Here is a 113484-nt window from a genome sequence, read left to right as displayed (position 1 = left end):
TCCGCGGAGGGCGTGTCTCGATCCCACGAGGAGAGCAATCTAGATGACGATTACTGACGGTGTTCGCAGCGACAAGGGAACGACGGAGACCGGCCTGCCGGCTTTCGTCTCCGGTCCCTGGCAGGACTCGATCGACCTGCGCGATTTCATTCAGCGCAATTACACGCCCTACACGGGCGACGCGAGCTTCCTTGCCGGAGCAACCGCCCGTACGACGGGGATCTGGGCCAAGCTGTCCGAGATGTTCCCCGAGGAACGCCGTAAGGGCGTCTACGACGTAGACGCGACCACGCCGTCCTCCATTACCGCTCACGCCCCGGGATACATCGACCAGGCAAACGAGGTCATCGTGGGCCTGCAGACGGATGCGCCGCTCAAGCGCGCGATCATGCCCTTCGGCGGCTGGCGCATGGTCGCCACCTCGCTCGAGACCTACGGCTATCCCGTGTCTCCCGAACTCGAGAAGATCTTCACCGACTACCGCAAGACGCACAACACCGCCGTCTTCGACGCCTACACTCCCGCGGTCCGCCGTGCGCGCAGCAGCCACCTGATCACGGGTCTGCCCGACGCGTACGGCCGTGGCCGGATCATCGGCGACTACCGCCGCGTTGCCCTCTACGGTGTCGACGCCCTGATCGCCGGCAAGAAGAACGACCGCGCCGAGATCGACATGGAGCCCTCGACCGAAGACGTCATCCGCGCCCGCGAGGAGAACTCGGAGCAGATCCGGGCCCTCAAGGAACTCGTGCAGATGGCGGCCACCTACGGCTCCGACATCTCCAAGCCCGCCGCCACCGCGCGCGAAGCTGTGCAGTGGCTCTACTTCGCCTACCTCGGTGCCGTCAAGGAGCAGAACGGTGCAGCCATGTCGTTCGGTCGCAACGCGGCCTTCCTCGACGCCTACATCGAGCGCGACCTCGCCGCCGGCACCCTGACCGAGGAAACGGCCCAGGAGCTCATCGACGACCTCGTGATCAAGCTCCGGATCGTGCGCTTCCTGCGCACCCCGGAATATGACGAGATCTTCGCCGGCGACCCGACCTGGGTGACCGAGTCCCTCGCCGGCATCGGTGAAGACGGGCGCCCGCTCGTCACCAAGACGACCTTCCGGTTCCTGCAGACGCTGTACAACATCGGCGCCGCACCCGAGCCGAACCTCACCGTTCTCTGGAGCGACGCCCTGCCCGACGGCTTCAAGCGTTTCTGCGCCCAGGTGTCGATCGACACCTCGGCCATCCAGTTCGAGTCCGACGAGATCATCCGCGCCGAGATGGGTGACGACGCCGCGATCGCCTGCTGTGTCTCGCCGATGCGCGTCGGCAAGCAGATGCAGTTCTTCGGTGCCCGCGTCAACGCCGTCAAGGCGCTGCTGTACTCGATCAACGGCGGAAAAGACGAGGTGTCCGGTAAGCAGATCGCCCCGGCCACCACGCCGAACGACGAAGAGATCCTGTCCTACGACACCGTCTTCCCGGCCTACCTGGAAACGCTCGAATGGCTCGCCGAGACCTACGTCACGGCCTTGAACTGCATTCACTACATGCACGACAAGTACGCCTACGAGCGTCTCGAAATGGCGCTGCACGACAAGGAGATCATTCGCACGCTGGCCTGCGGCATCGCCGGCCTGAGCGTGGTCGCCGACTCCCTGTCGGCCATCAAGTACGCCAAGGTCCGCCCGGTGCGCGACGAGACCGGCCTGGTTGTCGACTACACGATCGAGGGCGAATTCCCCCAGTTCGGTAACGACGACGACCGTGTCGACACCATCGCCGTCGACGTGATGGAGCGGTTCATGAAGATGATCCGCAAGCACCCGACCTACCGTGGCGCCATCCACACCCAGTCGATCCTGACGATCACGTCTAACGTGGTCTACGGCAAGGCCACCGGCAACACGCCGGACGGCCGCCGTGCGGGCGAGTCGTTCGCTCCGGGTGCCAACCCGATGAACGGCCGCGACACCCACGGAATGCTCGCGTCGGCGCTCAGCGTCGCCAAGCTTCCCTACAGTGAAGCGCAGGACGGCATCTCGCTGACCAACACGGTCATTCCCAGTGGTCTCGGCCACACCAAGGAAGAGCAGATCACCAGCCTGGTCGGCCTCATCGACGCGTTCACGTCGGCAACCGGCTACCACATCAACGTGAATGTGCTCAACCGCGACACGCTTGAAGACGCCATGGCACACCCGGAGAACTACCCGCAGCTGACGATTCGCGTCTCCGGCTACGCGGTGAACTTCGTTCGACTGACCCGCGAGCAGCAGATGGATGTCATCAGCCGCACGTTCCACTCGCACTAATTTCCACCGATCACACACCCGCGGCGACGCTGAGTAGGACGAGACAATGGCAGCAGTAAACCTCGGCCTACCCGGCGCCGGCCCGGCGATCGACCTGGTGGACGGTTCATCCGTCAGCAGTGAGCAGGCCGAACTGGCTGAACTCCACCACCTCGAGATGGAAGCGATCCACAACGGTTCCGTTGCCAGTGTCCACTCGTGGGAACTGGTCACGGCCGTTGACGGTCCTGGCACGCGCATGACACTCTTCCTGTCGGGGTGCCTGTTGCGTTGCCAGTACTGCCACAACCCGGACACCTGGAAAATGAAGGACGGGTTGCTCACTACCCTCGACGACCTCGTCACGCGGGTCGAGCGCTACAAAGGCGTCTTCGACGCGACCGGCGGCGGTCTGACCATCTCCGGTGGTGAACCGTTGATGCAGCCGGCGTTCGTGACGCGGATGTTCGAGGAGTGCCACAAGCTGGGCGTGCACACCACCTTGGACACCTCCGGGTTCCTGGGCAAGAGCGCGTCCGACAAGCTGTTGGACAACCTCGACCTCGTGTTGCTCGACGTCAAGTCGGGCATCCCGGAGACCTATAAAGAGGTGACCGGGCGCGAGCTCGCACCGACGATCGCTTTCGGTGACCGGCTGGCAGAACGCAATATTCCCGTCTGGGTTCGTTTCGTGCTCGTGCCGGGGCTGACGGATGCCGTCGACAATGTCGACGCCGTCGCCGAGATCGTGTCGCGCTGGCCGAATGTCGAGCGAGTCGAGGTCCTGCCCTTCCACCAGATGGGGGAAGACAAGTGGGACCGGCTGAAAATCCCGTATCCGCTGCACGGGGCCCATCCGCCGGATGAGGACCTGCTGGAACGAGTGCGGGGCCAGTTCGAGGCCCGGGGCCTGACGGTCTTCTGACCCGAAGGGGTCGTCCAACCTGAACGACACAGAAAAGGCGCGGAATCTTACAGATGCTGCGCCTTTTCTGTGTCCCCAGTCAGGGGGCAAAGTGCATGCGTATCGATGAAAACGCTTGCAGGATTTCTAAACTGAGATCGGAACAGTGACACGGCTTTCGTGCCACGACGAGAGGCAAAACGATGACAACGTCAACGATCCCGGCAACATTCGGCCTGAGCACCGGGAAGGCGGGAATGGTCCGGCTGGTCGGCGTGCTCGGCATCATCGGCGGCATCCTTCTCCTCGTCGTCGGCGGACTCGGTTACGGCACGGTCAGCAGCCAACTCGGCGAAGAGAACATTACAGTCGCCGAAGACGCATCCTTCCTGGCCGGCGCTCCCGTCGTCGGGCCCTTCTCCGCGTTCGCGCAGGCCGACATCATCAACCACCGCGCCATGAAGGCCAGCGGCGGCAAGACCTACGCCCAGCTCGAGCAGGACGATCCGACCCGCCCCACGGTCATGACCGCCTCGCTCCTGCGCGCTTCGCTCTTCACCTCCATCCTCGCGTTCGGCGTCTCCGTCTTCGCAACGGCCATCGGCGTCCTGGTCGGCCTGTTCGGCTGGTCCATCCTGACCCTGGTCCCGGCCCGGTCGAAGACCACCACGGTCTAGTCAGCGTCCATCCGTCTCGAAAGGCCTGGCAGCATTCGCTGCCGGGCCTTTCGTCTGCCACCGATGGAGGGCGCCTGCAACCCCCTAGCGCCCCTCCGGCTCCCGCGGTTCCATGATCGGAGATTCGTGCACGCGTGGAACTGGGGTGGTGGAATGGGTAAGTCCGGCTTCGCGGAGCGGCGGACGGCAGGCGGAATCATCGGGGGCATCCTCGGCCTCGTGGCCATCAGCGTATCGGGGGGTCTGCTCGTCGGCGCCGCCGTCACGCCCGTCGTGGCCCTCACCGGCATCGCCACCAGCGACACCATCAACGTGTTCGAGAATCTGCCGAATTACCTCGCCATCGACCGGCTGTCCCAGAAGAGCAACATCTACGCCACGCACAGCGACGGCTCACCGGTGCTGCTCGCCTCCTTCTACGAGCAGAACCGGATCGAGGTCGCCTGGGAGAACATCAGCCCGTACGTCAAAGACGCCACCATCGCCAGCGAGGACCCGCGCTTCTACGACCACGGCGGTGTCGACGCGCAGGGCACCGCCCGGGCGGCCGTCAAGACCTTCCTCGGCGGTGAGACACAGGGCGGGTCGTCGATCACCCAGCAATTCGTCAAGAACGTGCGGGTGCAGAAGTGCGAGGTGATGACCGACCAGAGGATCCGTCAGCGGTGTTACGACGCGGTCACCGAGACCAGTCCGGACCGTAAGATCAAGGAGATGCGCCTGGCCATCGGGGTGGAGAAGAAGTACGCCAAGAACGACATCCTGCGCCAGTACCTCAACATCATCGGGTTCGGCGGCACCGTGTACGGGATCGAGGCGGCCGCGGAGTACTACTACAACACGAGCGCGGCCGCGCTGACCCTGCCGCAGGCGGCCAGCCTCGTGGCCATCGTGAACAACCCGGTCAAGTTCCAGCTCGACCTGCCGGCGAGCGCGACGAACGGCGTGGCCAACGGGTACGCCGCCAACAAGGAACGCCGCGACTACATCCTGCGGGAGATGCAGAAGTACAAGAAGATCACGCCGGCCGAATACCAGGCCGCGATCGCCGCTCCGATTGAGCCGGTGATCACTGAGCCGAGCACCGGCTGCCAGACCGCCGGCGGCAGCGCCTATTTCTGCGACTACGTGACGCACCTGCTCAGGAACGACCCGACGTTCGGGGAGGATGAGGACGCGCGCCTGCTCAACTTCCGCCGTGGCGGCTTCAACATCTACACCACCCTCGACCTGGACCTGCAGAACGCGGCCGAGACGACTCTGAAGGCCAATGTGCCGATGACCTACCCGGGCTGGGACCTCGGCGCCGTCATCACCAGTGTGGAGGTCGGCACCGGGCGGGTGCTGGCCATGACTCAGAACAAGCAGTACAGCCAGGATCCCGCCGTGACCGAGACCAGCGCCACCTACAGCGGCATCAACTACAACACCGACTACAACGAGGGTGGGTCGAGCGGTTTCCAGCCCGGATCCACCTACAAGGTCTTCACGCTGGCGGAGTGGCTGGCCACCGGACACCGGCTGGAGAACCGCGTCGCTTCGGCGCCGAGGTCGAACTGGGGCACCTTCGCCGACCACTGCCGCGGCCCACAGAACTACGATTCCCAGGGCTGGAACCCGAGGAACGACGAGGGGGAGAGCGGCGCCAACTACAGCGCACTCGAAGCCACGCTCGGCTCCATCAACACGGGCTTCATCGGGATGGCGAAGCAGCTCGACCTGTGCAACATCCGGCAGCGGGCCGAAGCCTTCGACGTGCACGGCGCCGACGGTGGCCCCCTGGAACAGACCGCGGCATCCGTCATCGGCACGAACGAACTGGCGCCGTTGACCATGGCCGTCGCTTTCGCGGGCATCGCGAACCGCGGCACGACGTGTTCGCCGATTGCGATCGACCGGATCGTCGACTCCTACGGCAAAGAATTGCCCGTGCCGGCGTCGCGGTGCACCGAATCCGTGACCCCGGCCGTGGCCGCGGGCATGGTCTTCGCCATGAAGCGGGTGATGACGGGCGGCACCGCCACCGCGTCGTACGGCACCACCGTGCCGAAGGTCTCGATGATCGGCAAGACGGGAACCACGGACGGCGCCAAGGACACCTGGATGGCGGGCGCCAGTTCCCGGGTCGCGACCGTTGCGGCCGTGGTCAGTGTGACCGGGGACGCGAACCAGCGCGGCATCACCTTCGACAGCGGCTCGGCGGCCACCGCCCGGCACCGGATGTGGCCGGCCGTCATGTCGGTCGCCAACGCGAAGTACGGCGGGGTGGACATGCCCGAATCCGGTCCGGCCCCGGCCCCGCCGCCGCCCGCCCGCTAGCCTTCCGAGTCTGTGTCTGTGTCTGTGCCTGTTCCTGTGCCTGTGCCGGTGTCGGCGACGGCGACGAGCGCCTCATTGTGCTTGAGAAAGCCCGGCTTCCACGGCGGATCGAAGCGGGCGAAATGGGGGCGGCCGACCGGAGTCAGGCCCTCCCGGCGCACGGCGGCGAGAAGGGCGCCGCCGTTGTTCCCAAACCGGGCCTCGCTCCAGCCGCCGCTGAAACGGAGCGCGGCGGCCCGGTGTGCGGGAACCTGTTTGGTGCTGACCCGGCCGTCGCGGGGCACGGGGACGGCGGCCGGATCCATCCCGTCGGGCAGAACGAAGCTGACCGTGTGGCTGACCGGGGACGTCGCCTCCTGGAGCACCGGCGCGGTCATCGCGATGCGGGTCGCGGTCTGGTTGTTGCCGCTGATGTACTGGAACAACGGGCCGAACCCGCGATTACCGGCCCGCGCGAAATCGCCCTCGATCTCCATCTGGACCAGCACGTACTCGGGATAACGGCGGAGCTCGAAGTCCGGGAATCGGCGGAGCACCTCGTAGGGCTGGTGCTCTGTCATGAGCCGTTCTCTGTCATAAGCCGTTCCCTGTCATACGCCAGTGTAGGCACGGGTTTCCGGAGTGTCCTAGGCCCTCAGGCGAGGCCACAGGTGGTGCACATTCGTGGCGGACAGGGCCGCCAGCTCGGCGGCCAGTTCGCTCGCCCGATCGACGCGCTGTGCGGCCGCCTCGGCGGCGTGGCGGGTGCGCACCGTGCGGGCCACCTCCGTCAAATCCCACAGGTTCTCCCCGGTGACCGAGACTCCCTTCGTTCCCGAACGACGGGTGCGGCCGCGCACGAGCATCAGGCCGGCGTGGAAGACCGGGCCGCCGATCCGCTCCTGCGCGTCGTGGAAGAACACGACGTTCGACACCGGTCCGGTGCCGTCGTCGAGGCTGACGAACACCACCCGGCGCCCGCCCCGCATCGGCGGGGTGTTCGTCGCCCGGCGCACCCCGGCCAGCAGAACCTCGGTGCCGCCGGGGAGGTTGATCAGTTCGGAGGCCGGGGTGACGCCCAACTCGCTGAAGAGGGGGTAGAAGCGGGCCATCTGGTGCCCGGACACGGCCAGGGCCAGGTCTCGGAGCTCCAGGTCGGTCTGGCTGCGACCGCGTAGCTCGAGGGACGTCACCGCGTCGAAGCGGGCGCCCGCGTATTCGAGCACCGGCAGCTCGACCTCGAAGGCGAGCTGGTCGTCGGCGATGCTCACGGCCGTGCCGCGCAGCGACTGGATGTGGGCGAGCAGTTCATGCCGGCGGGTGCGGTCGTAGCCGATGAAGCTGTCGAGCGCCCCGACCCGGGCGAGCGCCTCGAACGTGCTGCGGCGCGGGCGCACGCGGTCGCGGAAGTCCTGCAGAGAAGTGAACGGCTGGTGCCGCACGATGCGGCCTCGCTCGGCGGCGGTCGAGCCGGAGAGCTCCGGCAGGGGCAGGCGGATGCCGCGGCGTTCGTGCTCGAGGTCTTCCACCCGGTAGATCAGGGTGCTTCGCTGCACGTCCAGGCCGAGGACCGGCACGCCGAGCAGTCGGGCCTCGGCCACGATCAGGTCTTTCGGCCACATGCCGGGGGCGTGCGTCAACAGTCCGGCCAGGAAGACCGCCGGATGATGCGTCTTCAGCCAGGCGGACTGGTACGTGGGCAGGGCGAACGCTGCCCCGTGCGCCTTCGCGAACCCGAAGCTGCCGAAGCCGGCGAGGACCTGCCAGATGCGGTCGATGGTCGGGGTGTCGAAACCGCGTTCGAGCGCGGCCTCCCGCAGGTAGGCCTCGATCCGGGGGAGTTGGTCCGGCTTGCCCAGGTGGCGGCGGAAGACATCCGCTTTGCCCAGGCCGCACCCGGTCAGCTCGTCGAAGAGACGCATCACCTGCTCGTGGAAGATGACGACGCCCCGCGTTTCGCGCAGGATCGGTTCGAAGCGCGGATGGATGTAGTCGGGCATCACCTCCCCGTGCCGGGCCTGGAGGTACTTCAGGGGCATGTTGTTCTGCATCGGCCCGGGCCGGAACAGTGAGATTTCGACGGTCAGGTCGTTGAAGACCTCGGGTTGCAGCTTGCCGACCAGTTCCATCTGGCCGGGGGACTCGATCTGGAAGATGCCGAGGGTGCGGGTGGAGCGGATCAGCTCGAACGTGGCCGGGTCGTCGAGGGGGATGCGGTCCAGGTCGATGCTCTCGCCCGAGAGGCGGCGGTGCTCCTCGACCGCGTGGGCCATCGCCGACTGCATCCGAACGCCGAGGATATCGAGCTTGATCAGGCCCATCGGGTCCATGTCGTGCTTGTCGAACTGCGACATGGGCAGGCCCATGCCGGACGTCTGCACCGGGGTGCGGTCCAGCAGGGACAGATCGGAGAGGATCACTCCGCAGGGGTGCACGGAGATGTGGCGGGGGAGCCGGTCGAGTTTGGCGGTCAGGTCGACCAGCAGATCGAGCTGGGCCGACCCGCGCACCTCGGCCGCGAGCGGCCCCAGCTCGGGCTTCTCCTCCAGCGCCCGGCGCAGGTCGCGGGCGTTGAACCGCCAGATCTGCTTGGCTACTGCGGCCACCTGGTCTCGGTCCATGCCGAGGGCCAGGCCGGCGTCGCGCACGGCGCCGCGGCCGCGGTAGGCATTCGTCATCGACATCAGGGAGACCCGGTCGCTGCCGAAGGTGTCGAACAGGGTGCGGTAGATGTCGTGTCGGCGGGCGGACTCCACGTCGAGGTCGATGTCGGGCAGGGTCTGCCGTTCGGGGGAGAGGAACCGCTCCCAGAGCAGACCGTTGGCGATGGGTTCGACGGAGGAGGTGTGCAGCGCGTAGTTGAGCACCGAGCCCACGCCCGACCCGCGCGCCTGGATGCGTACCCCCATCTCGCGCACGATGTCGGCCACCCGCGCCACCGTGAGGAAGTAGCCGGCGAAGCCGAGGTGCTCCACCGTCTTCATCTCGTGGGCGAGCCGGGCGTGCGCCGCCTCTCCCAGAGCGGTGCCGGCGTAGCGGTCGTCGACGCCGGCACGGGCCCGCTTCCAGAGTTCGGCGAAGGGGTCGCCGCTGATGCCGATGATGCGCGCTTCCGGCATGCGCGGACGGCCGAGACCGATGTCGGAATCCGGGTCGAGGCTGCACTGGTCGGCCAGGCGCCAGGTGTCGCGGAAGAGTCGCTCGAGGGCGTCATCGTCGTGGAGCCCGGCGTCGACGACCATGCGGGCCACCTGCCGCATGCCGCTTTCGGGTTTCAGCCAGGCCTGCCCGTTGGTCTGCGGCTGGTCCAGCCGGGCCAGCGGGGTCAGGGTGCGGGCGGCGTCGGCCAGGTCGGCGGTGACGGCCTCCTCGGGGGTGCCGTAGCGCACGGCGTTCGTGAGCACGGCCGGCAGCGCGGCGTACTCGGCGAGGGCGAGCATGCGGGTGGCGGGCGTCACACTGCCCGGCGTGCCCGGTTCCGACAGGTGGCAGACGACCTCGCAGGCCACGGACTGGGGCGGCATGGCGCGCTGCCAGGCCGCCAGTCGCGTTCTGGCGCCGTCATTGTCGCGGAGGCCGATCGCCAGCCCCACATCGCTGGCCGGCCCGATCAGCACGGTGAGGGAGTCGAGCCCCGCCAGCTCGGCCAGCCGGGAGCGGGCGATGCTGGGGAAGGCGGCGCTGCCGTGAGCGGAACCGGCGTGAACGGAACCGGCGTGAGCGGAACTGACGGCGCGGCAGAGTGCGGCGTAGCCTCGTCCATCCGTGTGGCCGTGCGCGAGCACCACCACCCGCCCGAGCGGGTAGAGATCGTCATCGTGCACGGCGAGGTCGGCGCCGAGCCCCGGCCGGATTCCGGCCTGGGCGCAGGCGCGCACGTGCTTGACCGCGCCGTAGAGGCCGTCCCGGTCGGTGACGGCGAGGAAGGAGCTGCTCGGCGCCGCGGCCTGGGCCGCGCTCTGCTGGGCGGCCGTCTGCTCGGCCAGCGCCTCGGGCAGGGTGACGCCGTAGTGGGTCGAGTAGGCGCTGGCGACGTGAAGGTGGGGGAAACTCATCCGTCACCCCCAGTCGAGGGCGAGTACCCACGACCCGTCGACGTCGCGTCGCAGGTCGTAGCGGTGCTGTTCCTCGTCCCCGCGGGACGCGTCCACCCGCCACAGCTCGGTGTCGATGCGCGCGGGGGTTCGGGCGTTTTCCCACCAGCTGGTGCGGGTGAAGACCGCCTGCGGCTGCCCGATGATCGTGTGCTCGAAGCGGTTCCAGATGAACGCGCGCGGGTCGCCGTCGGCCGAGAGCTCGACGTCGACGGGGGTGTCGATGATCTGGGGCATGTGTTCTCCTTCGATCGTTGGATCAAGTGCGATACTTAGAACAGATGTTCGATATCAGGAGTGTACGTCACGGGGCCGACACTCGGCAACGGGTGCCCGTACTGACCGTCGAACTCGCCGTCGTCTGGTTAGCTAGGTCGATGAAACCCTCAACTTCGTCCTGGACGGACTACCTCGGCCGGTCCGCCATCCGTTCGGGCCAGGCCCTGCTGGTGCTCGCACTGACCGTGGTGGCCATCTTCGGCATGACGCAGCTCAAGCTGGTCTTCATCCCGATGCTGCTCGCCCTCATCATCGCGTCGGCCCTGCGGCCGTTCGTTCGGCTGCTCCTGGCCCGGGGCGCGAACGACACGGTGGCCGCGACGATCGCCCTGATCTGCGGCGTGGGCGTCTTCGGCGGCATCGTCACCCTCGTCGTCTTCGGCATCCGGGGGGAGTGGGCCAGCCTCTTCAGCTCGGCGAGCGAGGGACTGGACCACCTGCAGGAACTGCTCAGCAGCGGGGCACTGCCGATCGATCCCGCCCAGTTCGACTCCGTGCGCGAGTCGGTCATTTCCTTCGCCACGAGCAGCCAGTTCGGCACCGGCGCCCTCGCGGGGGTATCCGTGGCCGCCGAGATCGTGGCCGGACTGGTGCTCGGGCTGGTCGTGCTGTTCTACTTCCTGAAGGACGGCCCCCGGATCTGGACCTTCCTGATCCAGCCGCTCTCCGGCAGACGGCACGAGCGGGCCGTTCGCATCGGAGCGAGTAGCGTCGGCGTCTTCGGCAGCTATGTCCGCGGCACGGCGATCGTTGCGTTCGTGGACGCGCTGTTCATCGGGATCGGCCTCTGGGTGCTGCAGGTGCCGCTGGCGCTGCCGCTGGCAGTCATCGTCTTCCTCGGCGCCTTCATCCCGATCGTGGGCGCGACGGCCGCCGGCATCCTCGCGGCGCTGGTGGCCCTGGTCACCAACGACCTGACCACCGCCGTGATCGTCGTCGCCATCGTGATCGCGGTCAACCAGCTTGAGGGCAACTTCCTCTCGCCGGTGGTGCTCGGCAAATCGCTGCAGCTGCACGGCCTGGTGATCCTCCTCGCCCTCACGGCGGGAACGATCCTCGGCGGAATCGTCGGAGCGATCATCTCCGTGCCCATCGCCGCGGTCGGCTGGGCCGTGATCAAAGCCTGGAACGCGCCGCTGGAGCCGACCCCGCCGCTTCCCGCGGCCGCGGACGGCCTGGCCGAGCCGACCGGCCTGGCCGAGCCGACCGGCCTGGCCGAGCCGACCGGCCTGGCCCAGCCGACCGGTGCGGCCCTGCCGGCGGCGGTCTAGGCGCAGCCCGCACCTCACCCGCGCCTCGCTCTGAACGAATTCGACGGAGATTTTGCCCGAAACGGGCCAAAACAGTCCGGAATCGGGTTTTTAGAGCAAAATCTCCGTCGAATTGGTTAGGGTCCCGCGCGTCTAGGTGAAGGCGGATACGCCGGTCACGGCCCGCCCGACCAGTAGCGAATTGATCTCGTAGCTGCCCTCGTAGGAGTAGATCGCCTCCGCGTCCGCGAAAATCTTCGCCATCTCGAACCGGGTGTCGATGCCGTTGCCGCCGAGCAGGCCCCGACCCAGGGCCACGGTTTCGCGCATCCGGGTGGTGCAGGTCGCCTTGGCGAGGGCCGCCTGGTCCATCGTGAGGCGCCCGCTCTCCTGCAGCCGCGCCAGCTGGACCATCAGCGACAGCGACAGGGTCGCGTTGCCGATCATCCGGGAGAGCTGCTCCTGCACCAGCTGGAAGGATGCGATCGGCTGGCCGAACTGGCGACGCTCCAGGGCGTAGGCGCGGGCCACGTCGAAAGCGGCGAACTGCTGGCCGACCGCCTGCCAGGCTACCCAGACCCGCGAGTTGCGCAGGAGCACGTTCGTGTCCTCGAAGCTCCGGCTGCCGGGCAGCCAGTTCCCGGCCGGGATCCGCACGTCCCGGAGGGTGATATCGGCGTTCTGCACGATCCGCACGGCAATCTTGTTCTCGATCGTGGTGGCGCTGAAGCCGGCACGCTCCTTCTCCACGATGAAGCCCTTGATCTCCCGGTCGGCGGTGTCCCGGGCCCAGACCAGCACGTAGTCCGCCATGGCGCCGTTGCCGATCCAGCGCTTCCGGCCGTTCAGCACCCACTCGTCCCCGCTGCGGGTGGCGGTCGTCTCCATCTCCCGGGAGATGTCGGAGCCGTGGCCCGGCTCGGTCAGGGCGAAGGCGCCGATCTTCTGCAGTGACAGGAGTCCCGGCAGCAGGCGTTCCCGCTGTTCGGGGGAGCCGAGCGTGTCGACGGCCGTGGCGAACAGTTCGTGGTGCACGCCGTAGAACGTGGAGATGGAGGTGTCGGCCCGGGTCAGTTCCATCTGCAGCAGTCCGGTCAGCAGGTGTCCGGTGGCCGCCGGGCCGACCCCGCCGAGGTTCTGTGCCGCCAGGCGGGGCAGCAGCTCGAAGGGGAACTCCGCCCGGTTCCAGTACTCCACCGCGAGGGGGCGCACCTCGGCCTGGAAGAACGCGCGAGCGGATGCGAGGCGGCCCTGCTCGTCCGGGGTCAGCAAGTCCGTGACGAAGATCAGGTCGGCATCGGGGTAGGGCGTGCAATCGAGGTGTGTCATTCCGCCGCCCGTCATTGGTGCGTTCCGAAGTTGAGAGAGTACGATTTTGAGTACGAGCGTACAGTAGAAAGGGCATTTCATGTCGGCTTCCCTGCCCCCGACGGTCCCGCGACGGCGGTGGACGGCACGCCAGGACGAGCTCTTCGGCCAACTGGTGGCGCTCTTCCTCCGGGAGGGGTTCGCCTTCGTCACCCTCGACGACGCCGCATCCCGACTGCGCTGCTCGAAGTCCACCATCTATTCCCTGGCCAGCAGCCGTGAACAACTCGTGCGCACGGCCGTCGTCCACTTCTTCCGTGAGGCGGCGGAACGGGTGGAGCACAAGCTCGCCGAGATCGACGACCCGACCGACCGGATCGCCGCCTACCTGCGCGCGGTCGGGGACGAACTGCGGCCGGCATCCGTCGCGTTCATCGACGACGTCGCAGCGTTCCCGCCGGCCAACGAGATCTACGAACGCAACACCGAGATCGCCGCCGCCCGGGTGCGCGAGCTCATCTCGGAGGGGGTGAAGAGCGGTGCGTTCCGCGAGGTTCCCGCCGCCTTCATCGCCGAGGCGGTATCTTCGGTGATGGTGAGCATTCAGAAACGACGGATGTCCGCGGGCACGGGCCTGTCCGACGCGCAGGCGTACGACGAACTCGCCGCGCTCATCGTCAACGGCATCCGGGCGCAATAGCCGGCGGCAGAGGAGAAGAACGGTGTCAACACCCTTACCCCTGCCGGGGGACCCGATCGCGGAGGCGCACCGCCAGTGGGTCGAGCACGGCTGGCCGGAAGCGGCCGACGGCATGGCTGCGGTGACCTCGATCATGCGCGCGCAGCAGATCATGCTCGCGCGGATCGAGGCCGTGCTGAAACCGTTCGGCGTGACCTTCGCCCGCTACGAACTGCTGACCCTGCTCAGCTTCACCCGCAGCGGGGCCCTGCCGATGAAGAACGCGAGCGTCCGGCTCCAGGTGCATCCGACCAGCGTGACGAATGCCGTGGACCGCCTCGAGGCGGCCGGCTACGTGCGCCGCCTCGCCCATCCGACCGACCGGCGCACCACCCTGGTCGAGATCACGGCGACCGGACAGACGATCGTGCGGGATGCGACTGCCCGACTGAACGATGAGGTGTTCGCCCGCCCCGGCCTGAGCCAGGACGACATCCACAGCCTGATCCGCGTGCTCAGCGGGTTCCGCCACGATGCCGGCGACTTCGCCGACCCCGGCTCCCGCTAGGCACGACGGGCCCGCCTGAGTCGTTCTGTCCCTGCGCCGTTTCGCCGTTCGGTCGCGCCGCCGTTCAGCCGCCCCACGCTGAACGAATTCGACGGAGATTTTGGCCGAAACGGGCCGGAAACGGCCTGAAAAGCACATTTACGGCAGAATCTCCGTCGAATTGGTTCGCCGCCGACACAGGTTAGGGGCGCGCGGGCGGTCAGCGGTTCTCGAAGCGGGGGGCGCGCTTCTCCAGGAAGGCCGCCATTCCCTCCTTCTGGTCGGCCAGGGCGAAGGTGGAGTGGAAAAGCCGGCGCTCGACGTGCACGCCCTCGGCGAGGGTGGTCTCGAAGGCGGCGTTGACCGCCTCCTTGGCCAGCATCGCCACCGGGGCGGACATGCCCGCGATCGTCGCCGCCGTGGCGAGGGCCTCGTCGAGCAGCCGCGTGGCGGGGACGACCCGGGCGACGAGGCCGCAGCGCTCGGCCTCCGCGGCATCCATCGTTCGCCCGGTCAGCACCATCTCCATCGCCTTGGCCTTGCCGATGGCCCGGGTCAGGCGTTGCGAACCGCCGATGCCGGGGATGACGCCGAGCCTGATTTCCGGCTGGCCGAAGACGGCCGTGTCGGCGGCGAGGATGAAGTCGCACATCATCGCGAGCTCGCAGCCGCCGCCGAGCGCGTGGCCGGCAACGGCGGCGATCAGGGGGGTGCGGAGGCGGGTGAGCGCATTCCAGCCGGCGAACCAGTCGGCCGCGTACATGTCCTGGTAGGTCTGCGGGGCCATTTCACGGATGTCGGCCCCGGCGGCGAACGCGCGCTCGGACCCGGTGAGCACGATCGCGCCGATCTCCGGGTCCCGGTCGAGCCCCGTTGCCGCGTCGACGACCTCGTGCATCAGGGCGTCGTTCAGGGCGTTGAGGGCCTTCGGCCGGTTGAGGGTGATCAGGCCCACCCGGCCCCGGCGCTCCAGGATGATGTGCTCGTACCCGGTCTCGCGGATGCCGTCGGTGCCGCTCATGCGCCGGCCGTCCGGTCGGATTTCGCCCTGATGTCGTTGATGATCGCCGAGAAGTCCAGGCCGGCGCCGCCCTCGTCGGCGAAGCGGCGGTACACGCCCGCCGCGACCGGGCCGAGCTCGGCCGCCACGCCGGTGGCGTCGAGGGCGTTCAGGGCCAGGCCGAGGTCCTTGGCCATCAGGGCGCCGGCGAAGCCCGGCTGGTAGTCGCGGTTGGCGGGGCTGGTCGGTACGGGCCCGGGAACCGGGCAGTTCGTGGTGAGGGCCCAGCACTGGCCGGACGCGGCGGAGGCCACGTTGAAGAGCGCCTGGTGGGTCAGCCCGAGCTTCTCGCCGAGCACGAAGGCCTCGCTCACGGCGATCATCGAGATGCCGAGGATCAGGTTGTTGCAGATCTTGGCCGCCTGCCCGCTGCCCGGTCCGCCGCAGTGAACGATCCGGGCGCCCATCACCTCCAGCACGGATGTCGCCGCGGCGAAGTCCGCGTCCTCGGCGCCCACCATGAAGGTCAGGGTTCCCGCCTCGGCCCCGGCGACTCCGCCGGAGACCGGGGCGTCGAGGCCCCGTCGGCCGGCGCTGACGACGAGGTCGTGGGCCGCGCGGGCATCCGCGACGTCGACCGTGGAACAGTCGATGAAGAGCGTGCCGGCGTCCGACGCGGCGAGCAGGCCGCCGCCCGCAGCCGAACCGGCACCGTCGCCCTGACCCTCGTTCTCATCCTCGTAGGCGCCGAGCAGGTGCCGCCCGTCGGGCAGCATGGTGATCACGATGCGGGCGCCCCGGGCCGCGTCGGCGGCCGAGTCGGCGACCCGGATTCCCTTCGCCCTGGCCTGGGCGAGGGCCTCGGGCACCAGGTCGAACCCGGTGACGGTGTAGCCGGCCCCGACGAGGTTGGCGGCCATGGGACCGCCCATGTGGCCGAGCCCGATGAAGGCGATGCGTGTGCTCATGAGGCGCTTCTCCTGGTGCTGTCGGTGGTGCGGGTGCTGGTGCTGGTTCGGGTGCGGGGTGTGTCGTGCGGGTGCGGCCGGCCCCGGGCGGACAGGTGCAGCCCGGCCAGGTGATCTTCGTGGGCGGTGAGGGGGGCGAAGCAGGCGGCGACGGCATCCGTGCTGACCTCGTCCAGCGTGGCCGGCGACCATCGGGGGCGGCGGTCCTTGTCGATCACCTGGGCCCGGATGCCCTCCTGCATCTCGGTGCCCTCGAGGAAGCGCAGGGAGACCCGGTATTCCTGCTCCAGCACCGCCTCGAGGCTGGGGAGAGCGCGCGCCCGGCGCAGCGACACCAGGGTGACGGCGAGCGCGGTCGGCGACTTGGTGCGGATGAGCGCGGCGGCCGCCTGCGCCGCTTCCACGGGGGAGCGCTGCAGCGCGGCCAGGATCTGCCGGACGTCGTCGAAGGCGTAGCACTCGTCGATCCAGTCCCGCTCGGCGAGCAGCGGCGCGGGCGGGGGAGTGTCGGCGACCGCGGCAACCGCCTCGGCGGCTCCCCGGCCGGACAGCGAGCGGATCAGCTCCGGCAGCCGGTCGCTCGGCACGAAATGGTCCGCCAGCCCCAGCATGATGGCATCGGCGCCGGTGGCGAAGGCGGCGGTCAGGGCCAGGTGGGTGCCGAGCTCACCGGGCGCGCGGGAGAGCAGGTACGTTCCGCCGACGTCGGGCACGAAACCGATGCCGGTCTCCGGCATCCCGAGCCTGGTGCGCTCGGTGACGACACGGATGCCGCCGTGGCCGGAGACGCCGACCCCGCCGCCCAGCACGATTCCGTCCATCACCGCCAGGTACGGCTTCGGATAGCGGTGGATCTGCGCGTTCATCCGGTACTCGTCGGCGAAGAACCGGGCGGCGTCGGCGCCGCTGCCCTGGGCGCCGCGGTAGATCGACACGATGTCACCCCCGGCGCAGAGACCCCGCTCGCCGCTGCCGGTCAGCAGCACCGTCTGAACCTCGTCGTCGTCGGTCCAGCCGGTGAGCACGGCCGAGATCCGGGTGATCATCGCGTGCGTGAGGGCGTTCATCGCGGCCGGGCGGTTCAGGATGATCTGCCCGACCCGCCCGGAGCGGCGCAGCAGGATCTCCGGCTCACTCACCTCCGGCTCGCTCAGGACCGGCCCGCTCACGACCGGCCCGCCTGCTGTGGCGCGGGCTTCGGCGCGGCCGGCTGTTCTGTGAGGGCCCGGCCGATGATCAGACGCATGATTTCATTGCTGCCTTCGAGGATCTGGTGCACGCGCAGGTCGCGGACAACCTTTTCAATGCCGTAGTCGGCGAGATAACCGTAGCCGCCGTGCAGCTGGAGGGCGCGGTTCGCCACCGAGAAACCGGCATCCGTGGCGACGCGCTTGGCCATGGCGCAGAGCCGCACCCGGTCGGGCGCGCCCCGGTCGAGGGCGTCGGCGGCCCGCCAGAGAAGGGTGCGGGCGGTCTCCAGCTCGGTGTCCATGTCCGCGAGCTCGAACAGGAGGGCCTGCCGCTCGATCAGCGGCGCGCCGAAGGCCGAGCGCTCGGTGAGATAGCGCACGGCCTGGTTCAGGGCCCACTGGGCGCCGCCGAGTGAGCAGGCGCCCATATTGATGCGGCCGCCGTTGAGGCCCTTCATGGCGATTCCGAAGCCATCGCCCTCGGCGCCGAGCCGATTGCCCACCGGCACCCGCACGTTGTCGAGGATGACCTGCCGGGTGGGCTGCGCGTTCCAGCCCATCTTCTTCTCGTTGGCGCCGAAAGACAGCCCCGGGGTGCCGGCCGGCACCACGATCGCCGAGATCCCGCCGCTGCCGGGGTCGCCGGTGCGCGCCATCACGATGTAGACGCTGGATGCGCCCGCGCCCGACACGAATTGCTTCACCCCGTTCAGCACGTACTCGTCGCCGTCCCGGTCGGCGCGGGTGCGCAGGGCGGCGGCGTCGGATCCGGCGTCCGGCTCGGTCAGGCAGTAGCTGCCCAGCGACTCCATCGACGCCAGGCCGGGCACCCACCGGCGGCGCTGGTCGTCGGTGCCGAAGGTGTCGATCATCCAGGCGACCATGTTGTGGATGGACATATAGGCGGCGATCGAGGGGTCGCCGTGGGCGAGCTCCTCGAAGATCAGGACGGCGTCCCGGCGGGAGAGCCCGGAGCCGCCGACATCCTCCCGCACGTAGATGCCGCCCATGCCCAGGGCGCCGGCCGCCGCGAACACGTCGAGCGGGAAGTGCTTGGTCTCGTCCCGGGTCACGGCCTGCGGCGCCAGCGACTCCGCGGCGAAGGACCGCACCATGTCCACGATGGCATGCTGTTCATCCGTCAGCTCGAACATGTTCAACCCATCTGGGGGATGACGAAGCTGGCGCCGGCCCCCGTCTCGGCGGTCCGGCTCCCGGGGTCCCCGGGGGTTGCTGTGCCGGGGCCCGCTGCGCCGGAGCGCAGGGCCCCCGCGGGCCAGCGGGAGGTGACGGTCTTGGTCTTCGTGTAGAAGCGGAACGAATCCGGGCCGTGCTGGTTCAGGTCGCCGAACACCGACCTCTTCCAGCCGCCGAACGTGTGGTACGCGATGGGCACGGGGATGGGCACGTTCACGCCCACCATGCCGGTGTTCACCCGGGTGGTGAAATTCCGGGCGACGTCGCCGTCGGCGGTGTAGATGGACACGCCGTTGCCGTACTCGTGCTCGCTCGGCAGCCGCAGGGCCTCCTCGTACGTGTCCGCCCGGGTCACGATCAGCACCGGCCCGAAGATCTCCTCCCGGTAGATGCGCATCTTCGGGGTCACCCGGTCGAAGAGGGTCGGGCCCATGAAGAAGCCGTTCGGGAAGCCGTCCGGGCGGAAGCCGCGGCCGTCCACGAGCAGTTCGGCGCCCTCCTCGACCCCGATCCGCACGTACTCCTCGACCCGGTCGAGCGCCGGGCCGTTGACGAGGGGGCCGTAGTCGCTCGTAGCGTCGAGGCTATGCCCGACCTTCAGCGCCCCGATCCGCTCCGTGAGCTTCGCCACCAGGGCGTCGGCGGTGTCCCGGCCGACCGGCACGGCCACGGAGATGGCCATGCAGCGTTCGCCGGCCGCGCCGTAGCCCGCCCCGATCAGGGCGTCTGCGACCAGGTCCAGATCGGCGTCCGGCATGATGATCATGTGGTTCTTGGCGCCGCCGAAGCACTGGGCGCGCTTGCCGTTGGCCGCGGCCTGGGTGTAGATGTGCTGGGCGATCGGGGTCGAGCCGACGAAGCCCAGGGCCTTGACTCGGGGGTCTTCCAGGAGCGTGTCGACGCTCTCCTTGCCGCCGTTGACGACATTGAAGACGCCCGCCGGCAGCCCCGCCGCCAGGAACAGCTCGGCGAGCCGGAGCGGCACGGAGGGGTCGCGCTCCGACGGCTTCAGGATGAACGCGTTGCCGCTGGCCAGGGCGGGTCCCGCCTTCCAGAGCGGGATCATCGCCGGGAAGTTGAACGGGGTGATGCCGGCGACCACGCCGAGGGGCTGGCGCATCGAGTACACGTCGATGCCGGTTCCGGCGCCGACGCTGTACTCGCCCTTGAGCAGGTGCGGGCCGCCGGCCGCGAACTCGATCACCTCCAGTCCGCGCTGGATGTCGCCGAGGGCATCCGCCACCGTCTTGCCGTGTTCGGAGGAGAGCACTCGCGCCAGCGAGTCCATCTCCTTGTCGATCAGTTCGAGGAAGCGCAGCAGCACCCGGGCCCGGCGCTGCGGAGTCCAGGAACCCCACTCGAGCTGCGCCTCCTCCGCGACGGCGATCGCGGCCTCGGTCTCGGCCCGGTTCGCGAGCGGAACCCGCGCCTGCACCTGCCCGGTGTTCGGGTCGAACACGTCGGAGAAGAGCCCCGAGGTGCCGCGAACATGCCGGCCACCGATGAAATGCGTCAATTCGCGAACCATGAAAAACCTGCTCTCCCTGCGACGGATCGTGCTGCCGTCACCAAGGTACTAGGAAGTCCTAGCATTTACTAGGGCTTCCTAGTATGTTGGGGCGATGACCACCGATTCGATCCGGAACACGGCGCAGGACACGGGGCGGCGAGAGCTCCTCGCCCTCCTGGTGCAGGCCGTCGGAGCCGCCCATGTGCTGACCGACCCGGACGTGACCGAGCAGTACCGCCGGGACATGCAGCCGCTGGTGGGAGCCGGGCGTCCCCTGGCCGTGGTGCGGCCGGCCTGCACCAGCGAGGTGGCCGCGGTGATCGCCGCCTGCACCCGCCACGGGGTGCCCGTCGTGCCGCGCGGCGCCGGTTCCGGGATGACCGGTGCCGCGAACGCGCAGGACGGCGCCGTCACCATCCTGACCTCGCGGATGACCGCGATCCTGACCATCGACGCCGCGGCCGGGTACGCCGTGGTGCAGCCCGGCGTGATCACCCTCGACCTGATCCGGGCGGCCGAGGCGGCGGGCATGTTCTACGCGCCCGACCCCACCTCCAGCGACTGGTGCACCATCGGCGGCAATCTCGCCAACGGGTCCGGCGGTCCACACGGCTCCAAATACGGGGTGACGGCGGATGCCGTGCTCGCCCTCGAGGTCGTGCTCGCCTCCGGGCGGGTGCTCGCCACCGGCCGCCACACCCTCAAGGGCGTCACCGGCTACGACCTCAACCGGCTCTTCGTGGGCTCCGAGGGGACCCTGGGCTTCATCACGCAGGCCACCCTGCGGCTGACCCGCCGCCGCCCCGCGCTGACCACCGCCGTGGCGGCGTTCGCGAGCGTCGAGGAGGCCGGCCGGGCAGTCACCGACTTCATCGCCACCGGCCAATCCCTGGCCCTGCTGGAAATCATGGACCAGTCCTGCTTCGCCGCCGTCGAGACGCACCTGGGCAGCCGGCTCCTGGACGAGGGCGGTACCCCGGCCGCCGTGCTCTTCGCCCAGAGCGACAGCGGCACCAGGGCCGAACTCGCCGCCTTCGAAGACGCGGCCCGCGCCAACGGCGCCATCCTCTCGTTCCAGACCGACGACCCCGCGGAGGGTGAGATGATCATGGGCTACTGGCGCGGGCTCGAGGCGGCGCTGGAACCCCTGGGCACCTGGATCCTGCACGAGGTGACCGTGCCCCGGGACCGGCTGGCGGCGCTGATCCTCTCCGCCGCGGACATCGCCGCGGAGACCGGCGTCTTCGTGGGCGTGCACGGCCATGCCCAGGACGGCACCGTGCACCCGATGATCGTCTACCGGCCCGACGCCGAGAGCGCGAGCGAGCGGGCCGGGCAGGCGTACCGGCTCATCCTCCAGGCCGCCCTCGACCTCGGCGGCCCGGTCACCGGCGAACACGGCATCGGCCGGATGAAGACCGAGTACCTGGCGGATGCCCTCGGCGAGGTGGGCCTCGAGGTGCACCGGGCGATCAAGGCCGCCCTCGACCCCGGCGGCACCTTCAACCCCGGGTCGATGTTCAGTTTCGGCCCGGAAGAGCGGAGAACGTCATGAATATCGTCGTGCTGGTCAAGCAGGTCCCGGACACCTACGGGGAGCGGACGCTGCGGGAGGACGGCCGGATCGACCGCGAGAGGGGCACCCCGGCCCTGGATGAGATCGATGAGCGCGCCCTCGAGGTTGCCCTGCGACTGCGGGAAACCGCCGGGGGTGAGGTGACCGTGCTCACGATGGGACCGCCGGAAGCCGTCGTGGCGCTGCGGAAAGCCCTCGCGATGGGTGCCGACCGGGCCGTGCACGTCTGCGACGAGGCCCTGGCCGGCTCGGATGCGCTGCAGACCGCCGCCGTGCTGGCCGCGGCCGTGCGGGCCACAGCCGCCCCTGGCGCCGCCACGTTCGACCTGGTCGTCGCCGGCAATGAATCGACCGACGGGCGCACCGCCGCGGTGCCCGCCATGCTCGCCGAACGGTTGGGCCTGCCGCAGCTGACCTTCCTCGGCTCGGTGGCCGTCGACGCGGGAATCGTCACCGGCCTCCGCATCACGCCGGAGGGCACGACGGAACTGTGCGCGGCTCTGCCCGCGGTGATCTCGGTGACGGAGGGCAGCGCCCAGCCGCGCTTCCCCAATTTCAAGGGCATCATGAGCGCCAGGTCCAAGCCGCTGACGACCCTCACCCTCGCCGACCTCGCCGACCACGGCCTGGTCGAGGCCGAGGCCGGCGGTGCGAACTCCTGGTCGCTCGTCTGCACGGTGACCGCCCGGCCGGCCCGCGCGGGCGGCACCGTCATCAGCGATGACGGCACCGGCGGCAGCCGCATCGCCGCCTTCCTGGCCGCGGCCAACCTGATCTGACTGATCTGACACGGACGGAAGACACGCCGATGGGACGAATTCTGGTGCTCGCCGAGCACAACACGGGCACGCTGGACACGGTGACCCGCGAACTGCTCGCCGCCGCGGCCCGGCTCGGTGAACCGGCCGTCGTGCTGCTGACCGGGCCGGGAGCCGGCCCGGCGCTGGCCGGCCAGCTGGCAGGGTGGGGTGTCACGGATGTCTACCTCGCCGAGAGCACGTACGCCGGCACCCGGCTGACCACTCCCGCCGTCGCGGCGCTCGAGGCGGCGGTGCGCCTGGCCCGGGCCGCCGGCGCCGAGGTCTCCGGGGTGCTGATCGCCGGGACCATCGACGGGCGGGAGGTCGCGGCACGGCTGTGCGTGCGGCTGACCGCCGGTCTGATCAGCGACGCGGTCGACGCCCGGCTGCGGGACGGTGTGATCGTGGCCACCGTGCCGGTGCTCGGCGGCGCGTACACCGTGGAGGCCGTGGCCAAGGGGCTGGCGGTCGTGACGGTCCGTCCCCACAGCATTGTCGCCGACGGCATTCCCGGCAGCGTTCCCGACCGTGATGTTCCGGGTGGCACAGTGACAGCCCCGATCCGGCTTGAGATCGACGCCGAACTGGAACGCGGGCGCGGAGCGGAAATCGTCGCCGTGCATCCGCGTCCGGCCTCCGGCATCCGGCCCGGCCTGACCGAGGCGAGTGTCGTGGTCTCCGGCGGGCGCGGCCTGGGCTCGGACGAGGGCTTCGGCCTGGCCGGCGACCTGGCTGACCTCTTCGGCGGCGCCGTCGGGGCATCGCGGGCCGCCGTGGAGGCCGGGCTCTGCGAGCCCGGCCTGCAGGTCGGCCAGACCGGCGCGACCGTGACCCCGGAGCTCTACATCGCCCTGGGCATCTCCGGGGCCATCCAGCACCGTGCCGGCATGCAGGGGGCGGGCACGATCATCGCCGTCAACAAGGACGCGGACGCGCCGATCTTCGCGGTAGCGGATTTCGGGGTCGTCGGGGACGTCTTCACCGTCGTGCCGCAGCTGATCGAGGCCGTCGTGGCCCACCGGGCCGCCGCAGGGTGACCTAGAATCTGGCGAGCAGCTCCATTTTCTTGGTTTCGAACTCGGCGTCGGTGACGACCCCGGCGTCCCGGAGCTGCCCCAGCTGGAGGAGGTGGCCGGCGGCCGCGCCGGAGGCGAGGACGCGGGCATCCGTCACCGACCGCGGGGCGGCGTCGAGCGCGAGCGGCGCGGGACCGGGTACCAGCGGGGCGGGGGTGAGCGCTGCGCCGGCCGGTACCGGGGCAGGGCCGTGCGGGGTGCCCTGGGACATCCGGTCGATCCAGGCCAGGGCGATGGCCGAGACGATGAAGACCATGTGGATGACGACCTGCCAGAGCACGCCGTCCCAGGTGTAGACGTCGCCGGTGATGCTCTCCTGGCCGTCGGTGGACGTCGAACCGCGGGCGGCGAGGTCGCCGACCTCAATGAAGGTCTTCAGCAGGTGGATGGACGAGATGCCCACGATGGCCATCGCGAGCTTGACCTTGAGCACGTTCGCGTTGACGTGGGAAAGCCACTCGGGCTGGTCGGGGTGGCCGTCGATGGCGATGCGCGAGACGAACGTCTCGTAGCCGCCGATGATGACCATGATCAGGAGGTTGGCGATCATGACCACGTCGATCAGGCCCAGCACGCCGAGCATGATCGTTGCCTCTTCGATCACGATGCCGTCCGGTCCCGGGTGTGTGAATGCGTGGATGACGCCCTCACCGAGGTGGATGAGTTCGACCATGAAGACGATCACGTAGATGATCTGGGCAACGATCAGGCCGATGTAGAGCGGGGCCTGGAGCCAGCGGCTGAAGAAGATCATCAGGCCGACGCTCTTCACCCACTGGGATTGCTGGCGGAAAGGGAGCTGGCTGGAGGTTTCAGTCACCGAACCATCGTAGGGGGAGGCCGGATGGGAGATCCCTGTATCCAGTAGCGTTGGTCGGGTGAGCGGGAAGCCAGCGCGGGCCGGAACGACCGAGGGTGCCCCCGGCGCCCCCGGCCGGCGACCGCACCGCGCCGGCCGCCGCCCCGGGCCGCGGCGGCCGATGCTGTCCGTGCGGGTGCGCATCCTCGCTGCGATCCTGCTCGTCGCGGCGGCCGGCCTGTTCGCCTCGGGTGCGGCCGCGTCGCTCGTGCAGCGCGAACGCACCCTCGACTCCGTCGACAGCGCGCTGACCGCCGAAGTCGGCGAGGCCCGGTTCATCGCCACCGAGTCCGGCTCCACCTCCCTGGACGCGGTGCTGGCGGCCGTCGTGCAGCAGGTGCGCCCCGGCACGAACGAAACCACCCTCGCGATCATCGACGGCGCCGCGGCGCTCGCCCCGGGCGGAGACGTCGACTTCCGGCTGGAGGACGACCGGGCCTTCGTCGACCGGGTGACGGCCGAGACCTCGTCCGGACAGGTCGTTCGTGGCACGCTGGTTCTGCCGGGCCAGACCGTGCGCTACGTGGCCGCCCCCGTGACCGTGGCGGGGGACGCCGCCCGGGGGATCTTCGTGGCCGCCTTCGACGTCGATGCAGAACTCGAGCCGGTGACGGATGCCCTGGGCACTTACGTCCGCGTGGGTCTTGCCGCCTTCGTCGTGCTGGGCCTCGTCGGCTGGCTGGTGTCGGGGAGGCTGCTCCGGCCGATCCGTTCCCTGCGCGAGGCCGCGGCGAGGATCACGGCCTCCGACGTGAGCGAACGGATCCCCGTGAACGGCCACGACGACGTGTCCGACCTGACCCGCACCGTCAACGGCATGCTCGACCGCCTGGAGGGGGCCCTGGTCGCGCAGCGCCGTTTGCTCGAGGACGTGGGCCACGAACTCAAGACCCCGATCACGATCGTGCGCGGCCACCTGGAGCTGATGGACCCGGCAGACACGGCCGACGTGATCGGCACCCGGGTGCTGGCCATCGACGAGCTCGACCGGATGAACGTCCTGGTGCGGGACATCTCGGTCCTGGCTGAGGTGCAGCGGCCGGCCGGCCTGACCCGCGCGCCCGTCGACATCGCCGCCCTCACCGAGCAGGTGCGCACCAAGGCCTCCGCGCTCTCCGGCCATCGCTGGGCGACCCCTGAGGCGGCGCACGTCGTCGCGTCGGTCGACGCCGGCAAGCTCACCCAGGCGCTCCTGCAGCTGGCGGCCAACGCCGTCAGCCACGGCGCCGTCGACGGCACCATCGAGATCGGCAGCGCCGTCGGCCGGGGCACCGGGGGCGAGTCCCGCCTCCGTCTGTGGGTGCGGGGCGGCGGGCCGGGGATCGAGGCCGAGGCGCAGGAGCAGATCTTCGAGCGCTTCCGCCGCGGCAGCGCCGGGCGCGGTGAGGCCGGCTCGGGACTGGGTCTCGCCATCGTGCTGGCCATCGCCGAGGCCCACGGCGGGACCGCCACCGTGGCCTCCCGGCCCGGGCACGGAGCCACTTTCACGATCGACCTGCCCATCCCGCCGGCCGAAGCCGGCCACGCACCGACGGAGACCAGCCCGTGAGCCGCATCCTGATCGCCGAAGACGAACTCCGGATCTCATCCTTCATCGAGAAGGGCCTCGCCGCGGCCGGCCTGGCCACCGTGACGGTCAGGTGCGGCACCGACGCCCTCGATTTCGCCCTGACCGGCGACTTCGACCTGCTGCTGCTGGATATCGGGCTGCCAGGAATCGACGGCTACGAGGTGCTGCGGCGCCTGCGGGCCGAGGAGTGCACCCTGCCGGTGATCGTGCTCACGGCCCGGGACTCGGGGGAGGACGTACTCGCGAGCCTGGGTGGTGGAGCGAACGACTACATGGCCAAGCCGTTCCGGTTCGACGAGTTGCTCGCCCGGGTGCGGCTGCGCATGACGGATGCCGTGCGGGCGACCGGTGCCGTGCCGGTGGTCGAGGCGGCACTGGAGGTCACGGGACTCCGGCTCGATCTGCGCACGCGACGCGCGGCCGTCGGCGATCGGCAGGTCGACCTGTCGGCGAGGGAGTTCGCTCTGGCCGAGGAATTCCTGCGCAATCACGACCAGGTGCTCAGCCGGGTGTGGGGCTACGACTTCGACCCCGGGTCGAACATCGTGGACGTGTACGTCGGGTACCTCCGGGCCAAGTTCGGCGCCGGGAGGATCGAAACGGTCAGAGGAATGGGCTACCGGCTGCGCTGAGAGAAGCGCGGGCCGATAGCCCAACCGGGGTGCCTGGCTAGTCGTCGGTGTCGCTGCTGTGGCCCGAGTCGTCGCCCTCGTCTGAACCGTGGTCTGCACTGTCGTCTGCACTGTCGTGTGCGGAGTCGTCGGAGTCGTCGCTGTGACCGGCTTCGTCGGTCGCGTCGTCGGTCGTGTCTTCGGTGGTGTCGCTGTCATCGGACTCGTTTTCGGACTCGTCGTCGGTGCCGACCGCGGCGTCGCCGTCGTCATCCGTCGCGGACTCGTTCTCGGTCTCTCCGACCTCGGTCGTTTCCTCGTTCGTATCGTCGCCCGAGTCGCCGATTACGGCGTCGCTCGCGTCAGCGCCGAGTTCGCCGATGGAGTTGTCGTCGAGGAGATCAATGGTCTCGACGACCGAGGTGTCGTCCGAGACGCTCGAGGTCGGTACGGGGTCGCTGCCGGCTCCCGGGTCGGCCTGGGCGGCAACGATGCCGATGGACATGAGCCCGGCGAGTCCGAGGGTTGCCAGAATGATGGACTTCTTCTTCGTCATCTGCGGCATGCGCTGACCTTTCGTTTGCGTCGGTAAACCGACGTTCGGTGCGTGGCGGGGTGCGTCTCCACCCCTTCACTGTGGGGTGCCGGGATGAGGCGGGCACGAGAGGGCTGTGAGAGCTCTCTTAGATTCGGGGGTCGTCAGTCCTCGGGGGAGGAACCGTCATCGTCGCCGTCCTCGGACACGACCACCGGGGCGGGGGCAGGCACGAGTTCAGGCTCCGCGGCATCCGTGTCGGAGTCGGTGTCAGTGCCGCTGCCGGTGTCGCTGGCGCTGGCGCTGGCGCTGCCGGCGCCGGCGCCGGCGCCGAGGTCGGTCGACTCGGGGACGTCGCTCGGGCCCGGCGTCGTTCCGGGGGCGGCAACCGGTGGCGCGGCGGGGTCGGTGCCCAGGTCAGCATTGCCCGGGACCGCGCCGACCTCGACCGTGCTCACCTCGACCGTGCTCACCTCGACCGTGCTCACCTCGACCGTGACGGGCGGAACCCCGAGCGGGGTACCCGGCAGGTCGGGCAGGACCAGGGCGCTGACCATCGACGCCGAGGCAGCGGCGGCGACGAGAACGGCCAGTCCGACGCCGCCGAAGAGCAGGAACCGTGAGCGCCGCGGTGTCCGGGCATGCGTTGTCATCGTGCCTCCACGGCTGTGCGACGGTTGTGCTGAGGCTGTGCCATCGGCTGTGTCTTGATCCTACGAGGCCGGGCCCCGGACCCGGGTGAGAATGCTCTTAGACCCGACTCCCCGGTGGTCGGGGTGGGCGTCGCACATGACTCCTGCAGAACCCAGTCGGCCGCACCGCACCCTGATTTCGGGCCGTTTCGCGGAATCTGCAGAAGTTATGCTCGGGGCTCCTCCGGCCCGGGGCTCCGGCTGGGGGCCGCGCCCTACCCCGGGGGGGGTAACTCAGGAAGATCCGGCGGGACCACCCGCTGCACCCGCTGCGTGCCTGGCGGAGGCGGCTCGCGGCATCCGTTTCTCCTGAGTTAGCCACACAGAGCAACGCGCACCCTCTGCATAACTCCTGCAATCTGGTCGCCCAGGGCCCAGTCCGGCCAGTCATTGCGCGGATGTCCCCGAGCGGCATCACGATTTGCAGGAGTTATGCCCGGGCAAGAGCGGAGACCGAGCTGCGGGACCGCACCAGCAGGTTCACCGAGCGCCCGGCGATGCTGCCGATGATCACGGTCACCAGGGTCAGCGACAGGTATCCCCAGAACGGTTGGGCGGGGCCCCCGGCCAGCTTCAGCCAGTGCAGCGCGTAGGTGCCGCTGGACGCGACCGTGAACGTGAAGGCCCAGAAACCGAGTGTGAACGGCAGCCGCCAGTAGGTGCCGATCAGGGCCGCCTGCACCGCGATCAGCAGCACGAAGGTGCCCAGCAGCAGGTACTGAATCGTGTCGAGCCGGCCACCGGTGAACGCGAACCACGCGTTGCCGGCCACCGCCGGGGGAGCGGAGAAGATCGCGAACGTCGGCACCAGGGCCGCGGGCAACGCCGGCCGGAACACCATCCGGGCCGGCACGATCGTGCCGAGGAGAAGCCAGAAGAGCACCCCGACGCCGATGCCGGCCACGGAGAGCCCGGTCCAGCCCGCGCCTGCGGCGGACTGGCCGAGGATCAGGAAGACGGCGACGGTGGGCAGCAGGTACCCGGCGTGCACCGCGTCGATGTTGCGGTTCCCCGCGGCCAGCCCGGCCACGAAGCGCGCGCCCAGAACCACCGCGAGCCCCATGCATGCCACAACGAGAATATGACCGGCGAGAGGCGTGGATGCCGCGAAATGTGTCCCGATCAGCATCCCACTGACGGCGCGAGGGTCGCGAACGCGCCCTGAACCGGGTGGTCGAGGTCGGCCCGGATGCCGCCGCCCCGGTTCCGGCTCCGCAGCAGGTAGTTGCCGATCACACCGGTCCAGGCGGCCAGCGCCACGAACCAGAGCACGTCGCCGATCAGGGCCGGAGTGCCCAGGGTGTCCCCGGCCATCGTCCAGGTGCCGGCGAGGCCGGACAGGCCGAAGGGGATGCCGAGGCTCGACAGCGGGGCGCGGCCGACGGGCAGCCCCCGGGTCTGGCCTGAAGGGATCGGATCGGCATCCTGGGGGCCTGATTGTGCGATCACGTGCGCGAGCTCCTCGGTCGGTTCGCCGTGCAGCCGACGGCCTCACGAACATCCTCGATGCTTCGTGAACGGATGCCAGGGCACGGCGGCCGCCGACCGGGTCCCGGCCCCGGGCTACTCTGGACCTGTGAATTCAGGACGCACGAACGACGCCCCCGCAACTCCGCCCGCCGCCGCGACCCCCGCCGAGAACGGGTTCGCCCGGGTCACCGAGGCCCCCCTCGACGTGGCTGAACACGTGCGGGTCGTCTCGACCGGCTCGTGCGGGGCCGTCGTCACTTTCATCGGCCAGGTGCGCGACCACGACCCCGACGCGGCCGGGCAGGTGACCGGGCTCGATTACAGCGCGCATCCGGATGCCGGCCGCATCCTGTCCGAGATCGTCGCCCGGTTCCGCGCCGAATACCCGCAGGTGAACCTGGCGCTCAGCCACCGGATCGGTCACCTCGATGTGGGCGACCTGGCCCTGGTCGCGGCCGCGGCGAGCGCCCATCGCGGCGACGCCTTCACGGCGTGCGAGCGGCTGGTCGAGTGCGTCAAGGCCGAGGTGCCGATCTGGAAGAAGCAGTACGAGGCCGACGGGTCGACCGGCTGGGTCGGCCTGGCCTGATTCCGCGTTCGATTTATTAAAACGGACGTGTATCCTCTTTATTAGAGCGCGGCGTGGTCGTGCCACCGAGGAGGATGCTTCCCATGACTGCCGAACCCATTGCCCTGAGCTCCGCGCACACCTGCACCTGCAACCACGATGACGCCGCCGAGGCCATCGTGCTCGACGGCCGCACCATCCCGCATGCGGTGCGCCACGCGGCGATCTTCGGTGCGCTGGACGCGATCCAGATCGGTTTCGCACTCGACCTGATCGCCCCGCACGACCCGCTGCCCCTGCTGGCTCAGTTGGAGAATACCCGTCCCGGCGCGTTCTCGGTGTCGTACCTGGAACGCGGTCCGGAGGCCTGGCGCATCCGTTTCACCCGCGTCGCCTGACCGCCGCGTACCCTACGTCAGACCGAGCACCCGATACCCGTCGTGAATCGACACCCGCGCCGCGCCGGCTGGCGGATGGCCCTTCTCCTGCTGGGCGGCATCGCCCTTTTGGCGGGGCTTGACGGGGCGCTGCTGCTGCTGGGCCTGCCGGCTCCGGTCGTCACCGCGCGGCTGGCCGATGTGCACGGACCCCTGATGGTCTTCGGCTTCGTGGGAAGCGTGGTCGTGCTCGAGCGGGCCGTCGCGATCCGGCGCGCCTGGGCCTTCCTGTCCCCGGCCTTCCTGGGCCTCGGCGGGCTGGCCCTCCTGTCGCCGCTGCCCGTCGTGATCGGGCAGCTCGCCTTCCTGGCCGGGTCGGCCATGCTGCTGCCGATCTACCGGGAGATCTGGCGGCGTCAGGCATCGACCGCCACGGCGGTGCAGTCGCTCGGGGCGCTGCTGGGCGTGAGCGCCACCGTGCTCTGGCTGGTGGGGGGTGCCCCGGTCCCGCACCTGGTGCCGGCCATGACGCTGTTCCTGGTGCTCACAATCGCGGGCGAACGCCTCGAACTCGCTCGCATCTCGCCCTCCGTCGACGAGCGGGCCGAATCCTGGCTGCTGGCCTCCGCACTCGTCCTGACCGGGGGCGTTCTCGTGGCGCTGGTCTGGCCCGGGATCGGCTATCCGATCCTCGGGCTCGGGATGCTGGCGGTCGTGGCCTGGCTGTTCCGGCACGATGTGGCGACCCGGCTCGTGCGCGGCGTGGGCCTGCCGCGCTACATTGCCGTGTGCCTCCTGGCCGGCTACGCCTGGCTGTTCGTGGTCGGCGCCGTCTGGGTTCTCGCCGGGCCGGCCTATTCCGGCCCGGCCTACGACGCCGTGCTGCATGCCGTCTTCCTGGGCTTCGTGATGTCGATGATCATGGCGCACGCGCCCACGATCCTGCCCGCGGTGCTGCGCCGGCCGCTGCCGTACCGGCCGGTGCTGTACGCGCCGGCACTGTTGCTGCACGCCTCGCTGGTGGTGCGCATCCTGCTCGGCGACGCGCGCGGCCTGCCTGAACTGGTGCAGTGGGGCGGCGTGGCCAACATCGCGGCGGTGCTGCTGTTCGTGGTGCTGGCCGTGGTGTCGGTGCTGCTCGGCGTGCCCGCCCGAAAGACAACAACGAAAGTGATCAGATGAGCCGTCGATTGTGGCACCTTCTCACCGGGCTGCTGGTGCCGGCCTGGCTGGTCCTCACCGTCGTGGCGGTGCTGTTCCACCGCTTCCTGCCGGTCGCGCCCTGGCTGATGGTGCACCTGTTGCTGCTGGGCGCGGTCAGCACCGCCATCCTCACCTGGAGCCAGCACTTCGCCGACACCCTGCTGCGGCGGAGCGCCCCGGGCGGCCGGGCCTCGATGGGCGTCCGGCTCCTGACCCACACCGTGGGCGCGGCGCTCGTCGTGGCCGGCATGGTCGGCGGCTGGTGGCCGCTCGTACTGGTCGGCGGCAGCCTGGTCGGGGCCAACGCCCTGCTGCATGCGGGCATCCTGTTCGCCCAGTCGCGCGGGTCGTTGCCGGCCCGCTTCGCGCCGCTCGTGCGCTACTACCTGGCGGCCGGCGTCGCCCTGTCGATCGGGGTGACCCTGGGCGTGCTGATGGCGCGCACCGACGAGGGGGAGCCCTTCGAGCGCCTCTTCGTCGCCCACATCGGTCTCAACCTGCTCGGCTGGGTCGGCCTGACCGTCATCGGCACGGTCGCCCTGCTCTGGCCGACCGTGCTGCACGCCCGGGTGCAGACCACGCGGGCATCGGCCCGCGGCACACTGCCGCTGCTCCTCGCCGGGCTCGCGGTGCTCGGCCTCGGCGCGCTGGCCGATCAACGTCTGGTCACCGCCCTCGGCGCCCTGCTCTACCTGGTCGGCCTCGGGCTGGTCCTGGTCGAGGCCGTGCGCCTGGGCCGCACGTCCCCGCCGACCACCTTCGCAAGCTGGAGCATCGGTGCCGCCCTGGCCTGGTTCTTCCTCTGCGTGGCCGGGTTCGGACTGCTCGTGGCGTTCGCTCCCAGCTGGGTCGCCGCGGCGGACCGGCTCGAGCAGCTCGTCCCCGTGTTCGCGGTCGGTTTCGCCGCGCAGATCCTGCTCGGTGCGCTGAGCTACCTGCTGCCGGTGGTGCTCGGCGGCGGCCCCCGGGTATCCCGCCCCACGGCCCGGGAGCTCGACCGTGGCGCGCTGTTCCGGGTGATCGTCGTCAACGGCGGCCTGGTGCTCTACCTGCTGCCGGTGCCCAGCCTGGTCAGGGTCACCCTCTCCCTGCTCGTCGTCGGCACCCTCGCATCCTTCCTGGTCTTGATGACCCGGGCGATGCGGGTGAACCGGCGCGTGCGCCGAGCCACGGATGCCTCGGCCTCGCCGATCCGACCGGCCGGCGGCCCCGCCGCGACCGGCGCGGAGCAGCCGCGCCGGACCGGCGCGACCGTCACGGCCGTCGGCGCCCTGCTCCTCGTCGTCACCCTCGGCGTCGCGATGGACCCGGCCGCCGCGGGGATGGCGAGCGGGGCGGCATCCGCCGGGGTCTCGGCCAGCGGCCACGCGACCGGGCACACGACCCGAGTGGACGTCAGGATGAAAGACACCCGTTTCAGCCCGGACCGGATCGAGATTCCGGCCGGCGACACCCTGGTGATCACCCTGACCAACGCCGACGACATGGTGCACAACCTCGTGCTCGCCACCGGCGTGGTCTCCGGTTCCGTCGCTCCGGGAACGAGCAAGGATGTCACCATCGGCGTCGTCGGAACGGATATCGACGGCTGGTGCTCGATCGCCGGGCACAAGCTGCTCGGCATGACCCTCACCGTCGTGGCCGTCGGCGCGGACCCTGCCGGGGACGCGGCCATGCCGGCGGGCCACGCCTCCGCCGGCGGGGAATCGTCGGCGGCGGACGACCTCGACCTGATGAAGAAGCCCGCGGCCGACTTCACGGCACGCGACGCCGTGCTGCCGCCGGTATCCGTGCAGACCGGGTCCACGCCGAACGGGTCCACGCCGACCGTGCACACACTGACCATGCGGGTGAAGAACGTCACCACCGAGGTGTCGCCCGGCGTCACCCAATCACTCTGGACGTTCAACGGCACGGCCCCCGGACCGACCCTGCACGGCCGGGTCGGCGACGTCTTCGACATCACGTTCGTCAACGACGGCTCGATCGAGCACTCGATCGACTTCCACGCCGGCGCTCTGGCGCCCGACAAGGCAATGCGCAGCATCGCACCGGGGCAGAGCCTGAGCTACCGGTTCACCGCCACCAGCTCGGGAATCTGGCTCTACCACTGCTCCACCATGCCCATGTCGGTGCACATCGCGAACGGCATGTTCGGTGCCGTCGTCATCGACCCGGCCGGACTGACCCCGGTCGACCGGGAATACGTCCTGGTGCAGTCCGAGCTCTACCTCGGCGCGCAGGGCGGCGAGGCCGACGCCGACAAGGTGGCGGCCCAGTTCCCCGATCTGGTGGTCTTCAACGGCATCGCCAACCAGTACGGTGCCCGGCCGCTGACCGCGAAAGTCGGGGAGCGGGTGCGCGTCTGGGTGCTCGACGCCGGCCCGAACGTGGGCAGCTCCTTCCACGTCGTCGGCGGCCAGTTCGACACCGTGTTCAAGGAGGGGGACTACCTGCTGCGCGACGGCGGCAGCACCGGAACCGGCGGTTCGCAGGTGCTCGACCTGGCCGCCGCCCAGGGTGGCTTCGTCGAGCTGACCTTCCCCGAGGCCGGCAGCTATCCCTTCGTCAGCCACGTCATGTCCGACGCCGAAAAGGGCGCTCGTGGCGTCTTCCAGGTCACGCCGTGAACGAATTCGACGGAGATTTTGGTCCCACAAGCGCAAAGCGGGCGGTTTCGGGCCCAAATCGGCAAAATCTCCGTCGAATTGGTTCAGGGGCGACCCGCGGGCACCGAGTTTGCGCCCAGGGGTATCGGTTTTGCCGGGTGGACAGGAGACTGGGCCGATGACGCCGTCGTCGAAACGCACGTCGAGCTACCGCACGCTCGCTTCGTTCAGCAGGATCAAACTGCTGCACTTTCTGCAGCAACGCGGAACCATGACGGTGGGCGACCTGGCCGAAGCCACCGGACTGCACCACAACACGGCCCGCGAGCACCTGCAGCGCCTGATCGGCGATGGTTTCGTCACCTGCCAGCCGGAAAGCAAGGACTCAAAGGGCCGTCCGCGGATGCTGTACAGCGCCGCCGCCGGCCCGGACCGCGCCGAGGGTTCGATCCGGGCGGCCAAGGCCCAGGCAGCCGAGCGCCACGGCGATCAGGTGCGACGGATGCTGCGGGTCGAGGCCGTCATCCACTCGCCGCTGCAACGGCAACTGGACGCCCTCGACGACCACCTCGACGGCACCGGCTTCGACGCGCGGCTCGCGATCGACGACGCCGACGGTGACCACGTTCACCTGCACGAGTGCCCGTACAGGGACATGGTCAAGGCACACCCCGAGGTCTGTCGGGTGCACTTCGGGCTGCTGAAGACACTGCTGGAGATGACCGAGGGCCCGCTAAGCGCCGACGCGCTGCACCCGCTGGTCGAACCGAACACCTGCATTCTCGACCTACACCGGTCCGACACTGAACCCGCCGAAGACGCACAGCCCCAGGAGCAGCACCGGCCCGCAATCATTTATCACGGCGTTTCTGACTTGTAGCGCCTTTTCCCGCCGGTGAGACTGGGCTGCGAGGGTGGTCGCTGACCGCAGTGACCCCGGGCAGTGCAAGGGGTACAGTGTGAAATCGCTCAAGAATTCCGCCTTTTCGAAGCCGGCCGCCACACCCGCGAAGCCCGGCATCGACGGCCCGATCGACGACACGATCCTGAAACTCGGGCGCTTCCTGCGCCGCGGCAAGGCCTCGCCCGACCTCCGCTCGGTGTTCCTCGAGGGCGGCCGCGACGCCGACTCGTTCTACCGCGACCGCTGGACCCACGACAAGGAGGTGCGGTCCACCCACGGCGTGAACTGCACCGGCTCCTGCTCCTGGAAGGTGTACGTCAAGGACGGCATCATCACCTGGGAGACCCAGCAGACCGACTACCCCTCCGTCGGCCCCGACTCGCCCGAATACGAGCCCCGCGGCTGCCCCCGCGGCGCCGCCTTCAGCTGGTACACCTACTCGCCGACCCGGGTGAAATACCCCTACGTGCGCGGCGTGCTGCTCGACCTCTACCGCCAGGCGAAGGCCCGCACCGGCGACCCGGTGCTCGCCTGGGCCGACGTCACCGGCAACCCCGAGTCCGCCCGCGCCTATAAGAGCGCCCGCGGCCAGGGCGGCCTGGTGCGCACCAGCTGGGACGAGGCATCCGAGATCGTCGCCGCCGCCCACGTGCACACCATCAAGAAGTACGGCCCGGATCGCATCGCCGGCTTCTCGCCGATCCCCGCCATGTCGATCGTCTCGCAGGGGGTGGGCAACCGGTTCATCTCCATGCTCGGCGGCACCATGCTCTCCTTCTACGACTGGTACGCCGACCTGCCCGTCGCCTCCCCGCAGGTGTTCGGCGACCAGACCGACGTGCCGGAGTCGGCCGACTGGTGGAACTCGTCCTACCTGATCATGTGGGGCTCCAACGTGCCGGTCACCCGCACCCCCGACGCGCACTTCATGGTCGAAGCCCGCTACAAGGGCCAGAAGGTCATCACCGTCTCGCCCGACTACGCCGACAACTCCAAGTTCGCCGACGAGTGGCTGGCGGTGCACCCCGGCACCGACGGCGCCCTCGCGCTGGCCATGGGCCACGTCGTGCTCAGGGAATTCCTGGTCGACCGCCGCACCCCCCGCTTCGTCGACTACATGAAGCGCTACAGCGACTCCGCCTACCTGATCGGTCTCACCAAGCGCGGCGACGCGTACGTTCCCGGCAAGTTCATGACCGCGGATGCCCTGCCCGGCCTGGCACCGACCGTCGCCAGCGCCGCGTTCAAGCCGGTGCTTCTGGGCCAGGACGGCCAGGTTGTCGTGCCCAACGGTTCGATCGGGCACCGGTTCTCCGAGACCGACGTGGGCAAGTGGAACCTCGACCTGGAGGGCGTCGACCCGCTGCTGTCGATCGCGGACGCACCCGACTACGACCAGGCATCCGTGGCCATCGACATGCCGCGGTTCGACGTGGCACCGGAGACCGACGAGGTCGGCGAGCAGCACGCGGGAGGCGCGGGCATCATCCGTCGCGGCGTGCCCGTGCGGATGGTGGCCGGCCAGCTGGTCACCACCGTGTTCGACCTGCTGCTCGCCCAGTACGGCGTCGGCCGGCCCGGCCTGCCGGGCGTCTGGCCCACCGGCTACGACGACGCGTCCTCGCCGGGCACCCCGGCCTGGCAGGAGGGCATCACGTCGGTGCCGATGCAGGCCGCCGAGCGGATCGGGCGGGAGTTCGCGCAGAACGCCGAGGACTCCGGTGGGCGCTCGATGATCCTGATGGGCGCCGGCACCAACCACTGGTTCCACTCCGACACCATCTACCGGGCCTTCCTCGCCCTGACCACCATGACCGGCTGCCAGGGCGTGAACGGCGGCGGCTGGGCGCACTACGTCGGCCAGGAGAAGGTACGCCCGCTCACCGGCTACGGCCAGTACGCGTTTGGCCTGGACTGGGTGCGGCCGCCCCGCCAGATGATCGGCACCGGCTTCTTCTACCTCGCCACCGACCAGTGGCGCTACGACGGACTGTCCGCCGACACCCTGTCCAGCCCGCTCGGGGCCGGCACGTTCAAGGACCGCACCACGGCCGACTGCCTGGTCGAGTCGACCAAGCGCGGCTGGATGCCCGGCTACCCCACCTTCAACCGCAATTCGCTCGACCTGGTCGACGACGCGGTCGCCGCGGGTGTGGACCCGGCCCAGTACGTGGTCGAGTCCCTCGGCGACGGCACGCTCGAATACGCGGTCGAAGACCCGGATGCGCCGGAGAACTTCCCGCGCATCCTGGACATCTGGCGGGCCAACGTGATCGGCTCCTCCGGCAAGGGCAACGAGTACTTCCTCAAGCATCTGCTCGGCACGAAGTCCGCGGTGCGGGCGCCCGAGTCGCCGCCGGAGAAGCGGCCGAAGACCATGAAATGGCACGAGACCGCGCCCGAGGGCAAGCTCGACCTGATGGTGACCAGCGACTTCCGCATGACGAGCACCACCATCTTCAGCGACGTGGTGCTGCCCCCGGCCACCTGGTATGAGAAGAACGACCTGTCCACGACGGACATGCACCCGTTCATCCACTCCTTCAACCCCGCGATCGCCCCGCCCTGGCAGGCCAAGACCGACTTCGACATCTTCCACCTCCTGGCGGAGAAGATCTCCGAAATGTCGGTCGAGCACCTCGGAGTTCGGAAGGACCTCGTCGCCGTGCCGCTGCTGCACGACACCCCGGATGCGATGAGCGCCCCCCACGGCATCGTCGAGTACGACCAGGTGCTGGTGCCCGGCGTGACCATGCCCAAGCTGGTCGTGGTCGAACGCGACTACCCGGCCTTCGCGGCCCGGCTCGGGGCCCTCGGGCCGCTGACCGAGAAGCTCGGGATGGTCACCAAGGGCGTCAAGTTCAACCCGGACGTCGAGGTCGCCTACCTCGGCCAGAAGAACGGCCTGGTCCAGAGCGGCCCCACCGCGGGACGGCCGCAGCTGAAGACCGCCATCCAGGCCTGTGAAATGGTGCTGGCCCTCTCCGGCACCACTAACGGCCGCCTCGGCACGCAGGGCTTCCGCCAGATGGAGGAGCGCACCGGAATGAAGCTGGCGCACCTGGCCAGCGACAACGAGGGCCGCCGCTTCTCCTACCCGGATGTCCAGGGCGCGCCGGTCCCGGTGCTCACCTCCCCGGAATGGTCCGGCAGCGAGCACGGCGGCCGACGCTACAGCGCGTTCACGATCAACGTGGAGCACCTCAAGCCGTGGCACACCCTGACCGGGCGGCAGCACTTCTACCTCGACCATGACTGGATGATCGAACTGGGGGAGCAGCTGCCGATCTTCCGGCCGCCGCTGGACATGCACCGCCTGTTCGACGACTCGATCGTGGGCTCGACCGCCGCGACCGGGGCGACCGGCTCGAAGGGCCGGGCCGAGGTGGCGGTGCGCTACCTGACGCCGCACTCGAAGTGGTCGATCCACTCCGAGTACCAGGACAACCTGATGATGCTCTCGCTGTCCCGCGGCGGCCCGACCATCTGGATGTCTCCGCTCGACGCCGACAAGATCGGCGTGCGCGACAACGAGTGGATCGAGTCCTACAACCGCAACGGCGTCGTCGTGGCCCGCGCCATCGTGTCGCACCGGATGCCGGAGGGCACCGTGTACATGTACCACGCGAAGGACCGCACCATCAACGTGCCGATCGCCGAGACCAGCGGCATGCGCGGTGGCACCAACAACTCCCTCACCCGCATCCTGCTCAAACCCAGCCACCTGATTGGCGGCTACGCCCAGCTGTCCTTCGCTTTCAACTACCTCGGCCCGACCGGGAACCAACGCGACGAGGTCACCGTGATCCGTCGACGCAGCCAGGAGGTTGAGTACTAAATGCGCGTAATGGCTCAAATGTCGATGATCATGAATCTCGACAAGTGCATCGGCTGCCACACCTGCTCGGTCACCTGCAAGCAGGTCTGGACCAACCGCACCGGCGTCGAGTACGTCTGGTTCAACAACGTGGAGACCAAGCCCGGCGTGGGCTACCCGCGCCGCTACGAGGACCAGGAGAAGTGGAAGGGCGGCTGGACGCGCAACAAGCGCGGACGCCTGAAGCTGCGCTCCGGCGGCCGGATCAAGCGCCTGGCCACCATCTTCAACAACCCGGACCTGCCCGTCATCGACGACTACTACGAGCCGTGGACCTACGACTACGACATGCTCACCAAGGCCCCGCTGAGCACCCAGAGCCCGGTGGCCCGGCCCAAATCCCTGCTGACCGGCCAGAACATGGACATCAAGTGGTCCGGCAACTGGGACGACAACCTCGGCGGCTCGCAGGAGACCGCGGCCGACGACCCCATCCTCGCCACCATGAGCGAGCACGTGAAGATGGAGTTCGAGAACACCTTCATGTTCTACCTGCCGCGCATCTGCGAGCACTGTCTGAACCCCGCCTGCGTCGCCGCCTGCCCCTCGGGCGCGATGTACAAGCGCGAAGAAGACGGCATCGTGCTCGTCGATGAAGACGGATGCCGCGGCTGGCGCATGTGCGTCTCCGCCTGCCCCTACAAGAAGGTCTACTTCAACCACAAGACCGGCAAAGCGGAGAAGTGCACTCTCTGCTACCCGTTGATCGAGCAGGGCAAGCCCACCATCTGCTCCGAGACCTGCGTCGGCCGGCTGCGCTACCTGGGCCTGATGCTCTACGACGCCGACGCGGTCCTCGCGCAGGCCTCGGTCGAGAACGAGCACGACCTGCTGGATGCCCAGCGCGCCTGCTTCCTCGACCCGTTTGACCCGGAGGTGATCGCCGCGGCGAAGGCGGAGGGCATGGAGGACGACTGGATCCTCGCCGCCCAGAACAGCCCCATCTACAAGCTCATCTCCGAGTACAAGGTGGCCCTGCCGCTGCACCCGGAGTACCGCACCATGCCCATGGTCTGGTACATCCCGCCGCTGTCCCCGGTGGTCGACGTCATCTCGACCACCAACAACGACGGCGAGGATGCCCGCACCCTGTTCGCCGCCATCGACAAGCTCCGCATCCCGGTGGAGTACCTGGCCGGCCTGTTCTCGGCCGGGGACGTCGTTCCGGTCGAGTCCTCCCTGCGCAAGCTCGCCGCGATGCGGTCCTACATGCGCGACATCAACCTGGGGCGCCCCCGCGACGAGTCGATCCCGGCCGCGGTCGGCATGACCGGCACCGAGATCGAGGCGATGTACCGCCTGCTGGCGATCGCCAAGTACGAGGACCGCTACGTCATCCCGAAGGCGCACGTCGAGACGGCGCGCGAGCTGGAGGAACTCGCCTGCTCGCTCGACACCGACGGCGGCCCCGGCATGGGCGGGCCCACCGCGGCCACGGCGGCGGGCCCCTACGGGAAGACCCCGGGCATGCCTTTGAACGCGACCGTCGACAACTACAACGAGATGGTCGGCAAGGGCGGGGAACGCACCCGGCCCACCACGCCGGGCCGGGTCAACCTGCTCAACTGGACCGGCGGAGGCGTGCCGAAGGGCATGTTCCCGCCCAGAACCGCCGACGGCGCCCCCGGGAGCCCCGCATGAGGCTGCCGAAGCTGCCGGTCCGCAAGGTGACAGCCCTGCCGTTGTCCGCGGAGGACGGCCGGATGGCGCACATGGCGGCGTCGATCCTGCTGGACTACCCCAGCGAGGAGCGCCGGGCGCGCTTTTCGGCCGTGGCCGCGTCGGTGACGCTGCTGCCGGATCCGCTCCGCCACGCCTTCGAGGCGTTCCTGACGGCGGCGGATGCGATGAGCCAGCAGGAGCTGGAGATCCACTTCACGGCCACGTTCGACCTCAAGCGCAAGTGCTGTCCGTACCTGAGCTACTACGCGGCGGGGGACACTCGCCGGCGCGGAATGGCGCTGGTGCGCTTCGTCGAGGCCTACCGCGCGGCCGGCTGGGAGGTGGCGGCGGACGAACTGCCCGACTACCTGCCGATGGTGCTGGAATTCTCGGCCCTCAGCGAGTCGCCGATCGCCCAGGAGTTGCTCGCCGCCCACCGCGACGGCATCGAGGTGCTCCGCACGGCCCTCGAGGCGGTGCCGAGCCCCTACGCGCACGTCGTGGAGGTGGTGTCCCTGTCGCTGCCGAAGATCGACGAGGAAACCCGTCAGCGCTACCTGGACCTCGTCAACGAGGGACCGCCCACCGAGACGGTCGGCATGACCTTTCTCGGCAATCTCAAACCGTTCTCGCCGTCCGCCGCGAACAGTGAGGACGTACGGGTATGACCCCGCTCGACATTCTGCTCTGGGTGGCGTTCCCCTACGCCGCGGCCGTCGTCTTCATCGTCGGCCACCTGCTGCGCTACCGGTTCGACCAGTTCGGCTGGACGTCCCGGTCGAGCCAGACCTACGAGAACAAGTGGCTGCGCTGGGGCTCGCCGATGTTCCACTACGGCATCCTGATGGTCTTCGGCGGCCACCTCGTGGGCCTGTTCATCCCCAAGCCCTGGCTCGAGTTATTCGGCGTCACCGAGCATTTGTACCACCTGGGGGCCACCTGGCTGGGCAGCATCGCGGCGGTGCTGACCATCGCGGGCCTGGTCATCCTGCTGGTTCGTCGGCGCCTGGTCGCCCGGGTCAAACTGGTCACGACCGCGATGGACAAGGTGATGTACCTCTTCCTCGCCGGCACCATCGCCTTCGGCACCACGGCCACGGTGCTCTACCAGGTGCTCGGCGCCGGCTACGACTACCGCGGGTCGATCTCGCCCTGGCTCCGCAGCCTCTACGGTTTCCAGCCGGACCCGTCGCTGATGAGCGGCGTGCCGTTCTTCTTCCAGCTGCACGTGCTCTCGGCGACGGCCCTGTTCCTGCTGTGGCCGTTCAGTCGCCTGGTGCACGTCTTCTCGGCGCCGCTCGGCTACTTCGTGCGGCCCTACATCGTCTACCGTTCGCGGGACGGCCACCGCGGCGCGGGTGCAGTGAAGGCCCGCCGCGGCTGGGAGAAGAGCGAGCTGCCACGCGGCACCCGCCATCGGGAGGGCAGTCGCCGTTAGCCGCCCGGCCCGGAGACATTGACGCCGGCGCGCGGCCGGGCAATCGTGGAGATGTTCTCACCCGCCGATTGCAGTGCAGCCGAAAGGTCTCCGATCATGACCGCGCCCAAAGCGCAGCACCTCAGCGTCGAGGAGCGGAAAGCCCGCGGCAGGAGCGCGCGGGAGCGCACGCCCCTCACCAGTCATCGGGGCTGGGTTCCCGCCGCCGACCGGCCGGACCCGCCGTCGCTGCTCGAGGCTCAGAACACCACCAGGGAGCAGGACCTGGTGCCGGTTCGGCACGACCGGATGCTGGTTTCCCCCTTCACCTTCTACCGCGGTGCGGCCAAGATCATGGCGACCGACCTCACGGACACGCCCCGGGCGGGCCTGATCGCCCAGCAATGCGGTGACGCCCACCTCTCCAATTTCGGCGTGTTCGTGTCACCCGAGCGGCTGCTCCTCTTCGACCTCAACGACTTCGATGAGACGCTCCCCGGTCCGTTCGAGTACGACGTGCTGCGGATGACCGCCAGTTTCACGATCGCAGCCCGAAACAACGGCTTCAGCGCGTCCGGCGCCCGGGATGTGACCCTCGCGGCGGTCCGTGCGTATCGAGAGGCCATGGCCTCGTTCGCCCAGATGCGCACCATGGACATCTGGTACGCCCGGTTGTCACAGGAGGACCTGACGAAGGTCCTCCAACAGTCCGTGGGCGCCGGGACAGGCAAGCAGCGGAAACTGAACCGGACCATCGAGAAGACAATGCAGCGCAACTCGGCGAAGGCCCGCACCAGGGATAGCCTGCAGGCTCTCTCCAAACTCGCCGAGTTCGACAACGGGCAGTACCGGATCGTGAGTCAGCCGCCGATCGTCATCCCCGCCCGAGGGCTCCTCGACGCGTTCGGGATGTCAGCCGAGGAGACCCGGCGCGCTATCCTCGACCAGTTGCGCGCCTACCGGGTCACCCTTCCGGACGACCGCCGTCATCTGCTCGAGCAGTTCCAGCTGGTCGACGTGGCCCGCAAGGTGGTGGGTGTCGGCAGTGTCGGCACCCGCTCCTTCATCGCCCTGCTCCAGGGGCGAGATGAACAGGACCCGCTCTTCCTGCAGATCAAGGAGGCCACGGCATCCGTTCTGGAAGACCACCTGCCGAAGAGTCGTTACAAGCAACCGGGGGAGCGGGTCGTGCAGGGCCAACGGCTGATGCAGGCCGCCAGTGACATCTACCTGGGCTGGACGAAGGGCGTGCAGGAGAACCGCTTCATGTACTGGCGGCAGCTGCGCGACATGAAGGGGTCTGCCGAGGTCGAATCGCTGAAACCGGCCGGCCTGTCGCTGTACGCCCACGCCTGCGGCTGGACGCTCGCCCGGGCGTACGCCCGCTCGGGCGTACGCCCGCTCGGGCGACCCGATCGCGATCGCGGCCTACCTCGGCAAGAGCGACAAGTTCGATAAATCGGTCACCGATTTCTCCGAGCGCTACGCCGACCAGAACGACCGGGACTACGCCCTGTTCGCCGGGGCGGTCGGTTCCGGCCGCCTGCAGGCAATCGAAGGCGTCTAGTTCTTCGCCGAACCGTGAGAAAAGACCCGGTAAATCGAAAAAATAGGGGCGAGACTCACGGTTCGGCGCGATAGCGGACGAAGACGACGCCGTTGCCGAAACGGCGGTCGGCGAGCAGCTGCAGCGGCACGCGCACTCCGTTCGGGAAGTGGGAGTGGCCGCCGCCGAGCATGATCGGCGAGACGAGCAGCCGGAACTCGTCCACCAGGCCGGCCCGGATCATCCGTGCGGCCAGGTCGGGCCCCCCACGTAGCCGTCGAGCGACGTGATCCCGGTGTAGACGAGTCTGGCCAAGATGCTGTCCCTTCGTTTCGACCCGTTGTGCAGCGACCCGCCGCGCGGGCTACTGAGGGAAGGCTGCACGTCGTGGCGAGGTACGGCTCCCCGTGCTTAGCATTGCGAGAGTACGGGCTCACACACGTGCCTGCCCGGTGACGCCCACAAGGAGAACCATGTTCGAAGCGCTGCTCGACACCATCGCCGGTCTGCCCGTTCACCCCCTCATCGTGCACGCCACCGAGGTCGTCGTTCCCACTGCAGCCCTTGTCATCGTCGTTGCCGCCCTGTGGCCCCGCTTCCGCAAGTGGGCCAGATTCCTTCCGCTGCTGCTGGCCCTGGCCGCCGTCGTTCTCGTGCCGTTGTCGACCCAGTCCGGCGAAGCACTCGAGGAGCGGGTCTCCGAGAGCGCCCTGATCGAGACGCACGCCGACCTGGCCGAGGGCCTGCTGCCGTGGGTGATCGGTCTGGCCGTGGTCGCCGGCGTGCTGCTCTGGTGGAACTACCGGGAGATCTTCGGCCGGGGCTCCACGCGCCGCGCCCCGAGGTGGGTCGCCATCGTCCTGGCCGCGGCCGCCCTGCTCGCCTCCACCGGCACCACCGTGCAGGCCATCCGCATCGGCCACAGCGGCGCGACCGCCGTCTGGTCCGATGACATGGGCACACCGGCGCCCGCCGGCAACAAGGACTGAGCCGGCACTGGCCGTTCCGCGGCCGTCAGACGTTCCCCAGCCTCCAGCGGCGACCGGGTCATCCGTTCGCCGCTGGAGGCTTCTTTCCAGGTACTCAGACACCCATGTGCTCTGAGACTTACTGGGTGTCCGCGGAGGTGAGGCCGCTGGAGACTTCGTGCGCCCACTCGACGGCCCGCTCGAGCTCGCCGTCCACGAGCGGGCCGGCGTAGCCGTGCACGTGGAAGCTCATCTGCTTGACCACGATCTCGAAGCCGAGGCTCTTCAACTCCTGCTTCGCCGCCCGGGCCGCTGAGCCCGGCAGGCGCGGCGCGTTCGCGCGGGTGTCGAAGGTCGCGGCCTTGACACCCGTCACCGGGGCGAGGCCGTCCAGCCATTCCCGGATGCCTCGAGTCGGCAACCGGGGCGCCTCATGCTGGTTCACGGCATCCTGCCGGGTGTTCGGCCGGCTCATCGAGAAGGCGTGCGTCGGGCCGCCGACCAGCAGGAGGTCGTAGCCGTCGGCCGACGCTGGAGCGCTGTCGGTGTCGACGACCTCCACCTCCATGGTGGTGCCGAGTTCGGCGGCGATCGCACGCGCGACCTGCTCGGTGTTGCCCCATTGGGATTCGTAGACCACGAGTGCTCGCATGACGTCCTCCGTTTTTTGCCCAGAATACGTCGATGGTGCCGCCGAGGGAACCGCGGCAGCCGGCCGCCCCCGGCCGCCGCCCCCGGCGCGGAACCAATTCGACGGAGATTTTGCTGTAAAAGCGCGTCTTCGGGGTATCTGGGGCCGATTCGGGCAGAATCTCCGTCGAATTCGTTAGGGCGCGGCGCGGCGCGGTCAGCTGGGGAAGGGAGCGCCCTTGCGGGCGTAGTAGAACCAAACGAGCCAGGTGCAGAAGACGCAGAACACGGTGCAGCCGATGAAGAACGCGGTCGGGCTGATGGCCGTGAGCGAGATGCCGACGATGAACGGGCCGAAGGCCGCGATCGCGGAGGTCCAGGCGATGGCGCCGCCGGCCTGTCGCTTAGGGAAGATCATCGGCATCTGCTTGAACGTGCCGGCGTTGGCCAGTCCCGCGAAGAAGAAGATCACGATCATGCCGGCGAGGAAGCCCCAGAACTCGTCCACGCTGGTCGGGGTGAGGAAGAAGGACGTGAACGCGGTTCCCGCCACCATGCCGAGGCCGCCGACGAAGGTGAAGATCGCGCCGCCCCACCGGTCGCAGAACGGCCCGCTGGCCGCGCGCACCAGGGCGCCCACGACGGGGCCGATGAACGCGAACGCGAGCGGGTTCGGGGCATCCGGGAAGTCGCCGTAGACGTTGAGGATGATCAGGCCCATCTGGGCGGCCAGGCCGCTGTAGGCGCCGAAGCTCATCAGGTAGATGGCCGTCATGATCCAGGTGTGCTTGACCCCGAAGATGTCCATCTGCTGGCGGAAGTTGGCCGTGACCGGCACCCGCCGCAGGTACACGACCGAGAGCACGACGGCGAGCAGCGCCCAGGGGATGAGCACCAGGCCGCCGTTGTGCAGCCAGACCAGGTCGCCCGCGGCGCTGCTCTGCGGGGTGAGGGCCGCCGTGCCGAGGAGGCCGAAGCCCACGACCCAGGGCAGCAGCAGCTGCATCAGGCCGATGCCGAAGTTGCCGAGGCCGGCCTGCAGGCCGAGCGCGGTGCCGGCGAGGCGTTTGGGAAAGAAATAGCTGGTGGATGCCATGAAGCCGGAGAACGTGCCGCCGCCGATTCCGGCCGAGAAGGACAGCGCGAGCAGCACCCAGTACGGGGTGGAGGTGTCGCGGGCGGCGAGGGTCCAGCCGATCATGGGCAGTACGAGCAGGGCCGAGGACATGGCCACGAGGGCCCGGGTGCCCATCATCGGCGGCAGGAACATGAAGACCAGGCGCAGCAGGCCGCCGGCGAGTCCGGGCAGGGCCACCAGCCAGTACAGCTGGCCGGGAGTCAGCGAGTAGCCGATGTCGTTCAGGCGCGGGGCGATCGCGCTGACGAGGTACCAGGTGGCGAAACTGAGCGTCAGGCTGAAGGTGGTGATCCAGAGGGTGCGCCAGGCGAGCTTCGGATCCCAGGTCTCGTCGTGTTCCGGGTCCCAGTTCGACAGGTCCGGTTGGAGGTTCGCGGCGTACTGCGTGGGCGGTGCGACAGACATGTTCTTCCTTCGTCCGAGTGCGCTGCCGGGCGCCAAAGGCCCGCATAGCTACCACCTTGACCGGCCGGCCGGGATGCGACAACGCGCGAACACCGTGAAAAATGATTCCGATCCGGTCCGGCTCGAACCTCGTCCCGGCGGTAGCCGAACGGTGGCGGGCCGGGTCAGCCGCCGGCGAAGGGCGGCAGCACGTCGACGGCGTCGCTGCCGGCGAGCGGCACCGCGTCATCCGTGGCCCGGGTGCCGTTCACCAGCAGCGAGCACCGGTTCAGGATGCGTTCGAACTCGGCCCCGTAGCGGGCCACGAGCCGGGCGCGCAGGTCGCCGATCGTGGCCGCGTCGAGGGCGGTGCCGTCGGTGGCGGCGGCCTCGGCGGCGGCCGCGAAGAAGCGCACCGTGGCCATCAGCGGGTCGTGTCCGGGTAGTCGGCCGGCCATGCCAGGGCGAGCTCGGTGGCCAGGGCGGAGGCGCGTTCAATGTCGGCGGCGGTACCCCCGGCGCGGGCGGCGGCCAGCCCGACCAGGAACGTGCTCAGCGGCGCGGCGGGCCGGGCCACATTGTGGGCCACGTCGCGGGCCACGTCGAGCAGGGTGCCCACCGGGACGTCGGCCGGGTCGAGGCCCAGCCGCGCGGCGAGGGCCGCCAGCCAGTCGTCGAGGGCCTCGGGGGGAAGCGGGGCGGAGGTGCTCATTCGGTTTCACTCCTCATCGGATTGCTCCGCGACGGGGTCGGCCTCGGTGAGCAGGAGTGCGGAGCTCCTCTCCACATCCTGCCACGTGTCCACGTCGCTGCCCGCGCCGGCGGCGTCCCGGATGCCGCGCAGGGTGAGCGGGGCCAGCAGGTCACGCATGCTCGAACCGTGCGCGTCGGCGCCGAGCCGGCCCGCGGCCGCCCGCAGGGGAGCCAGACGGTAGATCGCGGCGAGCCACTGCGCCCGGCCGCCCTCGTCGGTGAGGTGCAGGCCGTGAACGGATGCCGGCAGCCCCGGGTCGGTCGCCGCCGGCACCAGCAGGCGCGCGGCATCCGCGGCCCAGGGCAGGTCACAGGCCAGCACCAGCACCCACTCGGCCGCGACAACGGATGCCGCGGGCCGGTCCAGCGCAGCCAGCCCGGCGACGATCCCGGCGACGGGCCCGCCGAACGGTGGGTCCTCCAGGGTCCAGGCCGCCGCGGGCACGGCCTCGCCCGCGGCGGGGCGGGCCGAGTCCGGCCCCACCACGACGACCCGTCGCGCCAGCCCGCGGGCGTCCAGCACCCGGGACAGCAGGGAACGGCCGGCCACCTCCACTGCGGGCTTGAGCGCGCCGTCGAGCCGGCTGCCGCGGCCGCCGGCGAGCACGATCAGGTCGACGCTCATGGCTAGTCGCCCGACGACCCCGCCGGGCGGTGCCAGTCGCCGGACTTGCCGCCGGTCTTGGTGATCAGCCGCACGTTCTCGATCATGACCGACTTGTCGAGTCCCTTGACCATGTCGACGACGGCCAGCGCCGCCACCGACACCGCGGTCAGCGCTTCCATCTCGACGCCGGTGCGGTCGGCCGTGCGCACCGTGGCGATGATCCGCACGCCCGCATCCTCGACCACGAGGTCGACGGCGGCGCCGTGCACCCCGATCACGTGCGCGAGGGGGAGCAGGTCGGCGCATTTCTTGGCGCCCTGGATGCCGGCGATGCGGGCCACGGCCAGCACGTCGCCTTTCGGGGTGCTGCCGTCGCGGAGGGCGGCGACGACCTTCGGGCCGCAGGCCACGAAACCGCCCGCGGTCGCGCTGCGCACGGTGGGCACCTTGTCGGTGACGTCGACCATTCGGGCCTGGCCGGCGGAATCGAGGTGGGTGAAGGGGTGTGCGGGCGTGTCGCGTGCGGTCATGTCACCAGCATGACAGTGACGGGCCCACCCTCGTCAATCCGGGTGACGTCCTCCGGCACGATGGCAAGTCCCTGGGCCTGGCCGAGACCGGCCACGAGGTGCGAGCCGGACCCGCCGGCCGCGGCGCGGCGGGCGAGTGTGCGCGTGCCGTCCCGGCGGAGCATGACGGGCATGTACTGGGCGCGGCCGGCCGGGGAAGCCCAGCTTTCGGCGGCGACGGCGTCCACGGTGGGCCGGAACAGCTCGCTGTGCCCGCCCATCCGGCGCAGGGCCGGTCGCACGAACGCCTCGAACGAGACGAAGGCGCTCACCGGGTTGCCGGGGAGGGCGAAGATGACCGGGCCGTCGGTTCCGTCCGCGTCGGCGGGCCACCGGCCGAAGCCCTGCGGCTTGCCGGGCTGCATCTTCACCGGGCCGAACCGCACCGTGCCGAGCGGGGCCAGCACGGCCTTCACCACGTCGTACGCGCCCACGCTCACGCCGCCCGACAGCACGATCGCGTCGACGGTGCCGGCGAGGCTGGTGAGCAGGCTGCGGAGGGTGTTCTCGTCGTCGGGCACCGCGCCCAGCCGGATCGGCACCCCGCCGGCCTCGGCGACGGCAGCGGCGAGCAGGTACGAATTGGAATCGGGGATCTGGCCGCGCCGGGTCGGTTCGCCCGGCGTGACGAGTTCGCTGCCGGTGGAGATCACGGCCACGCGCGGGGCGGGGTGGGCCCGCAGGCCGGACGTGCCGGCACTCGCGGCGGCGGCGATCCGGGTGGGCCAGAGCTCGGACCCGCGGGTCAGCACGGTGTCGCCCGCGTGCGCGTCCTCGCCGGCGCGACGGATGTGCGCGGCCGGGCCGGGCGGGCGCATAACCTGGACCGTCTGTGTGCCCTGGTCGGTGTCCTCGATCGGCACCACGGCATCCGCCCCGTCAGGGATCGGCGCCCCGGTCATGATGCGCGCGACCTGGCCGGTTTCCAGGCGCGGATTCTGCGCCGTGCCGGCGGCGAGGTCGGCGACCACCGGCAGGGAGACCGGGGTCTGTTCCGTGGCCCCGAGCAGGTCCGCGCGTCGCACGGCATAGCCGTCCATGGCCGAGTTGTCGAACGGCGGGGTGTCCGTGGCGCTCCGGATGTCCTCGGCGAGCACGAGCCCGAGGGCCTCGTCCAGGGACACCAGCGCCGGCGGCAGCGGGGCGACCGCGGCGAGCACGGCGGCCAGCTGCTCGGCCACGGTGCGGGCCGAGGCGGGGACGGAGCAGCCGTCGGCGACGTGCTCGTGGGTGTGCCTGCCGCCGTGATCGTGCCGGTGCGTTCCCTCGGCCACGGTCAGCTCCTGGCCTCGGTGGACCATTCCGGCGACCAGGTGGCCGACCACTCCCTGGACCACTTGCTGCCGAGGCCGGGGGCGGTGCGGGCGGCGACGGCGGCGTCCCAGGCGACGATTCCGCCGTCGAGCAGGGTGAGGTCGGTGAAGCCGGCCGCTTGGAGCGCGGTCGCGGCGCGGGCCGCACGCGTGCCGGTGTGGCAGTGCAGCACCAGCGGCACGTCGCGGGGAAGGGTGGCCATTCCCTCGGCGGTGAGCAGTTCGGCGAGGGGGAGCAGTACGGCATCCGGGATGGCGCTCTCGGTGTGTTCGTCCGGTTCGCGCACGTCGACGACCAGGAACGCGTCGGTGCTCTTCGCCCGGGCGCCCAGACGGGCGACGAGCTCGACCGGGGTGATCGTCGGCCAGGCGTTGGGCGCGGCGGCGGCTGTCGCGGGCGGGTTCGGGTCGGCCGCGGCGATGCCGGTGCCGAGCAGGGGAACCTCGGTGAACCGCCCCGACAGGGCGTCGATGACGAGGATGCGCCCGATCAGCGGGGTGCCGATCCCGGCGATGAGCTTGATGGCCTCGGTGGCCATCAGCGAACCGACCTGGCCGCAGAGCGCGCCGAGAACGCCGGCCTCCGCGCAGTTGGGCACCTCGCCCTCGGCGGGCGGGGTCGGGAAGAGGTCGCGCAGGTGAACCCCGGTGAGGCCGCTCCCTGCCGGCGGGGTGGCCCAGAACACCGACAGCTGCGCGTCGAAGCGCAGCACGGATGCCCACACCAGCGGCAGGCCCAGGGCCGCGCAGGTGTCGTTGACCAGGAACCGGGTCGGGAAGTTGTCGGTGCCGTCGATGATGACGTCGTAGCCGCCGAGGATGATGGCGGCGTTGCCGGCGTCGAGCCGCTCGCCGTGCTGCACGACCACGGTCTCCGGCGCGATGGCCGCGATCGACTCGGCCGCGCTGACCACCTTGGGCCGGCCGACATCCGCCTGGCCGTGCACGATCTGGCGCTGCAGGTTGCTGGGTTCGACGTCGTCGCTGTCGACGATGCCGATGGTGCCGACCCCGGCCGCGGCCAGGTAGACCAGCGCGGGGGAACCGAGACCGCCGGCGCCGAGCACCAGCACCCGGGCGTTGGCGAGCCGGCGCTGGCCGAGCTCGTTCAGCTGGGGCAGGCGACGCTGGCGTGCGGTGCGGACGGATTCGGCGGCGCTGAGCCGGGCGACCGGCTCGACGAGGGGAGGTATGGCCATGACTACCACGGTAGGCGCTGGGGGCGTGCGGTGAATACCCATCCGGGCGAACTCCGGCAAACACCTTGAATTCTCAGGCCATCTGTAGTCACCTAGGGATCGCACCACGAAAAGGAATCCAACTAGAGACACCCATGCACTCTCGCGCGACCGCAGTGGCCGCGCCACGAGGAAAGCAATCAGGAACTAGGAAGGTACTTCATGACTGGAAACAGAGCAGTTGCCTACAAGAGCCCAGGCGTCGTCGAGGTCATCGACATCGACTACCCCACCTTCGAGCTGAAGGACGGGCCGGGCGTGAACCCGGCCAACGTCGGCCGGAAGGTGCCGCACGGGGTCATCCTCAAGACCGTCACGACGAACATCTGCGGCTCGGACCAGCACATGGTCCGCGGGCGCACGACCGCACCGATGGACCTGGTGCTCGGCCACGAGATCACCGGCGAGGTGGTCGAGTGCGGGCCCGACGTCGAGTTCATCAAGGTCGGCGACATCGTCTCGGTGCCGTTCAACATCTCCTGCGGCCGTTGTCGCAACTGTAAGGAGCGCAAGACCGGGATCTGCCTCAACGTCAACCCGGACCGCCCGGGCAGCGCCTACGGCTACGTCGACATGGGCGGCTGGGTCGGCGGCCAGGCCGAGTACGTGCTGGTGCCGTATGCGGACTGGAACCTGCTGAAGTTCCCGGACCGGGACCAGGCGCTGGAGAAGATCATGGACCTCACCATGCTCTCCGACATCTTCCCGACCGGATTCCACGGCGCGTACAGCGCCGGAGTCGGGGTCGGGTCGACCGTCTACGTCGCCGGCGCCGGACCGGTGGGCCTGGCTGCGGCGGCATCCGCTCAGCTGCTCGGGGCCGCCGTCGTGATCGTCGCCGATCTCAACGAAGAGCGGCTGGCCCAGGCCCGCAGCTTCGGCTGTGAGACCATCGACCTGCGGAAGGGCGAACCACAGGACCAGATCGAGCAGATTTTGGGTGAACCCACGGTCGACTGCGGTGTGGATGCCGTCGGGTTCGAGGCCCGTGGCCACGGCAAGGACGCGGGCACGGAGCGCCCGGCCACGGTGCTCAACTCGCTGATGACGGTCACCGCCGCCGGTGGCGGCCTGAGCATCCCGGGGCTCTACGTCACCGGTGACCCGGGCGGGGTGGACGAGGCGGCGAAGGTCGGCTCGCTGTCCATCCGGCTGGGCCTGGGCTGGGCCAAGTCCCTCTCCTTCACCACCGGTCAGTGCCCGGTGATGAAGTACAACCGGGGGCTGATGATGGCGATCCTGCATGACAAGGTGCAGATCGCCAAGGCCGTGAACGCCCAGGCGATCAGCCTGGACGATGCCCCGCGCGGGTACGCCGAGTTCGACGCCGGCAAGTCTGTCAAGTACGTGCTGAACCCGAACCAGTACATCAAGTAACCGCGCCCCACCAAACGGGAAACCCGGCCGGCGGTTCGCCCCGGCCGGGTTTCGCGTCCCGGGGATTTCTCACCGTCCCGGCGACCTTTTGCCGCTCGGGGCGGCAGTTAGTGTGGAGACATGACCGGAGTCGACATCACCGCACTCGTTCCCCGCTACTTCAGTGCCCTCACCGACATCCCGGTCGCCGTGGAACAGCCGACCGGTCTGGTCACCGACCGGTACGCCCGCCCGCTGCACGACCTGCGCATCTCGGTCACCGACCGGTGCAACTTCCGCTGCGTCTACTGCATGCCCAAAGAGGTCTTCGGCAAGGACTTCGCGTTCATGGACCGCGATGAGCTGCTCTCCTTCGAGGAGATCACCCGGCTGGCCCGGATCAGCGTCGCTCACGGGGTCGAGAAGATCCGCCTGACCGGCGGCGAACCGCTGCTGCGCAAGGGGCTCGAAGAACTCGTCGCGATGCTGGCCGCGCTGCGCACCCCGGACGGCCGCGAAGTCGACATCGCCCTGACCACCAACGGTTCCGTGCTGGCGCTGAAGGCCCAGGCGCTGAAGGATGCCGGGCTGCGGCGGGTGACGGTGTCCCTGGACTCGCTCGACGACGCCACCTTCAAGGCCATGAACGACGTGAAGTTCCCGGTCGCCAAGGTGCTGCACGGCCTCGACGTGGCCCACTCGGTGGGCCTCGGGCCGATCAAGATCAACATGGTGCTGAAACGCGGCCAGAACGACCAGGACATCGTGGCCATGGCCCGCCATTTCAAGGACACGCCCTACATCCTGCGTTTCATCGAGTTCATGGATGTCGGCTCCAGCAACGGCTGGGAGATGGGCGCGGTGGTGCCCTCCTCCGAGGTCGTGGCACGCATCAACGCCGAGCTGCCCCTGGAGGAGGTCTCGCCCAACTACAGCGGCGAGACCAGCCGGCGCTGGCGGTACCGCGACGGCGGTGGCGAGATCGGGGTCATCTCCAGCGTCACCCAGTCGTTTTGCCACTCCTGCTCGCGGGCGCGGGTCTCCACCGACGGTAAGCTCTTCACCTGTCTGTTCGCGACCGAAGGGCACGACCTGCGGGCCCTGATGCGCGGCGGCTGCACCGACGAGCAGCTGTCCACCGTGATGGCGCAGATCTGGCGTGAGCGCACCGACCGCTACTCGGAGCTGCGCAGCTCGCAGACCGGGGGCCTGCGGGCATCCGGCAAGAAAAGAATCGAAATGTCCTACATTGGCGGGTGACTGATTTGAGCAGAATCACGGTGCGGCGCAAGGTCGTGCGGCTGACGGTGGGCCAGAACCCCACCACCAGGGAAGACGTGCTGGCGGCCGAAGAACCGTTGGAGATCCGCGTGAACGGCCGTTCGCTCGCCGTCACGATGCGCACCCCCGGCAACGACTACGACCTGGCCGCCGGGTTCCTGGTGTCGGAGGGCGTGATCACTCGGGGCGAGCACTTCTTCACCGCGCGGTACTGCGCCGGCGCCACCGACGACGAGGGCGAGAACACCTACAACGTGCTCGATGTGTCGCTCGCACCGGGTGTGCGGCCGCCGGACCCGAGCCTGGAACGCTCGTTCCTCACGACCAGCTCCTGCGGGCTGTGCGGCAAGGCCAGCATCGACGCCGTGCGCACGAAATCGTCGTTCCCGGTGGCGGAGGACCCCCTGCGGGTCAGCGCGGAACTGCTCATCACCTTCCCCGACGCGCTGCGGGAAGCGCAGGCCGTGTTCGAGAAGACCGGCGGCATCCACGCGGCGGCCCTCTTCGACGGCGCCACCGGGCGGATGCTGGTGCTGCGCGAGGACGTCGGCCGTCACAATGCGGTCGACAAGGTCATCGGCTGGGCGCTCAAGGAGAACCTGCTGCCGCTCTCCGGCACGGTGCTGATGGTGTCGAGCCGGGCCAGTTTCGAGCTTGCGCAGAAGGCGATGATGGCCGGAATCCCGGTGCTCGCCGCCGTCTCCGCGCCATCGTCGCTGGCCGCGGAGTTCGCGGCCGAGGTCGGGATGACCCTGGTCGGGTTCCTGCGTGGCGACTCGATGGTGATCTACGCCGGGGCCGAGCGGATCGACAGCGAAAGCGCCGCGCGCAGCCGGGCGGTCATCGCGGGCTGAGTCGGCTCGAAGCTCAGCGCACGACCGAATAGCGCTCCTGGATCATGCCCCCGCTGATCTGCCCAGCCGAGAGGGTCTGCAGCCGGATGTCCGCCGGGAGCGCCCCGGGAAGAGCGCCGAAAAGCGGGATGCCGTCGCCCAGCAGCACCGGGATCCGGGTGATGACCAGGTCGTCGACGAGGTCGGCGGCCAAACAGGCCCGCACGACCTTGCCGCCGTCGAGGTAGACACGGGCGGCTCCCGCCTCGTTGAGCACGGACACCGCCTCCGCGAGCGTGCGCACGACGCGGATGCTCTGGCCGTCGGTCGCTGCCTGGGTGGCCGGCATCAGCGTGCTGCTGAGCACCAGCACCGGTGTGCTGCCGTAGGGCCACCGGTCGAAGCTGAGTACCTTCTCGTAGGTCGCCCTCCCCATCAGGAGATGGTCGACGGATGCGAAGAACTCGTCGTCGCCGGGCGTCTCGCCGGGCGTGTCGGTGAGCCAGTTGATGTCGCCGTTGCTGCGGGCGATGAAACCGTCCACGCTCGTCGCGATGAAGACGTGGCCGGACCAGCTGCGTTGCTCCATGGGCACCTCCGTGTGCGGTCAGTCCAGCCAACCTAGCCTCGGTCGGGCCAACCTGGCCTCGGTCGGGCCAACCTGGCCTCGGTCGGGGCGCCCTGTGTTCGGCCGGGCCCCCACCCGTAAGGTGTTGCCGCCCCGCGTCCCGAACGAATTCGACGGAGATTTTGGCCAAATCGGCCCTGGCAACCCCAGAACAGCGGTTTTAGCCGAGAATCTCCGTCGAATTGGTTCAGCAGCAGCACCGCGCTGTGACGGTGAAGGGCGCGCTCGGCTAGGCGGGCACGGTTTCGTGCGGGATGAACCGCACCGACATGGCCTTGTAGCCGGGGGTGTTCGACTCGCGCGCCACGAGCTCGCGGTGCACCAGGGCGTTCGCCTCGGGGAAGTACGCCGCCGCGCAGCCCCGCGGAGTGGGGTAGACCACCAGGCGGAACTCGTTGGCGCGGCGTTCCTCGCCCCGGAAGGTGCTGATCACGTCGACCATGTCGCGGTCCGTGAACCCCAGCTCGGTCACGTCGTCCTCGTGGATCAGGATGACGCGGCGGCCGCCGGAGATGCCGCGGTACCGATCGTCCAGGCCGTAGAAGGTGGTGTTGTACTGGTCGTGGCTGCGCATCGTCTGCAGGATCAGGTGCCCGGGAGGCGGGGTCAGGTACTCGAGCGGGCTGACCGTGAACCGGGCCCGGCCGATGTCCGTGGCGAAGCTGCGGGTGTCCCGCGGCGGGTTGGGCAGCACGAACCCGTTCTTGGTCTTGAGGCGCGTGTTGAAGTCCTGGAAGCCGGGGATCACCCGGGAGATGCGGTCACGGATGACGTCGTAGTCGTCGGCCATGGCCTTCCAGTCGATCACGTGGTCCTCTCCGAGGGTGGCGCTGGCCATCCGGGCGACGATGACCGGCTCGGCGAGCAGGTGTTCGGAGACCGGGTCGAGGCGCCCCTGCGTGGTGCGCACGACCGACATCGAGTCCTCGACCGAGAGCACCTGGCGTCCGCCCGGATGCTTGTCGTCGGTGTCGGTGCGCCCGAGCGTCGGCAGGATCAGCGAGGTCCGGCCGTGCATGATGTGCGACCGGTTCGGCTTGGTCGACACGTGCACGGTGAGCCCGACCCGCTGCATCGCGGTCTCCAGGGCCACGGTGTCGGAGCCGGCGAGGACGAAGTTGCCGCCCATGGCGACGAACACGTCGACGTCGTCGTTCTCGAACGCCGCAATCGTGTCCACCGAGTCGAGGCCGTGCTCGCGCGGGGCGTTGATGCCGAATTCCGTGTCCAAAGCGGCGAGCATCGCCTCCTTCGGCTTCTCCCAGACGCCCATGGTGCGGTCGCCCTGCACATTGGAGTGGCCGCGCACCGGGCAGGCGCCGGCGCCGGGCTTGCCGAAGTTGCCCTGCAGCAGCAGCAGGTTGATGATCTCCTTGAGCGTGTTCACCGAGTGCGGCTGCTGGGTCAGGCCCAGCGCCCAGCAGATGATCGTGGCCTTGGAGTCCGCCATCATGCGCGCCACGGTGGTGATCTGCAGCACGTTCAGGCCGGTGGCCTTTTCGGTCTCGGCCCAGTCGATGCTCTTGCGGGCCGCGCGGTAGTCCTCGAGGCCCTGCGTGTTCGCCGCCACGAACTCAGCGTCCACGACGGATCCGGGCACGCGCTCTTCCTCTTCGAGCAGCAGGTGGCCGAGGGCCTGGAACAGGGCCAGGTCGCCGCCGACCTTGATCTGCAGGTACTCGTCGGAGAGGGCGGTGCCGTCGCCGATCAGTCCGGACACCGACTGCGGGTCCTTGAAGTTGAACAGCCCGGCCTCCGGCAGCGGGTTGACGGCGACGATCTTGCCGCCGTTGTCCTTGCACTCTTTCAGGGCCGACAGCATCCGTGGATGGTTGGTGCCGGGGTTCTGGCCGACGACCAGGATCAGCTGGGCCTGGTGGAGGTCCTCGAGGGACACGGTTCCCTTGCCGATGCCGATGGTCGGGTTCAGTGCGCTTCCGGAGGATTCGTGGCACATGTTGGAGCAGTCGGGCAGGTTGTTCGTGCCGATCGAGCGGGCGAACAGCTGGTACAGGAACGCCGACTCGTTCGCGGTGCGGCCCGAGGTGTAGAAGACGGTGCGGTCGGGCACGGTGGCGCGGATCTGCTCGCCGATGAGTTCGAACGCGGCGTTCCAGGAGATCTGCGAGTAGTGCGTGTCGCCGGGACGGATGACCATCGGATGCGTGATGCGGCCCTGGTTGCCCAGCCAGTACTCGGTCTTGGTGGCGAGTTCCTCGATCGAGTGCTCGGCCCAGAACGCCGGGGTCACGGTACGCAGGGTGCTCTCCTCGGCGACGGCCTTCGCGCCGTTCTCGCAGAACTCCGCCGTCTTGCGGTGGCCCTGCGACTCCGGCCAGGCGCAGCCGGGGCAGTCGGTGCCGTCGCGCTGGTTCAGCCGGAGCAGCGCCTTGGCCGTGCGGCCGACGCCGGCCTGCGCGATGCCGCGTTCGAGGGCGACGGCGACGGCCTCGACGCCGGCCGCGGACTTCTTCGGCTTCTTGACGACCAGGTTGTCTTCGTTGATGTCGTCGATCGGAGCGCGTCGTGTCATTCCTCCATCCTGCTCCCTCCGGCTCGCGCTGCCGGCAAGGGTCCCGGGTGATTCCCAGCCGGATCAGCAGCAACTGGTCAGGGATATGGCGTTTGATGGGTTCGTGGAATGATGCTGGTCTGCATCCGGTTAGACACGTAGGTGCCCGGCCAGGCCTGGGAAGACAGCCCAGGGGAGCTCGACAGCCGACAGCTCGACAGCCCAACAGACTCGACAGCCCAACAGAGAGGCAACCGTGGGGACTCATACGACGTTGGACACGATGCGGCAGAGCAGGTCGATCCTCGACGGCATCCGCTGCGCGGACAACCTGACCATCGCCGCGAGCCGGGACGGCGGCGTGCGCGCGGTGCGCCTGCTCGCCCAGGCCGCCCTCGATGCCGGAGACCAGCTCACCGCCATCGCCGCCATCCACTCGCTCGGCCAGGTGTTCGACGAATCCGCCGACGAAGTCCTGGTGTCCCTGCTCCTGCACGACTCGCCCTTCATCCGGGAACACGCGGCCTGGGCGTTCGGTGCCCGCCTGCCCCGCTTCGACGCGCTCGCCGGGCTCCTGACCATGGTCGTTTCCGGCGGATTCTCCGGCATGATCGCGCAGCGCACCCTGGAACAGTGGAGCTCGTCGGTTCCCGAGCATGTGGCTCTCGCCCTGGAGGGCGCCCTGATCGGAGTGCACGAGCCCGCCGCCCGGGCCCGGCTGGTCGAGACGATGGGACTCACGGCCGGCCGCATCGCCGAGCGCCTGCTGCGCCGCGTCGCCGTGGACCGCGCCGAATCGGTGCCCGTGCGTGCGACCGCGATCGCCGCCCTCGGCGACCTCGGGCCGAACGAGGCCAGCATCCGGATCGTCAGCGAGCTGTCCCAGGGGTCCGACGAGCTCGCGGATGTCGCCAGGCTCGCCCTGGTCGACCTGACCGTGCCCACCTATCCCCGCCCGCCCTGGAGTCAGGGCCTCACGGTGGCACAGCTCTTCCTGCACGCCGACATCGACCGGGAGCTCAGCCAGGTCGGGTCCGGTGATAACGGCGGCATCGCGACCCTGCTGGTGCGCCTCGGCGACGCCCTGGTCGCCGGGCCGGCCGGGTCGCCCGTCGAACGCGTGCTCACCCTCTCGCGGGGTGACCACGCCGCCGGGCTCTCCTGCCTGTCCGAGGTCGGCTCGACCCTCGCCGGCCACGCGTTCGCGACCGTTCCGTTCCTGGGTGACCCGGTGGCATCCGTGGACGCCTGGCCCCGGCGGATCGAGACGCAGCGGGGCATCCGTCGCATTCTGCGTGCGGCGGGTTCCGTCGACGCGATCCACCTGCGGATGGCGGACATCGGCACCCTGGCGGCGTCCACCGTCGCCCGGGAACTCGACATCCCGATCGTGTTCACGGTCGCGCCGGACCCGCACAGCGTCATCCATTCCCTGGACACGTCCGGGGTGCTGACCCGGGCCAACTTTGGCACGGTCGACGAGACGGAGCACTTCTGGTTCCGGGCGCGGCTCGTGCAGAGGCTGGCCGCGGATGCCGCGCACACCGTGCTCTTCCCCCGGCCCGACCTGCAGCGCGACATGCGCGACCTCGTGGGCATCGACATCTCGCAGCATCCCGAGCGTCACTCCGTGATCGCGGAGGGCATCGACCTCGCGGTGATCGAGCGGTCCCTGGCGGATGCTGCGGGTGCTGCGGGCGCTGCTGTGGCGGCCGCGGATGTGGCGGGCGCGGCATCCGTATCGGACGGCGCCCCGGCGGTGGCCGAGCTCGACGCCCTGCTGGCCACCCTGCCGACCAGCCGACAGGGCCTGCCCCTCGCCGTCACCGTCGGCCGGCTGCACCGGGTGAAGGGCATGGCGACGCTGGTGGAGGCCTGGGCTGCCGACGCGGGCCTCCGAGCGAGCTGCAACCTGCTCGTGCTCGGCGGCGACCTGAACGCGCCCTCGTTCGACGAGCAGGGGCAGCTGGACTCGATGGCCGCCGTCGTGCCGCTGGCGGACGCGGCCGGGCACGGGCTGCTGCTGGCCGGGCACCGCACCAACGACACGGTCGCCCGCTGGCTGGCCGCCGCGCGCTACGGCCGTCCGGGCCTGGCTGCGCCCGGCGGCGTGTACGTCTGCGCGAGCATGAAGGAGGAGTTCGGCATCGCCCTGCTCGAGGCGATGGCGTCCGGGCTCACTGTCGTGGCCCCGAACTCCGGCGGACCGGCCACCTACGTCGAGGAGGGAGTGACGGGGTACCTCGTCGACACCGGCAACCGGGCGGCCCTCTCCGCCGGGATCACCGCGGCGCTGGTGCTGGCCTCCGGGCCGTTCGGGCCGGAGTACGCGGATCGCGCCGGGGCGATGGTGGCCGGCTCGTTCACCATCCAGGCCATGGCCGCGACCCTGTCCCGCGTCTACCGGGACGTCTCCGATGCGTCCGACGCGGACGAGCCGACTGACTGGGCGCTGAGCGCCTCATGACGCTGCTCATCATCAGCCCGGACTACGCGTCCCACCTGTTTCCGCTCGCCACGCTCGGCACAGCCTGGTTGGAGGCGGGCGAACGCGTGGTGGTGGCCAGCGGCCCCGCCACGGCCGACATCGTGACGGCCTTCGGCTTCGAACGGGTGAACTTGCAGCTGGGCCGCGGCTCCAACCCCGGCACGATCCGCGCCGAAGAACAGCCCAAGGGCGAGGACGACGCCCTGCGCGGGTTCTTCGACGCCACCCGCCGCGGCATGGTCGACACCCTCCGCTTCCAGGCCGAGGCCCGCAGCAGCGACCTGCTCTGGAACCCGGTGGAGGTGGCGAGGGAGGTGCAGCGGATCGTCGCCGAGGTGCGCCCGGACCACGTGATCGTCGACCACCTGGCGTTCAGCGCCCGGCTGGCCCTGCTCAGTGCGGGGGTGCGGCATGCGGACGTCGTGATCGGGCATCCGTCTGCCCTGCCCGTCGGCGACGAGGTCTACGGCTACCCGCCCGAGTGGCCGGACGCCTTCTCGCCCGAGCCCGCCGAGCTCGACGCGCTGCACCACACCTGCGAGGACGTGCGCGACTCGTTCACCCGCCAGTGGAACGACGCCCTCCTCGCCCTCGACCCGTCGATGATCCCGAGCACGGATGCGTTCCAGGAGGCCGGCGACATCCTGCTGCTGAACTATCCGGCCGAGTTGCACGACCCGAAGCGGGCGGACCTGTTGCCTCCGCACGCGTTCCTCGGCTCCGCCGTGCGCGCGGAGGCCGTGGACGACGAGGTGGAACGGTGGCTGGCGGTGGAGAGCGACCGGCCGATCGTGTACGTCAGCTTCGGCAGCTTCCTGTCGGTGCGGGCCGACGTGCTGGCCCGCGTGGCCGAGGCGCTGGCCGCCCTCGACGTGCGGGTCGCCCTCGCGACCGGGGCCTCCGACCCGGCCGAGCTCGGCCCCGTGCCGGACTCGTGGCTGGTGCGAGGCTTCCTCCCGCAGGTGACGGTGCTGCGGCACTCCGCCCTGGCGGTGACGCACGGCGGCAACAACAGCGTCACCGAGGCCATGACCTCGGCCGTGCCGCTGCTGGTGCTGCCCTTCTCAACGGATCAGTTCGCCGGGGGGGCGGCGATCGAGCGGGCCGGTTTCGGGCTCGCCCTGGCGCCCAACACGGCGACGGCCGAGGAGATCCGGGTTGCGGCGGCGGCGCTGCTCGCCCTCCACGGCGACGCCCGGCTGCGGCTGGACCGGCTCGGCGAGTCCCTTGCGTGCGGGGCCGGGCCGCGGCGCGCGTATGCCGCGCTGCGGGCGGTGCCCGCGCTCTGAGCCGCCAACGCGCTGGCCGCGCTGGCCGGGCTGGCCGGGCTGTGCTCCCGCCCGCGCCCCTAACGAATTCGACGGAGTTTTTGCCGGAATCGGGCTGAAACAGTCCGGATCCGGGTTTTTAGAGCAGTATCTCCGTCGAATTGGTTCGGCACGGGAGTCAGACGGGAGTCACACGGGAGCTAGACGTCGATGGCGTAGACCAGGGACTCCTGCACCATGCCGAGCCACTCGTAGATGCCGTGCAGGAAGGGCGCCTCGTCCTCGGCGAGGTGAACGACCCCGTCGGGCGAGATCTCCAGGCGTTCGGCCAGGGTCAGGCGCAGATCGGTCAGCGTGCGGAGCCAGGACTGCACGTCGTCCCGGTCGAGGGTGATCGTCGTCGCCGGCTCGTCGAAGTCGTCGTCGTTGAGCGTCTCGGGCGCGTCGTCGGCGATCTCGTCCGCCAACTCCTCTCCGAGTGTGGCGATCACGACGCGAGCATTCCGCACCTTGCGTTCGAGCAGGTCGCCGGCCGTGAACCGGCGGAATTCCGCGGCGGCCTCCGGGTCGTCGGTGTAGGCATCCGGCAGCAGCCGTCGCAGGGCAGGGTCGACCGATGTCCCGAGCGCGTGGGACTCCGCGGCCTCCAGCAGCTCGATCAGCTGGCGTGCGGCCATGCGGAGCAGCCCGACCTCGGCCGGTTCGAACTGCGCGGTCACGCTGCCGGCGCTCTCGCCGGTGGGGCTGGCACGGCCGGCCTGACCGGCCTGACCGGCCTGACCGGCCTGGCCGTCCTGACCGGCATGGCCGCCCTTGCCGGCCTGGCCGTCCTGACCGGCATGGCCGCCCTTGCCGGCCTGGCTGTCCTTGCCGGCCCGGCCGTTCGAGCGGTCCCGACCGGTTTCCCCTCCTGCGGGCAGGAATTCCATCAGGTCTCGTCCTTGGCGAGGGTGGCCCAGAGCCCGTAGCCGTGCATCGCTTCCACGTGGCGTTCCATCGCTTCCCGGTTGCCGGTCGCGACCACGGCCCGGCCGTTGTTGTGTACCTGCAGCATCAGACGTTCGGCTTCCTCGGCGGAGACGCCGAAGTAGCTGCGGAACACGTAGGAGACATAGCTCATCAGGTTCACTGGGTCGTCCCAGACGATGGTGATCCAGGGGCGGTCGAGGACGACGGCTTCTCGCAGATCGACGCGTTCATCTGTTTTCGGCACCCCTTAAGCCTCACACGGAGTGGGGCGCAATTCCACCCGGTGCGGCGACCGGTGCGGCGACCGGATTCGGCGACCGGATTCCGGGGCTGAGGTCACGGCGCGTGGTGCGGCCGTCCGGCGGCGTGGCCGATGGCGGTCACGGTGAGGGTGATCAGCGCCGACAGGGCGACGCCCCAGGCGATGTTGAACGTCAGCAGCAGCGCCCCGACGCCCGCCCCGAGCAGGATCAGCACGATCGCGGCCAGGCGCCGAAACCACGGCTGGCCTTTGCCGCCGCCGAGCCGCGAGTCCGCCGCGAACCCGGTGATCGTGGACGTGACCACCACGGTCGTGACATCCTTGACCCCGATATGCCGGGCGACGGATGCCTGCAGCCCCATCACGGCGGCCAGAGAACCAGTGATCAGGAGGCCGAACGGGTGCGGCGGCACGCCGCCGCCGGCGAAGAGCACCATTGCCAGGACCAGCATGATCAGGCCCTGCGCGCCGAACAGGACAGTGGCGTGGGTGGTCCAGCCGATGGCGACCGGGCGCAGCACCCGTCCGCCGACGGCGGCGCCGAGCATGAAGGTGAACAGGGCCAGCAGGGGCCCGGCCACGGGAAGTCCCGGGGCGCCCGCGATGGCCATCCCGAGGATGACGACGTTGCCGGTCATGTTGCCGGTGAAGACCTTGTCCAGGCCGAGGTATCCGACCGCGTCCGCCACGCCCGTGGAAAATGTCAGGGCCAGCATCAGCCCCAGGTGCAGATTCGCGGGGTGGCGGCGGAGTTTCTCAAGCACGGGGGTCCTATCGGAGAGCGCGACTGCGGGCTGGCGGCGGGCTGGCTGCGGGGGTGGGACCGGGGCCGAATCTAGGTCTCATGATTCCACGGATGCCGGGCGCATCGGCGCAGGTCGGCGCAGGTCGGCGCAGGTCGGCGCAGGTCGGCGCAGGTCGGCGCAGGTCGGCGCAGCTGCGGCGCGTGGCTGGGCGAGGTCGGCGCGGCGAGCAGCCTGCTGACGAGCGGTCGGTCCGGCCGGTGTTCTCTCCGGTCAGTCTCTCCGGTGGTCTTTCCGGTCAGTCTCTCCGGTCAATGTCGAGACCGGTCTCGAGGTCGGAGCACTCGACCAGGTGGGCGTGGTGGGCCTGCAGATAGGGTCGGGCTCCGGTGTCGGCGCCACTTGATCGGATCAGCTCGGGCCAATGCGCGCGCCCGATCACCACGGGATGCCCCGGTCGTCCGAGGAAACCGGCCTGCCGGAGCGTGTCCGGACCGACGGATGCCTCCGATCCCGTCTTGCCGGCCCTGGTGCCGGGCAGCGGCGCGATGAGGCGTGCCACCGTGCTCGAGCGGAGCCCCGGGACGTCGACCGGCACGATCGCCACGGCTTCGGGCTCCGGCGCAAGCGACGTCGCGGCCCGGAGGCCCGCGCGGAGCGACGCGGAGAGTCCTTCCGCCCAGTCTTCGGCCTGCACCACGAGGACCGGCGGGGTCGGGGCGCCGGTCCTCGTGGCGGTGCCGGGGACATCCGTTGCCCCGGTCAGGGCGAATTCGACCAGGAGCGCCCTGGCGTCGTCGGCTCGGGCGCCGAGCACGACGATCACGGGCGAGCAGCAGGCGTCGGCGAGCGTGCGGATCGTGCGAACCAGCCAGGGGACGCCGTCGCCGCCGCCCGCAAGGGCTTTCGGCAGGCCGTACCGCGAGCCGGCGCCGGCCGCCAGCACGAGGCCGGCGATCGATGTGGGGGAGGAGAGGGGCATGCCTGCCATCGTAGGGCGCGGGCCGGTGGGGAGCCCGGTCGGCACGTCCGGCCCCTCGAACACCCGAGCCTCAGGCTTCCGCACCTCAGGTACCCGAGCCCCTAACGAATTCGACGGAGATTTTGACGATTTCGGGCCGAAACGGATGCTACGGGTCTTTTTAAAGCAGAATCTCCGTCGAATTCGTTGGGTCGCCGCCGGGACGGGACGGGGACGGGACGGGGACGGGACGGGGACGGGACGGGGACGGTGAGGGTGCCCGGGGCGGGGCCAATTCCGGGGCGAGCACCCGGCGGCCGCGCACGTAGACGCCGGTGATCGCCGGCTGGCGGAGAGCCAGCAGCAGCGCGAACAGGGTCTGTTCGGTGGCCATCGCCTCGTCGTCGGCACGGATGCCGCGTTCCAGCACGCTGGCGAGCGGCTCCCAGCGGTCCGGCTCGATCAGCAGGAAGTCGGCGTCCTTGCCCACGTCGAAGTTGCCGAACCGGGTCTCCATGTCCAGCGCGCGCGCCCCGGCCAGTGTGCCCGTGAAGAGCAGAGCGGCGGGGTCGATCGACAGGCCCGCGTCACCGGGCTCGGACAGGTGCACCTTGAAGCAGTCGTTGAGCACCCGCGACACCAGCCACTCGTCGCCGGCGCCGATGTCCGAGCCGATGGCCACGTTCACGCCGAACGACGTGGTGCGCAGCCACGGCATGGTGCCCGAGCCGAGGAACTGCTGCGAGGTCGGGCAGTGCGCCACCGAGGTGCCGGTCTCGGCCAGCCGGGCGAGCTCTTCGTCCTCGCAGTGCACGGCGTGGGCGAGGATGCTGCGCCGCCCCAGCAGGCTCGACCCGCCCCGGGCGGACCCCGGCAGGAACCGGCCGTCGTACGTGTCCAGGTACGTGTCGACCTGGTAGACCGACTTCACGGCGTCGATCTCGCCGGTGCCGGGCCGGTTGTTCTCGTTCAGGTGGCTGTGGAAGTAGACGCCGCGGCCGCGCACCCCGTCGTAGAGATCGCCGAGGCCGGCCAGGGTCGTCGGCGTAACCGACAGGCTGAACCGGGGCACCACGGCCACCTGCAGCAGTGCGGTCGCCGGGTCGCCGGTGTCCACGGCGTGCCAGCGGTCGATCTCGGCCGAGACCAGGTCGAGCGCCTCGGTCTCGCCCGTGAGCAGGGCCCGGGAGGGCTCCGAGCCCACGGTCTGGATGCCGCGGCCGCTGACCAGGCGCAGGCCGGCCCGCTGCGACTCGGCGAACAGGGCGTCCTGGGCGTGGGGGAAGGCCGAGCCGAAGACGAGGGCGCTGGTCGTGCCCGCGGCGATGCGGCGCCGGGTGAAGTCCCGGGCGATGCGCTCACCGAACGCGGGGTCGCCGAGCCGGGCCTCCGCCGGGAAGACGCAGTTGTCGAGCCACTCCAGCAGTTGGCCGCCGCCGTAGGCATCCGTGGAGTAGGTCTGCGGAAAGTGCAGGTGCGTGTCCACGAAGCCGGGCAGGATGAAGCCGCCGCGATTGTCGGTCACCGGCAGGCCCGCGAAGGCCGCGGGCAGGTCGGCGAAGCTGCCCACCCAGGCGATCCGGCCCGTCTTGGTCGTGACCAGGGCGCCGTCCGGCAGGGACACCAGGTTCTCGCGGGCGGTGGCGACCGTGGGGGAGCCGGCGACGTGGAAGATGTGGCCGCGGTAGACCCGGCTGGAGGGTGTCACGGAGGGGTCCGTTCTGGCTGGTGCTGCGGGTATGGCCGGTGGCGGTGCCGCGGGTGACCGCGGGCGGGACGCCCCCAGTGTATTGGGCGACGGCCGGGAGAAACGGCTCCGGCTCAGCCTGCAGCCCGCTCGGGGTGCAGCAGCCGCCAGATCCGGTCGCGGGACATGGGCAGCTCGGTGGGACGGATGCCGATCGCGTCGCGCACCGCATTCGCCAGTGCCGGCGCCACCGGGTTGTACGGCGACTCGCTCATCGACTTGGCGCCGAACGGGCCGAGGACGTCCGACGTGTCCGCGAAGTACACCTCGGTCAGCGGCAGGTCGGCCAGCAGGGGGATGTGGTAGTTGCGCAGCACGCTGGTGGTGACGGTGCCCGCGCCGTCGAGGACGACCTCCTCGTAGAGTGCGGTGCCGATCGCCTGCGCGACCCCACCCTCGATCTGGCCGCGGCACTGCTCCGGGTTCATCACGACCCCGGCATCCGCGGCCTGGATGGACTGCAGGATGCGAACCTCGCCGGTCAGGGTGCTCACGGCCACCCGGAAGGCGTGCACGTTGAACGCCACCGAGCGGCGGGCGCCATCTTCCGCGCCGGTACCGCGCAGAACGGATGCTCCGGCGTGCTCGGCCAGCTCGGCCAGCGGCACGAACGCCGTCCCGCTGCGCAGCCCGTCGGGTTCCAGGGTCCACTCGGCGGAGGCGATCGGCGGGCGTCGCTCGCTGGCGGCCGACCGCAGCCGGGCGGCCAGGTCGTTCGCCGCGGCCAGCACGGCCTTGCCTGCGATGACGATCCCGGCCGACCCGAACGCGCCGGTGTCGTAACCGATGGCATCCGTGTCCGACTGCAGGATCTCGATCCGGTCAGGCGTCGTGCCCAGGGCGGTGGCTGCGAGCTGCGCGTGCACGGTGGTCGTGCCGTTGCCGAACTCGGCCGTGCCCACCCGCACGGTGTAGCGGCCCGGGTTGGCGGCCGTCACGTCACCGAACGTGTCGCCGAACGTGTCGCCGAGCGTGACGGATGCCTGTGCGTAGTGACCACGCGGCGGGGTGGTCGCGATCATGGCGGTGGCCATGCCCTCGCCGACCTTCCACTCCGCGCCGGCGGGGACGGCCTGGCCGTTGCCGCGGGCCAGCGCCGCCTGGGCCAGGTCGAGGCACTGGTCGAGGCCGTAGCTGCCGAAGATCAGGTCCTCGCCCTCCACATGCGTCACCACGAGGGGGTCGGCCGGGCCGACCGAGTTCAGCCGACGCAGGTCGAACGGGTTCAGCCCCACGGTGCGGGCGAGCTCGTCCAGGGCGGACTCGACGCCGAAGATGACCTGGCCGAGGCCGTAACCGCGGAAGGCGCCGGACGGGAGGTTGTTCGTGTAGACGCTCTGCGCATCCACCCGCTTGTTGGGCACCCGGTAGAGGCTGACCGATTCGGAGCTGCCGTGGTACATCACGCCGGGGCCGTGATTGCCGTAGGCGCCGGTGTCGGCGAGCACGCCCAGCTTGAGAGCGGTGAGGCGGCCGGTGTCGTCGGCGCCGAGGGTGACGTAGATGCGCATGGGGTGCCGGGCCGGGGACAGGGTGAACTCGTCGGAGCGGCTGAACTCGTACTGCACCGGGCGCCGGGTCTTCAGCACGGCGAGGGTGACGATGTCCTCGGTCAGGATCTCCTGCTTGCCGCCGAAGCCGCCGCCGACCCGGGCGGTGAACACGCGCAGGCGGGAGGGTTCGAGGTCGAACAGGCGGCAGATCTCGCGGTGCACCAGGAACGGCACCTGGGAGCTGGTGCGCAGGATCAGGCGCTCGCCGGTGCCCTCGTTCTCGCCGTCGGGTCCGGGCTCGAGCCAGCCGATGGTGGCGTGCGTCTCCAGGTGCGTGTGCGCCACCCGCTGGGTCTGCCAGCTGCCGCTCACGGTGTGGGCGGCGCCGGCCAGGCCGGCCGCGATGTCGCCGTACTCGCCGTGCAGCTCGGCCACCAGGTTATGCTGCGGGTCGGCGAGGCGGCTGGCCGCGGCATCCTTGTCGCCGTGCACCAGGGCAGCGCCGGGCCGGAGCGCCTCGGCCGGGTCGAAGACGGCCGGGAGCGGCTCGTAGTCGACCTCGATCAGCCGGCAGGCGGCTTCGGCGATGGCGACCGTGTCCGCCACGACGGCCGCGACCCGCTGGCCGCGGAACCGCACGATCGGGTCGAGCACGAGGGTGTCGTCCGGGTCGTCGAGGCGGTCCTCGTGCCGGGCGGTGGAGTAGAGCGTTGCGGGGGAGTCGGCGTGGGTGAGCACGGCGTGCACCCCGGGCAGGGCGGCCGCCGCGTCGGTCCGGATCGAACGGATGCGCGCATGCGCCTGCGTGCTCGGCAGCACACTGAGGTGCAGCAGCCCGGGCACCGTGACGTCCAGCGTGTACGGTTCCCGCCCGCTCACCACGCGCTCGCCGGCCGGGGCGCCCAGGGAGGTGCCGACGGTGCCGGGGCGACGGCCGGTCTGGACCACCGGACCCAGACCGGTGCGGCCAGAGCCGTCGGCGGGGGTGTGCGTGCCACGGATCGCGTCCTCGATGGCGCGGTAGCCGGTGCAGCGGCAGAGGTTGCCCTTGAGCAGGCGAGGGAGGTCGTCCAGGTCTGGTTCGGTCAGGGTGGAGGCGGTCACGATCAGGCCCGCGGTGCAGAACCCGCACTGGAAGCCGGCGGCGTCCACGAAGCGCTGCTGGAGCGGGGCGAGGTCGCCGGGCCGGCCGAGCCCGGCGACCGTGGTGACGTCGGCGCCCTCGGCGCGGAACGCGGGGTAGATGCAGGAATGCACGGGGGTGCCGTCGACCAGCACGGAGCAGGCGCCGCAGTCCCCGGTATCGCAGCCCTTCTTGACCTCGAAGTGCTCCTGGTCGCGGATGAAGGAGCGCAGGCACTGGCCGGGCGCCGGAGTGGCGTCGACCGGTTCACCGTTGATCTGGAACCTCATGGGTGCTCTCCGTTTTCGAGTGCGGCGCCTTCGAGTTCCGCGCGGATCTCCTCGCCCAGCACCCCGCTCACCGCGCGTCGCCAGTCGGCGGCGCCGTGGGCATCCGTGAACCAGTAGTCGATGGCGGCGATATCGCGGGCGAGCGCGCTCGCCGCGGGCAGTGACGGGTAGCGCAGCTGCACCGGGCGCACCGTGCCGGCGGTGACGGTGAGCACGAAACCGCCGGCCGGGTCGAGGCGACCCACGAGCACGGCGCCGGAGCGGCCGAGCGGGGAGAGGGCGATCTTGCGGTACACGGTGCGGGACGCCAGCGAGGAGGCCGGAACGTGAATGGACCGCAGCACGTCGCCGGTGCCGAGCACGTTGGTGGTGTTGCCGGTCACGAAGGCGGCGGCCGGCATCCGTTCGTCGCTGCCGTCGGCGCGCCAGATCAGCACCTCGGCCTCGAGGGCGGCCGCGAGGGTGGTCATCGGGCCGGCGGGCAGGGAGGCGCAGAGGTTGCCGCCGACGGTGGCGACATTCCAGATCTTGAAGGAGCCGTAGAGGGCGGTGCAGCACTGGAACAACAACGGATGCGCCGTCCAGCCGGGCGCGGCCGGCAGCCGGGACAGCTCCGCGAGGGTGCACGTTGCCGCAATCTCGAGGCCGCTCACGCCGCCGGTGTCACCCGGGTCGGTGCCTGCCACCCCGTCGGCCACCGTGCCGGTCACCCCGTCGGCCACGGCGTCGGTGGTCACCGTGAGCGCCGGCCAGCGCAGGGTCTGCAGGTCGACGAGCCCGGTGAGGTGCACCTGCGGGTCGGCGAACAGGTCGGACCCGCCGGCCAGGGGAGCCACTTGGGGGCTCAGGGCGCGCAGGTCTTCGCGGCTGCGCGCCGGGGTGATCGTCAGTACGGTGTTCAGGTCCATCGTTCCCCCTGCAGGGCAGTGTGTCGCGCGGTGCGTGCCCGGTGCCGGGCGGGTGCCGGGTGTCACGCGCTGGATACCTGAGATTATCCGCGCGGAGCCCGCCGCCCGCGAGTCGACGCGCACGCTCGCGGCATCCTCACGGCCAGGGCAGCGGGTCTGCACCCCGGGGCCTCCACCCCGTGCCGCCGTGAACCAGCTTCCCCGCTGTGAACCAATTCGACGGAGATTTTGATCTAAAACGCGAGTTTTCAACGTTCTGGCGCCGATTCGGGCAAAATCTCCGTCGAATTCGTTCGGGGGCTAGTGGTCCAGACCGTGCAACTGGTCCAGGATGTGGTCGAGCACGTCGTCGAGCAGGCCCAGGCCGTCTTTCACGCCGCCCGGGGATCCCGGCAGGTTGATGATCAGGGTGCGGCCCCGGCAGATTCCGGCGTAACCGCGGGAGAGCACGGCCAGGGGAGTCGAGGACGAGCCGCGGCGGCGCATTTCCTCCATCAGGCCGGGGAGTTGCCGGTCGAGGAACGGCAGCGTCTGCTCGGGCGTGTGGTCATGGGGGCTGACACCCGTTCCGCCGGTGGTGACGACCAGGTCGCAGCCGGCATCCACGGCCGCGGCGAGGGCCGCGCCGACCGCGTCGCCGTCGGGAACCACGCGGCGCTCCCGCAGCGTCCAGCCGCGCTCGCCGAGCCAGGCGTCGATGCTGGGGCCGGTGCGGTCGGGGTAGACGCCGCCCGCCGCCCGGGTCGACGCCACGATCACCTGCGCGATGCGCGCGGTCCGAGGGTGCGCCGGGGCCCGAAGCGGGGGCTGCGACGGATGCTGCGGCGGGGGCTGCGACGGATGCTCGGACCGCTGCCGGGCAGGAGGCGGCGACGCGGCCGGCGTCATCGCATTGCCCGTCGCCTCGCCCGTCGACTTGCTCGCTGGATTGCTCGCTGCTGCGTTCACGTGCTCCATCCTGCCCCACTCCCGTCCGACCGCAGCCTCACCCCCGTCTACGCGCTCTGCCTCGCTCCCGACCGACCGCTGCGTTGCTCCCGTCCGACCGCTGCGTCGCTCCCGTCCACGACCGCTGCCTCGCTCCTCGGTCGGGCCGGTGGGCATTGCCGGGAGGAGGGAATACGCTGGAAGGATGACGTCTTCCGTTCCACCGTCCCCCCGTGCGAACGCTCGCCCGCTGACGGACGAGGAAGTCGATCGCATCCGCAACGATTTCCCCATCCTCGCCCAGCAGGTGAACGGGCATCCGCTCAACTACCTCGACTCGGGTGCCACCTCGCAGAACCCGCTCAGCGTGATGGAGGCCGAGCAGGAGTTCTACGAGCAGCGCAACGCCGCCGTGCACCGCGGGGCGCATACCCTCGCGTTCGGCGCCACCGAGACGTTCGAGGCCGCCCGGACGACCGTCGCGGCCTTCATCGGGGCCCGGGACGACGAGGTGGTCTGGACCTCCAACGCGACTGAGGCCGTGAACCTCGTGGCGTACTCGTTCTCGAACGCGTCGCTCGGCCTCGGCGGTGCGGCGGCCCGGCGCTTCCGGCTCGGTGCGGGCGATGAGATCGTCGTCACCGAGATGGAGCACCACGCCAACCTCATCCCCTGGCAGCAGCTCGCCCTGCGCACCGGCGCGACCCTGCGGTTCATTCCGGTTCTGGACGACGGCACCCTGGACCTGGCCGCCGCGGCCGGAGTCGTCGGGCCCCGCACCCGGGTGCTGGCGTTCACTCACGCCTCGAACGTGGTCGGCACGGTCAACCCGGTCGACGAGCTCGTCGCCCTGGCCCGCTCGGTCGGCGCGCTCGTGCTGCTCGACGCCTGCCAATCGGTGCCGCACATGCCCGTGGACGTGGCCGCGCTCGACGTGGACTTCGCCGTCTTCTCCGGCCACAAAATGCTCGGCCCGACCGGGATCGGCGTGCTCTTCGGCAAGTACGAGCTGCTCGCCGACATGCCGCCGTTCCTCACCGGCGGGTCCATGATCACCACCGTCGACATGCACACCGCCGAGTTCCTGGCACCGCCGCAGCGGTTCGAGGCCGGCACCCAGCGCATCTCGCAGGCGATCGCCCTCGCCGCCGCCGTGGACTACCTGACCGAGACGGGCATGGAGCGCATCGCGGCCAGGGAGGCCGAGTTGGGCCAGCGTCTCGTCACCGGGCTCACCGACATCCCCGGCGTGCGCCTGCTGGGGCCTCCCCTCGGGGTGGAGCGCATCGGGCTGGCCAGCTTCGACCTGGCCGGCGTGCACGCCCACGACGTGGGACAGTACCTCGACGAGGCGGGCATCGCCGTGCGGATCGGGCACCATTGCGCCCAGCCGCTGCACCGCCGTCTCGGCGTGACCGCGTCGACCCGCGCGAGCACCTACCTGTACACCACCACCGACGAGGTGGACCAGTTCCTGGCGACCCTGCGCGAGGTTGCGCCTTTCTTCGGAGTGCACTCATGACCAACAGCGCCATGCAGCAGCTGTACCAGCAGATCATCCTCGACCACGCCAAGTCCCGGCACGGCGCCTCGCCGGACGAGCTGCCTCCCCTGGCGGAGGCTGCGGCCGCAGCGGATGCCCGGGGGCTGCACCTGACCGAGTCGCACCAGGTCAACACGACCTGCGGCGACGAGGTGACGGTGCGCATGGGCGTGCGCGCCGATCCGGATCGGGCCGACGGTGATGCGGATGGCGATGCGGTGATCGACGAGCTCGTCTGGCGCGGCGACGGATGCTCGATCTCGATGGCATCCGCCTCCGTGCTCAGCGACAGCGTGCGCGGGACCACCGTGGCGGAGTCGCGTGCCCTGCTCGACACCTTCCGGGAGATGCTGCGTTCCCGCGGCACCATCGAACCCGACGAAGAGGTGCTCGGCGACGCCGCCGCCTTCGGGGGAGTCTCCCGCTACCCGGCCAGGGTCAAGTGCGCCATGCTGGCCTGGGTCGCGTTCGAGGCGGCCCTGCTCGGTCCGTAGGACCCGTGCGTCAGCGGCTTGACGCGCGTGGACCGAACGAATTCGACGGAGATTCTGCCCAAATCAGGCTCCAACGGTCGGAATGTCTGTTTTTAGAGCAGAATCTCCGTCGAATTGGTTGGGCGCCGGACCTGCGTCGGGGCGGGCGCACCGCCCGCGCGGTGAGTGAACAACCAGCTGACGTGGGCGGCCCCGCAATTTCGTGCGGGACCCCTTTATCGACGCCGACGGGCGGCGTATTATGAGTAGTCGAAATGCGATAGCCAACGCTCGCCTGGCCGGGATTACAGCCCGGCGAACGAAGAGTACCGGCCACGATTCGCGCCAGCGGCTGTACTGCAGCCGGCACTCTCACCCAGGGAAGCACGCCGCCGTCGGCATCCGATCCGGCGCGGGATCCGTGACCAGTTCGATTGAGGAGCGCTTCCGCCGAATACCTCCAGATGCGCCAAGGAGGCGTTGAACATGCTGAAGGAACTCCACACCGTATTGCCGGCCGCCGATCTCAGACGCGCTCAAGCGTTCTATCACGATGCTCTCGAACTTGACCCCGCCGAGGCCCACGAGGAAAGCCGAACCCTCGTGTACCGCACGGGGGCCGGAGGCACGTTCGAGATCTATGAGACGAGCAACGCCGGCACCGCCCGGAACACCCAGATGTGCTGGACCACCGACGATCTCGATGCCGAAATGAGCCGGCTCCGCGAACGCGGCGTCGTGTTCGAGGACTACGACGTCCCGGGACTGAAGACCGTCAACGGTGTCGCCGCGACGGACGAGATGAAGTCGGCCTGGTTCAGGGACACCGAAGGCAATTTCATCTGCATCTTCCAGATGCTCTAGCCGGGATCGCTCAGTGCTCGCAGAGACCGCCGCAGGCAGGACGCCCTGCACGAGGTGAAGGGCCCGGCAGCGTCCGGGCCCCTCACCGGTCTGTTCCGCTACCAGCCGATGCGGCCTACAGCCCGTCTCGCTGGTGCGCCAGCTCGCGAAGCACCACGGCCACGCGCTCGGCGAAACCCTCGGGGACCTGCTCGGGCAGCGCATCCGTCGGCCACCACCGCACGTCTTCGCTTTCCGGGCTGACCACGGGCGTGGCATCCGTGGGCGCAATGGCCACATAGCCGACGTCCCAGTGCGTGGTGCAGCGGCCGAATCGTGAACTCAGCGCGTGCCGGTGCACGTCGACCGGCGGCGGGCCCGCCGGGCCCGCCGGGCGGAGGCCGGTGATGCCGCCCTCCTCCCGGGCCTCGCGGAGGGCCGCGGCGGCCACGGATGCGTCGGCCGGCTCGACATGGCCGCCCAGTTGCACCCAGAACCGGCCCTTCTTGTGGAAGCAGAGCAGCAGGTGGCTGAGGTGCGGGTTGAAGACGAAGCAACTGGCAGTGACATGCTCGGCGCCGCCATCCCGGTCCAGGGCGGCGTCGCCTCCCGCGCGCACGAACGACAGGTACTCGGCTCGGAGGCTCGCCTGGGCGGGGTCGACGGGCAGCCAGGTGGCCAGGGACGTCTCGAAGGCCTGCGCGGTGTTCGAGTGGATGGCAGTACTCATAGAGGAAGGCTAGCCCTGCGCGGAGGCCACCCGGTCGCGCAGCGCGCTCTCCGTGCCCAGGCGGGCGAGGAGTGCCGCACCGTCGAGGCCGTTCCCGGCCGGCTCACGCAGGTCCAGGTGCGGGTAGAGCGCGCGCAGGCCCGCTTCGAAGGGGGCGGCGATCTCGGGCGCCTGCAACACGGCGCCGAGACCGCAGACGACCGGTGCCCCGAGGGGCCCTTCGCCCACGATTCGCAGCCCGGTCGAGACGGAGAGCACGAGTTCGGCGGCGGCGGCGGCGCAGATTGCGGCGGCGACGGCATCCGTCGGGGCGAGGGCCGTGACGTGGCGGGAGTAGGCGGCGATGCGGCTCACCCGGGCGGGGTCGGCCTGCAGCTGGGTGTAGGCGGTCTCGAGGTTCGGGAAGTCGCCGCGCACGAGTTCGGTCAGGGCGGTGCGGGCGCCGCGGCCGTCGTAGTCGCGCATGACCGCGTCCAGGGCGGCGCGGCCGATCCAGTACCCGCTGCCCGCGTCACCGAGCAGGTAGCCCCAGCCGTCGATGCGGGTCACCCGGTGTGAGCCGACGGCGAGGGTGACGACGCCGGTGCCGACCGCGATCACGGCCCCGAGGGTGTCGCCGAGGGCGCCGAGGTAGGAGGTCACCGAATCGTGGGCGAGTTGCACCTCCCGCACCCCGAATGCGCCCGTCGCGGCCTGCATCTGCACGGCCTGGTCGGTGGAGTTGGTGTAACCGGAGATGCCGGCGCTCACCGTGTGGATCGGCGCCCCGCAGGCCTGGGCGACCTGGGCCACCACGGCGACGAGCTGGGGGATCAGGGCAGAGTCGGTACGGATGCCGTCGAAGTCATAGAGGTCGCCGCGCCTGTCCTCGCGTCGCAGCCGGGCCCGGATGCCGGTCTGGCCGGCATCGATCGCGAGGTGGGAGGCGAGCGGTTGGACAGAGGACATGAACATGCTCCCAAGGTGGCACGACGACGGACGACTCGGCTGCGCGTCCATGAACCTGAGCTTATCTTAGGTGGATTAAGAAAGCATCCGTTCGGGGGACGGGTCGGCGGCGCCTCACCCGCTCCGCCTGGCGTAGTAATCCCGCCAGACCAGGCGATGCACCGGTATCCACCGCGGGATGTCGCGGAGTACCGGGATGAAGGACACCAGCATGAGCAGCAGGCTGAGGACCAGCATCAGGAGCACGATGAGGAGGTCCGCATTCTCGGCGGAGGCGAAGGGTTCCACCTGGTACCAGAAGGAGAACAGCCACAGCCAGGACTGGCCGGGGGTGTTTCCGGTCTCGTTCATCATTCCCCACTGATCCCCGGTCAGATGCGCCGCGGCAGCCAGATCGGGGAAGTAGGTGCCGTCCCCGAGGAAGAGCGTGCCGCGGGTGTAGTCGAAGTTGTAGAACGCGTCCTTCGCCTGCAGCACCCCGTCCAGCGCGCCCTGCTGCGCCATGGTGAGCAGGGCGCCGGTCAGCTCCGGCACGGGGCCGTAGGAGCCCCCGGCCACCCTGGCCGGGTCGTTGTCGGGCGCTTTCGCCAGCGCATCCGTGTAGGCCGTGGCCCAGTCGCCGCGTTGGGTGTCGGACGCGCTGTCCCAGATCGCCAAACCGGCCGGGGGATCGTTCAGCGTCGACAGCGGGCCGGTCACGAGATCTGTGGCCGTGTCGATCGGGATCTGCACGCCGGACAGGCTCTGGAGGTCAAGTGGGCCGATGGTCTGGGTGGCGTCGGGGGTCGAATTGTACGGTGGTCCGTAGCCGGCGGTCTCGCTGGTGCCGGCGAGCTCGGCGGTCGCGGTGGTGACGAAGTCGTCCGGCGCCGCCGCCCAGGATTTCATGGTGATGCTCTTCTCGTCCGGCGACCCGAACACGGCCGACAGGGTGAGGGTGACCAGGCCCACCACGACGAGGGCGACGGTCAGTTCCTTGAACAGGTCGTATTCGCGCACCGCGCCACGCCACGGACGGCGGGCGAGGTCGTCGCTGTCCGTGCCGCGACGGGGTGGGCGTGCCGGCGCGGCGCTCATCGGCCGGCCTCCCCGGGGGTCGCGGTCGTGGCACCGGGTGTCAGCTGGGCATCCGTCTCGGCCGCATCGATCGGCGGGACGACGCCGTGCATGCGCACCTGCAGCACGTGCAGAGCCACGATCGCGCCGACCAGAAGCGGCAGCAGCATGATGTGGAAGCCCAAGATCTGACCGAGGTCGGCCACGTTGAACCAGGCCCCGATACCGGCGGCGTTCAACGCATCCTTGCCTTCGAAGGCGATCCACTGCGAGTCGAAGTTGGTCTGCAGCAGGTAGCCCGTCAAGGCGGCGACGATCGAGATCAGGAATGACACCACGCCCGTGATCCAGGTGAGCGCGCGCCCGCCACGCCAGGCCGCCATCCAGTACTTGCCCCAGAGGTGAACGACCATGGTCATGAAGAAGAGCTCGACGTTCCACAGGTGGGTGCTGTTCACAAACCGGCCCAGGTCCGACACGTGGTACCAGGACGGTCCGTTCAGTGACAGGACGATCCCCGAGACGAAGATGTAGACGAGGGAGACGAGCGCGGCCATGCCGAAGACGTAGATCCAGGATGCGATGTAGCTGGGCTGGTCTTCCGGCAGCAGCTTGTCGGCGGGCAGGTGGCGCAGCAGCCAGCCGCGGGCCTTGCCGGTCCAGGTGTGGTACTCGGCCTCGTCCGGATCCGTGTTCTCCGCTGACGTGCGGGTCGGCTCCTCGCGGAGGCTCGTCGGCGTTTCTTCCCGCTCGGGAACGGCAGGACCAGGGCCAGGGCCAGGACGAACAGAAGGATCATGACGAGGATCACGATCAGATTGCCGAGCTGGATTTGGAAGGCCCCCCAGCCGAGGTAGATGCTCGGACTGTCCAGGCTGGCGAATATGCTGACGAGCACATGCATGAGCAGCTCCGTAACTTGGACGACCTTCGTCGGGGAGATGTCCATCGACGGGCGGTGCTGTACCCGCAAACGTATTCCCCGGGGGCGGATTGGTCGCCATGGTTGACACGGAAGAATTATGAGAATACGTACAGGAATGGAGTCGGCTGGTGGGTCCCAGGCAGCCGACTGGCCGGGCCGGACGGAGCGGGGCCCGGCGGAGCGGCTAGGCGGAGCGGTCGCCGAGCTCCGCGCGGAGCGGCCAGTTCTGGCCCTCCAGGATGATCTGGGCGCAGCAACCGGTGCGGGCGTTAACCACGATCGGGGCCATCAGGTTGACGGTCGTGCCACCCTCGCCCGGGTTGGTCACCACGAGAATCAAGGCGTCGTCGGGTCCGGCGAGTTCGAGCGCCGACGCGTTGTCGTCGCTGATCACGGGGGAGTAGTCGGGCAGGTAGACGGAGGCGTCGAGCACGAACAGGCGGGTGTGGGCATCCGCTGCCGCCTGCAGGGTGAACAGACCGGCCGCCCCGGGGATCTCGGTCAGCGCGAACTCGGTCAGCGGTGCGAGGCCGGGCGGAGGGGAGACGAAAGTCAGCCTGGCGCTCAGTGTGGGCGCATCCGTCGGGTCTGCGGACTGCGGGGCGGCTGTTTTCAGTGCAGTTTTCATCGGAGGAAATCCATCAGGGTCGGCTGGAGCACCTTGGCGGTGACGGCGAGAGCCGACTGGTAGGTGACTTCCTGCAATTTGAGATCGAGGATGGCCTGACCGAGGTCGACGTCTTCGATCGAGGAACGTTGGGCTTCGAGGGCGCCGGTGCGCTGCACGAGGGTGTCTCCTGCCTTCTGAATCTGGGCCTGGCGCACACCGACATCCGCCTGCGCGGAGAGCACGGTCTTCATTCGCGAATCCACGGCGGTGAGGAACGGACCCACGTTGGCCGGTGGCGTCGTGGCCGTGCCACGCAGTGCTGCGCTGATGTTCGTGAGCAGGTCGAACACGGAGACGGGGTTCTCCGCCGTCGCCCCGAAGATCGCGGCGCCGTCTGCGTTCACCGCGACGGTCGTGTCGGCTCCGATGCGACGTTCGACGGTCGCCCCGGCAACACCCGTGAAGCTGAAGTCGGACTTGAACGCGACGCCGGCATCCGAGCTGCCGGCGAAGACGGTGCGGCCGAGGTAGGCCGTGTTGGCCTGCGCGAGCAGATCCTGTTTGAGACTGTCCAGTTCCGCCGCGATCGCTTCCTTCGCGGTGGGCGAGAGGATGTCGTTGACGCCCTGGAGGGTAAGGTCGCGCACCCGGTTCAGCAGGTCGGTGGTCGCACCGAGGGCGGTGTCTGCGCTGGTCAGCCAGCCGTTCCCGTTGTCGGCGTTGCGGCTGTACTGGGTGACGGCGCGCTGCTCGGCCCGCACGGCCAGGGCGTCGGCTGCCCTGGCCGGGTCGTCGGAGGGCCGCTCGATGGCCTTGAGCGAGGATGCCCGCTCCTGGAGCTGGGCCATCCGGGCAAGGTTGGTCTGCAGGTTGCTCTGCGCGGAGCGCATCTGGGTCGACGTGGTGACGCGGGCGATCATGGCTTACCTTCCCACCAGTCCGGTGCGGTTGATCAGGGTGTCGAGCATCTCGTCCACGGCCGTCATCACCCGGGCGGCGCCCTGGTAGGCGTGCTGGAACATGAGCAGGTTCACGTTCTCTTCGTCGAGGTCGACGGAGGCGTTCGAGAGTTGTGCGCTGACCGCGGCGGTCGAGGTGAGGTCGGCCAGCGAGGCGTGCTGCAGCTCGGTTTTGGTCTTGACCGCGAACCCGGTGACGAAGTTCGACCAGTCGGTCGTGGGGGACTGGATCGAGGTTCCGGCCGTCGTGACGGCCTTGCCGGCGCCGAGTTGGGCGATCTGATCGGCGACCGAGCCGTCGAGCTTGCCCTTCGAGAGGTCACCCGTCGCCAGCTCTGCCGCCGTTTTCGGAATCACGCTCAGGCCCGTCGCTGCCGGGACACCGGCCGTGACCTTGAAGAAGTCCCCGGGGGTCGGCAGGCTCGAGTTCGTGCCTGTCTTGTAGATCGTGTTGACCTTGTCGGTCAGGTTCCGGGCGAACGTGTTGTACGACTCGCCAGCCTCGGCGAGGGCGCCGCCGGTACCCGCGCCGGTACCCGAGGTCACGGCCGGGGCAAGCAGGGAGAGTGCGCCGGCGAGTTCGCCACCGTCGACGGCCACGGCGCCGGCGGGCTTCCCGGCCCACTCGAGGTGCACGGTTCCGGTGCCCGCCATGCTCGTGGCGCCGACCGCCACGAGTTTCTGGGCAGAGTCCCCGGTGACGAGCCCGTTGCCGCCGACGAGCACGTCGACGGTGCCGTCACCGCGGTCGACGACCGTGCCCCCGGTGAGGGCGGCGAGGGTCGTGGTGAGCTGGCTGCGCCGGTCGAGGAGCTCATTGGCGCTTCCGCCGCCGGCCAGCTCCGAACGGATCTGGCCGTTGAGCGCGGCCACCTGGCTTGCCGCCCCGTTGATCTCGGCGACCATGCCGTCGACACTGCCGCGCACGCTCGACCACTCGGTGGCTACGGCCTGGTAGCCCTGTGCGATCTGCGTGGTGAGCGCTGCGGCCTGGCTGAGTAGGACGCCGGCGGGGGCGGTGCTTCCGCCGGCGTTCGACACGTCCTGCCAGCCGGCCCAGAACTCCTGCAACTGGGCGGACAGCCCGTTCTCACCCGGTTCGTGCATCGAAGCTTCGACGGCGCTCAGAGCGTTGGAGCGCACCGCTGAGTAACCGGCAGCCGCGGCGGATGACCGCACCTGGGCATCCAGCTGGGCGCTGCCAAGGCGGGCGATGCCGTCGACGCTGACGCCCTGGCCGGCCTGCAGGCCGGCGCTCATCAGGCCGACCCGGGTGGCCGCGTCAACGGCAGAGGTCGAGATGCGCTGGCGGGTGTAGCCCTCTGTGTTGGCGTTGGCGATGTTCTGCCCCACGACCTCGAGCCCTTGTCGGGCGGCGATCAGGCCGGTGTACGCGGTGTTGAGTCCTCCGAACGTGCTCATCGCGGCATCCTCACAAAATCTGGTCGAACAGTCGGGAGCCGGCGGCGCTGGCGTCAGCCGTGCCGCGGGCGTCGTAGGTGCGGGTCGCGGTGCGCACGTCGGCGAGCGTTTCCTGGCTCGAGCGGGCGGCGGCGCGCAGCAACACTTCGTTCGCGTCGCGCAGTTCCTTGATCTGGGTCGTGAGGTCGCCCATGGCCTTGAGGTGCGCGGCCATGATCTCGCTCCAGGGGCCGGCGGGTGCGTGAACGACGAGTTCGCGCAGAGTGGCATCTTCGGCGGTGCCCCACTCGAGGGCGACTGCGGCCACCTCGACCGATCGGGCCAGGCCGGCATCGCGCACGTGTCCCAGCACCTGCTCGACCTCACGGGTGCCCTGTTGCAGCCAGCGGGTCCGGCCGTTGGTCAGGAGGAGTTGCTCCTCGTCGAGCTTGAAGACGAGCAGCTCGAGAAGTTCCCGCTCGCGCCACAGCAACGCTGAAAGTTCATTGGCCCCCACGTCTCCTCCAACTGCCTTTCGATGTCGATTCAGGCTCGGCTCACGCTGGGTCGCATGTCCAGTGCCTCTATTGGTCACTATCGGCAGGGCCGCTCGCACGGTAAGCCGAGACCTTCGATTCAGACTGCCAGTCAGCCGGTGCGGTGTCCACTAAAGAGAGGACACAGTGAGCATCCGTTCTCTGCGACCCCACCCCGTTGAGGGGTGATCTGCCCCGTTGTGGGGGTATTTTCCCCCGTTGTGGGGGGTGCTGCCGGTGGTTGGCCGGGAAAGCGCTCGCCTACGTTTTAAAACAAAGAAAATGTTTTTTCTGGGGGCCCCGAAACCCTGATTCCTTCACTAGTCCTCGTGCTCACCCGGCAAAAGCGAATCAGCTGGCCCAGCCAGTCGATTAGCTCCTCATCCGAAGCAAGCACTCAGGGAGATTCACTGTGAATCGGGCAGAACGCAACAAGCTGGTGATCGACAATCTCCCCCTGGTCGGCTACCTCGTCTCCGAGGTCTGGGCCAAGGCCCGCCACCTCTCGCGCGACGACCTGGCCTCGGCCGGAGCCCTCGCCCTGATCACCTCCGCCGACGCCTTCGATCCCGACCTCGGGGTGCCGTTCGGAGCTTTCGCCCGTCGCCGCATCATCGGCTCCTTCGCTGACGAGATGCGCTCCAACGACTGGGCCACCCGGATGGCGCGCCGCCGCATTAAGGAGACCCGCGCCGTTCAAGAGACGCTGGCTGCGGCTCTCGGCCGCGCGGCATCCGTCGACGAGGTGGCCGCGGCGCTCGGCGTCGACCGGGAGACCGCCCTGGCCGGCCTGTCCGACTCCGAGCGCACCGTGTCCACGCTCGACGACGCCACCGCCGAGTTCCTGGTGTCGGGCACCGAGCTGCCGGAGGATTCCCTACTGTCGGCCGAGCGCCTCTCCTATTTGCGCGCGGCCATCGACGTACTGCCGGACAAGATGCGCGACATCATCCAGCAGGTCTACTTCGACGACCGCTCCGTGAAGGAGATCGCGGCCGATCTCGGCATCACGCACTCCGCCGTCTCGCAGCAGCGGGCCGAAGCCATCCGTCTGCTCCGCGACGGCCTGGGCACGCACTACTCGGACGACGCCGAGGTCGAGTACGTGCCGGAGTCCCGCATCGCGCCGGCCCGTCGCAGCGCTTACCTGGCCCGCCTCGCGGACCAGGCGATGCTCGGCCTGGCGACGGCGTCGGGCACGGCCTATGCGGCGGATACCGGCGATTCTCCGGATTTAGCGCCGCGCGAAGTTTTTTCGGTCAACGGCTAACGCGCTACTTAGCGGGGCCGATAGCTCAAGGTGTCAGGCCATGGATGGCCTGGCTAACACCACCCAATCACGGAGGATTTCATCATGGGTATGCAGGTCAACACCAACCTCGCGGCAAACAACACGTACCGCAACCTCGCCGCAACACAGAACGACATGTCCAAGTCGCTGGAGAAGCTGTCCAGCGGCCTCCGCATCAACCGTGCTTCGGATGACGCGGCAGGCCTCACCATCTCGGAGGGCCTCAAGTCGCAGGTCGGTGGCCTCACGGTCGCCAGCCGCAACGCCCAGGACGGCATCTCGGTTGTCCAGACCGCTGAAGGTTCCTTGAGCGAGGTGCAGTCCATTCTGCAGCGCGTTCGTGACCTCGCCGTTCAGGCCGGTAACGACTCGAACAACACCGACTCACGCACCGCGATCAAGACCGAGGTGACTGCGCTTACTTCGGAACTGACGAGGATCGCGGGTTCGACCAACTTCAACGGTACTCAGCTCCTGGATGGCAAAAAGGGCTCCTTGAGCTTTCAGATCGGAGCGAATGCAGGCAACAGCAGCCAGATCGTCGTTGACCTGTCCAAGGTCGACGTCTCAAAGGTTGCGTCCGCGCTCACGACTTCGTCCGGATCGTCGGGCTCGGCTTTCGCGATCTCGAGCTTCAGCGCTCTGGACGGTTCTGCAGCCAAGTTCAAGAGCACTACTGCGGGTGGAGTTGTGACGTCCGTCACCACGCTGGCGCTGACGGACGCAACAGGTGCCGCTCAGACATCCTTCGCGAGTGTCGACGATTACGCATCAGCCCTCGGTCGGGATGCGGCGTTCTCGGCCAACTTCAGCGTCAGCGTCACGAAAGACACAAACGGCGCGGGAACTGGACTTGTGGTCACCGCTCTGAATGGTGGAACAGTGTCCACCGCTGTAGCAGATTCGGCGGCTGTAGGTCTGGCCAACGGCGGCGCGACGAACGCACCGGCTGCAGCAGGACTTGACTTCTCGACCGCCGCGGGTGCCAAGGCCGCAATCGCGACCATTGACACACAGCTCAACTACGTATCCACCGCTCGCGCCAACCTCGGCGCCGTCCAGAACCGGTTCGAGTCCGTCGTCAAGACGCTCGCCGTCTCGACGGAGAACCTGACCGCTGCCGGTTCGCGAATCCGCGACACCGACATGGCCGCCGAAATGGTCAAGTACACCCGTTCCAGCATCCTGACCCAGGCCGGTACCGCCATGCTCGCGCAGGCGAACCAGTCCAACCAGGGCGTGCTCTCGCTTCTCCGCTAACCCGGAGTAGCAGAACCTTTCGGGAAACCGCACGGTGAACTATGGCTGGTGGTGACCGAGAGATGAACTGGACCTCATCCCTCGGCCGCCACCAGCCATTCACTGTTTCACTCGCTCAATAATCGTCACGATCACAGCCGGAACGGAGATGCGATGACGAACGCAATTGACGGCCTCGTCAGTGGGCTCGACACTACCTCTCTCATCAACTCCCTGATGAAGGTCGAAGCCGCACCGCAGGCGCTGCTGAAGGCAAAGGTCGCCACCTCCCAGACCTTCATCTCAGCGCTCCAGGGACTCAACAGCCAGGTAGCGGCCCTCGGAACCCTCGCCGCGAACGCCGCGAAGCCCGCCGCCCTCGACCTCTACTCCTCGACCAGTAGCTCGCCGACCATCACGACATCCGTCTCGGCCGGAGCCAGCGCCGGCCAACTCGACGTCGTCGTCGGCGCCCTCGCCTCCAGCCAGGTCGAAGTCTCCGCCGCCCTGACCGTCTGGCCTGCCACGCCGCCCGTGCTCACAATCGTGTCGGGCGGGGTGAGCACCGAAATCACCGCAGCGTCGACCTCGCTTGACGACGTCGTCACCGCCATCAACGCTGCCAACACCGGGGTGACAGCGACCAGGGTCGCATCCGGTGTTGATGCTCTCGGGGCCCCGCAGTACCGCCTGCAGTTCACCGGGACGGCCACCGGTGCCGCAAAATCCTTCGAGGTGCACCAGGGAGCCAAAGCCGATGTGGCCCCGGCCAACGATCTTCTCGCCGCCCCCGGTTCCGCGGTCATTCGCACAGCCAAGGATGCGAGCGTCACCCTCTGGGCCGGCACCGGCGCCGCGCAGACCATCACCTCAGCGACCAACACGTTCTCCAACCTGCTCCCCGGCGTTGCGGTGACCGTATCCGCCATCTCGGTCGACCCGGTGACGATCAAGGTCGCCCGCGACGACGCCCAAATCGGCTCCCTGGCTTCGGGGCTGGTCAGTTCCGTCAACGGCATCTTCGCCCTGATCTCGACGAAGTCCGTGGTCGTCAACAGCACCAACGCCGCGGGTGCCGCTGTGATGTCGCCCGGCGTCTTCACCGGCAAGAGCAGTGTGCGGGACGTCAACCAGAAGATCCTCACGGCCGCGTCGGCTCCGGTCAACGGGCACTCCCCGTCCGAGTACGGCATCAGCATTACGAAGTCCGGCACGATGGAGTTCGACGCGGCCAAGTTCGCCACCGTACTGGCCAAGGACCCGACCACCGTCAAAGCTGCCGTGCAGGAGATCGCCGCCCGGGTCGCCGCCGTGGCCACCGCGGCATCCGACAAGTACACCGGGCAGATCACGTCCCAGATCACCGGCCAGCAGTCCACGGTCAAAGACCTCGGCAACCGGATCGATGCCTGGGACATCAGCCTGGCCACCCGCCGGGCGACCCTGCAGAGCACCTACACCGCGCTGGAGACCCAGCTCAGCAAGCTGAAGGCGCAATCGACCTGGCTGACCGCGCAACTCCCGACCACGACCTCGACCACAGGATGATGATGGCTGTTATGAGCATGATGGGCGGGGCGGCAGCCCGACGCGCACAATTCAACCGCGACGCGATCCTCTCGGCCACCCCGGTGCGCCTGCTGACGATGCTGTACGACCGCCTGCTGCTCGACCTGAACCGCGCTGAGGCCGCGCAGGTGGTCGAGAACTGGCAGATCGCATCCGACAACCTGCAGCACGCCCAGGCGATCGTCTCCGAGCTGATGTCGTCGCTCAAGGTGGACGCGTGGGAGGGCGGCGAAGGACTCTTCGCGATCTACACCTACGTGTCGAACGCGCTGATGAGCGCCAACATCCATCGGGATGTCGACCGTACAAGGGAGAGCATCGCCCTGCTCGATCCGCTGCGCCAGACCTGGCATGAAGCCGCCGACCAGCTTCCCGCGCAGACCACGTCGGCACAATTCGGCGGGGAGTACGGCATTGCCTAGGCCGGCGGGAGCCCGCGAGGAATGGCTGCACGTGCTCGACCAGCTCGAAACGAGCCTGGGCTCCGGGGCACGTGACGCCGTGCTCGCCGTGGAGGGGGAGCGCCTCTCCACCGGGGTGCAGTGGCGCGCCCCCGAACACCTCGGCCAGCTGCCGGCCGACCTCGAGAAACGCGCGAGGCGTCTCATCGCCGGCCAGCTCGAACTCATCCGCGAGATCGAGGATGCCCGCCGTTCGGCCGGCATGCACCTCGCCGCCGTCCGCACGATCCTCTCGGCCCAGCGTACCGACCAGTCCGTCTACCTCGACGTCGCCGGCTAGGCATCCGCCCAGTTGCTCACGGCTCGGCGAGGTCGACGGCGGATTCGGCGCGGATGGGCGAGTGTCAGTGCAATGCGCGAGCAGGGCAGACGACCGGCGACCCCGATGGAGTCGGTCCCATCAGTAACATCGGCATCATTCGTCACTACTTTCTAGAATCAGGCACAAATATGTGAATAACTCTCGATAATGCGTTCATATTTTGCTAAAATCGTCGCATGGCAGGAGCATCCGCACCGCAGTCACCAGTCGCCTCGGCCGAGGCGGCAGATTCGCCCGCGCAGCTTGTACGGCAGGCTCGCTTGGCCGTGGCCGCCGCGCTGGATTCGATCTCCTTCTCTCTGCTGGGCGACACGGACGCCCTGGCTGTCCTCGCCGAAGTCGAGCAGCTCGGTCGCCGGGTTGACGCGGCGCGGGTGTCGACGGCGACGGATGTCGCGGACCGCTCGCGGAACATCCTCGGCCACGACTCCCTCGCCTGGAAGCAGGGGGCGCGCAACGACGTCGACCTGATAACCCGACTGACCCGGGTGTCGGCCCGGGAAACGAACCGCCGGGTTCGCCTCGGCCGAAACGTCAGCCAACGCCGGGCCGGCGCCGGCATGCTACCGCCCTACTATCCGGCGGTCGCCGGGGGACTGACCCGCGGCGACCTCGGCGTCGACGCGGCGGAGGCCATCGTCACGACCCTCGACAAGGTCAGCCCGAGCGTCGCGCCCGACGACGTCCTCACCGCCGAACGGGCTCTGGTTGCAGCGGCGACCGGCGCGATCACCGAAGAGACCCAGGGGTTGCCCGGGGAGGGGTTCGCGTTCTCCGCAGACCTGATCCGGGGCATGGCCGTGCAGTGGCAGGCGCGGCTGGACCCCGACGGCACAGCCCCGAACGAAGACGTCGCCGAACCGCGCAGCACCGTCGGTTTCGGCGTCCTCCGGGACGGCCTTTACCCCTTGCGGGGCGCGGTCACGGCGGAGCTGCGCGGCATCATGAACGGCATTTTCGACACGTACCTGTCCGCGCACGCCGCTCCGGCGTTCCCCACGGAGGAGGAGCAGGCACGGATGGACTCGGGGGCGTTCATCCCCGGGGCAGAGGCCGCCGCTCTCGGCGACGACCGCAACGGCGGCGAGAAGCGCGCAGACATCCTCCGCGGCATCTTCGAGGCAGCGTCCCGCGACCCGGGCACCCCGTCCATGGGCGGCGCGGCCCCGACCGTGATGGTGCACGTGAACGCCGTCGACCTCGCCGACGGGCACGGCGTCGGTTGGATCGACGGGGTCGAGGCCCCGATCTCGATGCGCACCGTGAACCGGCTGATCTGCGCGGGCGGGTACCGCAAGATCGCGTTCGGTGAGCATGGCGAGGTCCTCCACCTGGGCGTCAGGCAACGATTCTTCAACCGGGCCCAACGCCGGGCGATCGCCGCCCGTGACGGCGGCTGCATCATCCCGGGCTGCCCGGTCAGCGCGGCCTGGGCCGAGGTACACCATGTGATCCCGTGGCTACAGCACGGCCCGACGAATATCGACAACGGAGTTCTCTTGTGCTGGCTGCACCACCACAGCATCGAGACCTCCGGGTGGCTCATCCGCATGGTCCGTGGCAAACCCGAGGTCATGGCACCGGTCTGCTACGACTCAGCACGAGTCTGGGTCCCCGCCCAGCAACACCGGGCCACGGCCAAAGCGAAATAGTCCCGCCGATTCGAGCCCGCACGTTGGCGAAGGCGACGGCGAGACCCCCCCCCTTACGAGTCGAGTTCAGATTCCTGCTTACGAGTGCTCGTCGCCGGCCGATAGCTAGGCACGAGCAGGGATAGCTCACCCACAGGCCACGGATCGGCCGTCATGTCTTCACTGACGACGAATCGGGTAACCGTGCTTGAATCCGTGACCGCCACCGCGTTGACCAGCGCACTGGACGGGCTGGCCCTCCGTCAGCGCACCATCGCGAATAACATCGCCAACGTCAACACCCCGGGCTACCACGCCAAGCGCGTCGCCTTCGAGAGCGCCCTGGCGAAGTCGGTCGCGGCCGGCGACGGCCACACCGCCGCCACCACGGCCAGCTCCCTCGAGCCCACCCGGCTCGACGGCAACAACGTGAACCTCGACACCGAGACCCTCTCCAACACCGAGACCGTGCTGCGCTACCAGTTCGCGGCTCAGGCCGTCAACGGACCGTTCACGGCCATCCGCTCCGCGATGCGCACCAACTGAGGGGCGGCCAGTAATGAGCATCGACGCGATCGGCATCGCCGGTACCGGCCTCACCCTGCACCGCAAATGGCTCGACGCGGTCGCCGACAACATCGCCAACATCAACACCGTCACCCCCACCAGCGGCAAGGCCTTCCAGGCCCGCTACATCGTCGCCCAGGAGGGGCAGGGCACGACCGGTGCCTACGTCTCCGGCACGGCTCTCGGTTCCGAGACCGGCATCCTCACCTACGAGCCCAGCAACCCGCTCGCGGATGCGACCGGTTACGTGCGCCACCCCGACATCGACCTCGGCGAGCAGATGGGCGAGCTGATCATGGCCCAGCGCGGCTACCAGGCCAACGCGGCCGTCGTCGACCGCGCCAAGACCACCTACGAAGCAGCACTGCAGATCGGACGCGGCTGATGACCATCGGATCGATCCCCTCCGTGCAGGCCGTGGCCGGCACCGGCTACCTGTCCGGCATTCAGAACACAGGGAACACGCAGGCGACGGACGGCTCCGGCTTCGGCACCGCACTCGCCGGGGCGGTCGACAACCTCCAGGCCCTGCAGTCCACCTCTAACACCCTCGCGGTGCAGGCGGTCACCGGCAACCTGAACGACATCCACTCCGCCACCATCGCTGCCACCCGCGCCCAGGTCACGCTCGAGCTCGTGGCTGCCGTGCGCAACAAGGGCATTGACGCGTTCAACGAGATCATGAGGATGCAGGCCTGATGCCCCGCCCAGTCACCAATGCCCTGCAGAGCCTGGGCCGCGGCATCCAGAGCTTCAGCGTCGCCCAGCGCACGGTCGCCATCATCGGCATCGCTGTTCTCGTTCTCGGCATCTCGGCGCTCACGATGTGGGCGTCGAAGCCGGCCTACACACCCCTTTTCTCGGGGCTGAGCGGCGCCGACGCGAGTTCGATCGTCGACCAATTGCGCACCGACAGCATCGACTACCAACTGAGCGACGGCGGGGCCACGATCCTCGTTCCCGAGGCGAGCGTCTACGACGAACGCCTCAAGGCCGCCGCGGCAGGTCTGCCCACCTCGAGCACGGGCGGCTACGCCCTCCTCGACAAGATGGGCGTCACGTCCTCCGAGTTTCAGCAGTCGGTCACGTACAAGAGGGCGATCGAAGGAGAACTGGCCAACACGATCGGCGCCATGAAGGGCGTCAAGACCGCGTCCGTGCGGCTGGCCATCCCCAAGGACAGCGTCTTCGTCTCGGAGAAAAGCGACCCGACGGCATCCGTCTTCGTGGCAACCGAGAATGGCGTGAACCTCAGCTCCGACCAGGTTCAGGCCATCGTCCATCTCACCAGCGCATCGATTGAGGGAATGAAGCCCGCCGATGTCGCCGTGATCGACGCGAAGGGCATCGTGCTCTCCGCGGTCGGCACCGGCACCACCGGCGGCGCCGACCAGCAGGCGAGCGATTACGAACAGCGCGTCCGCGGTGCCGTACAGGCGATGCTCGACCGTGTCGTCGGCCCCGGCAACGCCACCGTCGTTGTCGCCGCCGACATGAGCGCCCAGTCCGCCCAGCGGGTCGAGGAATCGTTCACCACGCCCACGAACGCCCCCTCGCTCAACGAAGCCGTAAAAACCGAGACGTACAGCGGAACGGGCGGCGCCGCCGGTTCGGCCGCGGGCGTCCTCGGCCCCGACAACATCGCGGTGCCCGCCGGCGCCGGCAAGGACGGCACGTTCACCTCCTCCGACACCACCAAGAACAATGCCGTGAACAAGGTCACCGAGACCCGGACGATCCCGGCCGGGTCCATGAACCGGCAGACCGTGTCCGTGGCCCTCAATAAGGATGCCGCCGCCAAGCTCAACATTTCCGACGTCACCTCCCTGGTCTCCTCCGCCGCCGGCATCGACACGAAACGCGGGGACGCGGTCACGGTGCAGGTTGTCAGCTTCAACGGTGCCGGGGCCGCCGACGCAGCGACAGCCCTCGCCGCCGCGGACGCCTCTGCCGCGGCCGACCGGTTTGCCGGCATCCTGCGGGTCGCCATCATCACCGTGGGCACCGTGCTCACGTTCATGCTCGGCCTCTTGCTGTATGCGCGCCGCTCACGCCGCCAGAGCCGGGAAGCCATCGAGCTTGACGAGATGATCGAGGCACGGCCTGTCCTGACCGCCCCGGTGGTCCCGTTTCCGATGCCGGCGGCAGCCACTCCGCTCTACATCGACCCGACTCCCACGGTCGCGTTCGCCGGCCTTCCCGACGCCGATCGCATGCGCGTGGAGATCGACGCCCTTGCCCAGCGCGACCCGGGAAAGACGGCCGAATACCTGCGCAGCCTGATGGATGATCGGCAGCCCGTATGATCGACGCGTCCACGGTGCTGACCGGAACCCAGAAGGTCGCCGTGCTGCTGATGAGCATGGAGCGCCAGCACGCGACGGAGGTGATGAAGCAATTCACCGAGAGTGAAGCCGCGGATATCACCGCCGAGATCGTGCAGATGCGCCGGGTCGACCCCGACGTCACCGAAACGGCCGTCCTGGAATTCCACGACCTGACCCAGAAGGGCACGCGCAACTCACGCGGCGGTCACGCCTACGCGGTCGGCCTGCTCGAGGCCTCCTTCGGCGCCGATAAGGCCGCCGGCGTCATGAGCAAGGTGGCGTCCTCGATGGCCGGCAAGGCGTTCGAATTTCTCGACACGGCCGAACCGATCCAGGTACTCACCCTGCTCGACGGGGAACTGCCGCAGACGATCGCACTGGTGCTCGCGCACCTGCGACCCGAGCACGCCTCTGCGGTGCTCGGCGGGCTGGACAGCCCGATCCGCACCCAGGTCGCGCAGTGCATCGCCGGAATGGGCACGGCTACGCCCGAAGGGATCCGAGTCGTCACGGAAACCCTCAAGGCCCGGGTCGGGACCGTCTCGACGACCCGCGACGCGGTGCAGGTCGTCGGTGGTATTGAGCCTCTCGTCGAGATCATCAACCGTTCTGACGTGGCGACCGAGCGGGCGCTGCTCGAGGCGCTCGACGCCAGCGACCCGGTGCTCGCCGAAGAGGTGCGCTCACGGATGCTCACCTTCGGCGACATCATCAAACTGGAGAACCGCGACGTGCAGCAGGTCCTGCGCGGGATCGATGCCGCGATCCTCGCCATTGCGATGAAGGGCTCTACCGACGGGGTGGTCGAGATCATCCGCACCAACCTCTCCGAGCGCAACCGGGAGATCCTCGACGACGAGGTCAAGGCCATGGCGCCCGTGCGGGTGTCCCAGGTCGAGGAGGCCCGCGCCACGATCGTGCGCGCGATCCGCGACCTCGAGGCCCAGGGGACCATCACCGTCAAACGGGCGGACGAGGACGACTATGTCGTCTGAGGCGCGGTCGTCTGAGGCGCGATTCTCGACGGTGTCGTTCCCGAATCTGCGCGACGTGAACCGTGACCGGGTCGACGAACAGTCCCGCGCCCGCGGCCACGCCGCCGGCTACGCCGAGGGACTGCGCGCCGCCGCCCAGGCGGTCGACGCCCGGATGGCCCGGCTCGACGCCGAACACGCCGCCGTCGTGTTGAGAGGGCAGGCCGAGATCGACCGCGCCATCGTCCTGCTCGGAGCCGCCGCCGCGGCGCTCGACGAGCGCACGGTACCCGTGTTGCGGGAGGCCGAAGCCACCCTGGTCGCGACAGCACTCGAACTGGCCGAGGCGATTCTCGGGCACGAGCTCAGCGACGCCGGCAATTCCTCCCGGTTCGCTCTCGGCCGGGCCCTCGACCACGCGGCCGACGACACCCCCCACACGGTGCGGATGAACCCCGAGGACCTCGACGTGATCGACCGGGCCACCCGGGAGCGGGCCGGCGTCCGTTTCACGGCGGACCCGAGCCTGGTTCGCGGCGACGCGATCACCGAATTCGCGGACGGTTTCCTCGACGCCCGCATCAGCACCGCCCTCGAGCGGGCGAAGGCCGCGCTGCAGGGTGAGACAGCATGAGCCTGGCCACCGCCATCCGTCTGGCTCGCCCTCAACGGGTCGGCGTCGTCTCCTCGATCGTCGGCCTCGGGCTCGAAGTTCGCGGCTTGAACTCGGCGATCGGCGACCTCGTCACGATCGGCGAACTCCGCGAGGTGGACGCCGAAGTGGTGGCCACGACTCGGGACGGCATCCGGTGCATGCCCCTGGGCCGGATGACCGGGATCCGCATCGGGGCCCCGGTCCGTTCCGACGGAACGCCGCACCTCGTGCCCACCGGCACCGGGCTCTTCGGCCGCGTCATCGACGGGCTCGGCCGCCCGATCGACGGCAAGGGTCCGCTCGCCGTTGATTCCTTCGTCTCGATCGACCACGACAGCCCCTCCGCGATGCAGCGCTCGCGCATCACGACCCCGCTGCAGCTCGGTGTGCGCGTGCTCGACACGCTGACGACCGTCGGCAAAGGCCAGCGGATGGGCCTGTTCGCCGGGTCGGGAGTGGGCAAGTCCTCGCTCCTCTCCATGATCGCCCGTGGCACCGACGCCGAAGTCTCCGTGATCGCCCTGGTGGGGGAGCGCGGCCGGGAAGTGCGCGAGTTCCTCGAGGACGACCTCGGTCCGGAGGGCCTCGCACGGTCCATCGTGGTGGTCTCCACGTCGGACGAGCCGGCCATGATGCGGCTGCGCGCCGCCTTCGTCGCCACCCGCATCGCGGAATCCTTCCGCGACACGGGTGCCGACGTGATGCTGATGATGGACTCGCTCACCCGCGTGGCCATGGCCCAGCGCGAAATCGGCCTCTCCGTCGGCGAACCGCCGGCCACCCGCGGGTACCCGCCGTCGACCTTCTCCCTGCTGGCGCGGCTGCTCGAACGGGCCGGCACCGACGAAGCCGGTTCAATCACGGGCGTCTACACCGTCCTCGTCGACGGGGACGACCACAACGAACCGATCGCGGATGCCGCACGGTCCATTCTGGACGGCCACGTCGTGCTCGACCGCAAACTCGCCGTTCTCGGCCACTTCCCCTCCATCGACGCCCTCGCCTCGATCTCCCGGGTCGCCTCCCGGGTCAACGACCCGCACCAGAACCAGATCGCGGGCACGCTGCGCACGGTGCTCGCCGCCCGGCGCAACGCGCAGGACCTGCTGGACGTGGGTGCCTACCGGCAGGGCACGAATCCGCTCGTCGACGCTGCCGTCGCCAACGAGGGCGCGATCAACGCCTTCCTGCAGCAGCGGATGGACGACCAGACCCCGGCATCCGAAGCCTGGGCCCAGCTCGACACAATCAACCGAATCCTGGGGGTCCACTGATGGCACGCGCCTTCGCTCTGGCCGGATTGTTGCGCCTGCGGCACCTGCAACAGGACCAGGCCGCCGCCGACCTCGCCGCGGCCAATGCCCTGTCCCAGGCGAACCTGGCCCGGCGGGACCAGGCCCGGACCGCCCTGGCCGGCCTCCCCAGCCTGGCCAGCGGGGCCGAAACGCTGTCCGCGATCGCCGCTGCACGGGCCTCGGCCCGCAGCATGCTGGCTGAGATGGAGACCCACGGCCGCAACTACCAGTTCGCGGTCGGCGAGGCGCAGCACGTCTTCGACGCCAGGCGCGCCGAATCCGTCGGCCTCGAGAAGCTCTCCGACCGGCATGCGGTCATCGCCCGGGCCGAGGAACTCCACGCCGAGCAAACGGTCCTCGACGAGATCGCGTCCAGCGGCTGGCACCGGGCCCGGCGTGGGGGCCGCTCATGAGCATGGTCGACGCCCTCAGCCGGATCGGCCAGATCCAGGCCGCCCTCGAACAGTTCAACACCGTGCAAGGCACCAAGGCTGCGGCGGCGACCGCCGCTTCGGCCGGCGCGTCGACGTTCGCCAGCGCGCTCGCCTCCGCGACCGGCACGTCCGCGACGGGCTCCGCCAGAGCGACACCGGCAACGGGAAGCGCCACCGGCACCGACATCGTCGCCGCCGCAGAGAAGTACCTCGGGGTGCCCTACGTCTTCGGTGGGGAGGACGGGAGCGGGATGGACTGCTCCGGACTCGTGCAGACGGTATATGCCGACATGGGCATAACCGTCCCGCGCCTCGTGTCCGGGCAGATGAAGATCGGCACCGAGGTCGGTTCCCTCGCCCAGGCCAAGCCGGGCGACCTCATCGTCACCGGCGGCGGTGAGCACATCCTGATCTACGCCGGAAACCACAAGGTCATTCACGCGCCTTACGAGGGGCGCACCGTCTGCCTCGTCGAGGCCTACATGGACGACTCGGACATCGACACCATCCGGCGGGTCATCCCGGATGCGCCGGCGGCCCCAGCCTCGGCTGCCGGCACCACCGACCTCGTCGGCGCGGCCCTGGCCTCCCTGATGAACGGCAGGTCCTGATGAGTGGCGCCGTCGGGCGTCTTCTGTCAGCACTCACACCGGCCACCACGCCTCGTGGCGTCCCGGATGTGCGCGTGGGGCAGGGTGCGGGCGCCTTCGCATCCGTTTTTGAGGGCACCCTGGCCGCTGCGTCCGCACCGGCCAGCGCGCTGGCAACGTCCGGGGATCAATTGCCCTCCACGCCCCATCAGGCAACGGATGCCGCGGACTCCACGTCAGCGGACTCGGATCCGACTGCTGCTCAGCCGGCCATACCCATCGGCATGGCCGTACCGGTGCCCACACCTCTGCCCGCGCCGGTGCCTGTGCCGGTGCCTGTGCCGGTGCCTGTGCCGCTCGCGCCTTCGACGGCCGTCCAGTCGGCCGTCCAGCCGGCGGGGGAGACCGAGGGGGGAACGACCGGCACCGCTCCGACCGAGCCGTCGCCACTCCCTCCGGCGGCGTCCGATGCCGATTCGCCGACCGCGGAGTCCACGCCGGCCGCCGGCCCGGCTCACGGCAGCGGCTCAGCACCGGGCTTTCCGGTCCCGGCCGCACCGGCGGCCGCGGCCGCTCCTCCCGCACCGGCTCCTCCCGCACCCGCTCCTCCCGCACCGGCTCCTCCCGCACCGGCTCCTCCCGCACCGGCTCCTCCCGCACCCGCCTCCACCCCCGCGGCGGCTGATCTTGCCTCGGTCGCCGCACCGTCCGGCCCGACAGCCAACACCCCCGCGTCCGGGCCTACATCTGCTGCGGTCGACGCGTCCGCGTTCGCTGCGGTCGCCGCTGCGGTCGCGGCGACGGACGCCCCCGCAGCGGCGGAGCCACGCCGCAACCTCGATCCGGACCTGAACTCCGCCGCGACCCTACTCCCCGTCGTCGTGGGCAGCGCCACGACACCGAGCACGCCCGCGGCAGCGTCGGCCGTCCCGTCCAACGTGCCCGCGGCATCCGTGCCGGTCGTGCCACTGACGACCCAGGTCGCCCGCACCCTGTTCACCCTCGCCGGCGCCGCGGCCGGCGACCACGTGATGACGATCCAGGTCAGCCCCGACAACCTCGGCCCGGTGACCGTGCGGGCCCACCTGGGCGCCGACGGCATCCGGGTCGAACTCTTCGTTCCCACCGACCTCGCCCGCGACGCGCTGCGCGCCATTCTGCCTGACCTGCGCCGAGACCTCGCGAGCGGCGGGCTGAATGCCCAGCTCGACCTCTCGAACCGCGACCAGGCATCCGGCGACGGGGCCGCCCGCCAGTTCGCTGCGACGCCCGTCCGTCCGGCTCAGGCCCGCGAACCGGCCGAACCGGCCGTGTTCCACGCGGTTCGGTTCAGCAACTCCCACACCATCGACGTACTGGCCTAGAGAAGAAGAAACGAGATCCCGTGACCATCGACGCAGTCGCCGCCACCACCGCCACCACCGGCATGTACACCACGACCCCCACCCGCACGCCGAAGCAGGCCCTGGACTCCGAGGCGTTCATGGCGCTCCTCGTGACGCAACTGCGCAACCAGGACCCCAGCTCGCCGATGGACACCAACCAGATGATCTCCCAGACCACGCAGCTCGCCATGATGGAGAAGCTCTCTGCCCTGTCCACCACCGCGGACGAGAACTTCTCCCTGCAGATGCGGGTCGCGGCGGCTGCCCTCGTCGGCCAGGACGTCACCTACACGAAGGCCGACGGCACCAGCGCCACCGGCACCGCGTCGGCCGTGTCCTACACCGGCACCGTGCCCCAGGTCACGATCAACGGCACGAGCGTCGCCCTCGACGCGATCTCCGGCGTCACCGCCGGACCCGTCGCGGCGCCCGCCATCTGACCGGCTCGTTCCCACCCCACCGACTCCACCGTTTTCGTCCGACTCCCGCTCTTCTCCTGACGTTTTCCTCCTGAAAGGCAGCACCCATGCTTCGTTCCCTGTACTCCGGTATCTCCGGCCTCCGATCGCACCAGACCATGCTCGACGTCACCGGCAACAACATCGCCAACGTCAACACCACGGCGTTCAAGGCATCCGCGACCCAGTTCCAGGACACCCTGTCGCAGCTCAGCCAGGGCGCCGGCGGCCCGCAGGCCGAGGTCGGCGGCACCAACCCGGCGCAGGTCGGACTCGGAGTCAAGGTCGCCGGCATCTCCACCAACTTCGCGCAGGGCTCGTCCCAGGCCACCGGCAAGGCCACCGACATCATGATCTCCGGCGACGGATTCTTCGTCACCCAGCTTGGCGGCGAAACCCTGTACAGCCGCGCCGGAGCCTTCGACTTCGACGCCCAGGGGCGGCTCGTCACCCCGGCAGGCGCCATCGTGCAGGGTTGGAACGCCGTCGGCGGCGTCATCAACCAGGGTGGAACGACGGGGAACATCACGTTGCCGCTGCAGACCGTCTCGGCAGCCACGGCAACCACGACTGCATCCGTCGGCGGCAACCTCCCGTCCGACGCCGCTGCCGGCACCGTGTTCAGCCGAGACGTGAAGGTCTATGACGGATCCGGCACGGCCCGCTCCCTCGACCTGACATTCACGTCCACCGGCCCGGGCGCCTGGACGGTCACGGGACTCGATGGCGCGACCGCATCGACATCCGCCGCTCTGACCTTCGCCGATGGCAAGCAGACCTCCGCGACCACCAACATCACGTTCGGCAGCGGCGCCATCACGGTGGACCTGTCCGCCGTCGAGGGATTCGCCGGCCTCTCCACCGTTGCCGTCAACGACCAGAACGGCAAAGCCGCCGGCACGCTGAAGTCCTTCACCCTGGGCAAGGACGGCACCCTGGTCGGTTTGTTCAGCAACGGCGGCCAGGAAGCCATCGGCCGGATCGCCCTCGCGACCTTCTCCAACCCCGGCGGGCTCGAGAAGGCCGGCTCCTCGGAGTACCGGTCCACCTTCAACTCCGGCAATGCGGCCCTGGGCGCCCCCGGCACCGGCGGACTCGGCTCGCTGACCGGGGGAGCGCTCGAGATGTCCAACGTGGACCTCTCCCAGGAGTTCACCAACCTCATCGTCGCGCAGCGCGGCTTCCAAGCCAACGCGCGCATCATCACCACGTCCGACGAGGTACTCCAGGAACTGACGAACCTGAAGCGCTAGGCGTCTAACCAATTCGACGGAGATTCTGCCTGAAAAGTACCCTTTTCGGGGTGTGCGGGCCCGATTCCGGCAAAATCTCCGTCGAATTCGCTCGCCAGCTGCCCGACGTCGGAGCCCGCGGCGGCCGGGACGGGGTCCTGGGGCCCCGTGAACGTCGTCCCGGCCGAAACAGCTAACCCTGCGGTCGGGGCGGCCGACAGTGCAGCGTGACGGTCACACGGGTCGTCAACTGGCAGGGACGGTTCCCATGATCGTAGTGACTCGGCTGAATGACAGTCAGTTCGCGATCAATCCCGACCTGATCGAACGCATCCATGCCAGCCCCGACACCACGCTCGTGATGGTCGACGGCGCCAAGTTCATCGTCACGGAGAGCCTCGAGGACGTGATCGAGAAGATCGCCCGCTTCCGGGCGCACGTGATCTCTCTCGCGTACCTCACCGAGGACTCCCAGTACAGCAGTGGGGCCAGGACCCTGGAAATCGTCGGCGGGCCGCATGCCATCGCGCACGTCATCGAACCGGGCAGCACCGTTCCCTCCCGGCCCCGGAGAATCTGATGGATCCGGCAACCCTGGTCGGGATCGCCCTCGCCTTCGGCTCCCTGTTCGCCATGATCACGATCGAGGGCGGCCATCTCTCCTCGATTCTCCTGCCCGCGCCGATGGTGCTCGTCTTCGGGGCGACGATTGCGGTCGGCATCGCCGGCGGCACGATCAGGGACGCGATTTCCGCGTTCAAGGCCATCCCCGGCGCCTTCATCGGCAAGACCACCCCGCCGCAACAGGTCATCGACCAGGTCGTCGGCCTGGCGGAAAAGGCCCGCAGTGCCGGACTTCTGGCCCTTGAGCAGGAGGCCGACAACGTCAATGACCCCTTTCTGCGCGGCGCCCTGCAGAACATCGCCGACGGCACTGACGGCGATGAACTGCGCATCCTGCTCGAAGACGAACTCGCGACCGCCACCAAGGCCAGCCGCAATGCGTCCAAGTTCTTCACCAGCCTCGGCGGATACGCCCCGACCGTCGGCATCATCGGCACCGTCATCTCACTCACCCACGTGCTCGAGAACCTCGACACTCCCTCGACCCTGGGCCCGATGATCGCGGCCGCGTTCGTGGCGACCCTGTGGGGGCTGCTCTCGGCCAACTTCCTCTGGCTGCCGATCGGTAACCGGCTCAAGCGATTGAGCGACATCGAGGTCGAACGGATGACCCTGCTGCTGGAGGGCGCCCTCGCCGTGCAGGCCGGGAGCCAGCCACGGCTGCTCGGAGAGCGGTTGCGGGCCATGGTCCCGGCGACCCCCGCCAAGACGGCCAGGTCCGCGAAATCCGGGAAGCCCGACAAAGCCGGCAAGGCTGACAAACCTCTGCCCAAGGCCGCATGAGCGGGCATGGCCGCGGTAGCGGTCGCGGTCGCAGCCGCGGCCTCGAAGAAGAGCACGTCGAACACGTCGACGAGCGCTGGATGGCGTCCTACATGGACATGGTCACCGTGCTGATGTGCATGTTCATCGTGCTTTTCGCGATGTCCACCGTCGACCAGGCGAAATTCCTCCAGCTGAAGAACTCCCTCGCGACCGGATTCGGTGTCGTCGACGTGGGCAAGGTGGACACCGCCAAGGGGGTCGTCGTCACCAAGGACAAGGCGAACCAGGGCGAGGTGACCGGGTTCACGAAGCTGGATCTCGCCGTGGCGGAGGTCGCGGATCTCACGGCGGCGCAGAAGGCACTGCAGGATGCCGTCGACGCCAAGGGCCTCGGCCAGCTGGTGCAGTTCACGATCGACTCACGGGGACTCACGATCGGCCTGGTCGGCTCGGAGGCGTTCTTCGCCCCCAACCTTGCCAACTTCAGCCCGCAAGCCGAACAGGTGCTCGACGCGATCGCACCGGTCCTGGCCTCGAACACCCGCGAGGTGAAGATCGAGGGGCACGCCGATCGGCACGGCGTCACCCTCAACTACCCGACCGACTGGGAGCTGTCCTCCGCCCGCGCAACTGCGGTGCTCAGACGTCTGGTCGAGTCGGGCGGCGTCGCCCAGGAACGGATCTCCGCGGTCGGCTTCGGGTCGGCACGGCCTGTCGCCGACGGGGGGGACCTGGCAGCGATGGCCCAGAATCGGCGGGTGGACGTCGTGCTGCTCTCGAACCAGCCCGACGACATCCGTGCACTCATCCCCTCGGTCCTGGACGGCACGGCCACCGAAACCGGGGTTCCGGCAAACGGAACGACAACGACCGGGGCCGAAACATCCGTGGCGGTCACTGCTAACTGATTGCCGTCGCCGGTCGATAGTCACCGACGTGACGGTCCAGGAACAGGTGAAAATTGGCGTGCCCGCTTCTGCGACGCGCCCGGTCGAGGTGTACGACTTCCGTCGGCCGACGACCCTCGCACGCGAGCACTCCCGCGTGCTCGAGCTTGCCTTCGAGACGTTCGCCCGCCAGTGGGGCACCCAGCTGACCGCGAAGGTTCGCGTCATGTCCCAGGTCAAGTGCGACGGCGTCATCATGCGCACCTACGACGATTACGCGGCATCGCTCCCATCGACGACCGCCATGGTGCTGTGCTCGGTCGAGGGCATTATGGCCAAGGTCGTCATCCAATTCCCTACCTCGGCGGCCCTGTCCTGGGTCAGCCACATGCTCGGCGGCACCAGCAATGCGCCCCTCCCGGAGCGGGCGTTCACCCAGATCGAGCAGGCCATCGTGCGCCGGCTCGTGGACGATGCGCTCGAGGATCTGCGCTACTCGCTCGGGTCCCTGCTCGTGCACCAGATCTCCGTGGGCACCATCCAGTACAACTCCCAGTTCGCCCAGGCGGCCGCCACCGCCGACCTGATGATCGTGGCCACGTTCTCGATGCGGATCGGGGAGGGCAGCGCCGTTGCGACGCTGGCCATCCCCGCCGACGCACTACTGCCGCAGCTCGTCGAGTCGAACCCCGCCGGTGCCTCAGAGGACCCGGAGCAGCTTCTGCAGGCCCAACTGGCCTGGGTGCCGGTGGACGTTTCGCTGCAGCTGGCCCCGATCCGGGTGCTGCCGAGCGTCATCCTCGGCCTCGCGGTCGGCGATCTTCTGGCCGTGCCGCACTCCACTCACCGTCCCCTCGACGTCGTCGTCGACGGTCTGCCGCTGGCCCGCGCGGCCCTCGGTTCCAACGGTTCCCGCCTGGCCTGCATCGTCATCGATACCGAGGAATGAACATGAGCCCTACCTCCACCACCCTGCACATGGCGGCCGTTGACGCCCTCCTCGGTGTCCTGCCGACCCCGAGCCGGCTGCGAGCCGAGCCCTGCTCCGGCGCCGCCCTCGCGGGCCGGCTCGGTGCCGCGGTCGTCGCCTCCTTCGTCGGGGCGACATCGGCCGACCTCGCGGTGGTCCTGGCCGATCCGGCCTCACTCGACGCGGCCGGCGGCCAGGAGTCCTCGCTCGTCTCCCGCCAGGATGTGCTCCGTCCCGCCCTCGAAAACGCGGCAGCCGTGCTCGGCGTCGGCGTGCTCGGCGACACGAGGGTCGAAGACGCGACCGCGCTCGTCTCCGACGCCAACACGGTCGTCTACGAGCTCACCGGCGACGGGGCCGTCACCGGCTGGTTCGCGATCCGCCTGCGCGACAACGGGCCGGCCGGGCAGAACGGCCGTGCATCCCAGTCCGTCGTCGGCAAGCTCGGCCGCATCAACAGCGTCGAAATGGCGCTCACGGTCGAGATCGGCCGCACCCGGATGTCGGTGCGGGACGTGCTCGCCCTCGAGCCGGGCGCCGTCATCGAGCTCGACCGTTCCGCCGGGGCACCCGCCGACATCCTCCTCAACGGCCGCCTGATCGCCCATGGGGAGATCGTCGTCGTCGACCAGGACTACGCCGTGCGCATCACCCAGATCCTCGACGTGGCCGAGAGCCTCACCTAAATGGACACCGTCGTCGTTGCCCTTCGGGTCGCCCTGTCCCTGGCCGCTGTGCTCGGGCTGCTCTGGGTGCTGCAGCGACGGCTGACCAAATCCGCGCGCGGCGGCCGCAGCGCCAACCTCGTGACCGTGGTCGGACGCCAGGGCCTCGGCCAGAAGGCATCCGTGGTGGTCGTCGACATCGAGGGGCGCAGGTTCGTGCTCGGCGTGACCGAACAGTCCGTGAGCGTGCTCCATACGGGCGAGCAGACGGATGCCCCGGCCGACTTCGCCCGCGAACTCGCCGATGCCGGGCGAGGCGACGCCGAGCTGGCCCCGCCCTTCATCCTTCGTCCCCGCCGCGACCGGCCGGCACCCGGCCGCCTGGCCGGCTCGATCCTGTCCCCGGCGACCTGGCAGCATACCGCCGCCGCGCTGCGGCAGAACCGGTGACCTGGGTAACCGTGACCAGCACAGGCCGGCGCCGGGACATCGCCCGGTACCTGGTGATGGCGGCCCTCGTTCTCGTGATCGTCGCGGCCATCGTCATGCTGGTCACGACCGCGGGCCACGCCGCACCGATCGACCCCGTCACCCCGACCGCTCCGGCCACGCCCGCCCCGCCGAGCGGCGGCGGACTCAACGTGCAGATCAACGGCCCGGACGGCGCCCCCTCCTCGGCGATCGTCACCCTGATCGGCATCACGCTGTTGTCGGTCGCGCCGGCCCTGCTGCTGATGATGACGAGCTTCACAAAGATCTTCGTCGTGCTCGCCATGACCCGCAACGCGCTCGCTCTGCCGTCGATCCCGCCCAACCAGGTTCTCGCCGGACTGGCGCTCTTCCTGTCGCTGTTCATCATGGCGCCCATCCTCACCGACATCAACGACCACGCCTTGCAGCCCTACCTGAACGGCGCGATGTCCTTCGACGACGCCGTCACGCTCGGGTCCGGGCCGCTGCGCACGTTCATGCTCGCGCACACCCGCGAGGAAGACCTGGCCCTGATGACTCGGGCCGCCGACCAGGCCAACCCTGTGAGCCGGGACGCGGTGTCGTTGCTCACCCTGATCCCCGCCTTCATGATCTCCGAGCTGCGCGCCGCGTTCATCATCGGTTTCGTCATCTTCATCCCGTTCCTCGTGATCGACCTGGTCGTGTCCGCGGCGCTGATGTCGATGGGCATGATGATGCTGCCGCCGGTGATGATCTCGCTGCCGTTCAAGATCCTGCTCTTCGTGCTCGTCGACGGCTGGGGGCTCATCATCACGACCCTGATCACCAGTTACCGGGGTGGCTGAGTGGACACCAACGCCGTCCTGGACATCGGGATGCAGGCCATCATCATCGCCGGCAAGCTGTCCGCCCCGATCCTGATCACCGCCCTCGTCGTCGGGTTCGCCATTTCCCTTCTCCAGTCGATCACCCAGATCCAGGAGGTGACGCTGTCCTTCGTGCCCAAGGCGATCGCGGTCTGCCTGGCCCTGCTCATCTCCGGGCACTGGATGATCTCCGAGATCGTCGCCTTCACCAACGCTCTCTTCGAGAAGATCCCCTCACTCATCGGCGGCGGCTGACGTGGATCTCACCCTCGACTTCGCCTGGATCGAAGCGGTCACCCTCGCGGGCGTGCGAATGGTGGCCTTCATAGTCGTAGCGCCGCCGTTCTCCTATAACGCGTTTCCGCTGCGCGTGAAGGGAATGCTGGCGCTCGGCCTCGCCCTGGCCGTCTCCCCGCGGGTCACCCCCGGGTACGTCTCGCCTGACACCGCCGGTTTCATCGTCGCGCTCCTGCTGGAGCTCCTGGTCGGCGGAGTGCTGGGTTTCCTCGTGCTCGTGATTTTCTCGGCGCTGCAGTCCGCGGGCAACCTGATCGACATGTTCGGGGGCTTCCAGCTGGCCCAGGGCTTCGACCCGCAGGCCATGGTCAACGGCGCCATGTTCACCCGGCTCTACCAGATGACGGCCCTCGCACTCCTGTTCGCGTCGGGCGGGTACCAGCTCATCATCGGCGGCCTCAGCCGCACCTTCGACGCGCTCCCGCTCGGGGGAGGGCTCGACCTCGCCGTGCCGATGCAGGCCGTCACCGCCGCCGTGGGCCAGATGGTCCTCGCGGCCGTTCAGATCGCCGGCCCGCTCATCGTCGTCCTGTTCCTCGCCGACGCCGGCCTCGGCCTGCTCACCCGGGTCGCCCCGGCCCTGAACGCCTTCGCCCTCGGCTTCCCGCTCAAGATCCTGATCACCCTCACCCTCGGCGCGGCCGGTTTCGTCGCGCTTCCGCGGATCGTCTCCTCGCTCACCGGCGACGCCGTGAGCACGATGCTGGGGGTGAAATAGATGTCCGACTCCGGTGAGAAGACCGAACAGGCGACCGAGAAACGGATGCGCGAGGTCCGGTCCAAGGGTCAACTCTCCAAGTCCCAGGACCTGACTGCATGGCTCGGGATCGGTGCGGCGGCGGTGATGACCCCGGTGACCGTCGGACTGGCCGCGCAGGCGGGAACCGGTCAGATGCTGAACATCCGGATGCTCATCGCCCGCCCGGACCCGGACCTCGCCGTGCAGATGCTCGGGGAATCGCTCGGCTCGATGGCGGGCATCCTCACGCCGATGCTGGCGACCGTCTTCGTCGTCGTGTTGGGCGGGGCCGTCGCACAGGGCGGGGTGCACTTCAAAAGGGTGGCCGGCAAGTATGAGCAGTTCAACCTGGTCACCGGCCTCGGGCGCACGTTCGGCGGTCAGGCCGTGTGGCAGGGGGTCAAAGCCCTGCTCAAGACCATCGCCGTCGGCGTGGTGCTCACCCTGGTGATCCAGGGGCTCACCCCCGTTCTGATGACCGCCGGCGGTCTGCCGGTGACAGCCCTGATCGACGCGGCGACGGGCGGGGCGGTCTCGCTGGTGCAGTCGGCCGTCATCGCCGGCCTCGTGCTCGCCGCGGCCGACGTCTTCGTCGTCATGAAGCGCAACCGCAAACGCACCCGGATGACCAAGAAGGAGGTCACCGACGAGAACAAGAGTTCCGAGGGTGACCCGCAGGTCAAGTCCCAGCGTCGATCGCGCCAGCTGGCGATGAGCCGCAATCGGATGATCGCCTCGGTCGCGACCGCCGACGTCGTGCTCGTCAATCCCACCCACTTCGCCGTCGCGCTCAGATACGAGCCGGGCAAGTCCGCGCCCCGCGTGGTCGCCAAGGGGGCCGGCGTGATCGCCGCCCGCATCCGCGAGCAGGCGGAAACCGACGGGGTGCCGATCGTGCGGGACATCCCGCTCGCCCGCGCCCTGCACAGCGCCTGCGACCTCGGCCAGGAGATCCCGATCGAGCTTTACAACGCGGTCGCCCGGGTGCTCGCCTTCGTGCTCGCCCTGAAGGCGCGCGGCTCCGGCGCCTCGACCGGCGTGCACACCATGAACGACCTTGCCCCGGCTTCAGGAGGCCTCCGATGAAAAGCACGTTCGCCAAGCTCGCCGTCCCGATCGGCGTCGTCGGCATCATCCTTCTGCTGGTCGTTCCGGTGCCGGCCGTGCTCCTGGACGTGCTGATCATCATCAACATCCTGCTCGGGCTGGTGGTGCTGCTGACGACCATGTTCGTCAAGAAACCCCTCGATTTCTCCGTGTTCCCCTCTCTGCTGCTGGTGGCCACCCTGTTCCGCCTGGGCCTGAACGTGGCCTCGACCCGGCTCGTCCTGGGCGACGGCTACGCCGGGCAGGTCATCGCCTCCTTCGGCCAGGTCGCGGTCGGCGGCTCGATCATCATCGGTGCCGTGATCTTCCTGATCCTGGTCGTGATCCAGTTCGTCGTCGTCACCAAGGGAGCTGAGCGGGTGGCGGAGGTCGGGGCGCGCTTCACCCTGGACGCCATGCCGGGCAAGCAGATGGCGATCGACGCGGACCTGAACGCCGGCCTGATCACCGACATCCAGGCCCGGGAACGCCGAGCCGAGGTGTCCGCCGAAGCCGACTTCTACGGCGCCATGGACGGCGCGTCCAAGTTCGTGAAGGGCGACGCGATCGCCGGGATCATCATCATCATCATCAACCTGGTCGGCGGTATCGCGATCGGCATGGTGCAGCGCGGCCTGTCGATCACCGATGCCATGAGCACCTACTCGCTCCTCACCATCGGCGACGGCCTCGTCACCCAGATCCCGGCCTTGCTGATGGCGGTCTCCACCGGCATGATCGTGACGCGTTCCAACGTGGAATCCGACATCGGCGCCACCGCATCCGCGCAGCTCACCCAATCCCGCAACGCCCTGATGATCGCCGGCGCCGCCGCGCTGCTGATGTCCCTCATCCCGGGCATGCCGATCATCCCCTTCGTCGTGATCGGGGTGGGCCTGATCGTGTTCTCCCAGCGGATCAAGGCGGGCGAGGCCCGCGAGCAGGCGGGGCGTGAGGCCGCTGTGAGCCTGGAGAGCCAGGCACCCCGGTCGGACACCCCTGAAGACCTGATCGAGACGATGCGGGTGCACGCCCTCGAGATCCTGCTCGCCCCCGACCTCGTGGACCTGGTCTCCGGCGCGCAGGATGACCTGCTCGCGCGGGTGCGCGCGCTGCGCCGCAAAATCGCGATGGACCTGGGCGTGGTCGTACCCCCCGTGCGCACCCGGGACAGTGTTGAACTGCCCTCGTCGACGTATGTGATCCGGATCGCGGGGGTCGAGGCCGGGCGCGGACTCGCCCCGGCCGGCAAGGTCCTCGCCCTCGGCGACTTCCTCGACGGGCTGCCCGGCACCGCAACGGTCGAGCCCGTCTTCGGGCTGGCCGGCAAGTGGGTGCCGAGCGAGATGCGGCACAGCGCCGAGATGGTCGGCGCGACGGTCATCGACCGGGTCTCGGTGCTGATCACCCACCTGTCCTCGATCATCACCGGCAACGCGGCGCGGCTCCTCACCCGGGAAGACGTGCGCGTGCTCACCGACGGCGTGCGGCAGGTCAATCCCGCCGCCGTCGACGACCTCATCCCCGGGATGCTCTCCCTCGCCGAGGTGCAGCGTGTGCTGCAGGGTCTGCTCGTCGAGCTCATCCCGATCAACGACCTTCCCCGCATTTACGAGGCGCTCTCCCTCCGGGCCAAGGTCTCGGCCGACCCGGAGGGGCTGATCGAGGCTGCCAGGCAGGCGCTCGGCCCGGCGCTCACCGCCCAGTACCTCGACGAGGGACTGCTCCGCGTGATCATGATCGAACCCGCTCTCGAGCAGTCCATGCTCGAAGGCATGCGCCCCTCCGAGCAGGGCTCCCAGATCATGCTGGAGCCGCACCGGATCGACGCCATCCTCGGTTCGCTCAAGTCCTCCCTGGCCGCGGTCGAGGAGAGCGGCCTGACCGCCGTACTGGTCTGCGCTCCCGCCCTGCGACCGGCGATCCGGCGCATGGTGTCGGCCCAGGCCGGCGGGCTGCCCGTGCTGTCCTACCTCGAGGTGACGAGCGCGAACGTCGGCATCGAGACCGTGGGGGTGGTCCGTGGAACGGAAACGATTTCAGCTTGAGGGTGCCAGCCTGCCGGAGCTGAAGGCTCGCGTGTTCTTGGAGCACGGAGCGGATGCCCGCATCGTCGCGGCCGAGCGGGTCACCGTGGGCGGCATCCATGGATTCTTCGCCCGCCGTCATCTCGAGGTGACGGTCGAGGTGCCCGTGCCCACGCGCCGGCGACGTGCAGCCCATGTGCAGCCGGATCGGCAGACGCGACTCGGGCTCGCGGCACTGCTGGACGAGGCGGACGAGGCCGAAGCCCGCCTGCAGGCGGTGGCGGAACCGCGCCTGTCGACCGCCTCCGACGACTTCGCCCACCTGATGGACGAACTCACTTTCACGACGGCCGGTCCGGTGACGGATGAGCGCGGCCCGGGGCCTCAGATCGTACCCGTACCGGCCACACGGGTGCCGGCAGCAGCCGCCCCCGCCACGCCGCCGCGTCCGTTGGCCGGGCACGGTGATCTCGTGCTGATCATCGGTCGGGCCGACGCGGCGTTCCCGGTCGCGCGGGCGATGGCGTCCCGGAGCGGCGCCGGATCATCCCCTCTGGTCGCCGGTGTGCTGTCTACGGCGAGGAGCGGACGGGTCACGGACCGGCGCACGGCCCTGGCGGCCCGAGCCCGCGCGGTGGATCAGGGCGAGACGGTCTTCGTGGCCTTCGGCCTGGAGTCCGATGACGAAGCCGGGGAGGCGGCTGCGGACGAGGCCGCGATCCTGGCTGCGGTGGGCGCAGACCAGGTCTGGGTGGTCGTGGATGCCGGCCGCAAGGCCGAGGACACCGCCGCCTGGGTATCGCGCCTGTCCGCGCACCTCTCCCTCGACGCGGTCGCCGTGATCGAGGCCGGGTCCACAGCGTCGCCGGAGACGATCGACGAGTTGGGACTGCCGGTGGGGTGGATCGACGGTTCCGAGGCGACCTCGGCGACGATGGCGGGTTTGAGGCCGAGCCTCACCGACCGGGCCAACCGGTCAAGCTAGGCTGAACAGGTGCTGGTTCTAACACGCAAACAGGGGGAGAAGATCCTCATCGGTGATGACATCGTCATCACCGTCCTTGATGTGCGCGGTGACAGCATCCGCATCGGCGTCGATGCCCCGCGCGGGGTCAAGATCCAGCGCGACGAGGTACTGCGTGCCGTCACCGAGGCGAACATCACGGCGAGCCAGGCCGGTCAGGCCGACCCGGATGCCGAGGCCCGACTGAAGGCCACCCTCGGCCTCCTCACCCCGCCGCCCACACCGGCCGGCTAGCACCCACGGCCGGCTAGCGCACGTCTAGCTGACCCACGTCTCCTCGCAGCCTGCGCCAGTGCGCGTGCGCTCGCCTGCACCAGCGCGCGTTCCCCCAACGAATTCGACGGAGATTTTGCCCGGACCGGCGCGAACGGGGCCGAAACGGACCGGAATCGCACTTCGGCGACAAAATCTCCGTCGAATTGGTTCCACGCCGTGCCGGGGGCGACGGATGAGACGGACGAGACGCGAACGGCCTCAGTACGGCGACGTTTCCGTCGCCGTACTGAGGCCGTTCGCGAGGCTGTCCCTGTCGTTACGCCGGGACGTGGTCCAGGCGTGCAACGCCGATCTTCGAGTCAGCCATGCCGTAGAACACGAACAGCTGCCCGTCGATCTCCTCGATCGCGGTCGGGAAGACGACGTTCGGCACGATGCCGCTGATCTCGTCGGGCGTCTCCGCCTTGAGAAGCGGCTCGCTGGTGCGCTGCAGAATGATCGTGGGGTCGTCGGCGTCGAGGATCATCGCGCCGGCGGCGTAGTTGACCTTCTGCTGCTGCGAGAACGCTCCGTCGATCGTGCCGGTGACACCGTGGTGCATCAGCAGCCAGCCCTCCGGTACGCGCAGGGGGGCCGGTCCGCCGCCGATCTTGAGCGCTTCGAACGGGAATTCCGGGCCGGCCAGGAACTTGTGGCCGCCCCAGAAGGTGAGCCTCGTCAGGTCGGCGAGCACGTCGGCGACGGGCACGTAGCTGATCCAGATGCTCTGCCTGGTGTCGGTGACGCCGGCCGGGACCCGCACGCCCTCGCCGGGCTTGACCTCGCTGAGGTCCCACATCGGGCGGTGCAGTACGGCGAAGCTTTCCACGCCGTTCGGGCCGGAGACGGGCTCCGGGAAGAACACGGTGTCCTTGTTGTGGAACAGGTTCAGGTCCATGTCCAGCGCGTCGTCGTAGGCGAAGAGAGCCGGGCCAAGCCGGCGCCATTCGCGCAGGTCCGATGACACGGCGACGGCCGTGCGCGGGCCGAGGGGGCCGTAGGCGACGTAGGTCATGACGTGCAAACCGAGGCGGGGGATGAACGTGACCCGGGGGTCTTCGACGCCGGCGTTGTTCGCGCCGCGCTCCCAGCCCCGGTCGGGCTCGAGGACGATGCCCTCGCGTTCGACGCCCGTGGGGACGCCGTCCGTGATGATGACCCGGGCCAGGCCGACCCGGGAGACGTTGCCCGTCGCGACGAGGCGGGGGAGCAGGTACAGGGTCCCATCCGCGGTGTGGCCGGTCCCGGGGTTCAGGACTCCTTCGGCCTCGAGGGCGTTGCCCTTTTCCGGCGTCATGATGATGCCCATGCGGGTCAGTCGGTAGGGGAATTCTGTGGGGGTGGGCATGTCTAACCTTTCACGCCGGAGCCGATATTGTTCGACACGAAGTGCCGTTGGAAGAGGATGAACAGAAGCACAGCAGGACCGGCGAGGACGCAGGCCCCGGCAAGGACCGCCCCGAACGGGTTCGCCGCGGTGGCCGCGACGTTGCTGAGGTAGTTGGCGAGTGAAACCGCGAGCGGCTGGAGGGACGCCTCCTTGGTGATCAGGAATGGCCAGAGGAATTCGTTCCACGGGCCGATGAAGGTCAGGAGCACGACGGTCAGCAGGGCGGGCCGAACGAGAGGCAGCGCGATCCGGCGGAGAATGCGCAGCTCGCCGGCCCCGTCGATCCGCGCGGCATCGAAGAGTTCCTTCGGGATCTGCAAGAAGTACTGTCTGAAGATGATCACGGCCGTGGAGCTGATGGCGAACGGCAGGATCATGCCCACGTAGTTGTCCGCGAGACCGTAGTCCCTGGCGATCATCACGTACAGCGGGATCATCAGGAGCTGGAACGGGACCACCTGCACCAGCAGGGCGAGCGCGAAGGTGACCCCGCGGCCGCGCCACTGGAGCTGGGCGAGGGCGTAGCCCACGAGCACCCCGAACACCACGGTGCAGAGGATCACACCGCCGGTGAAGATGCCCGAGTTGAGCAGCCCCTGCATCAGGTTGATCCGGCTGTTGATGTCGCCGTAGTTGGCCAGGGTGAGGTTCGCCGGATTCGGGAAGGCGCCGGCGACCGACGGGTCGGGCGTCTCCTGCAGCGAGCCGATGACCATGTAGTAGAACGGGAACAGAAACACGAGTGCCCCCACGGCCAGGACCACGCCGCGCAGGATGTTCTGCTTGCGGGTCATGATTCGTCACCTCCCGCGAGCTTGCGCTGGATGAACGCGAGGATGAGGACTCCGATCACGAGGATGACTCCGATCGCGGCCGCCGTGTCGGGCGACCCCTGTTCGATTCCGCGCTGGTACATCATCAGTACGGGTGAGGAGGATGCCCCGTTGGGGCCGCCGCCGCCGGTGAGGAGGTACGGCTCCGTGAAGAGATTCGCCCCCGTGACGGTGGAGAGCAGCAGCACGAGCACGGTGGCGGGACGCACGCCCGGCACGGTGACCGAGAAGAAGCTGCGGATCTTGCCGGCACCATCGGTCGCGGCGGCCTCGTAGAGTTCCTCCGACACGTTCTGCAGGGCGGCCAGGTAGAGCAGGATGAAGAATCCGAGGCCCTTCCAGGTCACGAAGATCGCGATGGTGGGCATCGCCCAGGTCTCGTTGATCAGCCAGGGCGGGTCGGGTGCGAGCGGCCCGAGAATCTGGTTGACCAGGCCGTTGCCGCTGAACAGGAAGATCCAGACGCCCACGACCGCGACGCTCGCGGTCACATACGGCACGTAGTACGACACCCGCAGGAACGTGCGGAATCGCACGGCCTTGTTCAGGGCGTTGGCGAGCACGAGGGAGAGGACGACCGTCAGTGGGACGTTGATCAGCAGGAAGATCCCCACGTTGCCGAACGAACGGATGATGGCCGGGTCGCTGAGCACTTCCCGGAAATTGTCGAGGCCGACGAAGGGCCGGTCGACCTGGGCGCCTGGAGCGGCGAAGAAGTAGTCGTGGAAGGACATCCAGAAGGCGAACACGAGTGGGTACGCGAAGACCGCCAGGACGAAAATGAGGTAGGGCGTGCTGAGCAGGAGCCCGAAGGGGTTCTTTCCCAGTAAGGGGCGCCTGCGGCGCCGACGGGCGCCCCCGCCGGGAGGTGTTTGTGACCTCCCGGCGGCGGGCCGTTGTGCTGTCGAAGTGGACATTGTCGGGTTACGGCTGGGCGATCAGTTTGTCGATCTTGGCTGCCGCGCCGTCCAGGGCTGCGGGGATCTCACCCTCGCCGCTGATGACCGTCTTGGTGTACATGTCACGGAATGCCTGCCATGCGGCCACGGAGTTGGGGACGTTGGGCACCTCGACCGTGCGGGACGCCTGGTCACCGAACTGCTCGTAGGCCGGGTTGGCCGCGAAGTACTCGGGGAACACCGTGGTCAGGTCCTGGCGCAGCGGCATCTGGCCGGTCAGGTCGAGCAGCTGGCCGTCCTGTTCCTCGCTGGTCGCGAATTTCAGCACGTCCCAGGCGGTCGCCTGGTTCTTGCAGGCCGTGAACATGCCCACGTTCTTCGCATCGCTGAACGTGAAGGTCTCCTGAGCGGGTGTGCCCTCACTGGTGGGAACGGGAACCGCGCCCCAGTTGACGGCATCCTTGTACACCGACACGGCCCACGGGCCGACGATGGACATGGCCGCCTGGCCATCGGCGAAGGAGTCGCCCTGGTACTGCTCCTTGCCGGCGAGACCCTCGGCGTACAGGGTCTTCCAGAACTCCGCCACCTTGGCGCCGTCGGGGGTGTTGAAGGTGGACTTGCCGTCTTCGATCAGCTGCGTGCCACCCGTCTCGGCGGCGTACAGCGGGTAGAAGTCGAACCAGCTCTGGAAGAACTGGCTGGTGGGCGCCGGGTAGATGGCGTTGGGTGCTGCGCCGCTCTCGACCAGGGTGCGCGAGGTGGCGAGGAACTCGTCGTAGGTGGCGAGCTTCGGGTTCTCCGGGTCGAGGCCGGCTTTGGCGAACATGTCCTTGTTGTAGAAGATCATGACGGGGTTGGATTTCCACGGCATCTGGTAGAACTTGCCGTCGGCGCTCTTGTACTGCGCGGCAGCGTCGCCGGTGCGCTTCTCGATGTACGCGGTACCGTCCTTGAAGCTGGACAGGTTGACGAGACCACCCTGCTTCTCGAATTGCGGCACGGCGACGGGCGCCGTGTTGAAGACCAGGCACGGGGCGTTGCCGGCCGTGATGGCGGCTCCGATGACTTCCTCGCTGCTCTTGCCGGCCGGAATCTCCTGTGCCTTCACCTTTTCATCCGGGTTCTTGGTGTTCCAGGCCTCCACCATCTGTTTGCCCCAGGCGATTTCGGACTCGTTGTTCGAGTACCAGATGGTGATCGGTCCACGACTCGTGGCGGCATCCCCGGATGCCCCACCGGACGCGCAGGCGCTGAGCGCCAGGATCGCGGTGGCCGAAGCCGCCGTGACGGTAAGCAGACGCCTCGCCATTCGATTGTTGTGCATTTCGTTCTCCATTTCTGCTCCGCAGCAGCCTTGCTGCGGGAGGTCTATGTGGGCTACCAGGGATTGAGTGGTGGTGCGGTGGAGCCGCGGATCACGAGCCGGGCGGCGGGGAGGTCGACGTCGTCGGCCGTTCCGTTCTCCATCAGGGCGAGCAGCGTGGTCGCCGCGGCCCGGCCCCAGACCATGGGCGCGGCACTGACGGTCGTCAGCGGCGGGTACACGTAGCGGGAGAAATCGATGTCATCGTAGCCCGTGATCGACAGGTCCTCGGGAACCCGGATGCCGAGCTCGTGGGCGACTCCGAGGCCCGCGATGGCCATCGGGTCGTTGGCGAAGACGATCGCGGTCGGCGGCCGGTCCTGGGTGAGGAGCCGGCGGGTGGCGTCCGAGCCGTCCGCCATGGAGAAGTCCGTTTCGACGGTCTGGCCCTCGGGCAGTCCCGCGTCCCGGAGCGCCGCGGCGAAAGCCTCCCGGCGCCTGCTGCCGTGCAGCAGGGCCGAGTTGCCCGCGACGTGCGCGATGCGGCGGTGGCCGAGGGTGACCAGGTGCGCCACCGAGGCGGTGATCCCCGGGCTGTCGTCCACGGATACGGCGGGAAACGGGCTGTCGCCGTCTGGGCGGCCGAGCGTGACGGCCGGGAGGCCCAGTTCGGACAGGAGCGGAATGCGGGGGTCGTTGTGTCGCAGGTCGCTGAGGAAGACGCCGTCGACCCGGCCGTCGGCGACGAGTGAGCGGTAGGTCTTCACTTCCCTCGCCTCGTCGGGCACGACGCTGAGCACGAGGGTGCGGCCCTGGTCGGTGAGGATGCTCTCGACGCCCGCGATGAAGGAGGTGAAGAACGGGTCGGAGGCGAGCACATCGGGGTTCCGGGCGATGACGAAGCCCAGGGCGAAGGAGCGCTGGGTGGAGAGCGACCGGGCGCGGAGGGAGGGCTTCCAGCCGAGTTCGGTGGCAACCTGCAGGATGCGGGCGCGGGTCTCGGCCGCGACGCCGG

Annotated in this window: 108 protein-coding genes and 1 pseudogene (1 of these 109 cut by a window edge); 63 read left to right on the top strand and 46 right to left on the bottom strand. The window is 69.3% G+C overall.

Going from position 1 to position 113484, the window contains the following annotated elements; translation table 11 throughout:
• Positions 1-43: 43 nt before the first annotated feature.
• The 4 genes from pflB (at position 44) to E3O49_RS02535 (ending at position 6187) form a co-directional block, all read left to right on the top strand.
• A complete protein-coding gene (pflB, locus tag E3O49_RS02550; RefSeq protein WP_134366272.1) occupies positions 44-2308 on the top strand; it encodes a formate C-acetyltransferase in 2265 nt (754 codons plus the stop codon).
• Positions 2309-2354: 46 nt separating this feature from the next.
• Positions 2355-3212 carry a pyruvate formate-lyase-activating protein gene (gene pflA / locus E3O49_RS02545; RefSeq protein ID WP_134366271.1) on the top strand — a complete coding sequence of 286 codons (858 nt, stop codon included), beginning with the start codon at positions 2355-2357 and terminating at the stop codon, positions 3210-3212.
• A gap of 182 nt (positions 3213-3394) precedes the next feature.
• Complete coding sequence (locus E3O49_RS02540; RefSeq protein ID WP_134403063.1) at positions 3395-3868, top strand: aromatic ring-opening dioxygenase LigA; 474 nt, start codon at positions 3395-3397, stop codon at positions 3866-3868.
• 153 nt (positions 3869-4021) lie between these two features.
• Complete coding sequence (locus E3O49_RS02535; RefSeq protein ID WP_160141004.1) at positions 4022-6187, top strand: transglycosylase domain-containing protein; 2166 nt, start codon at positions 4022-4024, stop codon at positions 6185-6187.
• On the opposite strand, the gene E3O49_RS02530 is transcribed toward E3O49_RS02535, so the two are convergent.
• From E3O49_RS02530 to E3O49_RS02520, 3 genes are all read right to left on the bottom strand, one after another.
• Positions 6184-6747: an SOUL family heme-binding protein gene (locus E3O49_RS02530; protein ID WP_134450941.1), complete on the bottom strand. Its 564-nt coding sequence runs from the start codon at positions 6745-6747 to the stop codon at positions 6184-6186. The genes E3O49_RS02535 and E3O49_RS02530 overlap by 4 nt on opposite strands.
• 66 nt (positions 6748-6813) lie before the next feature.
• The gene (locus E3O49_RS02525) at positions 6814-10221 is read right to left on the bottom strand and encodes a DNA polymerase III subunit alpha (protein WP_134366267.1); all 3408 of its coding nucleotides are present in this window, start codon (positions 10219-10221) and stop codon (positions 6814-6816) included.
• A 3-nt stretch (positions 10222-10224) separates the two neighbouring features.
• Positions 10225-10497, bottom strand: coding sequence for a hypothetical protein (locus tag E3O49_RS02520; RefSeq protein WP_134366266.1), 273 nt, complete (start codon positions 10495-10497; stop codon positions 10225-10227).
• Positions 10498-10637: 140 nt separating this feature from the next.
• On the opposite strand from E3O49_RS02520, the gene E3O49_RS02515 reads away from it, so the two are divergent.
• Positions 10638-11810, top strand: a complete 1173-nt coding sequence (locus E3O49_RS02515) for an AI-2E family transporter (RefSeq protein ID WP_134405436.1) — start codon at positions 10638-10640, stop codon at positions 11808-11810.
• A gap of 132 nt (positions 11811-11942) precedes the next feature.
• On the opposite strand, the gene E3O49_RS02510 is transcribed toward E3O49_RS02515, so the two are convergent.
• Positions 11943-13118, bottom strand: a complete 1176-nt coding sequence (locus E3O49_RS02510; RefSeq protein WP_134434558.1) for an acyl-CoA dehydrogenase family protein — start codon at positions 13116-13118, stop codon at positions 11943-11945.
• 79 nt (positions 13119-13197) lie between these two features.
• On the opposite strand from E3O49_RS02510, the gene E3O49_RS02505 reads away from it, so the two are divergent.
• Both E3O49_RS02505 and E3O49_RS02500 read left to right on the top strand, forming a co-directional pair.
• Positions 13198-13797 carry a TetR/AcrR family transcriptional regulator gene (locus tag E3O49_RS02505; RefSeq protein WP_134366263.1) on the top strand — a complete coding sequence of 200 codons (600 nt, stop codon included), beginning with the start codon at positions 13198-13200 and terminating at the stop codon, positions 13795-13797.
• Positions 13798-13819: 22 nt separating this feature from the next.
• Positions 13820-14344, top strand: coding sequence for a MarR family winged helix-turn-helix transcriptional regulator (locus E3O49_RS02500; protein WP_241976081.1), 525 nt, complete (start codon positions 13820-13822; stop codon positions 14342-14344).
• A 199-nt stretch (positions 14345-14543) separates the two neighbouring features.
• Here the strand turns inward: E3O49_RS02500 and E3O49_RS02495 are convergent, their stop codons facing one another.
• Genes E3O49_RS02495 through E3O49_RS02475 form a run of 5 tightly spaced genes read right to left on the bottom strand, consistent with a single transcriptional unit; the run spans position 14544 to position 20206 of the window.
• Positions 14544-15344 carry an enoyl-CoA hydratase gene (locus E3O49_RS02495; RefSeq protein WP_134366262.1) on the bottom strand — a complete coding sequence of 267 codons (801 nt, stop codon included), beginning with the start codon at positions 15342-15344 and terminating at the stop codon, positions 14544-14546.
• On the bottom strand, positions 15341-16291 hold the full coding sequence (mmsB, locus tag E3O49_RS02490; RefSeq protein ID WP_134366261.1) for a 3-hydroxyisobutyrate dehydrogenase: 951 nt from the start codon (positions 16289-16291) through the stop codon (positions 15341-15343). The genes E3O49_RS02495 and mmsB overlap by 4 nt, the downstream gene beginning before the upstream one ends.
• Positions 16288-17460 (bottom strand): enoyl-CoA hydratase/isomerase family protein, encoded by a 1173-nt coding sequence (locus E3O49_RS02485; protein ID WP_198416903.1) that lies wholly within the window; start codon positions 17458-17460, stop codon positions 16288-16290. The genes mmsB and E3O49_RS02485 overlap by 4 nt, the downstream gene beginning before the upstream one ends.
• Complete coding sequence (locus E3O49_RS02480) at positions 17457-18635, bottom strand: acyl-CoA dehydrogenase family protein (protein ID WP_134366260.1); 1179 nt, start codon at positions 18633-18635, stop codon at positions 17457-17459. The genes E3O49_RS02485 and E3O49_RS02480 overlap by 4 nt, the downstream gene beginning before the upstream one ends.
• Positions 18636-18637: 2 nt before the next feature.
• Positions 18638-20206, bottom strand: coding sequence for a CoA-acylating methylmalonate-semialdehyde dehydrogenase (locus E3O49_RS02475; RefSeq protein WP_134366259.1), 1569 nt, complete (start codon positions 20204-20206; stop codon positions 18638-18640).
• Positions 20207-20300: 94 nt separating this feature from the next.
• Here E3O49_RS02475 and E3O49_RS02470 point away from each other — a divergent pair, with 94 nt between their 5' ends.
• From E3O49_RS02470 to E3O49_RS02460, 3 genes are read left to right on the top strand one after another with little or no spacing between them, the layout of a single operon-like run.
• Positions 20301-21743, top strand: a complete 1443-nt coding sequence (locus E3O49_RS02470) for an FAD-binding oxidoreductase (protein ID WP_134405441.1) — start codon at positions 20301-20303, stop codon at positions 21741-21743.
• Positions 21740-22543, top strand: a complete 804-nt coding sequence (locus tag E3O49_RS02465) for an electron transfer flavoprotein subunit beta/FixA family protein (protein ID WP_134403067.1) — start codon at positions 21740-21742, stop codon at positions 22541-22543. The genes E3O49_RS02470 and E3O49_RS02465 overlap by 4 nt, the downstream gene beginning before the upstream one ends.
• 29 nt (positions 22544-22572) lie before the next feature.
• Positions 22573-23601 (top strand): electron transfer flavoprotein subunit alpha/FixB family protein, encoded by a 1029-nt coding sequence (locus tag E3O49_RS02460; RefSeq protein ID WP_134366256.1) that lies wholly within the window; start codon positions 22573-22575, stop codon positions 23599-23601.
• A 1-nt stretch (position 23602) separates the two neighbouring features.
• Here E3O49_RS02460 and E3O49_RS02455 read toward each other — a convergent pair whose 3' ends face one another.
• Positions 23603-24460: a TIGR00645 family protein gene (locus E3O49_RS02455; protein WP_241976082.1), complete on the bottom strand. Its 858-nt coding sequence runs from the start codon at positions 24458-24460 to the stop codon at positions 23603-23605.
• Positions 24461-24518: 58 nt separating this feature from the next.
• Between E3O49_RS02455 and E3O49_RS02450 the strand changes: the two genes are divergently transcribed.
• Both E3O49_RS02450 and E3O49_RS02445 read left to right on the top strand, forming a co-directional pair.
• Positions 24519-26048, top strand: a complete 1530-nt coding sequence (locus tag E3O49_RS02450) for a sensor histidine kinase (RefSeq protein WP_241978675.1) — start codon at positions 24519-24521, stop codon at positions 26046-26048.
• Positions 26045-26701, top strand: a complete 657-nt coding sequence (locus E3O49_RS02445) for a response regulator transcription factor (RefSeq protein WP_134450939.1) — start codon at positions 26045-26047, stop codon at positions 26699-26701. The genes E3O49_RS02450 and E3O49_RS02445 overlap by 4 nt, the downstream gene beginning before the upstream one ends.
• A 37-nt stretch (positions 26702-26738) precedes the next feature.
• On the opposite strand, the gene E3O49_RS02440 is transcribed toward E3O49_RS02445, so the two are convergent.
• The 4 genes from E3O49_RS02440 to E3O49_RS16670 all read right to left on the bottom strand — a co-directional run bounded on the left by E3O49_RS02440 (position 26739) and on the right by E3O49_RS16670 (position 29356).
• Entirely contained in the window at positions 26739-27245 is a 507-nt protein-coding gene (locus E3O49_RS02440; protein ID WP_134366252.1) for a hypothetical protein, read from the bottom strand.
• A gap of 134 nt (positions 27246-27379) precedes the next feature.
• Positions 27380-27868 carry a hypothetical protein gene (locus tag E3O49_RS02435; protein ID WP_134450937.1) on the bottom strand — a complete coding sequence of 163 codons (489 nt, stop codon included), beginning with the start codon at positions 27866-27868 and terminating at the stop codon, positions 27380-27382.
• Positions 27869-28337: 469 nt separating this feature from the next.
• Entirely contained in the window at positions 28338-28970 is a 633-nt protein-coding gene (locus E3O49_RS16450; protein WP_160141003.1) for an SLAC1 family transporter, read from the bottom strand.
• Between the two features lie 59 nt (positions 28971-29029).
• Positions 29030-29356 carry a TDT family transporter gene (locus E3O49_RS16670; RefSeq protein ID WP_166787097.1) on the bottom strand — a complete coding sequence of 109 codons (327 nt, stop codon included), beginning with the start codon at positions 29354-29356 and terminating at the stop codon, positions 29030-29032.
• A gap of 127 nt (positions 29357-29483) precedes the next feature.
• On the opposite strand from E3O49_RS16670, the gene E3O49_RS02425 reads away from it, so the two are divergent.
• The 11 genes from E3O49_RS02425 to E3O49_RS16950 all read left to right on the top strand — a co-directional run bounded on the left by E3O49_RS02425 (position 29484) and on the right by E3O49_RS16950 (position 43561).
• Positions 29484-29966 carry a molybdenum cofactor biosynthesis protein MoaE gene (locus E3O49_RS02425; RefSeq protein WP_241975815.1) on the top strand — a complete coding sequence of 161 codons (483 nt, stop codon included), beginning with the start codon at positions 29484-29486 and terminating at the stop codon, positions 29964-29966.
• An 83-nt stretch (positions 29967-30049) separates the two neighbouring features.
• Entirely contained in the window at positions 30050-30343 is a 294-nt protein-coding gene (locus E3O49_RS02420) for a DUF2249 domain-containing protein (protein WP_241978674.1), read from the top strand.
• A gap of 75 nt (positions 30344-30418) precedes the next feature.
• Positions 30419-31504 (top strand): hypothetical protein, encoded by a 1086-nt coding sequence (locus tag E3O49_RS02415; protein WP_134450935.1) that lies wholly within the window; start codon positions 30419-30421, stop codon positions 31502-31504.
• A complete protein-coding gene (locus E3O49_RS02410) occupies positions 31501-34155 on the top strand; it encodes a multicopper oxidase domain-containing protein (RefSeq protein ID WP_134402489.1) in 2655 nt (884 codons plus the stop codon). The genes E3O49_RS02415 and E3O49_RS02410 overlap by 4 nt, the downstream gene beginning before the upstream one ends.
• Positions 34156-34312: 157 nt before the next feature.
• Positions 34313-35014 carry a helix-turn-helix transcriptional regulator gene (locus E3O49_RS02405; protein WP_134404336.1) on the top strand — a complete coding sequence of 234 codons (702 nt, stop codon included), beginning with the start codon at positions 34313-34315 and terminating at the stop codon, positions 35012-35014.
• A gap of 79 nt (positions 35015-35093) precedes the next feature.
• On the top strand, positions 35094-38876 hold the full coding sequence (locus E3O49_RS02400; protein WP_134450933.1) for a nitrate reductase subunit alpha: 3783 nt from the start codon (positions 35094-35096) through the stop codon (positions 38874-38876).
• On the top strand, positions 38877-40556 hold the full coding sequence (gene narH, locus E3O49_RS02395; RefSeq protein WP_134402491.1) for a nitrate reductase subunit beta: 1680 nt from the start codon (positions 38877-38879) through the stop codon (positions 40554-40556).
• Positions 40553-41245, top strand: coding sequence for a nitrate reductase molybdenum cofactor assembly chaperone (gene narJ, locus E3O49_RS02390; protein ID WP_134366243.1), 693 nt, complete (start codon positions 40553-40555; stop codon positions 41243-41245). The genes narH and narJ overlap by 4 nt, the downstream gene beginning before the upstream one ends.
• A complete protein-coding gene (narI, locus tag E3O49_RS02385; protein WP_134366242.1) occupies positions 41242-42015 on the top strand; it encodes a respiratory nitrate reductase subunit gamma in 774 nt (257 codons plus the stop codon). Before narJ ends, narI begins: the two co-directional genes overlap by 4 nt.
• Positions 42016-42111: 96 nt before the next feature.
• A complete protein-coding gene (locus E3O49_RS02380) occupies positions 42112-43452 on the top strand; it encodes a DUF2252 domain-containing protein (protein WP_241975817.1) in 1341 nt (446 codons plus the stop codon).
• A complete protein-coding gene (locus E3O49_RS16950) occupies positions 43409-43561 on the top strand; it encodes a DUF2252 family protein (RefSeq protein WP_241978679.1) in 153 nt (50 codons plus the stop codon). The genes E3O49_RS02380 and E3O49_RS16950 overlap by 44 nt, the downstream gene beginning before the upstream one ends.
• Positions 43562-43616: 55 nt before the next feature.
• On the opposite strand, the pseudogene E3O49_RS02375 reads toward E3O49_RS16950, so the two are convergent.
• A pseudogene (locus tag E3O49_RS02375) lies at positions 43617-43802 on the bottom strand (dihydrofolate reductase family protein); the annotation flags it as partial.
• 211 nt (positions 43803-44013) lie between these two features.
• On the opposite strand from E3O49_RS02375, the gene E3O49_RS02370 reads away from it, so the two are divergent.
• Positions 44014-44529: a DUF2231 domain-containing protein gene (locus tag E3O49_RS02370; protein ID WP_198416872.1), complete on the top strand. Its 516-nt coding sequence runs from the start codon at positions 44014-44016 to the stop codon at positions 44527-44529.
• A gap of 118 nt (positions 44530-44647) precedes the next feature.
• Here E3O49_RS02370 and E3O49_RS02365 read toward each other — a convergent pair whose 3' ends face one another.
• The 8 genes from E3O49_RS02365 to E3O49_RS02330 all read right to left on the bottom strand — a co-directional run bounded on the left by E3O49_RS02365 (position 44648) and on the right by E3O49_RS02330 (position 51101).
• Complete coding sequence (locus E3O49_RS02365) at positions 44648-45160, bottom strand: flavodoxin family protein (protein ID WP_134366240.1); 513 nt, start codon at positions 45158-45160, stop codon at positions 44648-44650.
• A 195-nt stretch (positions 45161-45355) separates the two neighbouring features.
• Complete coding sequence (locus tag E3O49_RS02360; RefSeq protein WP_134366239.1) at positions 45356-46681, bottom strand: MFS transporter; 1326 nt, start codon at positions 46679-46681, stop codon at positions 45356-45358.
• 164 nt (positions 46682-46845) lie between these two features.
• Entirely contained in the window at positions 46846-47085 is a 240-nt protein-coding gene (locus E3O49_RS02355) for a MoaD/ThiS family protein (RefSeq protein ID WP_134366238.1), read from the bottom strand.
• The gene (locus tag E3O49_RS02350; RefSeq protein ID WP_134366237.1) at positions 47085-47372 is read right to left on the bottom strand and encodes a DUF6457 domain-containing protein; all 288 of its coding nucleotides are present in this window, start codon (positions 47370-47372) and stop codon (positions 47085-47087) included. Before E3O49_RS02350 ends, E3O49_RS02355 begins: the two co-directional genes overlap by 1 nt.
• A gap of 6 nt (positions 47373-47378) precedes the next feature.
• Positions 47379-48038 carry a molybdenum cofactor guanylyltransferase gene (gene mobA / locus E3O49_RS02345; protein WP_134404332.1) on the bottom strand — a complete coding sequence of 220 codons (660 nt, stop codon included), beginning with the start codon at positions 48036-48038 and terminating at the stop codon, positions 47379-47381.
• Positions 48039-48040: 2 nt separating this feature from the next.
• Positions 48041-48550, bottom strand: coding sequence for a cyclic pyranopterin monophosphate synthase MoaC (moaC, locus tag E3O49_RS02340; RefSeq protein ID WP_134450931.1), 510 nt, complete (start codon positions 48548-48550; stop codon positions 48041-48043).
• A complete protein-coding gene (locus E3O49_RS02335) occupies positions 48547-49926 on the bottom strand; it encodes a molybdopterin molybdotransferase MoeA (RefSeq protein ID WP_241975818.1) in 1380 nt (459 codons plus the stop codon). Before E3O49_RS02335 ends, moaC begins: the two co-directional genes overlap by 4 nt.
• Positions 49866-51101, bottom strand: a complete 1236-nt coding sequence (locus tag E3O49_RS02330) for a ThiF family adenylyltransferase (protein ID WP_134450929.1) — start codon at positions 51099-51101, stop codon at positions 49866-49868. Before E3O49_RS02330 ends, E3O49_RS02335 begins: the two co-directional genes overlap by 61 nt.
• Positions 51102-51302: 201 nt before the next feature.
• Here E3O49_RS02330 and fdhA point away from each other — a divergent pair, with 201 nt between their 5' ends.
• From fdhA to fdhD, 3 genes are all read left to right on the top strand, one after another.
• A complete protein-coding gene (gene fdhA / locus E3O49_RS02325; protein ID WP_134450927.1) occupies positions 51303-52517 on the top strand; it encodes a formaldehyde dehydrogenase, glutathione-independent in 1215 nt (404 codons plus the stop codon).
• 120 nt (positions 52518-52637) lie between these two features.
• Complete coding sequence (moaA, locus tag E3O49_RS02320) at positions 52638-53756, top strand: GTP 3',8-cyclase MoaA (RefSeq protein WP_134402496.1); 1119 nt, start codon at positions 52638-52640, stop codon at positions 53754-53756.
• Positions 53757-53761: 5 nt separating this feature from the next.
• Positions 53762-54631: a formate dehydrogenase accessory sulfurtransferase FdhD gene (gene fdhD, locus E3O49_RS02315; protein WP_134367109.1), complete on the top strand. Its 870-nt coding sequence runs from the start codon at positions 53762-53764 to the stop codon at positions 54629-54631.
• Between the two features lie 13 nt (positions 54632-54644).
• Here fdhD and E3O49_RS02310 read toward each other — a convergent pair whose 3' ends face one another.
• Together E3O49_RS02310 and E3O49_RS02305 are read right to left on the bottom strand one after the other, a co-directional pair.
• Positions 54645-55199, bottom strand: a complete 555-nt coding sequence (locus E3O49_RS02310) for a dihydrofolate reductase family protein (protein ID WP_134450925.1) — start codon at positions 55197-55199, stop codon at positions 54645-54647.
• Between the two features lie 268 nt (positions 55200-55467).
• Positions 55468-57771, bottom strand: coding sequence for an FdhF/YdeP family oxidoreductase (locus tag E3O49_RS02305; RefSeq protein ID WP_134434548.1), 2304 nt, complete (start codon positions 57769-57771; stop codon positions 55468-55470).
• A gap of 262 nt (positions 57772-58033) precedes the next feature.
• Here E3O49_RS02305 and E3O49_RS02300 point away from each other — a divergent pair, with 262 nt between their 5' ends.
• Positions 58034-60217, top strand: coding sequence for a glycosyltransferase (locus E3O49_RS02300; RefSeq protein WP_241975819.1), 2184 nt, complete (start codon positions 58034-58036; stop codon positions 60215-60217).
• A complete protein-coding gene (locus tag E3O49_RS02295) occupies positions 60214-61527 on the top strand; it encodes a nucleotide disphospho-sugar-binding domain-containing protein (RefSeq protein ID WP_134404324.1) in 1314 nt (437 codons plus the stop codon). Before E3O49_RS02300 ends, E3O49_RS02295 begins: the two co-directional genes overlap by 4 nt.
• Positions 61528-61706: 179 nt before the next feature.
• On the opposite strand, the gene E3O49_RS02290 is transcribed toward E3O49_RS02295, so the two are convergent.
• The 8 genes from E3O49_RS02290 to E3O49_RS02250 form a co-directional block, all read right to left on the bottom strand.
• Positions 61707-62435: a DUF2017 domain-containing protein gene (locus E3O49_RS02290; RefSeq protein ID WP_160141001.1), complete on the bottom strand. Its 729-nt coding sequence runs from the start codon at positions 62433-62435 to the stop codon at positions 61707-61709.
• Complete coding sequence (gene clpS, locus E3O49_RS02280) at positions 62435-62719, bottom strand: ATP-dependent Clp protease adapter ClpS (RefSeq protein WP_241975831.1); 285 nt, start codon at positions 62717-62719, stop codon at positions 62435-62437. The genes E3O49_RS02290 and clpS overlap by 1 nt, the downstream gene beginning before the upstream one ends.
• A gap of 92 nt (positions 62720-62811) precedes the next feature.
• Positions 62812-63501, bottom strand: coding sequence for a YoaK family protein (locus tag E3O49_RS02275; protein ID WP_241978668.1), 690 nt, complete (start codon positions 63499-63501; stop codon positions 62812-62814).
• A 277-nt stretch (positions 63502-63778) separates the two neighbouring features.
• Complete coding sequence (locus tag E3O49_RS02270; protein ID WP_134406001.1) at positions 63779-64462, bottom strand: nucleotidyltransferase family protein; 684 nt, start codon at positions 64460-64462, stop codon at positions 63779-63781.
• 160 nt (positions 64463-64622) lie between these two features.
• A complete protein-coding gene (locus E3O49_RS02265; RefSeq protein ID WP_134402558.1) occupies positions 64623-66149 on the bottom strand; it encodes an amidohydrolase family protein in 1527 nt (508 codons plus the stop codon).
• Between the two features lie 113 nt (positions 66150-66262).
• Positions 66263-69094 (bottom strand): molybdopterin-dependent oxidoreductase, encoded by a 2832-nt coding sequence (locus E3O49_RS02260; RefSeq protein WP_134450921.1) that lies wholly within the window; start codon positions 69092-69094, stop codon positions 66263-66265.
• Positions 69091-70002: an FAD binding domain-containing protein gene (locus E3O49_RS02255; protein WP_134450920.1), complete on the bottom strand. Its 912-nt coding sequence runs from the start codon at positions 70000-70002 to the stop codon at positions 69091-69093. The genes E3O49_RS02260 and E3O49_RS02255 overlap by 4 nt, the downstream gene beginning before the upstream one ends.
• A gap of 300 nt (positions 70003-70302) precedes the next feature.
• A complete protein-coding gene (locus tag E3O49_RS02250) occupies positions 70303-70950 on the bottom strand; it encodes a MogA/MoaB family molybdenum cofactor biosynthesis protein (protein WP_338144965.1) in 648 nt (215 codons plus the stop codon).
• A 184-nt stretch (positions 70951-71134) separates the two neighbouring features.
• Between E3O49_RS02250 and E3O49_RS02245 the strand changes: the two genes are divergently transcribed.
• From E3O49_RS02245 to E3O49_RS02235, 3 genes are all read left to right on the top strand, one after another.
• Positions 71135-72451, top strand: a complete 1317-nt coding sequence (locus E3O49_RS02245; RefSeq protein ID WP_134450918.1) for an aminotransferase class V-fold PLP-dependent enzyme — start codon at positions 71135-71137, stop codon at positions 72449-72451.
• A complete protein-coding gene (gene sufU, locus E3O49_RS02240; RefSeq protein WP_134402556.1) occupies positions 72448-72966 on the top strand; it encodes a Fe-S cluster assembly sulfur transfer protein SufU in 519 nt (172 codons plus the stop codon). Before E3O49_RS02245 ends, sufU begins: the two co-directional genes overlap by 4 nt.
• Before the next feature lie 465 nt (positions 72967-73431).
• The gene (locus E3O49_RS02235) at positions 73432-73809 is read left to right on the top strand and encodes a VOC family protein (RefSeq protein ID WP_134367491.1); all 378 of its coding nucleotides are present in this window, start codon (positions 73432-73434) and stop codon (positions 73807-73809) included.
• 115 nt (positions 73810-73924) lie between these two features.
• Here E3O49_RS02235 and E3O49_RS02230 read toward each other — a convergent pair whose 3' ends face one another.
• From E3O49_RS02230 to E3O49_RS02195, 8 genes are all read right to left on the bottom strand, one after another.
• Positions 73925-74518, bottom strand: a complete 594-nt coding sequence (locus E3O49_RS02230; RefSeq protein ID WP_134402555.1) for an NUDIX domain-containing protein — start codon at positions 74516-74518, stop codon at positions 73925-73927.
• Between the two features lie 9 nt (positions 74519-74527).
• A complete protein-coding gene (locus E3O49_RS02225) occupies positions 74528-75466 on the bottom strand; it encodes an N-acetylglucosamine kinase (RefSeq protein ID WP_134402554.1) in 939 nt (312 codons plus the stop codon).
• Between the two features lie 114 nt (positions 75467-75580).
• Entirely contained in the window at positions 75581-76543 is a 963-nt protein-coding gene (locus tag E3O49_RS02220; RefSeq protein ID WP_241975828.1) for a hypothetical protein, read from the bottom strand.
• Positions 76540-77079, bottom strand: coding sequence for a cytochrome b N-terminal domain-containing protein (locus E3O49_RS16805; protein ID WP_198417461.1), 540 nt, complete (start codon positions 77077-77079; stop codon positions 76540-76542). Before E3O49_RS16805 ends, E3O49_RS02220 begins: the two co-directional genes overlap by 4 nt.
• 552 nt (positions 77080-77631) lie before the next feature.
• Complete coding sequence (gene fliW / locus E3O49_RS02210; RefSeq protein WP_241975827.1) at positions 77632-78075, bottom strand: flagellar assembly protein FliW; 444 nt, start codon at positions 78073-78075, stop codon at positions 77632-77634.
• Positions 78072-78977: a flagellar hook-associated protein FlgL gene (gene flgL, locus E3O49_RS02205; protein WP_134402552.1), complete on the bottom strand. Its 906-nt coding sequence runs from the start codon at positions 78975-78977 to the stop codon at positions 78072-78074. The genes fliW and flgL overlap by 4 nt, the downstream gene beginning before the upstream one ends.
• Before the next feature lie 3 nt (positions 78978-78980).
• Entirely contained in the window at positions 78981-80438 is a 1458-nt protein-coding gene (flgK, locus tag E3O49_RS02200; RefSeq protein WP_134450916.1) for a flagellar hook-associated protein FlgK, read from the bottom strand.
• A 10-nt stretch (positions 80439-80448) separates the two neighbouring features.
• The gene (locus E3O49_RS02195; RefSeq protein ID WP_134402550.1) at positions 80449-80934 is read right to left on the bottom strand and encodes a flagellar protein FlgN; all 486 of its coding nucleotides are present in this window, start codon (positions 80932-80934) and stop codon (positions 80449-80451) included.
• A gap of 431 nt (positions 80935-81365) precedes the next feature.
• Here E3O49_RS02195 and E3O49_RS02190 point away from each other — a divergent pair, with 431 nt between their 5' ends.
• From E3O49_RS02190 to csrA, 31 genes are all read left to right on the top strand, one after another.
• On the top strand, positions 81366-82223 hold the full coding sequence (locus tag E3O49_RS02190) for a sigma-70 family RNA polymerase sigma factor (RefSeq protein ID WP_134402549.1): 858 nt from the start codon (positions 81366-81368) through the stop codon (positions 82221-82223).
• Positions 82224-82307: 84 nt separating this feature from the next.
• A complete protein-coding gene (locus tag E3O49_RS02185; protein ID WP_134406118.1) occupies positions 82308-83504 on the top strand; it encodes a flagellin N-terminal helical domain-containing protein in 1197 nt (398 codons plus the stop codon).
• A 153-nt stretch (positions 83505-83657) separates the two neighbouring features.
• Complete coding sequence (gene fliD, locus E3O49_RS02180) at positions 83658-85031, top strand: flagellar filament capping protein FliD (RefSeq protein WP_134402547.1); 1374 nt, start codon at positions 83658-83660, stop codon at positions 85029-85031.
• A gap of 11 nt (positions 85032-85042) precedes the next feature.
• The gene (fliS, locus tag E3O49_RS02175; protein WP_338144964.1) at positions 85043-85474 is read left to right on the top strand and encodes a flagellar export chaperone FliS; all 432 of its coding nucleotides are present in this window, start codon (positions 85043-85045) and stop codon (positions 85472-85474) included.
• Positions 85467-85793, top strand: coding sequence for a hypothetical protein (locus E3O49_RS02170; protein WP_134402545.1), 327 nt, complete (start codon positions 85467-85469; stop codon positions 85791-85793). The genes fliS and E3O49_RS02170 overlap by 8 nt, the downstream gene beginning before the upstream one ends.
• 218 nt (positions 85794-86011) lie before the next feature.
• Positions 86012-87487 carry an HNH endonuclease signature motif containing protein gene (locus E3O49_RS02165; protein WP_134406113.1) on the top strand — a complete coding sequence of 492 codons (1476 nt, stop codon included), beginning with the start codon at positions 86012-86014 and terminating at the stop codon, positions 87485-87487.
• A gap of 183 nt (positions 87488-87670) precedes the next feature.
• Positions 87671-88012, top strand: a complete 342-nt coding sequence (locus tag E3O49_RS02160) for a flagellar basal body rod protein FlgB (RefSeq protein ID WP_134402562.1) — start codon at positions 87671-87673, stop codon at positions 88010-88012.
• Positions 88013-88025: 13 nt separating this feature from the next.
• Positions 88026-88418, top strand: coding sequence for a flagellar basal body rod protein FlgC (locus E3O49_RS02155; RefSeq protein WP_134402543.1), 393 nt, complete (start codon positions 88026-88028; stop codon positions 88416-88418).
• Positions 88418-88732, top strand: coding sequence for a flagellar hook-basal body complex protein FliE (gene fliE, locus E3O49_RS02150; RefSeq protein WP_134402542.1), 315 nt, complete (start codon positions 88418-88420; stop codon positions 88730-88732). The genes E3O49_RS02155 and fliE overlap by 1 nt, the downstream gene beginning before the upstream one ends.
• On the top strand, positions 88732-90339 hold the full coding sequence (gene fliF / locus E3O49_RS02145) for a flagellar basal-body MS-ring/collar protein FliF (protein ID WP_134406110.1): 1608 nt from the start codon (positions 88732-88734) through the stop codon (positions 90337-90339). Before fliE ends, fliF begins: the two co-directional genes overlap by 1 nt.
• Entirely contained in the window at positions 90336-91355 is a 1020-nt protein-coding gene (gene fliG / locus E3O49_RS02140; RefSeq protein ID WP_134406107.1) for a flagellar motor switch protein FliG, read from the top strand. Before fliF ends, fliG begins: the two co-directional genes overlap by 4 nt.
• Positions 91356-91386: 31 nt before the next feature.
• The gene (locus E3O49_RS02135) at positions 91387-91968 is read left to right on the top strand and encodes a FliH/SctL family protein (protein ID WP_160141000.1); all 582 of its coding nucleotides are present in this window, start codon (positions 91387-91389) and stop codon (positions 91966-91968) included.
• Positions 91965-93263: a FliI/YscN family ATPase gene (locus tag E3O49_RS02130; protein ID WP_134402538.1), complete on the top strand. Its 1299-nt coding sequence runs from the start codon at positions 91965-91967 to the stop codon at positions 93261-93263. Before E3O49_RS02135 ends, E3O49_RS02130 begins: the two co-directional genes overlap by 4 nt.
• Positions 93263-93697 (top strand): hypothetical protein, encoded by a 435-nt coding sequence (locus E3O49_RS02125; protein WP_134402537.1) that lies wholly within the window; start codon positions 93263-93265, stop codon positions 93695-93697. Before E3O49_RS02130 ends, E3O49_RS02125 begins: the two co-directional genes overlap by 1 nt.
• Positions 93694-94329: a C40 family peptidase gene (locus tag E3O49_RS02120; protein WP_134402536.1), complete on the top strand. Its 636-nt coding sequence runs from the start codon at positions 93694-93696 to the stop codon at positions 94327-94329. Before E3O49_RS02125 ends, E3O49_RS02120 begins: the two co-directional genes overlap by 4 nt.
• 860 nt (positions 94330-95189) lie before the next feature.
• The gene (locus tag E3O49_RS02110) at positions 95190-95672 is read left to right on the top strand and encodes a flagellar hook-length control protein FliK (protein ID WP_134402533.1); all 483 of its coding nucleotides are present in this window, start codon (positions 95190-95192) and stop codon (positions 95670-95672) included.
• Positions 95673-95692: 20 nt separating this feature from the next.
• Positions 95693-96133, top strand: a complete 441-nt coding sequence (locus E3O49_RS02105) for a flagellar hook assembly protein FlgD (RefSeq protein WP_134406101.1) — start codon at positions 95693-95695, stop codon at positions 96131-96133.
• An 86-nt stretch (positions 96134-96219) separates the two neighbouring features.
• Positions 96220-97404, top strand: a complete 1185-nt coding sequence (locus E3O49_RS02100) for a flagellar hook protein FlgE (RefSeq protein ID WP_134402532.1) — start codon at positions 96220-96222, stop codon at positions 97402-97404.
• Between the two features lie 247 nt (positions 97405-97651).
• Positions 97652-97963, top strand: coding sequence for a flagellar FlbD family protein (locus tag E3O49_RS02095; protein WP_134402531.1), 312 nt, complete (start codon positions 97652-97654; stop codon positions 97961-97963).
• Positions 97963-98790 carry a motility protein A gene (locus E3O49_RS02090; RefSeq protein WP_134402530.1) on the top strand — a complete coding sequence of 276 codons (828 nt, stop codon included), beginning with the start codon at positions 97963-97965 and terminating at the stop codon, positions 98788-98790. The genes E3O49_RS02095 and E3O49_RS02090 overlap by 1 nt, the downstream gene beginning before the upstream one ends.
• The gene (locus E3O49_RS02085; RefSeq protein ID WP_134402529.1) at positions 98787-99680 is read left to right on the top strand and encodes an OmpA/MotB family protein; all 894 of its coding nucleotides are present in this window, start codon (positions 98787-98789) and stop codon (positions 99678-99680) included. The genes E3O49_RS02090 and E3O49_RS02085 overlap by 4 nt, the downstream gene beginning before the upstream one ends.
• Before the next feature lie 28 nt (positions 99681-99708).
• On the top strand, positions 99709-100608 hold the full coding sequence (locus E3O49_RS02080) for a flagellar motor switch protein FliM (protein WP_241975826.1): 900 nt from the start codon (positions 99709-99711) through the stop codon (positions 100606-100608).
• Positions 100609-100610: 2 nt separating this feature from the next.
• A complete protein-coding gene (gene fliN, locus E3O49_RS02075; protein ID WP_134402528.1) occupies positions 100611-101315 on the top strand; it encodes a flagellar motor switch protein FliN in 705 nt (234 codons plus the stop codon).
• Positions 101316-101744, top strand: a complete 429-nt coding sequence (gene fliO / locus E3O49_RS02070) for a flagellar biosynthetic protein FliO (protein WP_134402527.1) — start codon at positions 101316-101318, stop codon at positions 101742-101744.
• 56 nt (positions 101745-101800) lie between these two features.
• A complete protein-coding gene (gene fliP, locus E3O49_RS02065; protein ID WP_134402559.1) occupies positions 101801-102592 on the top strand; it encodes a flagellar type III secretion system pore protein FliP in 792 nt (263 codons plus the stop codon).
• The gene (fliQ, locus tag E3O49_RS02060) at positions 102593-102868 is read left to right on the top strand and encodes a flagellar biosynthesis protein FliQ (protein WP_134402526.1); all 276 of its coding nucleotides are present in this window, start codon (positions 102593-102595) and stop codon (positions 102866-102868) included.
• A 1-nt stretch (position 102869) separates the two neighbouring features.
• On the top strand, positions 102870-103628 hold the full coding sequence (locus E3O49_RS02055; protein ID WP_134402525.1) for a flagellar biosynthetic protein FliR: 759 nt from the start codon (positions 102870-102872) through the stop codon (positions 103626-103628).
• Positions 103629-104735, top strand: coding sequence for an EscU/YscU/HrcU family type III secretion system export apparatus switch protein (locus E3O49_RS02050; RefSeq protein WP_134402524.1), 1107 nt, complete (start codon positions 103629-103631; stop codon positions 104733-104735).
• The gene (locus tag E3O49_RS02045; RefSeq protein WP_134402523.1) at positions 104732-106783 is read left to right on the top strand and encodes a flagellar biosynthesis protein FlhA; all 2052 of its coding nucleotides are present in this window, start codon (positions 104732-104734) and stop codon (positions 106781-106783) included. The genes E3O49_RS02050 and E3O49_RS02045 overlap by 4 nt, the downstream gene beginning before the upstream one ends.
• Positions 106758-107747 (top strand): hypothetical protein, encoded by a 990-nt coding sequence (locus E3O49_RS02040; RefSeq protein ID WP_134406092.1) that lies wholly within the window; start codon positions 106758-106760, stop codon positions 107745-107747. Before E3O49_RS02045 ends, E3O49_RS02040 begins: the two co-directional genes overlap by 26 nt.
• 9 nt (positions 107748-107756) lie before the next feature.
• Positions 107757-108020, top strand: coding sequence for a carbon storage regulator CsrA (gene csrA / locus E3O49_RS02035; RefSeq protein ID WP_134450915.1), 264 nt, complete (start codon positions 107757-107759; stop codon positions 108018-108020).
• A gap of 298 nt (positions 108021-108318) precedes the next feature.
• Here the strand turns inward: csrA and E3O49_RS02030 are convergent, their stop codons facing one another.
• The 5 genes in view from E3O49_RS02030 to E3O49_RS02010 are tightly spaced (at most 53 nt apart) and all read right to left on the bottom strand, a layout consistent with a single transcriptional unit that may run on beyond the window.
• Positions 108319-109389 carry a glycoside hydrolase family 130 protein gene (locus tag E3O49_RS02030; RefSeq protein WP_134367483.1) on the bottom strand — a complete coding sequence of 357 codons (1071 nt, stop codon included), beginning with the start codon at positions 109387-109389 and terminating at the stop codon, positions 108319-108321.
• A 2-nt stretch (positions 109390-109391) separates the two neighbouring features.
• Entirely contained in the window at positions 109392-110225 is an 834-nt protein-coding gene (locus tag E3O49_RS02025; RefSeq protein ID WP_134450913.1) for a carbohydrate ABC transporter permease, read from the bottom strand.
• The gene (locus E3O49_RS02020) at positions 110222-111181 is read right to left on the bottom strand and encodes a carbohydrate ABC transporter permease (protein WP_134367479.1); all 960 of its coding nucleotides are present in this window, start codon (positions 111179-111181) and stop codon (positions 110222-110224) included. Before E3O49_RS02020 ends, E3O49_RS02025 begins: the two co-directional genes overlap by 4 nt.
• A 7-nt stretch (positions 111182-111188) precedes the next feature.
• On the bottom strand, positions 111189-112490 hold the full coding sequence (locus E3O49_RS02015; RefSeq protein ID WP_370261701.1) for a sugar ABC transporter substrate-binding protein: 1302 nt from the start codon (positions 112488-112490) through the stop codon (positions 111189-111191).
• 53 nt (positions 112491-112543) lie between these two features.
• On the bottom strand, positions 112544-113484 hold the 3' portion of the coding sequence (locus E3O49_RS02010; protein ID WP_241978667.1) for a LacI family DNA-binding transcriptional regulator. The gene runs 88 nt beyond the window's last position; only the last 941 of its 1029 coding nucleotides appear in the window; its start codon lies beyond the right edge, outside the window; the stop codon is at positions 112544-112546.

The organism is Cryobacterium shii (assembly GCF_004402595.1).
GTDB lineage: Bacteria > Actinomycetota > Actinomycetes > Actinomycetales > Microbacteriaceae > Cryobacterium > Cryobacterium shii.
The sequence above is the reverse complement of the archived record's forward strand: the minus strand, read 5'-3'. Positions and strand labels throughout refer to the sequence as shown.

What these genes read in the sequence shown, in the direction of transcription:
- fliW (WP_241975827.1), bottom strand. Translation starts at nt 78,075, where the DNA reads ATGAAAACTGCACTGAAAACAGCCGCCCCGCAGTCCGCAGACCCGACG.
- E3O49_RS02465 (WP_134403067.1), top strand. Translation starts at nt 21,740, where the DNA reads ATGAATATCGTCGTGCTGGTCAAGCAGGTCCCGGACACCTACGGGGAG.
- E3O49_RS02165 (WP_134406113.1), top strand. Translation starts at nt 86,012, where the DNA reads ATGGCAGGAGCATCCGCACCGCAGTCACCAGTCGCCTCGGCCGAGGCG.
- E3O49_RS02520 (WP_134366266.1), bottom strand. Translation starts at nt 10,497, where the DNA reads ATGCCCCAGATCATCGACACCCCCGTCGACGTCGAGCTCTCGGCCGAC.
- E3O49_RS02370 (WP_198416872.1), top strand. Translation starts at nt 44,014, where the DNA reads ATGTTCGAAGCGCTGCTCGACACCATCGCCGGTCTGCCCGTTCACCCC.
- fliF (WP_134406110.1), top strand. Translation starts at nt 88,732, where the DNA reads ATGCCCCGCCCAGTCACCAATGCCCTGCAGAGCCTGGGCCGCGGCATC.
- E3O49_RS02310 (WP_134450925.1), bottom strand. Translation starts at nt 55,199, where the DNA reads ATGGAGCAACGCAGCTGGTCCGGCCACGTCTTCATCGCGACGAGCGTG.
- E3O49_RS02295 (WP_134404324.1), top strand. Translation starts at nt 60,214, where the DNA reads ATGACGCTGCTCATCATCAGCCCGGACTACGCGTCCCACCTGTTTCCG.
- flgL (WP_134402552.1), bottom strand. Translation starts at nt 78,977, where the DNA reads ATGATCGCCCGCGTCACCACGTCGACCCAGATGCGCTCCGCGCAGAGC.
- E3O49_RS02100 (WP_134402532.1), top strand. Translation starts at nt 96,220, where the DNA reads ATGCTTCGTTCCCTGTACTCCGGTATCTCCGGCCTCCGATCGCACCAG.
- E3O49_RS02290 (WP_160141001.1), bottom strand. Translation starts at nt 62,435, where the DNA reads ATGGAATTCCTGCCCGCAGGAGGGGAAACCGGTCGGGACCGCTCGAAC.
- E3O49_RS02380 (WP_241975817.1), top strand. Translation starts at nt 42,112, where the DNA reads ATGACCGCGCCCAAAGCGCAGCACCTCAGCGTCGAGGAGCGGAAAGCC.
- E3O49_RS02475 (WP_134366259.1), bottom strand. Translation starts at nt 20,206, where the DNA reads ATGGTTCGCGAATTGACGCATTTCATCGGTGGCCGGCATGTTCGCGGC.
- fliE (WP_134402542.1), top strand. Translation starts at nt 88,418, where the DNA reads ATGACCATCGGATCGATCCCCTCCGTGCAGGCCGTGGCCGGCACCGGC.
- fliN (WP_134402528.1), top strand. Translation starts at nt 100,611, where the DNA reads ATGAGCCCTACCTCCACCACCCTGCACATGGCGGCCGTTGACGCCCTC.
- E3O49_RS02260 (WP_134450921.1), bottom strand. Translation starts at nt 69,094, where the DNA reads ATGAGGTTCCAGATCAACGGTGAACCGGTCGACGCCACTCCGGCGCCC.
- E3O49_RS02515 (WP_134405436.1), top strand. Translation starts at nt 10,638, where the DNA reads ATGAAACCCTCAACTTCGTCCTGGACGGACTACCTCGGCCGGTCCGCC.
- E3O49_RS02125 (WP_134402537.1), top strand. Translation starts at nt 93,263, where the DNA reads ATGGCACGCGCCTTCGCTCTGGCCGGATTGTTGCGCCTGCGGCACCTG.
- E3O49_RS02025 (WP_134450913.1), bottom strand. Translation starts at nt 110,225, where the DNA reads ATGACCCGCAAGCAGAACATCCTGCGCGGCGTGGTCCTGGCCGTGGGG.
- E3O49_RS02090 (WP_134402530.1), top strand. Translation starts at nt 97,963, where the DNA reads ATGGATCCGGCAACCCTGGTCGGGATCGCCCTCGCCTTCGGCTCCCTG.
- E3O49_RS02470 (WP_134405441.1), top strand. Translation starts at nt 20,301, where the DNA reads ATGACCACCGATTCGATCCGGAACACGGCGCAGGACACGGGGCGGCGA.
- E3O49_RS02045 (WP_134402523.1), top strand. Translation starts at nt 104,732, where the DNA reads ATGAAAAGCACGTTCGCCAAGCTCGCCGTCCCGATCGGCGTCGTCGGC.
- E3O49_RS02525 (WP_134366267.1), bottom strand. Translation starts at nt 10,221, where the DNA reads ATGAGTTTCCCCCACCTTCACGTCGCCAGCGCCTACTCGACCCACTAC.
- E3O49_RS02130 (WP_134402538.1), top strand. Translation starts at nt 91,965, where the DNA reads ATGAGCCTGGCCACCGCCATCCGTCTGGCTCGCCCTCAACGGGTCGGC.
- fliP (WP_134402559.1), top strand. Translation starts at nt 101,801, where the DNA reads ATGGCGGCCCTCGTTCTCGTGATCGTCGCGGCCATCGTCATGCTGGTC.
- E3O49_RS02120 (WP_134402536.1), top strand. Translation starts at nt 93,694, where the DNA reads ATGAGCATGGTCGACGCCCTCAGCCGGATCGGCCAGATCCAGGCCGCC.
- E3O49_RS02530 (WP_134450941.1), bottom strand. Translation starts at nt 6,747, where the DNA reads ATGACAGAGCACCAGCCCTACGAGGTGCTCCGCCGATTCCCGGACTTC.
- fliS (WP_338144964.1), top strand. Translation starts at nt 85,043, where the DNA reads ATGAGCATGATGGGCGGGGCGGCAGCCCGACGCGCACAATTCAACCGC.
- E3O49_RS16805 (WP_198417461.1), bottom strand. Translation starts at nt 77,079, where the DNA reads ATGGCCGCGCTCGTCTCCCTCGTCTACATCTTCGTCTCGGGGATCGTC.
- pflA (WP_134366271.1), top strand. Translation starts at nt 2,355, where the DNA reads ATGGCAGCAGTAAACCTCGGCCTACCCGGCGCCGGCCCGGCGATCGAC.
- E3O49_RS02510 (WP_134434558.1), bottom strand. Translation starts at nt 13,118, where the DNA reads ATGACACACCTCGATTGCACGCCCTACCCCGATGCCGACCTGATCTTC.
- E3O49_RS02255 (WP_134450920.1), bottom strand. Translation starts at nt 70,002, where the DNA reads ATGGACCTGAACACCGTACTGACGATCACCCCGGCGCGCAGCCGCGAA.
- E3O49_RS02505 (WP_134366263.1), top strand. Translation starts at nt 13,198, where the DNA reads ATGTCGGCTTCCCTGCCCCCGACGGTCCCGCGACGGCGGTGGACGGCA.
- narI (WP_134366242.1), top strand. Translation starts at nt 41,242, where the DNA reads ATGACCCCGCTCGACATTCTGCTCTGGGTGGCGTTCCCCTACGCCGCG.
- E3O49_RS02415 (WP_134450935.1), top strand. Translation starts at nt 30,419, where the DNA reads ATGGCCCTTCTCCTGCTGGGCGGCATCGCCCTTTTGGCGGGGCTTGAC.
- flgK (WP_134450916.1), bottom strand. Translation starts at nt 80,438, where the DNA reads ATGAGCACGTTCGGAGGACTCAACACCGCGTACACCGGCCTGATCGCC.
- E3O49_RS02480 (WP_134366260.1), bottom strand. Translation starts at nt 18,635, where the DNA reads ATGTTCGAGCTGACGGATGAACAGCATGCCATCGTGGACATGGTGCGG.
- E3O49_RS02225 (WP_134402554.1), bottom strand. Translation starts at nt 75,466, where the DNA reads ATGTCCTCTGTCCAACCGCTCGCCTCCCACCTCGCGATCGATGCCGGC.
- E3O49_RS02540 (WP_134403063.1), top strand. Translation starts at nt 3,395, where the DNA reads ATGACAACGTCAACGATCCCGGCAACATTCGGCCTGAGCACCGGGAAG.
- mmsB (WP_134366261.1), bottom strand. Translation starts at nt 16,291, where the DNA reads ATGAGCACACGCATCGCCTTCATCGGGCTCGGCCACATGGGCGGTCCC.
- moaC (WP_134450931.1), bottom strand. Translation starts at nt 48,550, where the DNA reads ATGACCGCACGCGACACGCCCGCACACCCCTTCACCCACCTCGATTCC.
- moaA (WP_134402496.1), top strand. Translation starts at nt 52,638, where the DNA reads ATGACCGGAGTCGACATCACCGCACTCGTTCCCCGCTACTTCAGTGCC.
- E3O49_RS02460 (WP_134366256.1), top strand. Translation starts at nt 22,573, where the DNA reads ATGGGACGAATTCTGGTGCTCGCCGAGCACAACACGGGCACGCTGGAC.
- narJ (WP_134366243.1), top strand. Translation starts at nt 40,553, where the DNA reads ATGAGGCTGCCGAAGCTGCCGGTCCGCAAGGTGACAGCCCTGCCGTTG.
- E3O49_RS02245 (WP_134450918.1), top strand. Translation starts at nt 71,135, where the DNA reads ATGACGTCTTCCGTTCCACCGTCCCCCCGTGCGAACGCTCGCCCGCTG.
- E3O49_RS02235 (WP_134367491.1), top strand. Translation starts at nt 73,432, where the DNA reads ATGCTGAAGGAACTCCACACCGTATTGCCGGCCGCCGATCTCAGACGC.
- E3O49_RS02365 (WP_134366240.1), bottom strand. Translation starts at nt 45,160, where the DNA reads ATGCGAGCACTCGTGGTCTACGAATCCCAATGGGGCAACACCGAGCAG.
- mobA (WP_134404332.1), bottom strand. Translation starts at nt 48,038, where the DNA reads ATGAGCGTCGACCTGATCGTGCTCGCCGGCGGCCGCGGCAGCCGGCTC.
- E3O49_RS02185 (WP_134406118.1), top strand. Translation starts at nt 82,308, where the DNA reads ATGGGTATGCAGGTCAACACCAACCTCGCGGCAAACAACACGTACCGC.
- E3O49_RS02355 (WP_134366238.1), bottom strand. Translation starts at nt 47,085, where the DNA reads ATGGCCACGGTGCGCTTCTTCGCGGCCGCCGCCGAGGCCGCCGCCACC.
- sufU (WP_134402556.1), top strand. Translation starts at nt 72,448, where the DNA reads ATGACCAACAGCGCCATGCAGCAGCTGTACCAGCAGATCATCCTCGAC.
- fdhA (WP_134450927.1), top strand. Translation starts at nt 51,303, where the DNA reads ATGACTGGAAACAGAGCAGTTGCCTACAAGAGCCCAGGCGTCGTCGAG.
- E3O49_RS02440 (WP_134366252.1), bottom strand. Translation starts at nt 27,245, where the DNA reads ATGCCGCAGATGACGAAGAAGAAGTCCATCATTCTGGCAACCCTCGGA.
- E3O49_RS02495 (WP_134366262.1), bottom strand. Translation starts at nt 15,344, where the DNA reads ATGAGCGGCACCGACGGCATCCGCGAGACCGGGTACGAGCACATCATC.
- E3O49_RS02535 (WP_160141004.1), top strand. Translation starts at nt 4,022, where the DNA reads ATGGGTAAGTCCGGCTTCGCGGAGCGGCGGACGGCAGGCGGAATCATC.
- fliG (WP_134406107.1), top strand. Translation starts at nt 90,336, where the DNA reads ATGATCGACGCGTCCACGGTGCTGACCGGAACCCAGAAGGTCGCCGTG.
- E3O49_RS02030 (WP_134367483.1), bottom strand. Translation starts at nt 109,389, where the DNA reads ATGCCCACCCCCACAGAATTCCCCTACCGACTGACCCGCATGGGCATC.
- E3O49_RS16450 (WP_160141003.1), bottom strand. Translation starts at nt 28,970, where the DNA reads ATGGGGCTCGCGGTGGTTCTGGGCGCGCGCTTCGTGGCCGGGCTGGCC.
- E3O49_RS02420 (WP_241978674.1), top strand. Translation starts at nt 30,050, where the DNA reads ATGACTGCCGAACCCATTGCCCTGAGCTCCGCGCACACCTGCACCTGC.
- E3O49_RS02095 (WP_134402531.1), top strand. Translation starts at nt 97,652, where the DNA reads ATGATCGTAGTGACTCGGCTGAATGACAGTCAGTTCGCGATCAATCCC.
- fliO (WP_134402527.1), top strand. Translation starts at nt 101,316, where the DNA reads ATGGACACCGTCGTCGTTGCCCTTCGGGTCGCCCTGTCCCTGGCCGCT.
- E3O49_RS02230 (WP_134402555.1), bottom strand. Translation starts at nt 74,518, where the DNA reads ATGAGTACTGCCATCCACTCGAACACCGCGCAGGCCTTCGAGACGTCC.
- narH (WP_134402491.1), top strand. Translation starts at nt 38,877, where the DNA reads ATGCGCGTAATGGCTCAAATGTCGATGATCATGAATCTCGACAAGTGC.
- E3O49_RS02330 (WP_134450929.1), bottom strand. Translation starts at nt 51,101, where the DNA reads ATGGCCATACCTCCCCTCGTCGAGCCGGTCGCCCGGCTCAGCGCCGCC.
- E3O49_RS02270 (WP_134406001.1), bottom strand. Translation starts at nt 64,462, where the DNA reads ATGCCCCTCTCCTCCCCCACATCGATCGCCGGCCTCGTGCTGGCGGCC.
- E3O49_RS02220 (WP_241975828.1), bottom strand. Translation starts at nt 76,543, where the DNA reads ATGAGCGCCGCGCCGGCACGCCCACCCCGTCGCGGCACGGACAGCGAC.
- E3O49_RS02305 (WP_134434548.1), bottom strand. Translation starts at nt 57,771, where the DNA reads ATGACACGACGCGCTCCGATCGACGACATCAACGAAGACAACCTGGTC.
- pflB (WP_134366272.1), top strand. Translation starts at nt 44, where the DNA reads ATGACGATTACTGACGGTGTTCGCAGCGACAAGGGAACGACGGAGACC.
- E3O49_RS02015 (WP_370261701.1), bottom strand. Translation starts at nt 112,490, where the DNA reads ATGCACAACAATCGAATGGCGAGGCGTCTGCTTACCGTCACGGCGGCT.
- E3O49_RS02435 (WP_134450937.1), bottom strand. Translation starts at nt 27,868, where the DNA reads ATGACAACGCATGCCCGGACACCGCGGCGCTCACGGTTCCTGCTCTTC.
- E3O49_RS02020 (WP_134367479.1), bottom strand. Translation starts at nt 111,181, where the DNA reads ATGTCCACTTCGACAGCACAACGGCCCGCCGCCGGGAGGTCACAAACA.
- E3O49_RS02155 (WP_134402543.1), top strand. Translation starts at nt 88,026, where the DNA reads ATGAGCATCGACGCGATCGGCATCGCCGGTACCGGCCTCACCCTGCAC.
- E3O49_RS02360 (WP_134366239.1), bottom strand. Translation starts at nt 46,681, where the DNA reads ATGTCTGTCGCACCGCCCACGCAGTACGCCGCGAACCTCCAACCGGAC.
- E3O49_RS02405 (WP_134404336.1), top strand. Translation starts at nt 34,313, where the DNA reads ATGACGCCGTCGTCGAAACGCACGTCGAGCTACCGCACGCTCGCTTCG.
- E3O49_RS02050 (WP_134402524.1), top strand. Translation starts at nt 103,629, where the DNA reads ATGTCCGACTCCGGTGAGAAGACCGAACAGGCGACCGAGAAACGGATG.
- E3O49_RS02350 (WP_134366237.1), bottom strand. Translation starts at nt 47,372, where the DNA reads ATGAGCACCTCCGCCCCGCTTCCCCCCGAGGCCCTCGACGACTGGCTG.
- E3O49_RS02410 (WP_134402489.1), top strand. Translation starts at nt 31,501, where the DNA reads ATGAGCCGTCGATTGTGGCACCTTCTCACCGGGCTGCTGGTGCCGGCC.
- fliD (WP_134402547.1), top strand. Translation starts at nt 83,658, where the DNA reads ATGACGAACGCAATTGACGGCCTCGTCAGTGGGCTCGACACTACCTCT.
- E3O49_RS02300 (WP_241975819.1), top strand. Translation starts at nt 58,034, where the DNA reads ATGCGGCAGAGCAGGTCGATCCTCGACGGCATCCGCTGCGCGGACAAC.
- E3O49_RS02085 (WP_134402529.1), top strand. Translation starts at nt 98,787, where the DNA reads ATGAGCGGGCATGGCCGCGGTAGCGGTCGCGGTCGCAGCCGCGGCCTC.